The organism is Pseudomonas sp. Pse35 (genome assembly GCF_024519715.1).
Taxonomy (GTDB): Bacteria; Pseudomonadota; Gammaproteobacteria; order Pseudomonadales; family Pseudomonadaceae; genus Aquipseudomonas; species Aquipseudomonas paracarnis.
Map to the genome: position 1 here is coordinate 1 of NZ_JALJRP010000024.1, position 81,624 is coordinate 81,624.

General features: G+C 59.4%; 86 protein-coding genes and 1 pseudogene. 37 read left to right on the forward strand and 50 right to left on the reverse strand.

The features are described from left to right. Positions 1–338: 338 nt before the first annotated feature. The gene (locus tag OC445_RS19250; RefSeq protein ID WP_198791162.1) at positions 339–1,046 is read right to left on the reverse strand and encodes a tellurite resistance TerB family protein; all 708 of its coding nucleotides are present in this window, start codon (positions 1,044–1,046) and stop codon (positions 339–341) included. 304 nt (positions 1,047–1,350) lie between these two features. Between OC445_RS19250 and OC445_RS19255 the strand changes: the two genes are divergently transcribed. Beyond that, entirely contained in the window at positions 1,351–2,976 is a 1,626-nt protein-coding gene (locus OC445_RS19255) for a glucan biosynthesis protein D (RefSeq protein WP_054897106.1), read from the forward strand. Positions 2,977–3,029: 53 nt separating this feature from the next. Here the strand turns inward: OC445_RS19255 and OC445_RS19260 are convergent, their stop codons facing one another. The 4 genes from OC445_RS19260 to OC445_RS19275 all read right to left on the reverse strand — a co-directional run bounded on the left by OC445_RS19260 (position 3,030) and on the right by OC445_RS19275 (position 7,194). Next, positions 3,030–3,215: a hypothetical protein gene (locus OC445_RS19260; protein WP_014717190.1), complete on the reverse strand. Its 186-nt coding sequence runs from the start codon at positions 3,213–3,215 to the stop codon at positions 3,030–3,032. 204 nt (positions 3,216–3,419) lie between these two features. After that, positions 3,420–3,956 carry a GNAT family N-acetyltransferase gene (locus OC445_RS19265; protein ID WP_197900801.1) on the reverse strand — a complete coding sequence of 179 codons (537 nt, stop codon included), beginning with the start codon at positions 3,954–3,956 and terminating at the stop codon, positions 3,420–3,422. 103 nt (positions 3,957–4,059) lie between these two features. Next, positions 4,060–5,166, reverse strand: coding sequence for an NADH:flavin oxidoreductase/NADH oxidase (locus OC445_RS19270; RefSeq protein WP_034126499.1), 1,107 nt, complete (start codon positions 5,164–5,166; stop codon positions 4,060–4,062). A 126-nt stretch (positions 5,167–5,292) separates the two neighbouring features. Continuing rightward, on the reverse strand, positions 5,293–7,194 hold the full coding sequence (locus tag OC445_RS19275; RefSeq protein WP_014717187.1) for a potassium transporter Kup: 1,902 nt from the start codon (positions 7,192–7,194) through the stop codon (positions 5,293–5,295). Positions 7,195–7,608: 414 nt separating this feature from the next. Here OC445_RS19275 and OC445_RS19280 point away from each other — a divergent pair, with 414 nt between their 5' ends. The 7 genes from OC445_RS19280 to tsaA all read left to right on the forward strand — a co-directional run bounded on the left by OC445_RS19280 (position 7,609) and on the right by tsaA (position 12,504). Further along, positions 7,609–7,932 carry a type II toxin-antitoxin system RelE/ParE family toxin gene (locus tag OC445_RS19280; protein ID WP_198791163.1) on the forward strand — a complete coding sequence of 108 codons (324 nt, stop codon included), beginning with the start codon at positions 7,609–7,611 and terminating at the stop codon, positions 7,930–7,932. Then, positions 7,929–8,264 (forward strand): addiction module antidote protein, encoded by a 336-nt coding sequence (locus tag OC445_RS19285; RefSeq protein WP_262020287.1) that lies wholly within the window; start codon positions 7,929–7,931, stop codon positions 8,262–8,264. The genes OC445_RS19280 and OC445_RS19285 overlap by 4 nt, the downstream gene beginning before the upstream one ends. Positions 8,265–8,445: 181 nt before the next feature. Next, complete coding sequence (gene rimO, locus OC445_RS19290; protein WP_003231334.1) at positions 8,446–9,786, forward strand: 30S ribosomal protein S12 methylthiotransferase RimO; 1,341 nt, start codon at positions 8,446–8,448, stop codon at positions 9,784–9,786. Positions 9,787–9,886: 100 nt separating this feature from the next. Further along, complete coding sequence (locus tag OC445_RS19295; protein ID WP_072447648.1) at positions 9,887–10,357, forward strand: GNAT family N-acetyltransferase; 471 nt, start codon at positions 9,887–9,889, stop codon at positions 10,355–10,357. 207 nt (positions 10,358–10,564) lie between these two features. Then, positions 10,565–11,275 carry an rRNA pseudouridine synthase gene (locus OC445_RS19300; RefSeq protein ID WP_014717183.1) on the forward strand — a complete coding sequence of 237 codons (711 nt, stop codon included), beginning with the start codon at positions 10,565–10,567 and terminating at the stop codon, positions 11,273–11,275. Between the two features lie 68 nt (positions 11,276–11,343). Continuing rightward, entirely contained in the window at positions 11,344–11,805 is a 462-nt protein-coding gene (locus OC445_RS19305) for a DUF1456 family protein (RefSeq protein ID WP_005785469.1), read from the forward strand. Between the two features lie 3 nt (positions 11,806–11,808). Further along, positions 11,809–12,504: a tRNA (N6-threonylcarbamoyladenosine(37)-N6)-methyltransferase TrmO gene (tsaA, locus tag OC445_RS19310; RefSeq protein ID WP_054917804.1), complete on the forward strand. Its 696-nt coding sequence runs from the start codon at positions 11,809–11,811 to the stop codon at positions 12,502–12,504. Positions 12,505–12,685: 181 nt separating this feature from the next. On the opposite strand, the gene fpr is transcribed toward tsaA, so the two are convergent. After that, positions 12,686–13,465, reverse strand: coding sequence for a ferredoxin-NADP reductase (gene fpr / locus OC445_RS19315; protein ID WP_003189055.1), 780 nt, complete (start codon positions 13,463–13,465; stop codon positions 12,686–12,688). A gap of 125 nt (positions 13,466–13,590) precedes the next feature. Here fpr and OC445_RS19320 point away from each other — a divergent pair, with 125 nt between their 5' ends. Continuing rightward, a complete protein-coding gene (locus OC445_RS19320) occupies positions 13,591–14,517 on the forward strand; it encodes a LysR family transcriptional regulator (RefSeq protein WP_003189054.1) in 927 nt (308 codons plus the stop codon). A gap of 3 nt (positions 14,518–14,520) precedes the next feature. Here OC445_RS19320 and OC445_RS19325 read toward each other — a convergent pair whose 3' ends face one another. The 3 genes from OC445_RS19325 to OC445_RS19335 form a co-directional block, all read right to left on the reverse strand. After that, positions 14,521–14,883: a diacylglycerol kinase gene (locus tag OC445_RS19325; RefSeq protein WP_003189051.1), complete on the reverse strand. Its 363-nt coding sequence runs from the start codon at positions 14,881–14,883 to the stop codon at positions 14,521–14,523. 75 nt (positions 14,884–14,958) lie between these two features. After that, positions 14,959–15,609, reverse strand: a complete 651-nt coding sequence (gene erdR, locus OC445_RS19330) for a response regulator transcription factor ErdR (protein ID WP_003189050.1) — start codon at positions 15,607–15,609, stop codon at positions 14,959–14,961. Positions 15,610–15,860: 251 nt separating this feature from the next. Continuing rightward, entirely contained in the window at positions 15,861–16,580 is a 720-nt protein-coding gene (locus OC445_RS19335; RefSeq protein ID WP_198791400.1) for a tRNA-uridine aminocarboxypropyltransferase, read from the reverse strand. Positions 16,581–16,758: 178 nt separating this feature from the next. Here OC445_RS19335 and OC445_RS19340 point away from each other — a divergent pair, with 178 nt between their 5' ends. Together OC445_RS19340 and OC445_RS19345 are read left to right on the forward strand one after the other, a co-directional pair. Further along, entirely contained in the window at positions 16,759–17,193 is a 435-nt protein-coding gene (locus tag OC445_RS19340) for a PA3611 family quorum-sensing-regulated virulence factor (protein WP_034126491.1), read from the forward strand. Positions 17,194–17,488: 295 nt separating this feature from the next. Further along, positions 17,489–18,601: a TIGR00730 family Rossman fold protein gene (locus tag OC445_RS19345; RefSeq protein ID WP_089041293.1), complete on the forward strand. Its 1,113-nt coding sequence runs from the start codon at positions 17,489–17,491 to the stop codon at positions 18,599–18,601. A gap of 54 nt (positions 18,602–18,655) precedes the next feature. Here OC445_RS19345 and recX read toward each other — a convergent pair whose 3' ends face one another. The 24 genes from recX to OC445_RS19465 form a co-directional block, all read right to left on the reverse strand. Beyond that, positions 18,656–19,123 carry a recombination regulator RecX gene (recX, locus tag OC445_RS19350; RefSeq protein ID WP_198791399.1) on the reverse strand — a complete coding sequence of 156 codons (468 nt, stop codon included), beginning with the start codon at positions 19,121–19,123 and terminating at the stop codon, positions 18,656–18,658. An 8-nt stretch (positions 19,124–19,131) separates the two neighbouring features. After that, positions 19,132–20,190, reverse strand: a complete 1,059-nt coding sequence (gene recA, locus OC445_RS19355; protein WP_014717176.1) for a recombinase RecA — start codon at positions 20,188–20,190, stop codon at positions 19,132–19,134. A gap of 83 nt (positions 20,191–20,273) precedes the next feature. Then, positions 20,274–20,774, reverse strand: a complete 501-nt coding sequence (locus OC445_RS19360; protein WP_262020288.1) for a CinA family protein — start codon at positions 20,772–20,774, stop codon at positions 20,274–20,276. Positions 20,775–20,855: 81 nt separating this feature from the next. After that, entirely contained in the window at positions 20,856–21,350 is a 495-nt protein-coding gene (locus OC445_RS19365) for a lysis system i-spanin subunit Rz (RefSeq protein WP_034126487.1), read from the reverse strand. Then, positions 21,338–21,895 (reverse strand): glycoside hydrolase family 19 protein, encoded by a 558-nt coding sequence (locus OC445_RS19370; protein ID WP_054897097.1) that lies wholly within the window; start codon positions 21,893–21,895, stop codon positions 21,338–21,340. Before OC445_RS19370 ends, OC445_RS19365 begins: the two co-directional genes overlap by 13 nt. A 22-nt stretch (positions 21,896–21,917) precedes the next feature. Then, the gene (locus tag OC445_RS19375) at positions 21,918–22,919 is read right to left on the reverse strand and encodes a contractile injection system protein, VgrG/Pvc8 family (protein WP_054897096.1); all 1,002 of its coding nucleotides are present in this window, start codon (positions 22,917–22,919) and stop codon (positions 21,918–21,920) included. Between the two features lie 9 nt (positions 22,920–22,928). Beyond that, positions 22,929–23,141 (reverse strand): tail protein X, encoded by a 213-nt coding sequence (locus OC445_RS19380; protein ID WP_054897095.1) that lies wholly within the window; start codon positions 23,139–23,141, stop codon positions 22,929–22,931. Further along, the gene (locus OC445_RS19385) at positions 23,134–23,517 is read right to left on the reverse strand and encodes a phage tail protein (RefSeq protein ID WP_014717171.1); all 384 of its coding nucleotides are present in this window, start codon (positions 23,515–23,517) and stop codon (positions 23,134–23,136) included. The genes OC445_RS19380 and OC445_RS19385 overlap by 8 nt, the downstream gene beginning before the upstream one ends. After that, positions 23,517–25,739: a phage tail tape measure protein gene (locus OC445_RS19390; protein WP_054897094.1), complete on the reverse strand. Its 2,223-nt coding sequence runs from the start codon at positions 25,737–25,739 to the stop codon at positions 23,517–23,519. The genes OC445_RS19385 and OC445_RS19390 overlap by 1 nt, the downstream gene beginning before the upstream one ends. A gap of 6 nt (positions 25,740–25,745) precedes the next feature. Continuing rightward, complete coding sequence (locus OC445_RS19395; RefSeq protein WP_014717169.1) at positions 25,746–25,871, reverse strand: hypothetical protein; 126 nt, start codon at positions 25,869–25,871, stop codon at positions 25,746–25,748. Next, entirely contained in the window at positions 25,868–26,440 is a 573-nt protein-coding gene (locus OC445_RS19400) for a phage tail assembly protein (RefSeq protein WP_054897093.1), read from the reverse strand. Before OC445_RS19400 ends, OC445_RS19395 begins: the two co-directional genes overlap by 4 nt. Positions 26,441–26,621: 181 nt before the next feature. Next, positions 26,622–27,128 carry a phage major tail tube protein gene (locus tag OC445_RS19405; RefSeq protein ID WP_054897092.1) on the reverse strand — a complete coding sequence of 169 codons (507 nt, stop codon included), beginning with the start codon at positions 27,126–27,128 and terminating at the stop codon, positions 26,622–26,624. Further along, complete coding sequence (locus OC445_RS19410; RefSeq protein WP_054897091.1) at positions 27,128–28,294, reverse strand: hypothetical protein; 1,167 nt, start codon at positions 28,292–28,294, stop codon at positions 27,128–27,130. The genes OC445_RS19405 and OC445_RS19410 overlap by 1 nt, the downstream gene beginning before the upstream one ends. Positions 28,295–28,296: 2 nt before the next feature. Continuing rightward, a complete protein-coding gene (locus OC445_RS19415) occupies positions 28,297–28,470 on the reverse strand; it encodes a hypothetical protein (RefSeq protein ID WP_003189022.1) in 174 nt (57 codons plus the stop codon). A 90-nt stretch (positions 28,471–28,560) separates the two neighbouring features. Beyond that, on the reverse strand, positions 28,561–28,821 hold the full coding sequence (locus OC445_RS19420; RefSeq protein WP_082423392.1) for a phage tail assembly chaperone: 261 nt from the start codon (positions 28,819–28,821) through the stop codon (positions 28,561–28,563). Further along, complete coding sequence (locus tag OC445_RS19425; RefSeq protein WP_054897090.1) at positions 28,822–29,439, reverse strand: hypothetical protein; 618 nt, start codon at positions 29,437–29,439, stop codon at positions 28,822–28,824. It abuts the gene before it with no gap. Positions 29,440–29,521: 82 nt separating this feature from the next. Further along, a complete protein-coding gene (locus tag OC445_RS19430; RefSeq protein ID WP_054897089.1) occupies positions 29,522–30,052 on the reverse strand; it encodes a hypothetical protein in 531 nt (176 codons plus the stop codon). Further along, a complete protein-coding gene (locus OC445_RS19435; protein WP_014717162.1) occupies positions 30,049–30,687 on the reverse strand; it encodes a phage tail protein I in 639 nt (212 codons plus the stop codon). Before OC445_RS19435 ends, OC445_RS19430 begins: the two co-directional genes overlap by 4 nt. Further along, positions 30,684–31,679, reverse strand: a complete 996-nt coding sequence (locus tag OC445_RS19440) for a baseplate J/gp47 family protein (RefSeq protein WP_054897088.1) — start codon at positions 31,677–31,679, stop codon at positions 30,684–30,686. Before OC445_RS19440 ends, OC445_RS19435 begins: the two co-directional genes overlap by 4 nt. Further along, positions 31,676–32,008: a phage baseplate protein gene (locus OC445_RS19445; RefSeq protein WP_032893295.1), complete on the reverse strand. Its 333-nt coding sequence runs from the start codon at positions 32,006–32,008 to the stop codon at positions 31,676–31,678. Before OC445_RS19445 ends, OC445_RS19440 begins: the two co-directional genes overlap by 4 nt. A 9-nt stretch (positions 32,009–32,017) precedes the next feature. Continuing rightward, a complete protein-coding gene (locus tag OC445_RS19450) occupies positions 32,018–32,629 on the reverse strand; it encodes a phage baseplate assembly protein V (protein ID WP_032893296.1) in 612 nt (203 codons plus the stop codon). A gap of 3 nt (positions 32,630–32,632) precedes the next feature. Continuing rightward, a complete protein-coding gene (locus OC445_RS19455) occupies positions 32,633–33,148 on the reverse strand; it encodes a hypothetical protein (protein WP_054897087.1) in 516 nt (171 codons plus the stop codon). A 22-nt stretch (positions 33,149–33,170) separates the two neighbouring features. Further along, the gene (locus OC445_RS19460; RefSeq protein ID WP_034126475.1) at positions 33,171–33,509 is read right to left on the reverse strand and encodes a phage holin family protein; all 339 of its coding nucleotides are present in this window, start codon (positions 33,507–33,509) and stop codon (positions 33,171–33,173) included. A 590-nt stretch (positions 33,510–34,099) separates the two neighbouring features. Further along, a complete protein-coding gene (locus OC445_RS19465; RefSeq protein ID WP_169918753.1) occupies positions 34,100–34,843 on the reverse strand; it encodes a helix-turn-helix transcriptional regulator in 744 nt (247 codons plus the stop codon). A gap of 225 nt (positions 34,844–35,068) precedes the next feature. Here OC445_RS19465 and OC445_RS19470 point away from each other — a divergent pair, with 225 nt between their 5' ends. The 4 genes from OC445_RS19470 to fdxA all read left to right on the forward strand — a co-directional run bounded on the left by OC445_RS19470 (position 35,069) and on the right by fdxA (position 39,363). After that, positions 35,069–35,557 (forward strand): Panacea domain-containing protein, encoded by a 489-nt coding sequence (locus tag OC445_RS19470; protein WP_034126473.1) that lies wholly within the window; start codon positions 35,069–35,071, stop codon positions 35,555–35,557. Further along, the gene (locus OC445_RS19475) at positions 35,550–35,921 is read left to right on the forward strand and encodes a hypothetical protein (RefSeq protein ID WP_054897085.1); all 372 of its coding nucleotides are present in this window, start codon (positions 35,550–35,552) and stop codon (positions 35,919–35,921) included. Before OC445_RS19470 ends, OC445_RS19475 begins: the two co-directional genes overlap by 8 nt. Positions 35,922–36,305: 384 nt before the next feature. After that, positions 36,306–38,897 carry a DNA mismatch repair protein MutS gene (gene mutS / locus OC445_RS19480; protein ID WP_103299323.1) on the forward strand — a complete coding sequence of 864 codons (2,592 nt, stop codon included), beginning with the start codon at positions 36,306–36,308 and terminating at the stop codon, positions 38,895–38,897. Positions 38,898–39,039: 142 nt separating this feature from the next. Beyond that, positions 39,040–39,363 carry a ferredoxin FdxA gene (gene fdxA, locus OC445_RS19485; protein ID WP_003172109.1) on the forward strand — a complete coding sequence of 108 codons (324 nt, stop codon included), beginning with the start codon at positions 39,040–39,042 and terminating at the stop codon, positions 39,361–39,363. 524 nt (positions 39,364–39,887) lie between these two features. Here the strand turns inward: fdxA and apbC are convergent. Then, positions 39,888–40,982: an iron-sulfur cluster carrier protein ApbC gene (gene apbC, locus OC445_RS19490; protein WP_054898042.1), complete on the reverse strand. Its 1,095-nt coding sequence runs from the start codon at positions 40,980–40,982 to the stop codon at positions 39,888–39,890. Between the two features lie 172 nt (positions 40,983–41,154). Here apbC and metG point away from each other — a divergent pair, with 172 nt between their 5' ends. From metG to OC445_RS19510, 4 genes are all read left to right on the forward strand, one after another. Continuing rightward, the gene (gene metG, locus OC445_RS19495) at positions 41,155–43,206 is read left to right on the forward strand and encodes a methionine--tRNA ligase (RefSeq protein WP_034126469.1); all 2,052 of its coding nucleotides are present in this window, start codon (positions 41,155–41,157) and stop codon (positions 43,204–43,206) included. 88 nt (positions 43,207–43,294) lie between these two features. After that, positions 43,295–44,263 carry an electron transport complex subunit RsxB gene (gene rsxB, locus OC445_RS19500; RefSeq protein WP_054898041.1) on the forward strand — a complete coding sequence of 323 codons (969 nt, stop codon included), beginning with the start codon at positions 43,295–43,297 and terminating at the stop codon, positions 44,261–44,263. A 60-nt stretch (positions 44,264–44,323) separates the two neighbouring features. Further along, a complete protein-coding gene (gene nth, locus OC445_RS19505; RefSeq protein WP_003188989.1) occupies positions 44,324–44,962 on the forward strand; it encodes an endonuclease III in 639 nt (212 codons plus the stop codon). Between the two features lie 107 nt (positions 44,963–45,069). Then, a complete protein-coding gene (locus OC445_RS19510) occupies positions 45,070–45,252 on the forward strand; it encodes a PA3496 family putative envelope integrity protein (protein ID WP_014717144.1) in 183 nt (60 codons plus the stop codon). A gap of 83 nt (positions 45,253–45,335) precedes the next feature. Here the strand turns inward: OC445_RS19510 and OC445_RS19515 are convergent, their stop codons facing one another. The 3 genes from OC445_RS19515 to OC445_RS19525 all read right to left on the reverse strand — a co-directional run bounded on the left by OC445_RS19515 (position 45,336) and on the right by OC445_RS19525 (position 48,837). Continuing rightward, positions 45,336–45,968 (reverse strand): response regulator transcription factor, encoded by a 633-nt coding sequence (locus tag OC445_RS19515; protein WP_003188986.1) that lies wholly within the window; start codon positions 45,966–45,968, stop codon positions 45,336–45,338. A gap of 613 nt (positions 45,969–46,581) precedes the next feature. Beyond that, the gene (locus OC445_RS19520) at positions 46,582–47,799 is read right to left on the reverse strand and encodes an argininosuccinate synthase (RefSeq protein WP_003188984.1); all 1,218 of its coding nucleotides are present in this window, start codon (positions 47,797–47,799) and stop codon (positions 46,582–46,584) included. Positions 47,800–47,928: 129 nt separating this feature from the next. Next, a complete protein-coding gene (locus OC445_RS19525) occupies positions 47,929–48,837 on the reverse strand; it encodes a flagellar protein MotY (RefSeq protein WP_054898040.1) in 909 nt (302 codons plus the stop codon). 156 nt (positions 48,838–48,993) lie between these two features. Here OC445_RS19525 and pyrC point away from each other — a divergent pair, with 156 nt between their 5' ends. Both pyrC and rnt read left to right on the forward strand, forming a co-directional pair. Then, on the forward strand, positions 48,994–50,040 hold the full coding sequence (pyrC, locus tag OC445_RS19530; RefSeq protein WP_262020289.1) for a dihydroorotase: 1,047 nt from the start codon (positions 48,994–48,996) through the stop codon (positions 50,038–50,040). After that, a complete protein-coding gene (gene rnt, locus OC445_RS19535) occupies positions 50,037–50,708 on the forward strand; it encodes a ribonuclease T (protein ID WP_003188980.1) in 672 nt (223 codons plus the stop codon). The genes pyrC and rnt overlap by 4 nt, the downstream gene beginning before the upstream one ends. A 65-nt stretch (positions 50,709–50,773) precedes the next feature. Here rnt and OC445_RS19540 read toward each other — a convergent pair whose 3' ends face one another. Then, positions 50,774–51,376 carry a peroxiredoxin gene (locus tag OC445_RS19540; protein WP_003172097.1) on the reverse strand — a complete coding sequence of 201 codons (603 nt, stop codon included), beginning with the start codon at positions 51,374–51,376 and terminating at the stop codon, positions 50,774–50,776. A gap of 243 nt (positions 51,377–51,619) precedes the next feature. Between OC445_RS19540 and OC445_RS19545 the strand changes: the two genes are divergently transcribed. Beyond that, a complete protein-coding gene (locus tag OC445_RS19545; protein ID WP_017526354.1) occupies positions 51,620–51,838 on the forward strand; it encodes a bacterioferritin-associated ferredoxin in 219 nt (72 codons plus the stop codon). A 200-nt stretch (positions 51,839–52,038) separates the two neighbouring features. Then, entirely contained in the window at positions 52,039–52,509 is a 471-nt protein-coding gene (bfr, locus tag OC445_RS19550; protein ID WP_054898039.1) for a bacterioferritin, read from the forward strand. A 68-nt stretch (positions 52,510–52,577) separates the two neighbouring features. Here bfr and grxD read toward each other — a convergent pair whose 3' ends face one another. Then, positions 52,578–52,916 (reverse strand): Grx4 family monothiol glutaredoxin, encoded by a 339-nt coding sequence (gene grxD, locus OC445_RS19555; protein WP_054898038.1) that lies wholly within the window; start codon positions 52,914–52,916, stop codon positions 52,578–52,580. 77 nt (positions 52,917–52,993) lie between these two features. Further along, a complete protein-coding gene (locus OC445_RS19560) occupies positions 52,994–55,102 on the reverse strand; it encodes a molybdopterin oxidoreductase family protein (protein WP_198791346.1) in 2,109 nt (702 codons plus the stop codon). Between the two features lie 433 nt (positions 55,103–55,535). Here OC445_RS19560 and argF point away from each other — a divergent pair, with 433 nt between their 5' ends. Next, positions 55,536–56,456, forward strand: coding sequence for an ornithine carbamoyltransferase (gene argF, locus OC445_RS19565; RefSeq protein WP_034126463.1), 921 nt, complete (start codon positions 55,536–55,538; stop codon positions 56,454–56,456). Then, positions 56,453–57,562 (forward strand): ABC transporter ATP-binding protein, encoded by a 1,110-nt coding sequence (locus OC445_RS19570; RefSeq protein WP_034126462.1) that lies wholly within the window; start codon positions 56,453–56,455, stop codon positions 57,560–57,562. Before argF ends, OC445_RS19570 begins: the two co-directional genes overlap by 4 nt. A gap of 134 nt (positions 57,563–57,696) precedes the next feature. Here OC445_RS19570 and ybaK read toward each other — a convergent pair whose 3' ends face one another. After that, positions 57,697–58,167, reverse strand: a complete 471-nt coding sequence (gene ybaK, locus OC445_RS19575; protein ID WP_054897716.1) for a Cys-tRNA(Pro) deacylase — start codon at positions 58,165–58,167, stop codon at positions 57,697–57,699. A 325-nt stretch (positions 58,168–58,492) separates the two neighbouring features. On the opposite strand from ybaK, the gene OC445_RS19580 reads away from it, so the two are divergent. The 11 genes and pseudogenes from OC445_RS19580 (at position 58,493) to OC445_RS19630 (ending at position 70,967) form a co-directional block, all read left to right on the forward strand. After that, a complete protein-coding gene (locus OC445_RS19580; RefSeq protein WP_198791345.1) occupies positions 58,493–59,350 on the forward strand; it encodes an MIP/aquaporin family protein in 858 nt (285 codons plus the stop codon). A gap of 76 nt (positions 59,351–59,426) precedes the next feature. Further along, positions 59,427–60,932: a glycerol kinase GlpK gene (glpK, locus tag OC445_RS19585; protein ID WP_032893327.1), complete on the forward strand. Its 1,506-nt coding sequence runs from the start codon at positions 59,427–59,429 to the stop codon at positions 60,930–60,932. A 93-nt stretch (positions 60,933–61,025) separates the two neighbouring features. Next, positions 61,026–61,781: a DeoR/GlpR family transcriptional regulator gene (locus tag OC445_RS19590; protein ID WP_003188962.1), complete on the forward strand. Its 756-nt coding sequence runs from the start codon at positions 61,026–61,028 to the stop codon at positions 61,779–61,781. Positions 61,782–62,040: 259 nt separating this feature from the next. After that, the gene (gene glpD / locus OC445_RS19595) at positions 62,041–63,579 is read left to right on the forward strand and encodes a glycerol-3-phosphate dehydrogenase (RefSeq protein ID WP_034126461.1); all 1,539 of its coding nucleotides are present in this window, start codon (positions 62,041–62,043) and stop codon (positions 63,577–63,579) included. Between the two features lie 362 nt (positions 63,580–63,941). Continuing rightward, entirely contained in the window at positions 63,942–64,868 is a 927-nt protein-coding gene (locus tag OC445_RS19600; RefSeq protein WP_003188957.1) for a glutamate/aspartate ABC transporter substrate-binding protein, read from the forward strand. Positions 64,869–65,062: 194 nt separating this feature from the next. Next, positions 65,063–65,819 (forward strand): annotated as a pseudogene (locus OC445_RS19605) (amino acid ABC transporter permease). After that, positions 65,819–66,490, forward strand: coding sequence for an amino acid ABC transporter permease (locus tag OC445_RS19610; protein WP_003188954.1), 672 nt, complete (start codon positions 65,819–65,821; stop codon positions 66,488–66,490). The pseudogene OC445_RS19605 and the gene OC445_RS19610 overlap by 1 nt, the downstream one beginning before the upstream one ends. Beyond that, entirely contained in the window at positions 66,487–67,221 is a 735-nt protein-coding gene (locus OC445_RS19615) for an amino acid ABC transporter ATP-binding protein (RefSeq protein WP_003188952.1), read from the forward strand. The genes OC445_RS19610 and OC445_RS19615 overlap by 4 nt, the downstream gene beginning before the upstream one ends. A gap of 172 nt (positions 67,222–67,393) precedes the next feature. Then, complete coding sequence (locus OC445_RS19620) at positions 67,394–69,295, forward strand: ATP-binding protein (protein ID WP_054897713.1); 1,902 nt, start codon at positions 67,394–67,396, stop codon at positions 69,293–69,295. Further along, positions 69,292–70,629: a sigma-54-dependent transcriptional regulator gene (locus tag OC445_RS19625; RefSeq protein ID WP_034126459.1), complete on the forward strand. Its 1,338-nt coding sequence runs from the start codon at positions 69,292–69,294 to the stop codon at positions 70,627–70,629. Before OC445_RS19620 ends, OC445_RS19625 begins: the two co-directional genes overlap by 4 nt. Continuing rightward, entirely contained in the window at positions 70,629–70,967 is a 339-nt protein-coding gene (locus OC445_RS19630) for a GlpM family protein (RefSeq protein ID WP_198791344.1), read from the forward strand. The genes OC445_RS19625 and OC445_RS19630 overlap by 1 nt, the downstream gene beginning before the upstream one ends. Positions 70,968–71,106: 139 nt before the next feature. Here the strand turns inward: OC445_RS19630 and OC445_RS19635 are convergent, their stop codons facing one another. From OC445_RS19635 to OC445_RS19660, 6 genes are all read right to left on the reverse strand, one after another. After that, the gene (locus tag OC445_RS19635) at positions 71,107–72,504 is read right to left on the reverse strand and encodes a sigma-54-dependent transcriptional regulator (RefSeq protein ID WP_054897712.1); all 1,398 of its coding nucleotides are present in this window, start codon (positions 72,502–72,504) and stop codon (positions 71,107–71,109) included. Then, the gene (locus OC445_RS19640) at positions 72,494–74,272 is read right to left on the reverse strand and encodes a sensor histidine kinase (protein ID WP_057976061.1); all 1,779 of its coding nucleotides are present in this window, start codon (positions 74,270–74,272) and stop codon (positions 72,494–72,496) included. The genes OC445_RS19635 and OC445_RS19640 overlap by 11 nt, the downstream gene beginning before the upstream one ends. Then, complete coding sequence (locus OC445_RS19645; protein ID WP_054897710.1) at positions 74,272–75,396, reverse strand: GNAT family N-acetyltransferase; 1,125 nt, start codon at positions 75,394–75,396, stop codon at positions 74,272–74,274. The genes OC445_RS19640 and OC445_RS19645 overlap by 1 nt, the downstream gene beginning before the upstream one ends. A gap of 165 nt (positions 75,397–75,561) precedes the next feature. Further along, positions 75,562–76,410, reverse strand: coding sequence for an alpha/beta hydrolase (locus OC445_RS19650; protein ID WP_198791343.1), 849 nt, complete (start codon positions 76,408–76,410; stop codon positions 75,562–75,564). Beyond that, positions 76,407–77,801, reverse strand: a complete 1,395-nt coding sequence (locus OC445_RS19655; protein WP_034126455.1) for an aspartate aminotransferase family protein — start codon at positions 77,799–77,801, stop codon at positions 76,407–76,409. The genes OC445_RS19650 and OC445_RS19655 overlap by 4 nt, the downstream gene beginning before the upstream one ends. Beyond that, positions 77,794–78,498: an MtnX-like HAD-IB family phosphatase gene (locus OC445_RS19660; RefSeq protein WP_057976068.1), complete on the reverse strand. Its 705-nt coding sequence runs from the start codon at positions 78,496–78,498 to the stop codon at positions 77,794–77,796. The genes OC445_RS19655 and OC445_RS19660 overlap by 8 nt, the downstream gene beginning before the upstream one ends. 241 nt (positions 78,499–78,739) lie before the next feature. Here OC445_RS19660 and OC445_RS19665 point away from each other — a divergent pair, with 241 nt between their 5' ends. Beyond that, positions 78,740–79,510, forward strand: a complete 771-nt coding sequence (locus OC445_RS19665) for a MipA/OmpV family protein (protein ID WP_057976070.1) — start codon at positions 78,740–78,742, stop codon at positions 79,508–79,510. A gap of 131 nt (positions 79,511–79,641) precedes the next feature. Here OC445_RS19665 and OC445_RS19670 read toward each other — a convergent pair whose 3' ends face one another. Genes OC445_RS19670 through OC445_RS19680 form a run of 3 tightly spaced genes read right to left on the reverse strand, consistent with a single transcriptional unit; the run spans position 79,642 to position 81,340 of the window. Then, on the reverse strand, positions 79,642–80,046 hold the full coding sequence (locus tag OC445_RS19670) for an EamA family transporter (RefSeq protein WP_034126452.1): 405 nt from the start codon (positions 80,044–80,046) through the stop codon (positions 79,642–79,644). Then, entirely contained in the window at positions 80,043–80,423 is a 381-nt protein-coding gene (locus OC445_RS19675) for an EamA family transporter (protein WP_003188930.1), read from the reverse strand. Before OC445_RS19675 ends, OC445_RS19670 begins: the two co-directional genes overlap by 4 nt. After that, entirely contained in the window at positions 80,420–81,340 is a 921-nt protein-coding gene (locus OC445_RS19680) for an arginase (RefSeq protein ID WP_198791342.1), read from the reverse strand. The genes OC445_RS19675 and OC445_RS19680 overlap by 4 nt, the downstream gene beginning before the upstream one ends. Positions 81,341–81,624: the final 284 nt, after the last annotated feature.

Consider the following 81,624-nt stretch of genomic DNA (forward strand, 5'->3'; position numbering starts at 1 on the left):
AGGCTCGGTGTGCCCGTAATCCGCCAGTGATTTGGGGGGCCGCCGCCACGCGCCATCCATGGCGCGGGGCGGCTAAACCGGCATCCCTGCCGGTTTACCCCCCAAATCCCTGTCGAATTCCGGCCAGCGTGGTTTAACGGGGCGCCTGAGATCAAGATCACAAGCAGATCAAAAGCAAGATCAAGAGCGGCTCGCTTCGCATCGTGGTTACGGTGTTGGTGCCTATGCCGCGATGGCGTGAGTCAGTCAGTCAGTCAGTCAGTCAGAAATAGAGTGACTGGCCCACCGCATTCGCGGGCAAGCCCGCTCCCACAGGTTTGACTGGCGTGTGGCCCTATTTATGCGTTTAGCCGTACTTGTTTTTCCAGCTCAAGCTTCAAGCCTGGTTCAAGTTTCAGTTGGCGTGCCAGTTCGTCCAGGTAGGCTTTTTCCATGAAGTTTTCTTCGTCCACCAGCAGCACGCTGGCGATGTACATTTCGGCGGCCATTTCCGGGGTGCTGGCGGCGCGGGCAACGTCGGTTGGGTCCAGGGGCTTGTTGAGTTCGGCGTGCAGCCAGTGTTGCAGCTCGTGGTCGTTGTCCAGCTTGGTAAATTCGCCTTCGATCAAGGCGCGCTCGCGCTCATCCACATGCCCATCAGCCTTGGCCGCGGCCACCAGTGCCTTGAGAATGCCCTGGCTGTGTTGCTCCACCTGGTCAGCCGGCAGGCGGTCGATGGTTTGCGGCTCGCCTTGGGGCGCGCTGGCCTGCTGGGCTTGCCAGTTGCCGTAAGCCTTGTAGGCAATCACACCCAGTGCGGCCAAGCCGCCGTAGGTGAGCGCCTTGCCGCCGAATTTGCGGGCTTTCTTATTGCCCAGCAGCAAGCCCATGGCCCCCGCCGCCAGGGCGCCGCCGCCGGCACCGCCGAGCATGCTGCCGAGCCCGCCACCGCTGAGCAAGCCGCCGAGGGCGCCCTTGTCATTGGATTTGCGTTGGCCGCCGGCCTTGTTTTGCAACATGTCCTGGCCAGACTTGAGCAACTGATCGAGCAATCCACGGGTATTCATTCGTAGCCTCCAGACACTTGGGTTCGTAGGACCAATAGGCCTCCAGCGTAAAACTAAGTGCCAAAAAGCCGCGATCTAGAGTGCTTCCAGATGTAACGTCCTCCTGCGATGCTGGAAATGTCTTGTTGCACATGCAACGCCATCATCCCGCCATCAATCAATTTGCCTTGTTCATCGAACCGCTTAAGCTATCCGGCGTCTGTTTATTGTCCGTTGCGTTTGGCCGAAGGCATGTCCGAACCGTTATTTCTGATCCGATACGTGCCAGGAACGGCGCGGGATTTGCTCACGACAGGTTGTCTCTATGCACCGCAGGAATTTGCTCAAAGCATCCATGGCCATTGCGGCTTACACCGGTTTGTCGGCCAGTGGCCTGCTGGCCGCGCAGGCCTGGGCCGGGAATCGGGCTGCCGATGGCAAGGCCGTGGCGTTCGATTTCGAATCGCTCAAGGCCCAGGCCAAGCAATTGGCCACCCGTGGCTACCAGGACACTAAGCAGGTGCTGCCGCCGACCCTGGCCACCATGACCCCGCAGAATTTCAACGCCATCGGCTATGACCGTAACCATTCGCTGTGGAAGGAGTTGAACGGCCAACTGGACGTGCAGTTCTTCCACGTCGGCATGGGCTTCAAGACGCCGGTGCGTATGCACAGCGTCGACCCAAAGACCCGTGAAGCCCGCGAAGTGCATTTTCGCCCTTCACTGTTCAACTATGAAAAAACCACGGTGGACACCCAGCAACTGACCGGGGACCTGGGTTTCTCCGGCTTCAAGCTGTTCAAGGCGCCGGAGTTGGACCGCCATGACGTGCTGTCGTTTCTCGGCGCCAGCTACTTCCGTGCGGTGGATTCCACCGGCCAGTACGGCCTCTCGGCGCGTGGCCTGGCGATTGATACCTACGCGAAAAAACGCGAGGAATTCCCCGATTTCACGCAGTTCTGGTTCGAAACTCCGGACAAGAACGCCACGCGCTTTGTGGTCTACGCCCTGCTCGACTCGCCAAGCGCCACCGGCGCCTACCGCTTCGATATCGACTGCCAGGCCAACCAAGTGGTGATGGCGATCGACGCGCACATCAATGCGCGCACCGCCATCGAGCAACTGGGCATCGCGCCCATGACCAGTATGTTCAGCTGCGGCACCCATGAGCGCCGCATGTGCGACACCATCCACCCGCAAATCCACGACTCGGACCGCCTGGCCATGTGGCGCGGCAACGGCGAGTGGATCTGCCGGCCCCTGAACAACCCGGCCAAGCTGCAATTCAACGCGTTCGCCGACACCAACCCCAAAGGCTTCGGCCTGGTGCAGACCGACCATGAGTTCGCCAGCTACCAGGACACCGTCGACTGGTACAGCAAACGCCCAAGCCTGTGGGTTGAACCGACCACGGCCTGGGGCGAAGGCTCCATCGACTTGCTGGAAATCCCCACCACTGGCGAAACCCTGGACAATATCGTGGCCTTCTGGACCCCGAAAAAGCCCGTGGCCGCGGGTGATTCGCTCAACTACGGCTACAAGCTGTACTGGAGCGCACTGCCGCCGGTGAGCACGCCGCTGGCACAGGTCGACGCGACCCGTTCGGGCATGGGCGGCTTTACCGAAGGCTGGGCACCCGGCGAGCATTATCCGAAGGTATGGGCGCGGCGTTTCGCCGTAGACTTCAAGGGCGGTGGCCTGGATCGCCTGCCAGCGGGCACCGGCATCGAGCCGGTGGTGACTTGTTCCCATGGTGAGGTGAAGGATTTCAGCGTGCTGGTGCTGGATAACATCAAGGGCTATCGCATCCTGTTCGACTGGTACCCCACCAGCGACAGCGTGGAACCCGTCGAATTGCGCCTGTTTATACGAACCCAGGACCGCACCCTGAGTGAAACCTGGCTGTATCAGTACTTCCCGCCAGCACCGGAGCAGCGCAAGTACACCTGAAACTAACCGCCTGATCATTCCCACGCCGCAGCGTGGGAATGATCACAGGTGGCTTAGAACCGCGACACGCTTTTCATCGCACCAATCAGATACCGCATCGCCACCTGATCGCTCTCGGTCAGCGCCCGGTATTGCACCAGCAACTCCATCTCATCTGAACTCAACCTTCGACCCCGCAAGGACATCCGACGGCTCAGAAAAGACGCCACCGCACCCGCTACGCCATAGGACTTGGCCATGGACCGCTACTCCTGATATCAGTCAAACACTCCTGGTGCCCATTTCCAAACTCCCGGGAAGCGCAACGGCTTCGCGGACCAACCGCCTGTCTCCCTGGGCCAGGAGTCGGGCTTACCCTTAGCGTAGAAACTATCTCATCATTCGTGGGATTTTTTTAGAGTATTAACTTAAAAAATAACGGCGGTAATAAAAACCTACAGCCATTACTCACGCAGGGGTCGATACAGGTGAATGTCTAGCGGTTCTTGCGCATAAAGCTCAGCGTGGGGTTGCTGCAACAGACGGCAACCATGGCGCAGGTAAAAGTCCACAGTGTTACGCGACTCCGTCGCCGAGATATAGAGCGCTTGGGCCCCCACTTGCCGGCCGTGCTCGCAAGCCAGCGCCAACAACCGCCCGCCCAGGCCAGAACCGCGGGCACTGTGGCTGACATGCAGGAATTTCAGCTGCCGCATCAGCAGGCCCTGGTGATGGAACGGCCGATTGTCCACCACCACTGCGGCAACCAGCACCTGGCCGTCGAATACGCCCCATAACCACCCGCCGCGCTGGAGGCAGGCACGCAGCGCCACCGCATCCTGTTCAGCCTCGCCTTCGGGCCAGCCGTGCATGTCATGATGTGTGGCATACAACACCAGTTCGCCGCAGTCCATGCGATAGCACGCCGGGATCAGCTCCGTACGATCGATGGTTGCCAGCAAAGGGATATCGTCTTCGGTTAACGCGCGTTCCACCAGCATAAGCTTCTCCTGCTTAACAACCGCCAAGGATCAGCCTTCCTATAAACGCGAGCAAGAAAAAACCCACCGTATCAGGGTGGGTTTGGCACAGAGGTAAGTAGGGTCAATCCCGCAGATCCGACTCATGGATCGGCTGGTCCCGATGGGTTGCCCGCTGGTACTGCGCCGGCCAGATGGCTTTGCGTCCGCCGAGGTCATCGTCGGCATGCAACGGCCAGTACGGGTCGCGCAGCAGTTCACGGGCCAGAAAAATAATGTCAGCCTGGCAGGTACGCAGGATGTGCTCGGCCTGGGCCGGTTCGGTAATCATGCCGACCGTGCCGGTGGCGATGCCCGATTCCTTTCGCACGCGCTCGGCGAAGCGCGTCTGGTAGCCGGGGCCGGTGGGAATCTCGGCATTGGCGGCGGTACCACCGGACGACACGTCGATCAGATCCACCCCGAGGTCTTTCAGGCGGCGCGCCAATTCCACGGTCTCATCCGGGTTCCAGCCGTCTTCCACCCAATCGGTGGCCGACACGCGTACAAACAGCGGCAACTCCTCAGGCCACACGGCGCGCACGGCCTTGGTGACTTCCAGCACGAGGCGAATGCGGTTTTCGAAGGAGCCGCCGTAGTGGTCCTGACGCTGGTTGCTGATCGGCGAGAGAAACTGGTGCAGCAGGTACCCGTGGGCGGCATGGATTTCCACCACCTCAAAGCCTGCGGTCAAGGCGCGCCTGGCGGCGGCGACAAAGTCGGCGATTACTTGCTGGATCTGTGCTTCGTCCAGTGGCTTGGGCTGGGTGTGATTGGGGTCAAAGGCAATCGGCGAGGGCCCCACCGGCACCCAGCCGCCCTCCTCCGGCTTGACGCTGCCGTGTTTGCCGATCCATGGCCGGTGGGTGCTGGCCTTGCGCCCGGCGTGGGCCAATTGAATACCCGCCACCGCGCCCTGGGCCGCGATAAAACGGGTGATGCGCCGCAATGGTTCGATCTGGGTGTCGTTCCACAGGCCCAGGTCCTGGGCGGTGATACGGCCATCGGCGGTCACCGCCGTGGCCTCGGTAAAAATCAGCCCGGCGCCACCTACGGCCCGGCTGCCGAGGTGCACCAGGTGCCAGTCATTGGCCAGGCCATCGTCGCTGGAGTATTGGCACATGGGTGAAACCGCGATGCGGTTTAGCAGGGTCAATTGGCGCAGGGTATAAGGTTCGAGCAGCTGACTCATGGCGCACCTCTTCTGGGTTCTGTGGGCACTGTTCAACAGTGCATAGAGCCTAGTCGACAACCATCGTTTGCACAGGGTTCAGAAAGGAAAGCGGGAGCCGATTGCCGACTCCCGGTAGGCAGCGCCTTACATCTCGACCTGGGTGCCCAGCTCGATCACACGGTTGACCGGCAGTTTGAAGAACCGCAGGTTGCCGTTGGCGTTTTTCAACATGAAGGCAAACAACACTTCACGCCAACGGGCCATGCCTTTGATGCGCGAGGCAATTACCGTTTCACGGCTGAGGAAGTAGGTGGTGCGCATCGGGCTGAAGTCCAGGTCATCCAGATGGCACAGTTTCAGCGCTTCAGGCACGTCCGGTTCATCGGTGAACCCGAAGTGCAGGATCACCCGGAAGAAGCCTTCGCCATAGGCATCCACCTCGAAGCGTCGCGCCGCAGGCACCCGTGGAATGTCTTCGTAGACCACGGTCAACAGCACCACCTGCTCATGCAGCACCTGGTTATGCAGCAGGTTGTGCAACAGCGCATGGGGCACGGCGTCGGGCCGCGCGGTGAGGAACACCGCCGTGCCCTGAACGCGATGGGGCGGCTGTACGCGGATACTGCTGATAAAGATCGGCAACGGCAGGCCACCCTCGTCGAGACGGCCGACCAGCAATTGCTTGCCGCGCTTCCAGGTGGTCATCAGCACGAACAGCACGATCCCCGCCAGTACCGGGAAGGCGCCGCCCTGGAGGATCTTCGGCGCGTTGGCGGCGAAGAACAGGCCATCCACCAACAGGCAGCAGAGCAACAGCGGCACGGCCAGCACCGGTGGCCATTTCCACAGCAGCAGCATCACCGCTGATACCAGGATGGTGGTCATCAGCATGGTGCCGGTCACCGCCACACCGTAGGCCGAGGCCAGAGCGCCGGAGGATTCGAAACCCAGCACCAGCAGGATCACGCCGACCATCAACGACCAGTTCACTGCACCGATGTAGATCTGGCCCTGTTCGGCACTGGAGGTGTGCTGGATATGCATGCGCGGGATGTAACCCAGCTGGATTGCCTGGCGGGTCAACGAGAACGCGCCGGAAATCACCGCCTGGGAAGCAATCACCGTGGCCATGGTGGACAAGCCCACCAACGGGACCAGTGCCCAGCTCGGCGCCAGCAGGTAGAACGGGTTGCGCGCCGCTTCCGGATCGCCCAGCAGCATCGCGCCCTGGCCAAAATAGTTCAGCACCAGCGCCGGCAGCACCAGCAGGAACCAGGCGCGGGCGATGGGTTTGCGGCCGAAGTGGCCCATGTCGGCGTACAACGCTTCAGCGCCGGTCAATGCCAGCACCACCGCGCCGAGGATCGCCACGCCAATACCGGGGTGAACCATGAAGAAGCGCACGCCCCATGCCGGATTCAGCGCATTGAGCACTTCGGGCTGCTGCAGGATGCCGTACACCCCCAGGCCGCCCAATACCAGGAACCAGGTAACCATCACAGGGCCAAACAGCTTGCCGATGCGGTCGGTGCCGTGTTTCTGGATCAGGAACAGTGCCACCAGCACCACCAGGGCAATGGGCACTACCCATTTTTCCAGGCCGTCGAACGCCAGTTCCAAGCCTTCGATGGCCGACAACACCGAAATTGCCGGGGTGATCATACTGTCGCCGTAGAACAACGCCGCGCCACACAGGCCACACACCACCAGGAAACTGCGCAATTTCGTGTGCTTCCCGGCAGCTCGCCGGGCCAACGCGGTGAGGGCCATGATGCCGCCCTCGCCCTGGTTGTCGGCACGCAGCACGAACAATACGTACTTGATCGACACCACCCAGATCAGCGACCAGAAGATCAGCGCCAGGATCCCCAAGACACCGTCATGGTTGACCTGCACCCCATAACCGCCGTTGAACACCTCTTTAAGGGTGTAGAGCGGGCTGGTCCCGATATCACCATAAACCACCCCGACCGCCGCCACCAGCATGCCAATCGGCTTGGCTTTTGAATGCTCGGCACCTGCTGCCTGACTACTTGCCTGACCCATCAACCACTCCTGCCCTTTGACCTGAGGTCTTTTATAAACAGCGCTTCTAAGCTGACCCTAGCATGCGCTGTTTTACTTCTCGTAACAGACGTTTTATTGACCCAAGGGCTTTACCCGTGCGCAACGGCGCGAAGCATAGCGCAGCACTCGTCGTATTTCCCCGTTCAAGTGAACGGGGTGTCGTTTTAGGCAATCAGTCATAGCGGGCACAGCAGCACTTTGGCGCCTTTTTGCCTTCATTGATCACATTTACGGCCAACCGTATATTCCTGGCCCGGCTCAGTCGTGCTGCGTGGGTGGTGTGAGCAGGAGCGCCTTGGCCGGATTACCTGATCAGTCATTCGTGCATTCGCATGGCGCGCAGTCGATATAAAAACTCAACTATCGGACTGTCTCTTTTAAGGTACACTCCTCATGTACGAAGTGAAACACGTACTGTCAATCAACGGCGTGGATATCTACCAGGCTTGGCTGGATACAGTGCAGGACACGCGTTCGAAAGCAAGAATCACCACCAGAGTGGATCGGGCGTCCCTTGGTCACTTTGGCGTTACCGAGCCAGTGGGTGATGGGGTCTTTGAGATGAAGCTCGACTTCGGCCCGGGGTTTCGCGCGTATTACGCAGTCCAGGATCGAAAAATCATTTTTCTATTGGGCGGTGGTTCGAAGGCCAGACAGCAGAACGATATCGATCAGGCCAAGGCTCTCTGGAAATCTTACAAGGTGCAGCAAAAATGACCATTCGTACCCGCCCGCACGAAGATAGCGTTCTGGAAATGCTTCGCAACGACGAGGCATTTGCCCTCGAATATTTATCTGTCACGCTTGAGGAAATAGATGAAGCCGGTGGCGAGGACGCTTTCCTTGTCGCTATCCGTCGAGTGGCGGAAGCTCGTGGTGGGATGCTCAGCTTGTCGCAGAACACAGGACTCAATCGAGCAAACCTCTACAGGTCCATCGGCGTCGGCGGTGATCCTAAGCTCTCCACTTTGCTCAAAGTCCTCCAGGCGTTAGGTGTGGGCATGTCTAAAGTGGTATCGCACCGAACAGAACAAGACGTCCAGGCTTAAGCGCGCGCCAGTAGCTATGGGGATTACCCGGCGCAGCACTCGTCGTATTTCCCTGCATAAAGCTGGTCAAGTGCGCTGCCCGCCGATAGAATTGCGCACTTTTTGATCAGAGGCGCACCAAGCGCCCATCCGTTGCCTTGTCGTGCACGACCGGCAGCGTCATTCAATACCGAGGTTAGACATGTCCACCACCATCGCAAAAGCCAACCCTAAGGTTGGCTTTGTTTCCCTGGGTTGCCCGAAGGCGCTTGTCGACTCCGAGCGCATCCTCACGCAATTGCGTATGGAAGGCTACGACGTCGTGTCCACTTACCAGGACGCCGATGTGGTGGTGGTCAACACCTGCGGCTTCATCGACTCGGCCAAGGCCGAATCCCTGGAAGTGATCGGCGAAGCCATCAAGGAAAATGGCAAGGTCATCGTGACCGGCTGCATGGGTGTGGAAGAAGGCAATATCCGTAACGTGCACCCGAGTGTGCTGGCGGTGACCGGCCCGCAGCAGTACGAGCAAGTGGTCAACGCTGTGCACGAGGTGGTGCCGCCACGCCAGGATCACAATCCGCTGATCGACCTGGTGCCGCCTCAAGGCATCAAGCTGACCCCGCGTCACTACGCGTACCTGAAGATTTCCGAAGGCTGCAACCACAGCTGCAGCTTCTGCATCATTCCGTCGATGCGCGGCAAACTGGTAAGTCGCCCGGTGGGTGATGTGCTCGACGAGGCCCAGCGCCTGGTCAAGTCTGGCGTCAAGGAGCTGCTGGTGATCTCCCAGGACACCAGCGCCTACGGCGTCGATGTGAAATACCGCACCGGTTTCTGGAACGGCGCGCCGGTGAAAACCCGCATGACCGAGCTGTGCGAAGCCCTCAGCAGCCTGGGCGTGTGGGTGCGCCTGCACTATGTTTACCCGTACCCGCACGTGGACGAGTTGATCCCGTTGATGGCCGCCGGCAAGATCCTGCCGTACCTGGACATCCCGTTCCAGCACGCCAGCCCGAAAGTGCTCAAGGCGATGAAACGCCCGGCGTTTGAAGACAAGACCCTGGCACGCATCAAGAACTGGCGCGAGATCTGCCCGGAGCTGATCATCCGCTCCACCTTCATCGTCGGTTTCCCCGGCGAGACCGAGGAAGACTTCCAGTACCTGTTGGACTGGCTGACCGAAGCGCAGCTAGACCGCGTCGGTTGCTTCCAGTACTCGCCGGTGGAAGGTGCACCGGCCAACCTGCTGGACTTGGCCGTGGTACCGGACGACGTCAAGCAAGACCGTTGGGAGCGCTTCATGGCGCACCAGCAGGCCATCAGCTCGGCACGCCTGCAACTGCGCATCGGCAAGGAAATCGAAGTGCTGATCGATGAAGTCGACGAGCAAGGCGCGGTAGGTCGTTGCTTCTTCGACGCCCCAGAAATCGACGGTAACGTATTTATCGACGATGCCAGCGGCCTGAAGCCGGGTGACAAAGTCTGGTGCACCGTGACCGACGCCGACGAGTACGACTTGTGGGCTGAAAAGCGCGACTGATCGCACGGTGATAAAAAAGCCTCGCCTCTGAGAAGATGCGGGGCTTTTTTAGGTCTATCGTATTGTCCATCAACCCCGAATACAGCAAGGGACAGCGGGCATGCGTCAGCATTCGGTTATTCACACACCTAAAACCAGCGACTACGCACGCCTGGTGCAGATCTGGGAGGACTCGGTACGCGCCACCCACGACTTCCTCCCGGACAGCTATATCGACATGTTGAAAAACCTGGTGCTGAGCCGCTATCTCGATGCGGTCATGCTGATCTGCACCAAGGACGTGCGCCAGCACATTACCGGCTTCGCCGGGGTGTCGGCGGGCAAGGTGGAAATGCTGTTTATCGACCCGCGCTACCGTGGCCAGGGGCTGGGCCGGCAATTGCTGGGCTACGCGATCGAACACATGAACGCCGATGAACTGGACGTCAACGAACAGAACCCCCAGGCCCTGGGTTTTTACCTCAAGCAAGGCTTCGAGGTGATCGGGCGAACGGACCATGATGGGCTTGGGCAGCCTTATCCGTTGTTGCACCTGCGTCTGCGCCAGCAGCAACAGGCCCGTAATGCCTGAACTGTGGGAGCTGGCTTGCCTGCGAAGGCGTCGGGTCAGTCTACCCATCCGGTGCTGGTATACCGCCATCGCAGGCAAGCCAGCTCCCACATTTAACCCGTGTTGTGTCAGTTAAGTAATTGTTATGGCCCATGTGCTGAAATGGGGCCGGGATTAACCGGCGCCAGGCAGGTACAATAGTGGCCCCCTTTTGTTACGGCCCTTGTCATGACTGACCCCATACGCCTCTCCAAACGCCTTATCGAACTGGTCGGTTGCTCCCGTCGGGAGGCTGAGTTGTTTATCGAAGGCGGCTGGGTCTCGGTGGACGGCGAAGTGATCGACGAGCCGCAGTTCAAGGTCACTGACGAGAAGGTCGAGCTGGACCCGGAAGCTAAAGCCACCGCGCCAGAGCCGGTGACCATCCTGATGCACGCCCCCGCAGGCATGGATGCTGAAACCGCCATGGCCTCGATCAGCGCCGAAACCCTTTCTGAAGAGCACCGCTTCGGCAAGCGCCCGCTCAAGGGGCACTTTCTGCGCCTGAGCGCCAGCGCCGACCTGCAAGCCAAGGCCAGTGGCCTGCTAGTGTTCACCCAAGACTGGAAGATTCTGCGCAAGTTGACCGCCGATGCCGCCAAGATCGAGCAGGAATACGTGGTGGAAGTCGAAGGCGACATGGTTGCCCACGGCCTTAACCGCTTGAACCACGGCCTGACCTACAAAGGCAAAGAGCTGCCTGCCGTCAAAGCCAGCTGGCAGAACGAGAACCGCCTGCGCTTTGCGATGAAAAACCCGCAACCCGGCGTGATCGCGCTGTTCTGCGAAGCCGTTGGCCTGAAAGTCATCGCCATCCGCCGCATCCGCATCGGCGGCGTGTCCATTGGCAAGGTGCCAGTGGGCCAATGGCGTTACCTGTCCGGCAAAGAAAAGTTTTAAGCCGTTCCCTTTTCCCGACACCGCCTGATTCCGGCGGTGTCATCAGTTGAATACCAGGATTGCCCATCATGATTCACAACGACGTACTGCGCAGCGTGCGCTACATGCTCGACATCAGCGACAACAAGATGGTCGAGATCATCAAGCTCGGCGGCATGGACGTGACCAAGGAAGACCTGCTGACCTACCTCAAGAAAGATGAGGAAGAAGGCTTCGTGTTCTGCCCGGATGAAGTCATGGCTCACTTCCTCGATGGCTTGGTGATTTTCAAGCGCGGCAAGGACGAAAGCCGCCCGCCGCAGCCGATCGAAACCCCGGTGACCAACAACATCATCCTGAAAAAGCTGCGCGTGGCCTTCGAACTGAAGGAAGACGACATGCATGCAATCCTCAAGGCGGCGGAGTTCCCGGTGTCCAAGCCAGAGCTGAGCGCGCTGTTCCGCAAGTTTGGTCATACCAACTACCGCACCTGTGGCGATCAGTTGCTGCGCAACTTCCTCAAGGGCCTGACCTTGCGGGTCCGTGCCTAAGCCATGAGTTACCAGGTCTCGCCCGTCGGCTTCGTACGCTCCTGTTTCAAGGAGAAGTTCGCCATCCCGCGCCAACCGCAACTGGCACCGGCTGCCCGTGGCGTGCTGGAGCTGGTGGCGCCGTTCGACCAGGGTGAGGCGGTGCAGGGGCTGGAGCAGGTCAGCCATGTGTGGCTGCTGTTTCTGTTTCATCAGGCCCTGGAAGACAAGCCACGCCTGAAAGTGCGCCCGCCACGCCTGGGCGGCAATACGTCCATGGGCGTGTTTGCCACCCGCGCAACCCATCGCCCCAATGGCATCGGCCAGTCGGTGGTGAAGCTGGACAAGGTGGAACCGGGGCGCCTGTGGATTTCCGGCATAGATTTGCTCGATGGCACGCCGGTGTTGGATATCAAGCCGTATGTGCCTTATGCCGATATCGTGGATGCCGCCACCAACGACATCGCCAGCGATGCGCCCGCGCTGATCGGCGTGCAATGGCTCAAGGCTGCACTGCAACAGGCGCAAGGCCATGCACAGCGCCTTGGTGAACCGTTGGTGGAGCTGATTGAACAGTGCCTGGCACAGGACCCGCGGCCGGCGTATCAGGTTCCGACGTCGGAACGCGAATACGGTGTGCGGTTCTGGGATGTGGATGTGCGCTGGCACTACCCGGAGCCGGGGATGATTTGTGTGCTGGAAGTGGTTTCGGCGCAGTAATTCGCAGAAACGCAAAAGCCCGCGCTGCCTTCACAGGCAACGCGGGCTTTTCTTTGCAACGCATTCGACTGTAGGAGCGAGCTTGCTCGCGAAAAACGAGCAGGCACCGCGTTCAGTCAAGATGCCAGCGTTATCGTTGGCGTTCTTCGCGAGCAAGCTCGCTCCTACAAGTGACCCGAAGTCACTTCTCGACGAACGCACGCTCGATCAGGTAGTCACCCGGCTCACGCATCCGTGGCGAAACCTTGAGGCCAAAGCTGTTCAACACTTCGCTGGTCTCGTCCAACATGCTTGGGCTGCCGCACAGCATGGCGCGGTCGTCCTCGGGATTGATTGGCGGCAGGCCGATGTCGCTGAACAGCTTGCCGCTGCGCATCAGGTCGGTCAGGCGGCCTTCGTTTTCGAACGGCTCGCGGGTCACGGTCGGGTAGTAGATCAACTTGTCACGCAGGGCCTCACCGAAGAACTCGTTCTGCGGCAGGTGCTCGGTGATGAATTCGCGGTAGGCGACTTCGTTGACGTAGCGCACGCCGTGGCACAGGATCACTTTTTCGAAACGCTCATAGGTCTCCGGGTCCTGGATCACGCTCATGAATGGAGCGAGGCCAGTACCGGTGCTGAGCAGGTACAGGTGTTTGCCCGGCTTCAAATCGTCAAGCACCAGAGTGCCCGTCGGTTTTTTGCTGATGATGATCTCGTCGCCTTCCTTCAAATGCTGCAATTGGGAAGTCAGCGGGCCATCGGGCACCTTGATGCTGAAGAACTCCAGATGCTCTTCCCAGTTCGGGCTGGCAATGGAGTAAGCGCGCATGAGCGGGCGGCCGTTGGGTTGTTGCAGGCCGATCATCACGAACTGACCGTTCTCGAAGCGCAGGCCCGGATCGCGGGTGCACTTGAAGCTGAACAGAGTGTCGTTCCAGTGATGAACACTGAGGACACGCTCGTGGTTCATGTTGCTCATGTACGGGGGACTCCTGGAAATGGGTCTGCGCCAAAGGTATGGATGCGCAATTGCACAGCATTCTAATGGCGGCGACAATATCTGTTAACTGGATTATTAAGATAAGGGTTATCGGTTATATCGATATGCGATTTACTCTCCGTCAACTGCAAGTTTTCGTCGCCGTCGCCCAGCAGGAAAGCGTCTCGCGCGCTGCTGGCCTTCTGGCCTTATCTCAATCCGCCGCCAGCACCTCGATTACCGAGCTGGAGCGTCAATCCAGCTGCCAATTATTCGATCGCGCCGGCAAACGCCTGAGCCTCAACGCCCTCGGCCATCAGTTGCTACCCCAAGCGGTGGCGCTGCTGGACCAGGCCAAGGAGATAGAAGACCTGCTCAACGGCAAATCCGGCTTCGGCTCCCTGGCAGTCGGCGCCACCCTGACCATCGGCAATTACCTGGCGACGCTACTGATTGGCAGCTTTATGCAGCAACACCCCGAGAGCCAGGTAAAGCTGCACGTGCAGAACACTGCCCATATCGTGCATCAGGTTGCCCACTACGAAATTGACCTGGGTCTAATCGAAGGCGACTGCAGCCACCCGGATATCGAGGTGCAGACGTGGGTAGAAGATGAGCTGGTGGTGTTCTGTGCGCCCCAGCATCATTTGGCCAAGCGTGGCGTGGCCACCATGGACGAGTTGACCCACGAAGCGTGGATCCTGCGAGAACAAGGCTCGGGCACGCGCCTGACCTTCGACCAGGCTATGCGTCACCACCGTAGCGCACTGAATATCCGCCTGGAGTTGGAACACACCGAGGCAATCAAGCGAGCTGTGGAGTCAGGCTTGGGGATTGGCTGCATTTCGCGGCTGGCGCTGCGTGATGCCTTCCGCCGTGGCAGCCTGGTGCCGGTAGAAACCCCGGACCTGGACCTGGCCCGGCAGTTCTACTTCATCTGGCACAAGCAGAAGTACCAGACCTCGGCGATGCGCGAGTTTCTCGAACTATGCCGCGCTTTCACCGCTGGGGTGCAGCGCAGCGACGAGATCGTACTGCCGAGTATCGCGTGATCCTCAGATCAGGATCACCGCCCATACCAGGGTGATCATGGTCAGTGCCACGAATTGCGCGGCGCTGCCCATGTCCTTGGCGTTTTTTGACAGCGGGTGGCGGTCCAGGGAAATACGGTCAATGGCCGCTTCTACCGCTGAGTTGAGCAATTCGACGATCAGCGCCAACAAACACACTGCAATCAGCAGCGCCCGTTCAACCCGGCTGACCTGCAGGAAAAAGCTCAAGGGGATCAGGATGACGTTCAGCAACACCAACTGGCGGAATGCCGCCTCGCCAGTGAAAGCCGCACGCAGGCCATCCAGGGAATAGCCCCCTGCGTTGAAGATACGTTTGATACCGGTTTGACCCTTGAAAGGCGACATAGATGTAGGCAACTGAACCAAAGAAGTGGGGAAGCTAGATCACGCAAAGTCAAAAAAGCGTGAAGCGGCTGTAACTTAATGTTGCGAGATTGACTCAAGTTGCTGCAAAAGCAACGCCGCCTGAGTGCGCGTACGCACGCCCAACTTACGGAAAATCGCCGTAACGTGGGCCTTGATGGTCGCTTCCGACACACTCAACTCGTAGGCAATCTGCTTGTTCAACAAACCTTCGCAAACCATGGTCAATACCCGGAACTGCTGGGGCGTCAAGCTGGCCAGTCCATCGCGGGCAGCCTTGGCTTCGTCGGACACATTGATTTCTTCAAACGCCTGGGGTGGCCAGGACACATCGCCGTCCAACACCGTGCGCACGGCTTTCTGGATATCTTCCATCGCGCTGGACTTGGGAATGAAACCGCTGGCGCCAAACTCCTTGGAGCGCACCACCACGTCGGCTTCTTCCTGGGCCGACACCATCACCACGGGGATCTGCGGGTATTGGCCACGCAGCAGCACCAGCCCTGAAAAACCGTAGGCGCCCGGCATGTTCAGGTCGAGCAACACCAGGTCCCAGTCGGATTTTTCAGTCAGGCGGGCTTCCAGTTCGGCAATGCTGGCTACTTCGACCAAACGTACATCGGGGCCAAGGCCCAGGGTTACGGCCTGATGCAGTGCGCTGCGAAACAGCGGGTGGTCATCGGCAATCAGGATTTCGTATGTGGCCATTGGTTAAATGATCCTGTTTTTTATGGGAGCCCTGATGGGTTCAGGGTTCACCAATACACGAGGCGACGGCCGGGCAGCGATCGCCACAGGGCCCGCTCAACGTCAAAAACACATGAAACGACGTCGATAATTCACGGTTGCGCCCAATCGGCGCACAGCATGCCCAGCGTAGCCTGGAGGGTCAAGCACTACGCCCGTGGGGATTTTAGCGGGTTGCGGGCTTACAGTGCCATCATGCAAACGTCGTCTGGCTATACCGCCGGGATGTAGGGTGCAAGGCGGGTATGCACGGTGTCTGCCGCATCCAGTGGCAGTTGGAACTTGGCAGCCAGGTAATGGGTGCTGAACACATCGAGGTAGGCATCCAGCACTTCGCTGGCGGCCCGGTCATCGGCCAGTTCCAGGCATAGCGCCGCCACCTCGGCCGTGCAGAAATGGTCATCGCGCTTGGAGCGCCGTAGCTTGTAACGCGACAACTGCTCGGGCGCCAGGCTCAGCACCGGCAAATGTTCCAGATAGGGACTTTTGCGAAACATCTTGCGCGCTTCGCTCCAGGTGCCGTCCAGCAGGATGAACAGTGGGCGCTTGCCCTCCTCCACGCGCACTTCACTCACCACCCGTTGCGGCGCCACGAATTCACCGGGAAATACGATGTAGGGTTGCCACTGCGGGTCGGCCAGCAACCTGAGCAACTCGGGGTCGACTTCGGTACGCGACCAGGCGAATGCGGTGGTGTCGTGTATGACATCGGCGATCAGCCAGCCCGTGTTACTGGGCTTCATCGGTTCAACGTCATGCATCAATAGGCACATGGCGGACTTGGCTTCTACCTGAGGCCGCCAGGCACACAGGCAGTACTCAGGAATGACCCGACAGCCGGGACAGCGCTCAGCACGGGAACCCCGATTGAGAAACGGCCTGACGGCACGCGCCAGACGCTGGGTACGCAAACGGGAGACGGCGTGACTCATCGGGCACGCGGCGCAGTAGAAGAAATCGACACGGAACAAACTCGTGAAAAACAGAAGTCCCGCAGTTTACCAGCGATACGCCTGGCTGTAGTGGCAAGGGCTCACCTATAATTGCGCGCCACTGAACGCACAGCCCAGTGGCTGGTCTATGCACCAGTAACCGAATCAGGAGAGTTTCATGCTGCGTTCCATGCTGCGCCTTGTTGCCCCATCCGTCGCCCTTGCGCTGGTCTTGCCTATGGGCGCCCACGCGGCCTCGCTGCTGGAGGCTCAAATGAACAAGAAGCTGCAAAGCGTCGCGGCCGAAAGCAACAAGGACCTGCCCCGGGAAATCGATGAAAAAACCCTGGAAGTCGCCTACACCGTTGAAGGGATGCAACTGATCGATCACCTCAGCGTGCTGCCTGACCGTGCCGAACAGATGCGCGCCAACCCCAAGGCTGTGTATTTCCAGCTGGGCCGCAGTGTGTGCACCAACCCGGGCTACCGCGAGCTGATGGCCAAGGGCGCGGTGATGCGCTACGAAATCACCGAGAACAAGACCAATCGGCCGGTGGCTTCGGTCAAGTTCGCAGAGGCCGATTGCCCGGCTCCGGCGAAAAAGAAAAAGTAACCCCTGCTTGACCCTCCCGCGCTGCTTCCCAGCGGCGCGCACGCTTCCTCTGCGTTTGCCACCAACGACTAAACTGCGTAATGAACCCCCAATAAGCGGTTGCCAGCCAAGGGTTTTTCGGCCCATGATCAGTTCATCCCAGATGCCCGCCCACCACAGTTTTTAATGCTGTTCTGTCATATTTTCAGGGCAAAAAAAGGCCTGCCCTCTTGCGGCATGCCGCGACACAAGCAGTGTCGTGGCCCAGGCGACGTTCTCGTCGACTACCCAGGCCCTGTAAAGAAGGAGAAATTGAATGCCTTATGAATCGAATGATTTGCTGCTTCGTCATTTTGAAGAAAACGGGACCGACCTCACTCAGCAGGTCGACGCACAAATTCAGTTGATCGCCCCCAACAGCCCGAATATCCCTCTTTATCGAGACATGATCCTCACCGTCCTGCGCATGGCCCAGGACGACCGTGATCGCTGGAACGCCAAGATCACCCTGCGTGCCATCCGTGAACTGGACCATGCCTTTCGGGTGCTCGAACAATTCAAGGGCCGGCGCAAAGTCACGGTATTCGGCTCGGCGCGTACGCCAGTGGAAAGCCCGCTGTATGCGCTGGCCCGAGAGGTGGGTGCGACGTTAGCACGTTCCGACCTGATGGTCATCACCGGTGGCGGTGGCGGGATCATGGCCGCAGCCCACGAAGGCGCGGGCCTGGAGCACAGCCTGGGGTTCAATATCACCCTGCCCTTTGAACAGCATGCCAACCCAACCATTGATGGCACCGACAACCTGCTGTCATTCCACTTCTTCTTTACCCGTAAGCTGTTCTTCGTCAAAGAAGCCGACGCGCTGGTGTTGTGCCCTGGCGGCTTCGGCACCCTCGACGAGGCATTGGAAGTGCTGACCCTGATCCAGACCGGCAAGAGCCCGCTGGTGCCGGTAGTGCTACTGGATGCGCCGGGCGGTGGATTCTGGCAAGGCGCCCTGGATTTCATCCGCAGCCAGCTGGAAGCCAATCGCTACATCCTGCCCACCGACCTCAAACTGGTCCGCCTGGTCTACAGCGCCGAAGAGGCGGTGGACGAAATCAACCAGTTCTACGCCAACTTCCACTCCACCCGTTGGCTTAAGCGTGAGTTTGTGGTGCGCATGAATCATCCACTGAGTGACCGCGCCCTGGCCCATATGCAGCAAGCGTTTGCCAGCCTGCGGCTCAGTGGCGAGTTCCAGCAACTCGCCTATACGGGCGAAGACCATGACGAACCGAGGTTCAGCCATTTGACGCGTTTGGTGTTCAATTTCAACGGTCGCGATCAGGGGCGATTGCGGGAGTTGGTGGATTACATCAACCTGCCGGAGAACTGGGCACAGGCCCAGGGCAAGGCACAGCAACGGATGACACCAGAAACAGCGTGATTTTTTGCAAAAAAAAAGGCCCACTATTTTCATAGCGGGCCTTTTGTTTTTTGCTCAGTCGTCCATATCCCGACCGCTCAATAAGCGGCTGATCATGTCCATCGAAAACCCGCGATAACTCAAGAAGCGACCTTGCTTCGCACGCTCCTTGGCATCAATAGGAAGATGCCCAGCAAACTTGCGACGCCAGGTTTCCTCCAACTGCGACTGCCAACTGATACCGCACTCACGTAGTGCAAGTTCAATATCGGCACGTTGCAGTCCACGCTGGCTCAACTCTTCGCGAATCCGCGCAGGTCCATAACCGGAGCGTGCGCGGTAAGACACAAAGCTTTCGAGGTAACGGGCTTCCGACAACAGCCCTTCTTCCGTCAACCGGTCGAGGGCTGTTTCGATCATCTCAGGCTCTGCGCCGCGCTGACGCAACTTACGTGTCAGTTCGACTCGACCATGCTCGCGGCGAGCGAGCAGGTCCATCGCAGTGCGCCGAACGGCGACGAGTGTATCCAGTACAACAGTCATCGCTTGCTTCAGACGTCAGTATCGGCTTCTTCCATTTCATCTACCGGCTCGCGGTTGGCAGCCGCCTTCACGTCCGGCGCTGCGGTCAACAGCTTGTCGCGGATCTGCTTCTCAAGCGTGGCAGCGATATCCGGGTTATCCGCCAGGAACTTGGCCGAGTTGGCCTTGCCCTGACCGATCTTGCTGCCGTTGTAGGCATACCAAGCACCGGACTTCTCGACGAAACCGTGCAGTACGCCCAGGTCGATCATCTCGCCGTTCAGGTAGATACCCTTACCGTAGAGAATCTGGAACTCAGCCTGACGGAATGGCGGCGCCACTTTGTTCTTCACGACCTTGACGCGGGTTTCGCTACCAACAACCTCGTCACCTTCCTTCACCGCGCCAGTACGGCGGATATCCAGACGGACCGAAGCGTAGAACTTCAGCGCGTTACCACCGGTGGTGGTTTCCGGGCTGCCGAACATCACGCCGATCTTCATACGGATCTGGTTGATGAAGATCACCAGGCAGTTGGCGTTCTTGATGTTACCGGTAATTTTACGCAGCGCCTGGGACATCAGGCGGGCTTGCAGGCCCACGTGCATGTCGCCCATTTCGCCTTCGATTTCAGCCTTGGGTACCAGGGCAGCCACGGAGTCGACCACGATCACGTCGATGGCGTTGGAGCGCACCAGCATGTCGGTGATTTCCAGGGCTTGCTCGCCGGTGTCCGGCTGGGAAACCAGCAGGTCATCAACGTTGACGCCCAGCTTGCCGGCGTATTCAGGATCCAGGGCGTGCTCGGCGTCGACGAACGCACAGGTGGCGCCCATTTTCTGCGCCTGGGCAATCACCGACAGGGTCAGGGTGGTTTTACCGGAAGATTCAGGACCGTAGATTTCAACGATACGGCCTTTTGGCAGGCCGCCAATGCCGAGCGCGATGTCCAGACCCAGAGAGCCAGTGGAAATAGCCGGGATCGCCTGACGGTCGTGATCGCCCATACGCATTACGGCACCCTTGCCGAATTGACGTTCGATCTGACCCAGGGCCGCAGCCAAGGCTTTCTTCTTGTTGTCGTCCATTAAAGTCCTCACGTAATCAATAAGGCCTGACGGCCAACACCTGTATAAGTAGACAGTATTGTTCCACAAAGATCCAAGATCGCCTACCCCTGATTGTCTATTTCTGCTGCAGCTCGTCGCAACAAGCCCTCCAGCGCGGCTTTTACCGTTTGTCGGCGGACCTCGTCGCGGTTGCCGGGGAAGTGCGCAAGCTCGGCGGTCACCTCTTCGCCCACGGTAAAAGCCAGCCAAACGGTGCCCACCGGCTTGTCCGGCGAACCGCCATCGGGGCCGGCAACACCGCTGACCGCCACGGCAAACCGCGCCAGGCTTTTTTCCTGCGCGCCGCGGGCCATCGCCTCCACCACTTCCTGGCTGACGGCCCCGACTTTGGCGAACAGTTTTTCCGGTACATTCAACTGCCGGGTCTTCTGTCGGTTGGAATAAGTGACATAGCCCGCCTCGAACCAGGCCGAACTGCCCGGGATCCGCGTGATGGCTTCGGCGATGCCGCCGCCGGTACAGGACTCGGCAGTGGTGACGTGGGCACTGAGCACCTGCAAACGGCGCCCCAGTTCGGCAGCCAGTTGAGTGATTTCCTTCACGGTCGTCTCCAGGAATGGGCGGGGGTTTGCCTACCCTACAGGAGCCCATCGACCATGCAAGGTACAGAGTGCATCAAGACGCTAATGCGCGACGGCCTGCACGTAGGCCTGGCAAGCACGCAAGGCGATCAGGGCGTTATCGCCGTCGTCGGTGATGCGGATAATTCGCTGAGCATGCGCCGGGTCAAGTCGGGCTCGCGAGGTTGCATGAACCACGCCGCCGGGGCTGGGGGCGGCAGGCACTGTGCAGCCAGTGGTGACGGTGGCGAGAAGGACTGACAGCCGCACATCAGCAGTGGCCAGGCGATCGCGCAGAGCCGCTTGATTACGCAGGGCATCGTTCAATTCCTGAATGTGTTGGTGATCGCTAGTAGAGATTTGCTGTTCAAGGGCCAGGCGTTTGGCCTGTTCAGCCTGTTGTTGCTGAAGAATTGCCTGGCTTTGTTGGCTGAGCGCCTGTGTATGTCGGACCGATTGCAGCTCCAACTGCGCCCCGTATCGCCACGCCTGCACCTGCCAAACAAGCGCCATGAGCAGGCACACACCGACCAAGCGAAACGCACCTAGGAAACGCATAGCACCGCCTTCGCTCGCACCCACAACCGCAAACGATCGTCCAGACCGTTGAGCCCACCGTTGATACGGCGAGTGATGGTGGTGAACTGGTCTTTGTCGGCGAGCTCATTGAGGCCGTTGCTTTGCCAGAACCAGGCGGCAGATTCGCAGGCCCACTGTGGCTGCTCCAGCAATTTTGGTTGTCGCAGCAGACGATCGTCACCAAACAGAGCTTGGCTGCACGCCATGTAATTACGGCGCCCGGTGATCTGGATCAGCCCCCTGCCCCGATACATTTGCCCATCACCGTCCGCCTCAGGGGTGTTGCCCAGCCGCGCGGCCAAGCTGCCGGTGTCGTACTTGCTCAGGTATTGATCGCTACCCAATTCGCGCACGTACTGTAACTGGGCAGACTCGTGACCGATTTGGGCGAGGAAGGCGGCGGCGCGACGGGCCGTATTGATCTGATGCCCCGCAAAGGCCGCATTTAGAAAGGTTAAAAAAATGCCCGCGCGAAGGCGGGCTCCAGGCATTACACCCAGAAGCTGAGCATGTGTGATTACCATGGGTTTTACTCTAAGGAAGGATCTACACCGACAAACCGCTGGCCTGGACCGTACTCCGATAGCCACCTTTTCGCTCGCCCCTGGATTTCACCGTTTTAATCGACCAGCGCCCTTGCATGAACCCCGGCCACGACTCATCCAGCAGCAACAGGCCTTCAGCAGCCAACGAAGGATTACCCGGGCAGACCACATCGATCTGCAACCCTTCGCGCCCCACCCGCCGCATCTCTCCCTGCGCCGCCGAGCGTGCTTCGTCCTCGCTCTGGTATCGCGGTGTCACCATTTTGAAGGGTGCGATGCCCACCTTGACGACACGCTGTTTTCCGGCTGCCGCGTCCCACCATGACGTTTGCGCACCGTTGTATTTGGCACGGCTGGTCTCGGTGAAACTGGCGCCGATGAACGCGCGGTCACCTGGACGATTGTCATGGGTGATCGACAACCGTACATCCGGCAATGCCTTGCCCGACAGCGTCTTGATCTGGCCTTTGCGCCCCAGTACATACAGCTCATCGACAGGCTTGGCCACCGCATCGAAGCGCTTGGCCAAGCGCGTCAGAAAGGCCATGTCGCTTTCATTGGTCTGATCGATGTGCGCGATCGGCTCACTGTCGAGTTCAGGCGCCACACGCGGTGAAAAACCATATCGGGTGGTCAGTTGGCGAAACAGCGCACCCAGGGTTATCGGCCCATGGCTGGCGGTGCGGCGCTGTTTGAATTCGTGCTCGTCGAACGGTGCCGCCGTGGCCACCAGCACCAGTCGCAATGGGAACATCGACGGCGTGCGCTGGGTGATCTTGAACACGCCCTTATCCACCAGGCCCGATTCCAGATAGCCAATACGCAGGCCAATTTTGCCGCCCAGATCGGGCAGCCCTTCAAGCCCCTCGATATCGAGGGTCAACTTCAGTTGATCAGATACAAACCCCGCTGCGTCGGTATGCTCCCACTCCAAGAGCCTCTCGTTGAATAACGCGGCATTGGCTCCGTATAGCTCCACTACAGGTGTAAATCCGAGTGCCATGATGGCTCCTTAATCCCAGGCGGAAACCGGCCGACTCGCAACCGGTTGCGCGTCCAATTCGGGCACCAGCACGCTGACGCCCGCCGGCAGTACCGCGCACTGTTCGGCCAACTCCGGGTTCAAGCGCCACAACGCTTCTTCTGCGGCATCATCACTGCGCCCCAGTTCGCGGTAGAGCAACAGGTTCACCGAGTCGCCGGCAATACTTCGAACCCTACGCATTGACGAACTCCTCCAGTAACAATGTCCAATTGATCACCATGGCCGTCCCGTCGTCGATCACGCTGGCTTGTTTTTCACTGATCGACTGGATGGTCCATAGCCCCCAGTTACGCCCCAACCCGTCCACCAAAGGCAACGGCGCCCGCAGGGCCTGCAGGGTGCGCAACTCATCCAGGCGCGCCATGCCATTGGCACGCGCAGCCTTGCCGCCCAATGCCAGCGTTTCGAGCCCCTGGCCGACCTGGCTGGATTTAGGTTTGCCGGCAATGATGTCGAGACTGACCCAGCCCCCGCTGCTACCACGATCAAGCGTGTCGTAGGCGAACCCACGGGACAGCCCGAAAATAAAAGTACCCAAGACCATCTGTTGTCGCATCACACAGCTCCATCGGTGAGTGCTGCGCCGCGTCGGGTCGCCAGCAGGTTGTCCATCGACAGCGGGGTAAATTGCGCTTCGATCTGTTGCACCACGAGCGCCGCCAGTTGTTGATGGCTGGCTTGCTCAGGCGCGGTGATGGTGATTTGCGGGGCGAAGTTGATTTGGCGGTTGTCGGCCTGAGGGGCGTTGAGGTTTTTGCTGACCTCCGTGGGGGATGGCAGGCGATCGCCCGTCCCCATCACTTTTTCAGCCAGCCACGCACCGACGTCACTGCCCACGAAAGTGCCCACGGCGCCACCGACTACCTTACCGATTGCGCCCCCGGCGACGCCGCCCATCACACCGCCCAACACTGTGCCGGCACCCGGAACAACCGAACCGATAACAGCTCCCGCCAGCGTGCCGACCGCTCGGCCTATCGCCATCCCGGCCACATCACCGACGACACCGCCGGCAACACCGCCGCCGATGGAGCCCACGCTAGTGCCAACCGCTTGACCCAGGTTTCCGGTCATCGCGCCTTGCGTCATCTCGACACCGGCCTGGGCCACCACCAAACCCAGGGGGACCCCTTTGGCCAGCTTGCTCACCTTCGCCGCTTTGCCAGAGATGCCAGGGCCGGAAGCAGACGGGCGATTACCGTTGTGCCCGTCATTACTCGGGGCTTTGCGCTGGCTGTCCGGCGGTGTGGTTTTATTCCCGGCTGCCGGCCCCTCTCCGAGCACTTTCCCTGCGACCTTTTCGAAAATCTTGTCCTTCACGGCACCGAAAACACCGGAAACCACCGGGATCAGCACCGCCCCCGCCAGGGTGACGGCAGCGGCAGCCTTGGGCAGGCCCTCCGCGAGCCAAGCCACGCCACTGACCAGGCCGTTCATGGCGGTCAGCTTGGCATCCACAACGGGGGCCAGCGCTGTATCAGAGGCAGTGCTCAAGCGCGTGGTACTGGCCTCGTAGGCTTGCCGACGTGCGTAAGTAGAGTCCGCACGAACCTCGGCCGAACGCAGCACCGAACCTTGGTCGCCCAGCGTCGAAGTGGCGTAGGTGGATTTTTCTGCGACCAGCGAAAAGGCCTGTTTCACGCTGTCGATCACCGGTACCAGGCTCAGAATCGTCTGGTTGCCGTCGAACAACTGCGTCGCCAGCACCGCCTGCCTTTCGGCAGGTTGCGACTTGAGCGCCTCCAGCACCGTAAGCACGGCCTGTGGGGCGTCCTGTTTCATGCCCGCCGCGAGTACTTTTGGATCAAGCTTGAGCTCTGCCCAGGCACTGCGTTGCCCTGCAGAGGCGTTGTCGCCTTTAGCCAGGACGGCGCTGATTTTTTCCAGCCCGGCACCAGCAACAACCTTGCTGTTACCTGCGCTCAACAACGCCGCCGAAAGCGCTGCAGCCTGTTCGGGACTCATGCCCGCAGCCTTCGCGGCAGCGCCTTGGAGTTGCACAACAGCGCCGATATCCGCCGATTCGGCCTTGAGCGATACCTGGGTGCCCAGCACGTTTGTTGCGTCGGCAAGGTCCAAGGCTTGTGCGCGATCAAGGTGCATTGACTCGCGCCAGCCGCCCATGATTTCGCCGGCATTTTTGACGTCGATCTTGAACGCCGTCGCCAGGATCGCAGCGTCGCGAGCGAACTGCTGCAGGTCTGCCCGGCGCCCAACGGGGTCGATATTGCCCGAAGCGTCCTTGCGATCACTGCCGATACCGGAACGGGCGGCGGCATACTCGACCTTTGCGAGGTCGACGGCACTGGCACCACTGGCAGCCACCACCGGCTCGGACGCCATGGCAAGGTTGGCTTCACGCAATGCCTTGCGCTCATGCCGGGCAAGCATCAACAGTTGATCAATATCGGTCATCGCGGCGTCCAGCGCCTGCGAGGGTGTGCGCTTGTCTGTAGGCGCGACGGTCTTCGTACCCTCTGCGTTCCCGGCAGTTTGAGCTTGCCGGGCGTCCATCACCTTGAGCAACGAGACGTTGAACAGCTCCAGCGTATCGACCAACCGGACCTGCCCGTCCGCCAGATGCTTGATCTGCAAGCTGGCATCGGCCAATGCCAGGGCCAAACTCGCCGCACTCCCCGGGGCCCCCTCAAGCGGGCTCGGCAGCGCTTGGGTGATAGGTTTGAGACTAGCGTGCATTCCTGTCATCTGAAGTGCGCCCTGAGTCATCACGCCGTCCTTGGCAATGGCTGACCCTGCTTCATGATTACTATCTGCCATTGCGCTCTACTCCTGTTTGACGCCAAGACGACTGATCGCGATGTCGTAGCGGCGCAATGCTTTGCCGGCTTCCCAGTCGAGGATTTCCGCTTCGTTTACCGAGTAAACCAGCGGCACTACATCGAGGATCACTTCGATGTCGCGCTCCGAAAGAAGTCCGCCGGTTTGTTTAAAAAATCGTCGATGCGCTCCTGCAGCTCGGTCCAGTCGGGCACGGTCAGGCCGGCAAGATCGGGAATCATCAGGCCGGTGCAATGGGCGGTGATGAACTCGGCACGCTCTTTGTTAGTGGCTAGCTTTTTCATCACCTTGGTAGCGCGCAGGGCGGGCATTTCCAGGGGCAGTTCGGTCAGGGTACGGCCGGCGGCTTCCAGGGGTAATAGCAGGTGGACAGGCTGGTCGTGGGTCGTCACGTCCTGTTCGTTCAGGAAGAACGAGGCCGGGCGCGTCGACATTTCGTGTACGTACTGCGCAATGCTCACGTAGTCCGGGCGTTTGAGTTGGTCGAGTTCTTTTTCCGACAGGCCGGTGGCGAGTTTCGCCAGTTCGAAGAACTGGTCGTCCTCGTCATCACCGGCCCGGGCCAGCGCGTCTTTTTGCGCGGCGTAGAACAACGGTTTGAGTTGAACCTGCTCGATCATTGCACCGGTGTCGGCGGTGATCGGGGACAGCAGGATGTGCAACGGTGGCATCCAGGCCATGGGGCAATTCCTTGTTGAACGGTATTGAAAAGTGCGAAAAATCTAAACCTGAGCATGGCCCCTGTGGGAGCTGGCTTGCCTGCGATGGCATCCACTCGATACACCAGGGATACCGAGTCGCCTGCATCGCAGGCAAGCCAGCTCCCACCTTGACCGTGCTCGCTTCAGATTGCGCCGGCCCTTAAGGCATCAGCACGGCGCGGCGGGCATCGCCAAGAATGTCGACGCCGTTGAGCACGAACTTCTGGGTGCGCACATCGATGTCGATCACCGAAATGCCATTTTCCAGACGGTTGTAGGTACGGCAGGACAGCTCCAGCGTGGTGGTGGCCTTGTCGCCCATTTTCAGCTTCGCCTCCTCCAGGGATTTGAGCTTGCCGCCCACGGTGTGGTAGGTGAAGTAGGTCTTGCCGTCCTGGTCTTGGCCGGCTTCACGCACGTTCAGCAAGATGTCGTCGCCCGTGCGCACGCCCAGGGCCAGCATGATTTCCGGGCCGGCACCTTGCAGCACCAGCTTGGCATTGAGCACCTTGCCGCTCTTGGCCATTTCCTCGGCAATAAAGCGCCCGCCGGACATGGGCTCCATGTCGAACTCGATCTTCGGCGGGGTGAACTCTTCCACGGTTGCGGACAACGGCAGGCCTTGAAGGGTGGCCGCAATGGCCTGTCTGACTCGGTTGGTAAACATTAGAGAACGTCCTCCAGGAACTGCTCGATGATTTCATCGCGGGCGTTGAGTTGATAAACCATGTGTTCGTTCGGTGCGTAGCGGCCGTAGTCGATGACGATGAACCAGGTGCCGTTTTTGTACTTCTCGACGCTGTTCAGCTCCGGATGCAGGTACACGCTGCCGCCGGGGATGGTTTCGTCGGCCACCAGGGTTTGCAGCCAGTCGTTGATGCGCTTGACCTCCTGGTCCATGAAGGACTTGGTGAGGTTCTTGGCCATGGCTTTCTGGCCAGCCTTGACCAGCTTGCGGCTGATGGCATCTTCCAGGCCGACGTAGCTGATGAACTTGCCGGTGATGGAGCGGTTACCCAGCAGCGAGAAGCCGCCGAGGATGGTGCGAGCGTAGTAGCTCACGCCGTAGCGGTTGAGCAGGTCGCCTTCGGTGGAGGTGTCGAGGATGTTGTACTCGACCACGCGGGAAACGTCCTCGGCGAAGGTCACCTGGTTACCTGGGCTTTCCCACTGCTTGACCTTGGCCAATGCGGCGATGGCCAGCGAGGATGGCGACAGGAACACGTTCTTCTTCGAGGCCTTGGAGTACACCGACGGCATGTTGTGCACCAGCAGGCAACGGTCGAAGCCCAGGTCGGCCCCGCCCAGTTCGCCGCTGTAGGTCACTTGGTCGGCAACGGACGCGTCCTTGCCATCCAGTACCACACGGGCCTTGATGCGCTTGCCGAAGGAGGCGAACTCACCAGCCACAGCCTTGGTGCCGGTAAAGCCTGGAGCGCCGATGATGGTCAGGTCTTCAGGCACGCTGCTCAGGGCCGCCAGGCCCAGTTTGCGACCGGTGACCGGGTCGTTGCCGCCGATCACATTATTGATCGTATCGGCCGGGGTAGCGCCTTCTTCGACGATGACCACATAGACCGGCACCTTCACCACTTTGAGGATCTGGTACACCGCTTGGAACAAGGTTCCCGACTCAGTGCCGGTAGGGTCCAGCAACGCCTGAGTGGTAAAGCTGTTGATGCGAAACGGCGCGTTTTTCGGGATCGAAGCATGGGCATTCGGCGCAGTGCCGACCAGGCCAATGACGTTATCGCCAAGGCCACCCATGGCCTCGGGGGATTCAGTGGCATTCACAGTGATGCCGTTGTGCTCGAAGTTCAGGACTTCTGCCATGGTTATTCAGCCTTCTTGGGGGTGGAGTTGAGGACGCTGGTCAGTTCCAGGCGGCCAGCGGTGCGCAGGGCGGATGCTTCGACGTCGAGCAGTTCCAGCTCCTCACCGGCGGTAGACCAATGGCCGTTGCCGATGGGGAATGGGATGAGGACGGTGTAGGTTTGGCGGGTGGGCATGGGTGGAAATCTCCGGGTGGGAAATGCAAAAGCCCCTGCGGGGAGGGGCTTTGGGGAGGCGAAAAAAAACCGCTTTCGCGGCCAAGTTGATTATTTAAGAAAGTCTGGCTTTTCTGGCCATTCAACTGCGAAGGGGTCTCCGACATCCTGGGGGACATTCCGCAGCAATTTGCGGTATGCCGCAGCTTGGGCTCGCTGGGCGTCATTCAGCGGACTGTCCTGGACTTGACTATGATCGGTCTCGCGCAACAGCCGATCACGACGAACGCGAATAGAAGACCACTCCAAAAGCTCCAGACCTTCCTTGCTGGGAATAAGGGACGGAACGCCCTCCATAGAAATTTCGTTCATTTAAAAAACCACCGTTGGTGAAAGAGAAAGCTTCGACTTTATGTCCCCAAGTTTAATCGGCCGATAGCGGCCAACTTGCATCGTATCAATCCGTAGTGACGTTACATACACATTGGGAATCTTGATTCTACAAACAGCATTACCTGCAGCATCAGCATACATGGCCGGCTCAAACTTCCCGAAGCATGATTGATTAATGACTGCTCGCTGTGGCGAATAAACATAGCCCGCGAACGTCTCGTCCAAAACCAAAGAACTGCCATAGCTATATCCACGTATATTTAGCCAAAACATCTGGTCATCCGTATTAATAGAAAACGGCAACTTAAAATGGGCATATACATTCAACGAAGATCCAAGATCCGTAGCGACCAAGCCACCTGTCGCGCCAACGTCGTAAGGAGCCCCTGTTCCCCATATAAGTCCTTGAAAGACACTCATCAACAGTGTTCCAGGCTGACCTACCTCACCCACAACGTCCTTCAGGGCACGAAACTGATCAAACTCCGCACGCGCTTGATCCATCCGTGCATCGATGGCACCTATTTTCCCAGTTACAGCACTTGTCAGATTATTAGAGGCCTGAACCAAACTAGCAATTTGCGTTTCCGTACTCAAAGCAATTACTCCTTTAAATTATCTTTAGGTCACTCAACCACGATTCACATCTAGGCAACCTACCCCTTTAGCAATAAAAAAACTATTTCAATTCAATATCCATAACGCGAAACAGCACACCAAGATGACGGGCCATATTATCTATATTGGCAGTCGCCACTGATGCGAGCTCTTCAGCAATAAGAATATTGAAATTTTCCGACCCTACAACCACTGTCACGCTATCCGCCGGCAACGGCGAAACATCCAGCGTAAACTTCTGCAGCACCCGCGCCGCCGCCGCTTTATACGTCAGCAACTTCCCCGCCACGGAATACACCGCCAGCAAGGTGCCACTGGCGAGGTAAAACCCGAACTCGCCAATCTCATATTCGCCGTCGCCATCAAACAGCGCGGCCATTCTGAGTTGGCGCTCGCCCAGGTCTTCGTAATCGACAATGGCCACCCGTTGGCGCTCGTCACGCAAGGCCACTTCCGTGCCGTCGGGGTTGTAGCGGCCGGTGCCGGCGCCGATGTGGGTGATTTCGCCTTTGAGGCCCTGGTTCTTTGCCTGCAGCACTTCATCCAAACCTTTGGAGGTGAAGCGCACCAGGCGCGTGATTTCATCTGTCATGGCTGCGCCCTGAGGTCGTAATCGTTAATGGTGTAGTGCTGGGCAACCCCGGCACTGTTTAGGCGAGCCACCAGCGCCAGGTCCGGCAATGCGCCGTTCAGGTAGAACTCGCCGTCGCTTAAAGGCGCGTCGAGCACTTGCGTGAGCGCGAGCTGGCCTTCGGTTTCATGCACGATGGTAATCGTCGCCTGATCGCGTTCACTTTTCGCCGCGTTGATACGTCGGATCAGCCGGTTGTGGTCGCCGCTGGACCAACTGCGCCCGATGATCGCCTGCACGTCGAAGGTGTAAGGCACGCCCAAGGGGCGCTGCTGATACCAAGCGCTGATATTCGGCGTGAAGCCCAATGACTCCACCGCATGGCTCAGCGCCTTGGGTGTGCCGGCCTGGCGCTGGATCTGCCAGGACAAGGCCACGGTCAGGCGTTTTTCCGCTTCGCTGGCCTCGGCATCCCATTCGCTGACGCCACGGTCGGCGGCCAGGTAAGGCAGGAACTCGCTAGGGGTATACAGCGGGTTCATCAGCGCCGGAAACGGCGGGGCGACACGCTCAAGCAATGTGCCGAAGCCCAGGTCCAGGGCCTTTTCCAGCGGTGAGCTGTTGGCCGGCAGCAAACTCGCTTTGGGTTCACTCATAGTGTGCGCACCTCCACCTCGACGCCCGTGCAATACGGGGCCTGAAAAGCGGTGCTGACAATCGGCGCCAGCGGTTCAAGAATTTGCAGTTGCGCGGCGCCGGCGCTGTGGATGGCGTAGTCGATCCAGCTAGGGTCGACCCGCCCTTCCAGGCGATGGCAGGACTCTGCGTAGTCTTGCAGCAGTTTCTGCGCTGCCACTTGGGTCAAGCCCGAGTCCGGGCCGGCGTTGATCTTGGCCACCACGCGAATTTTGTAGGGTTGAATCTGCGCCCCCTGGACGCTGACCAGGTCGGTTTCGGGCCGTACATCCGGCCGTGCGAAATGTCGACGTACACCGTCAAGCAAGTCGACAGATGGCGTGCCGTCGCCCTCCCTGGAAAGCACGGTGACCATGACTTCCCCCGGTGCGGTGCGACGGGCGTTGCCGTCCTTGACCTGGGCCGCGTAGCCGTCGGGGTCGAAGGTGTAGGTGACCGTGACCACACCGGGCGTCGCGCTTTGTACTTTCACTGCTGGGCGCTCGCCCAAGGTGAACACTTCGCGGCGATACTGCATGCGCGAGCCCGCCGCTGGGGCGTGGGGTGCCAGGTAGTAGCGCAGGCGGGCGTCGTCGTCGCTTTCCAAGGTGGGTGGCACCGGCGGGAACGCGGCCGGGTCGCCAGGGTCGAGCATTTGGCGTTCCAGGCCCATATCGGCCAGGCGTGCATCCAGGTTGCTACCGGTGGCCCACCACGCCAGCATCTGTTTGATGCGGGCGTTGTATTTGCGTTCGTGGGTTTGCAGGCGCACGCAAAAAGCTTCCAGGGCCAGGGTCAGCAGTTCGCTTTCGTTGTCGAGGCTGGCCTGGAGTTTGGCTGCGCTTTGCGGCGCGCGAGTGGCGACGTAGTCGATGACAAACGCTTTGAATTCGGCCAGCAACGGTTCGAACTCATCGACCTTAATGATGGCCGGTTCCGCCAGTTGGTTCTGGCCGGGGATCAGCATACTCATGTCACGACCTCGAAGGATTGTTGGCGGTTTTTCCAGGTCCCGGCAAACCGCAGCAGCAGGCCGGCGCCTTGGCGGGTGGCGACAATGACCTGGGGGTCGAAGTCGCCGATACCGTTGTGGGTGTTGTAGAAGGCTTGCGCGGCGTGGCTCTGGGCGAGGATCAAGAGGTCGTCACCGAGGTTCTGGCCGAGCAATTGCGGGATCAGCGAGCCATATAATGGGCGTTTTTGCCGAGTACCCACTGGGGTGGTCAGCGCCCGGGTGGCGCGCTGCACAAATTGCAGCCAATCATCGACGGCTGCCCCGGTGTTCCTATCGATTCCGAGCATGGGATATCCTTATCGGGGGCTGATGACGCGTCCTTGATGGTCCACCACCGGGCCGCTGAAGTGCGCGCCGCCGGCGTCCAGCAACAGGCTGGTGCCGCCGACTTGCAGGGTGATGCCCTGGGCGCTGAGGGTCAGGCTGGCGGCGCCGACTTTGACGTCAACCTGCTCGCGGGAACCGCTGAAGGTGGTGGGGCCGTTGACCCAATTGAAGGTGTGGCTGGCGTCGTCGTAGTCGCTTTGGGTACCGTCTTGATGCCGGCGCCGGGTCAACGTTGCAACGCTGGAGACTGGCGGAAAACGATCACTGTTGAGGCCAAACAAAGCCACGGATTGCACACCGCCTTCTCCCCCGCCGTAGTTGAGCAGCAGGCATTGTTCACCCACCGTGGGGATACGGGTTTCGGTTTGGGCACCTGCACTGGGGTTGAAAAAGCGGATCGCCGGGGTCAGCAAATCACCGTGGCTGACCTTGCAGGTGTTGCTGGCCGCATCGACCTGCTGGCAAATTCCGATCCGGCAGAAGCTTTCAGCGCGGCGGTAAAGGTCTTCGAGCTGGCTCTCCATCTCTGCCAGGCGTTCGACGATCGGTCCCAATTGCATGCGTAACAGCGCGTCGAACATGGGCTACTCCGCCAGTGGCTGGTATTGGGTTGGGTCGTCGATGTTGGAGACGTCCCAGGTACAGGCAAATAGCGGTTGGCCTGTGGGATCGTCGAGTAACGCCGGTCCCAGATAGAGGGTTTGCGTGAAGGAAACCGCCCAGGTGTCGTAGTCCGTTTCTACGGAAGTGCGCAAAGCGGGCGCAGCGACGATATTCGCTGGCAAATCGCACTGTGCCGGGGGCAGGTCCCATCGGTTATCCAGCACCAGGTCCATCAGTTGGCTGGCCAGGTCGCAGGCATCGAACGCCAATGCACCGGGAGCAACCATGGCCCTGAGTGAAATGGCCAAGACGTGGGCTTTGCGCCCCTCGCGAGAGCGAATGCCAGGGCCATTACCTTCGACCGTAACCATTACGCCGTTTTTTTCAGCGTCGCCCTGGAAATCCTGGTGGCTCCCCACCTTGAGGCCCGGGAGGGCTGCATGCAGCGCCGCGCCAATGGCCTGGGGCAGTTGCGATGGCTTTTCGATAAGCGTCATTTTAGTAGCGTCCTTGCAACAATTACTGCGGGTCCTGGCGGGAGCCTTGGTTGATCCCGATGCGCTTGGCCGCCCACCGCTCGTAAAGGCCGATCGCCACGTCGGCACCGGCCATGGCGGTCAGGCAACCGATGGCGCCGGCGGTCCAGATCGACATGCCGGCGGCGTAGCACAGCATCAAAGCCGAAACCCCGCAGACCATGCACGCCCCGGAACGCAGGGCCAGGCGGCGGATCAACGACCAACCGCGGGCGCCCTCCTTGTCGGCCCGCCACATCTCGCCGGATACACCGCCGATCACTGCCAGTACGATGACCAGCCAGATAGGCATCTCCGCTAACGCTTGCTGTTCACTTGTCATGTCACGCCTCCTGGCTGAGCAATAAATAGTCCGTATTTCATTTACAAATGCTTGAGTAGGTAGGCATTCCAAAAAGCCCGGTCGCCCGGGCTTTTCAGTAATGATGTCCTCGGACTTTCGGCGCTACTGGCGCGGTACGGTCCTTTCCTCGATGTTTTTCCGACCACGATCCCTGTCTGCCGGATAACTGCTTTTGGTGCTTTACGCTGCACACCCGGGTCAGTTGCCAACCCTCTGAACCGTTAAGGCCGGTTCATCGCTGCCTGTTGTTGAAGCGTTGAAACTAAAGAGCGTCGGCATCCTTGCCGGTGTTGCCTGGCCTCCCTGCCATCGCTTCGATGGCGTCCTTGCCGATGTTGCGTGCCTTCCTTGTCTTCCTTGGCAGCATCCTTGCCGCCTCCACCAGGCCTTGTTGGCTGGCTTGAGATGAAGAATATGCATGTATGCATATACAGTCAATGCACAAATGCATTTATTTTTGCTGCCGGAATGCACGGATGCATTCGAAGCCTGGCGGGCTTGGGTTTTGCCGGTTTCCTATGGACGAAAAAAAACCCGCACATGGGCGGGTTTCTTCTTACGCGTGGAGGTTAGCGGGCGTACATGCCCCACCAGAAAACATGACCGAGGATGCTGATCTGCTCATCCTGGATATCCTGGAAGCTGTAGTCCTCATCGGGGTGTTCATCACGGTTGAAGCTGCGCAGGCGAATACCGGAAGGCAGGCGGTAGAGCTGTTTGACCCGCAACTGGCCGTTGTGATTGATGGCATACAGGTCGCCATCCACGATATCGCCAATGCCGCTCTTGCCGGCATTCACCCCTACCGTGGCGCCGTCGCGCAATACCGGCAACATACTGTTGCCACGTACCGTCACGCATTTGGCCTGGTCGAACTGCACACCATTATGCCGCAGGCTGCGCTTGCCGAACCGCAGGCTGGCTTTCTCGCTTTCCTCGATGACGAATCTTCCTGATCCAGCAGCCAATTCAACCTCGCGCAGAAAGGGGATCGACACCTCGTCATCATTAACGGGGGTGTCGTCGTCCCACAGGCTTATGTCCTTGAGTTCCGAATGCATCGGGTCGCGCCCATCGTCGCGCACAACGCCCACTGCTGCGCGCCCGCGCAGGTAATCAGTACTTACGCGAAAATACTCGGCGATGCGCGAGATGTGTTTATCCGACGGATCAACGATCTTGCCGCTGAGGATCCGGGACAGTGTGGATTGAGGCACGCCGGTGCGCCGATGGAGCTCCGTGGGGGAGATCCGGTCGCGATCCAGCAGTTCTCTTAAGACGATAGAAACGTTGCGTTTTTGCATAACGCGGATAGTGACGGGAGTTTCTGAGGTTGGCAAATGCTAATTTGCATATTTATGCATTAAACATCCGACTTTCAATTAATTCGAATCAAAATACTGTATATACACCCAGTTATCGGCATTCTACTATTCTGCCAGCTTGGTATTGCTGCCGATCAACACCTTGCATGTCGACAACTCAAGGCCTATGTATAAAACTCTTTGACAACGTAGCCAGCAACGACGGAGGTGCTCATGGCTTATTCAGCGCTAGCTGTTGCTAACGCCTTCATTGAACGCGCGAAGGAAGGCAAGGTTTCGGGCCTGACCCCGATGAAGCTGCAGAAACTGCTGTTCTATACACAGTCCTGGCATTTGCGCGAACGGGACCAGCCCCTGATGGATGACCACTTCGCCCGCTGGCAATATGGCCCGGTCATCCCGTCGCTTTACCATGAGTTGAAATCCTACGGTAATCGCCCGGTGACCGCGCTGCTCAGCAACCTGAAGCCCGACGCCGAAGACATTGTCTTCGTGACACCGAGGGTTCCTGAGAGCGATACCTACACCCATCGTTTGATTGACCGGATCATTAACAAATACGGCAAATGGTCCGGCACCCAACTGTCCAACTTGTCCCACGAGGACGGCACAGCCTGGGCCCTCAAGGGTGCCGACGGTTCCGCCATCGACTGGGAAGACATGGCAACACTCATTCACCCAAAGAGCCGCATCCGTGAGTGAAGAACTCGACAACCTGGAACTCACCCTGCCCCCCGCGGCAGGGCCTGACCAGGACACCCAAGCCGGTGGCGAGCAAGCCATAGGCACCGACGATGAAAGAAACCAGAACCTAAAAGACCAGAAGGCCGAACGGCAACTGCGCAAGAAGTATGCGGGACGTGCATTCTGGTTTGCCGCCTGCGGTGTGATCTTCTGGGCGGTTCTTTTGGTTTGGAATGGGTGGTCGACGTATTACTCGGGTAAAGCGCCGTTCTCGGACAATGTAGTGATTGCCATCACTACGGCGACTTCAATCAATTTGTTTGCTGCGTTTCTTGGGGTGATCAGAGGGTTGTTTCCGGCCAGTGGGCGTAGATCCAAATAGTCTGGTCGTATTCACGACCTGCGTTTCTATCTCGTATTGAGATATGAATGCGCGTGAGTCAGCCCCTGATTTTCAGGGCTCTGACCGGATTGTCTAACGCTGCTGCAATGCCTGATTGAACCGCTAACCTGTGGCGAGGGCGCTTGCTCTCGCTCGGCTGCGTAGCAGCCATTTTCCAGGGACGCTGCGCGCTCCACCGGGAGCAAGCCCCCTCGCCACGGTTATGTTGGTGTTTCTTGAGGCGGCACCGCTTTCGTGGTTTACCTGGCCGCTTGCGACCTGCGAAGGTCCGACCTCGCGTGTTAACCTTGCCGCCATCGCAAAAAATGCTGGGCCAAGCGCCCCCTTTGCCCCATCACTTTCAACGAATTTGCCTATTACCCAATGAGTAAAAACTCCTCAGATCTGTCCTCCCACACCCCGATGATGCAGCAGTACTGGCGCCTGAAAAACCAGCACCCTGATCAGTTGATGTTCTATCGCATGGGCGACTTCTACGAGATCTTCTATGAAGACGCGAAGAAGGCCGCCAAGCTGCTGGACATCACCCTGACCGCGCGCGGGCAGTCGGCGGGGCAGTCGATTCCGATGTGTGGGATTCCTTACCACTCGTTGGAAGGCTACCTGGTCAAGCTGGTGAAGCTGGGTGAGTCGGTGGTGATCTGTGAGCAGATCGGCGACCCGGCCACCAGTAAAGGGCCGGTGGAGCGTCAGGTAGTACGCATTATTACGCCGGGCACGGTGAGTGATGAGGCGTTGCTGGATGAGCGTCGCGACAACCTGATTGCGGCGGTGTTGGGCGATGAGCGTTTGTTCGGCCTGTCGGTGCTGGATATCACCAGCGGCAACTTCAGCGTGCTGGAGATCAAGGGCTGGGAGAACCTGTTGGCGGAACTTGAGCGTATCAATCCGGTGGAGTTGTTGATTCCGGATGATTGGCCCAAGGACTTGCCGGCAGAGAAACGTCGTGGGACCAAGCGTCGTGCACCGTGGGATTTCGAGCGCGACTCTGCGCTGAAAAGTCTGTGCCAGCAGTTCTCGGTGCAGGACCTTAAAGGCTTCGGTTGCGAAACCCTGACCCTGGCCATCGGTGCCGCAGGCTGCTTGCTCAGCTACGCCAAGGAAACCCAGCGCACTGCTCTGCCTCACTTGCGCAGCCTGCGCCATGAGCGTCTCGACGATACCGTGGTGCTCGATGGCGCCAGCCGTCGCAACCTGGAACTGGACACCAACCTGGCCGGTGGGCGTGATAACACCCTGCAATCGGTGGTGGACCGTTGCCAGACCGCGATGGGCAGCCGTTTGCTGACCCGTTGGTTGAACCGTCCGCTGCGGGATTTGACGGTGCTGCAAGCGCGCCAGTCTTCCATTACCTGCCTGCTCGACGGCTATCGCTTTGAAAAACTGCAGCCGCAACTGAAAGAGATTGGCGATATCGAGCGCATCCTGGCGCGGATCGGCCTGCGCAATGCGCGGCCCCGCGACTTGGCGCGCCTGCGCGATGCCTTGAGCGCCCTGCCGCAGCTGCAAGTCGCGATGACCGAACTGGACATGCCGCACCTGCAACAGCTTGCCGTCACCGCTGGCACTTACCCGGACCTCGCGGCGCTGCTGGAAAAGGCCATTATCGACAACCCGCCGGCGATCATTCGTGACGGCGGCGTGTTGAAAACCGGCTACGACAGCGAGCTGGATGAGCTGCAATCCCTGAGCGAAAACGCCGGGCAGTTCCTGATCGACCTGGAAGCCCGCGAAAAAGCCCGTACGGGCCTGGCCAACCTGAAGGTCGGCTACAACCGCGTGCATGGTTACTTTATCGAGCTGCCGAGCAAGCAGGCCGAGTCGGCGCCTATCGACTATCAACGTCGCCAGACCCTCAAAGGCGCCGAGCGTTTTATCACCCCTGAGCTCAAAGAGTTCGAAGACAAGGCGCTGTCAGCCAAAAGCCGCGCCCTGGCGCGGGAAAAAATGCTCTACGAAGCCTTGCTCGAGGACTTGATCAGCCGCCTGGCGCCGTTGCAAGACACCGCCGCCGCCCTGGCGGAGCTGGATGTATTGAGCAACCTCGCCGAACGTGCGTTGAACCTGGACCTCAATTGCCCACGGTTTGTCAGCGAACCGTGCATGCGTATCGTGCAAGGTCGTCACCCGGTGGTAGAGCAGGTGCTGACCACGCCGTTCGTCGCCAATGACCTGTCGCTGGACGACGATACCCGCATGTTGGTGATCACCGGTCCGAACATGGGTGGTAAATCCACTTACATGCGCCAGACCGCGCTTATCGTGTTGTTGGCGCATATCGGCAGCTTCGTACCGGCAGCCAGTTGCGAATTGTCCCTGGTAGACCGCATTTTCACGCGGATCGGCTCCAGCGATGACCTGGCCGGCGGCCGTTCGACCTTTATGGTGGAAATGAGCGAAACCGCCAACATTCTGCACAACGCCACCGAACGCAGCCTGGTGCTGATGGACGAAGTGGGCCGCGGCACCAGCACCTTCGACGGCCTGTCCCTGGCCTGGGCCGCGGCCGAACGCTTGGCGCATCTGCGTGCGTACACGCTGTTCGCCACGCACTACTTCGAGCTGACGGTGTTGCCGGAAAGCGAGCCGCTGGTGGCCAACGTGCATCTCAATGCCACCGAGCACAACGAGCGCATCGTGTTCCTGCACCATGTGCTGCCAGGGCCGGCGAGCCAGAGTTATGGTCTGGCCGTGGCGCAGTTGGCCGGTGTGCCGAACGAGGTGATCACCCGTGCCCGCGAACACCTCAGCCGCCTGGAAACAACGGCGCTGCCCCATGAAACCGTGGTCGCCAGCCCTGCCAAGGCCAGCAAGAAACCTGCCGCGCCGCACCAGAGCGATATGTTCGCCAGTTTGCCCCATCCAGTGCTGGATGAGTTGGCAAAACTTGACCTGGATGACTTGACGCCGCGTAAAGCGCTCGAAATGTTATATGCACTGAAGACTCGGATATAACGCAGACGCTTGCAAGCTGATAGAATCTCGCGCGGTTTGGGATGCTGCGGGCTTTTAGCCTGGTCCGCAGACTATCGCTCTCAAACCTCGCGAACCCCACCACAAGGGGTTTCGCTGCCGCCGCCTGAGGAGAAAATTAGAAATGACCTTCGTCGTCACCGACAACTGCATCAAGTGCAAGTACACCGACTGCGTAGAAGTCTGTCCGGTGGACTGCTTCTACGAAGGCCCGAATTTCCTGGTTATCCACCCGGATGAGTGCATCGACTGCGCCCTGTGTGAACCAGAATGCCCGGCCGTCGCGATTTTCTCCGAGGACGAAGTGCCTGCGGGCATGGAGCAATTCATTCAATTGAACGTCGAGCTGGCCGAAGTGTGGCCAAACATCACCGAGCGCAAAGATCCGATGCCGGATGCCGCTGAATGGGATGGCAAGCCCAACAAAATTGAGCAACTAGAGCGCTAAAGCGCCGCTGCCCAACAAAAAAAGGCCCCTTGAGGGCCTTTTTTGCGTTCGGGTGCCTGCATTCACTTTTCTACAGGCAAAAAAAAGGGGCGGTATGACCCGCCCACATTTTTTCCCTAGTCCCTGTATTCCTTTTCATCATCCTGATGAATCGCATCCTGCGACGGTCCTTCAAACCATCGTTCCTTGATGGCTGTGCCAATCCGTGGACACAGGGCTGATGTTAGAGCGTTCCCAGAGAAGTTCAACGCGATCCCCACGGCGGGCTGACAAACTTTTCCGCTCGCCAGAATTAAAATAATCTTTATTTTTCAAAAGCTTAGATAATAGCTTCGTCGATTCAAGACGTACGTAACCGCTAAAAAAACCAAACACTTACGGAAAAGTAAGCGAATGCTTACACGCGCATTACGCAAAGTAGCAGCAAGCCCTATTGGCGCCCCACCTGTAGGAGCGAGCTCGCTCGCGAAAAACCTGAGAGCACCACGGATCGTCAGGCTTTTCGCGTAACCGTTAAAGCCTAATCAATCGTCGCTCACGGTAATGGTCGGCATCGCCGGCGTCGTCGCTTCCTGCAAAACAATCCGCGCACCGACGTGACGGGCCAATTCCTGATAGATCATCGCGATCTGCCCATCAGCCTCTGCCGCTACGGTAGGTTTGCCACCATCGGCCTGCTCGCGAATCTCCATCGCCAATGGCAACGATACCAACAGTTCAACGCCATACTGGGTAGCGAGCTTCTCGCCCCCACCTTCACCGAACAGATGCTCGGCATGCCCGCAGTTGGAACAGATGTGCACCGCCATGTTTTCCACAACACCCAGCACCGGGATGTTGACCTTGCGGAACATCTCCACACCTTTCCTGGCGTCGAGCAGCGCCAGGTCCTGAGGCGTGGTGACAATCACTGCACCGGCCACCGGAACTTTCTGCGCAAGGGTCAACTGAATGTCGCCGGTGCCTGGCGGCATGTCGATCACCAGGTAGTCGAGGTCGCCCCAAGCCGTTTGTGTGACCAGTTGCAGCAACGCACCGGAGACCATCGGCCCGCGCCAGACCATCGGCGTGTTGTCATCGGTGAGAAACGCCATGGACATCACTTCCACACCCAGCGACTCGATGGGCACAAACCATTTTTGATCCTTCACCTTCGGCCGCGTGCCTTCGGCGATGCCGAACATCACGCCCTGGCTCGGCCCGTAGATGTCGGCATCGAGAATGCCCACGCGCGCACCTTCCCGCGCCAGGGCCAGGGCCAGGTTGGCCGCCGTGGTGGATTTACCCACGCCGCCCTTGCCGGACGCCACCGCCACCACGTTCTTGACGTTGGCCAGGGCCGGGATCTGCGCCTGGGCCTTGTGCGGCGCGATCACACATTGGATATCGACCTTGGCCGAACCCACGCCGTGCAAGCCCTCGATGGCCATTTGCAACATCTGCGCCCAACCGCTTTTGAACAAACCCGCGGCATAACCCAGTTGCAACTGCACCGACACTTGGTCGCCCTGGACCTCGATGGCACGCACACAACCGGCACTGACCGGGTCCTGGTTCAAATAAGGGTCGGTGTACTGGCGAAGAACGGCTTCCACCGCTGCGCGATTGACGGCGCTCATGGGCTACTCCCGAAAAAAGACTGACTGAAACAGGCGGCTATCCTAACCGTTCCAGCCGCCGAGCGGCATGCTTTCGAAGGTGCGCAAGATACTGAAACAGCGTCACGGGGTGAAATAAATTTCCCGGCGCTTTATAGTGGCCGACCTCCGTTTCATCAAGTAGCCGAGCCCCATGTCCGAGCCACGCAAGATCCTCGTTACCAGCGCCCTGCCCTATGCCAATGGTTCGATCCATCTTGGCCATATGCTTGAGTACATCCAGACCGATATGTGGGTGCGCTTCCAGAAGCATCGCGGCAATCAATGCATTTATGTCTGCGCGGACGACGCCCACGGTTCGGCCATCATGTTGCGCGCCGAAAAGGAAGGCATCACCCCGGAACAACTGATCGCCAATGTGCAGGCTGAACACAGCGCCGACTTTGCCGAGTTTCTGGTGGACTTCGATAACTTCCATTCGACCCACTCGGACGAAAACCGCGAGCTGTCGAGCCAGATCTACCTGCGGCTGAAAGAAGCCGGGCACATCGACCAACGTTCGGTGACCCAGTATTTCGACCCGGAAAAGAAGATGTTCCTGGCCGACCGTTTCATCAAGGGCACCTGCCCGAAATGCGGCACCGAAGACCAGTACGGCGACAACTGCGAAAAATGCGGCGCGACCTACGCACCGACCGACTTGAAGGATCCCAAGTCAGCGATCTCCGGCGCCACTCCGGTGCTCAAGGACTCGCAGCACTTCTTCTTCAAGCTCCCGGATTTCCAGCAAATGCTGCAAACCTGGACGCGCAGCGGCACCTTGCAGGACGCCGTGGCCAACAAACTCTCCGAATGGCTCGACAGTGGCCTGCAGCAGTGGGACATCTCCCGCGACGCGCCGTACTTCGGCTTCGAGATTCCGGGCGAGCCGGGCAAGTATTTCTATGTTTGGCTGGACGCGCCGATCGGCTACATGGCCAGCTTCAAGAACCTGTGCGACCGCACCCCGGAGCTGGACTTCGACGCGTTCTGGGGCAAGGACTCCACCGCCGAGCTGTACCACTTCATCGGCAAGGACATCGTCAACTTCCACGCGCTGTTCTGGCCAGCGATGCTTGAAGGCTCGGGCTATCGCAAGCCGACCGGTATTGCCGTGCACGGCTACCTGACGGTCAACGGCCAGAAAATGTCCAAGTCCCGTGGCACCTTTATCAAGGCGCGCACCTACCTGGACCACCTGTCGCCAGAATACCTGCGCTATTACTACGCGTCCAAGCTGGGCCGTGGCGTCGACGACCTGGACCTGAACCTGGAAGACTTCGTACAGAAGGTCAACTCGGACCTGGTGGGTAAAGTCGTCAACATCGCCAGCCGTTGCGCCGGGTTTATCCACAAGGGCAACGCCGGTGTACTGGTAGCCGAGAACGCCGCACCGGAACTGACCGACGCCTTCCTGGCCGCCGCGCCGAGCATCGCCGACGCTTATGAAGCCCGCGACTTTGCCCGCGCCATGCGCGAGATCATGGGCCTGGCCGACCGCGCCAACGCCTGGATCGCCGACAAGGCGCCGTGGTCACTGAACAAGCAGGAAGGCAAGGAAGCTGAAGTCCAGGCGATCTGCGCCACCGGAGTCAACCTGTTCCGTCAGTTGGTGATCTTCCTCAAGCCGGTGCTGCCATTGCTGGCCGCCGATGCCGAGGCGTTCCTCAACGTACCGCCGTTGAGCTGGAACGATCACACCACCTTGCTCGGCAATCATCAGTTGAACGCGTTCAAGCCCTTGATGACCCGAATTGACCCGGTGAAAGTCCAGGCCATGACCGACGCTTCGAAAGAAGACCTGGTCGCCAGCCAGACTGATACCGGCCAATCCACGCCGGCGGGCAATGGCGAGCTGGCCAAGGACCCGATTTCCCCGGAAATCGATTTCGACGCCTTTGCCGCCGTAGACCTGCGTGTGGCGCTGATCATCAAGGCCGAAGCAGTGGAAGGTGCCGACAAGCTGCTGCGCCTGACGCTGGATATCGGTGACGAACAGCGCAACGTGTTCTCCGGCATCAAGAGCGCTTACCCGGACCCGTCCAAGCTCGATGGCCGCCTGACCATGATGATCGCCAACCTCAAGCCACGGAAAATGAAGTTCGGCATTTCCGAAGGCATGGTGATGGCTGCGGGCCCTGGCGGCGAAGAAATCTACCTGCTGAGCCCGGACAGCGGTGCCAAGCCGGGTCAACGCATCAAGTAACCTCTGCAAAATGCCCCGCTGTTGCTAACGGCGGGGCTTCTCAGCTTGCCCTCCTCCCTGGGCCGGGCGTCAACGCTATGATCACAGCATGAACCTCATTCAACGTATCGACGCGCTGCTGCCGCAGACTCAATGCGGCAAGTGCGGGCACCCGGGTTGCAAGCCTTACGCAGAAAGCATCGCTAAAGGCGAAGCCATCAACAAGTGCCCGCCCGGTGGGCAGGAAACCATTGAGGGGCTCGCGCAACTGCTGCGCCTGCCGGTACTGGAGCTGGACACCAGCCGTGGAGATGCGCCTGCGCAAGTCGCCTATATCCGCGAGGGCGAATGCATCGGCTGTACCAAATGCATCCAGGCCTGCCCGGTGGACGCCATTGTGGGTGCCGCCAAGTTGATGCACACCGTGATTGTCGACGAGTGCACAGGTTGCGACCTGTGTGTTGCGCCCTGCCCTGTCGACTGTATCGAGATGCGCCCGCTTGCTGACGTTGTGCCTATCGTCGGTGACTTGGCCAGCAACGATGATGAACGGCGTGCACGCGACCTCAAACGCAACCGGGCGCGGCGACGCTTCGAACAACGTAACGCCCGCCTGCAACGTGAAGAAGCCTGCAAGCTCGCCGAACGCCTGGCACGAGCCAAGCGCGCAGCGCCGATGGAGGTTGCACCGGTCGATAACACTCAGGCCGCTCAGGACGCTGCGATCAAGCAGGCCAAAAGCAGCGTCGCCATGAGTCGCGCTCAGTTGCACAAATCCTTGAAAGCGTTTGGGCATCCGCCGACCTTTGAGCAACAGTCGCAATTGATTATGCTGCAGCGACAGCTCGAGGCATCCGAGCAGGCGCTTGCCGCACTGGGGGCCAACACCTCACCGCAGCCACCGAAGACGGCCACAAAAAGCGCCGAGTTCAAGCGCGCAAAAATCCAGCTGGCCATGCGCCGTGCAGCGTTGAAAAAGGCTCAGGATCACCATGCTGACGAGCATCAATTGGCAACCTTGAAAGCTGCATTGAATGACGCCGAGCAAACGCTGCAAGATGCCGAGGCCAACGGCTGACCCACTGCGCTGTGTATTACTAACATCACGCCGACCGCCTGCAAGGAAACGTCTGTCCCTATGAATGCCGCAAAACGCCTGGAAATCTTCCGCAGGTTTCACGAAGACAATCCGGAACCGAAAACCGAACTGGCCTACTCCTCACCGTTCGAATTACTGATTGCGGTGATCCTTTCGGCTCAATCCACGGACGTTGGCGTTAACAAGGCCACGGCGAAGCTGTACCCCGTGGCCAATACACCCGCCGCGATTTACGCTCTGGGTGTGGAAGGCCTGTCCGAATACATCAAGACCATCGGCCTGTATAACAGCAAGGCCAAGAATGTGATCGAAACGTGCCGCCTGCTGTTGGAGCTGCATGGAGGCGAGGTACCACAAACCCGCGAAGCCCTCGAAGCCTTGCCTGGCGTGGGCCGCAAAACGGCAAACGTGGTGCTCAATACGGCGTTTCGGCAGTTGACCATGGCGGTGGACACGCACATTTTCCGCGTCAGCAACCGAACCGGCATTGCACGGGGCAAGAATGTGGTTGAGGTGGAAAAGCAATTGATGAAGTTCGTGCCCAAGCCCTATCTGCTCGACTCCCACCATTGGCTGATCCTGCACGGACGCTACGTTTGCCAGGCCCGCAAGCCGCGCTGCGGCAGCTGCCGTATCGAAGACTTGTGCGAATACAAGGACAAGACCTCCGACGATTGAGCGATCATTGGTTTTTGTGATCAGACGATTGAAAAAATCTTTTTTACCCGTTCGCGGATTATCGCTATAAGGAGCCCCAACGGCAGTCTTAGCCTGGAGTTGACCTTATGAGCGCTGGCAACGAACAACTGGAAGTGGAAGACGACCTCGTTGAGTCGGATGACGATGTGGTAGAGGCACCTGTGGCAGAGGTGGCCAAGACCAATTTAAGCAAACGCCGCACTATCGACAATCTTCTGGAAGAGCGACGCTTGCAAAAACAGCTGGCCGATTACGACTTCGATCTCTGATCGAGCCGTTGACGGCCGGAAGCCTCCCTGACGGAGGCTTTTTTCTGCCGGTTACACGGGTATTCAAGGGGGGCAATATCCTCCTAGACCAAGCCGTTGCGCTGGGCCAGTTCGATCAGGTCCACGAGGGACCTGGCATTGAGCTTGAGCAGCAAGCGCGTCTTGTAGGTACTGACGGTTTTGTTGCTGAGGAACATGCCATCGGCAATTTCCTTGTTGGTTTTGCCACGGGCCAGTTGCTGCAGCACCATCATCTCCCGTCCCGATAAGCGTTCGACCATGTCGGCTTCACTGGCATTGCCCATGGTTGACCGCACTGAGTTGAGCGCCTGGTTCGGGAAATAGCTATAGCCGGAAAGCACCGCCTTGATGGCACTGAGCAACTCTGTCAGATCCTGCTGCTTGCACACATAGCCGGCGGCACCCGCCTGCATGCAGCGCATGGAAAAATGGCCAGGCGCCTGGGACGTCAGCACCAGCACCTTGAACGAGACGGCTTGCTTGGTCGAAGCCAGCCGACAAATAACTTCCAGACCGTCGAGCTTGGGGATTCCGATATCCAGTATCACAATATCCGGCATATGTTCCCGTGCAAGTTGCAACGCATCGACACCGTTATCAGTCTCGGCAACGACCTCATAACCATGACGCTCCATTAGCATGCGCACAGCAAGACGAATGACGGGATGATCATCCACGATCAGCACTTTATTCATGAGAAAGTCCAATTTCGCTGTTCGAATTATTTAGAGCAAACACAATAGCCTAGTCGATTACTAGTTGGCATAGCATTCCCCCCCGAGCAAGAGCAGGCAGAGACCCAACCCACAAGAAGATAGGAATTAGCCTACAAAAATTCGCCAACTTAGATGCATAGAGCTTTATGGTTGCTTTCAGACCTTTCTCGACGCGTACATATTTTGAGTGAAAGATCATGACCATCAGCCCGTGAAAGTAAACGTGCCGCACAAGTCTTTCAGGAAATACCCCTTGTTTGTCGCAATGGCGCCAGCAAACCGCCCCGAAAAAACTATCCGCATTAGTTCCATTTAACATATTTCGACACTTCCATAATTCCTACAGAAAATTCAACAACTCACATATCCATTGCAGCTACATGAGTGAATTTTCTGTCAGACATAGTTCCTCCTCAGATGTAAAAAATCATTCAACCTTAAAAACATAAAGATAAACTGGATAATAATTGCGCAAGTTACGGAAAAATCCTTAAACACACGCTAAACGCTAATAAACAGCGCCGCATCTAAAATCCAGGCAAAAAAAATGACCCCTTGCAAAAGGGGCCATTTTTCACGACGGGCGCACGGTTCAGAACAACGAGCGGCCCTTGTTGGCAGCAATGCGCATGCGCAGTGCGTTCAACTTGATGAAGCCTGCCGCGTCCGCCTGATTGTAGGCGCCGCCGTCTTCTTCGAAGGTGGCGATGTTGGAGTCGAACAGCGACTCATCGGACTTGCGGCCGGTGACGATCACGTTGCCCTTGTACAGCTTCAGGCGCACGACACCGTTCACGTGGGCCTGGGAAGCGTCGATCATCTGTTGCAGCATCAGACGCTCAGGGCTCCACCAGTAACCGGTGTAGATCAGGCTGGCATACTTGGGCATCAGCTCGTCTTTAAGGTGGGCGACTTCACGGTCCAGGGTGATGGACTCGATGGCGCGGTGGGCACGCAGCATGATGGTGCCGCCCGGGGTTTCGTAGCAACCGCGAGACTTCATGCCCACATAACGGTTCTCGACGATGTCGAGACGGCCGATACCATGCTGACCGCCGATACGGTTCAGGGTCGCCAGTACGGTGGCCGGGGTCATTTCAACGCCGTCCAGCGCAACGATGTCGCCGTTGCGGTAAGTCAGTTCCAGGTACTGCGCCTTGTCTGGAGCGTTCTCCGGGGAGACCGTCCATTTCCACATATCTTCTTCGTGCTCGGTCCAGGTGTCTTCCAGCACGCCGCCTTCATAGGAAATGTGCAGCAGGTTGGCGTCCATTGAGTACGGCGACTTCTTCTTGCCATGGCGCTCGATCGGAATAGCGTGCTTTTCAGCGTAATCCATCAGCTTTTCACGGGACAGCAGGTCCCATTCACGCCACGGCGCAATGACTTTAACGCCTGGCTTGAGTGCGTAGGCACCCAGTTCGAAACGTACCTGGTCGTTGCCCTTGCCGGTGGCGCCGTGAGAAATGGCGTCGGCGCCCGTTTCGTTGGCGATCTCGATCAGGCGCTTGGCGATCAGCGGACGTGCGATGGAGGTACCCAGCAGGTACTCACCTTCGTAGACAGTGTTGGCGCGAAACATCGGGAAAACGAAATCGCGGACGAACTCTTCGCGCAGGTCGTCAATGTAGATCTCTTTCACGCCCATGGCTTGCGCCTTGGCACGTGCAGGTTCGACCTCTTCACCCTGACCCAGGTCAGCGGTGAAGGTCACCACTTCACAGTTATAAGTATCCTGCAGCCACTTGAGGATCACCGAAGTGTCCAGGCCGCCGGAATACGCGAGAACGACCTTGTTTACGTCGGCCATGCCATCACTCCACGGGGTTGTACGGAAAGGCGACGATTCTACCGATCAAAACCGTGAAATTACAGGGGCGCGACAGCAAATGAAGATAAAGCGACAGATTATGTCGAGTGGGCGACCGATGGTCGCCTCTTATGAGGTAGCCGCCGAGTTGCTCGGCGCAGTGGCCTGAGGCGCCGGTTTCTCTGGGGCAGCCACCCGCTCAAGCTGAATATTTACACGGCGGTTACGCGCACGGTTGGTGGCATTAGTGTTGGGCGCCAAGGGGTAGCTTTCGCCATGGAAGCGCATCGTGATTTGCGATTCCTGAATGCCGTTGGCCTTGAAGTAGTCCATCACCGCCAGGGCGCGGCGCCGTGAGACGTCACGGTTGGTCAGGCGATTGCCACTGTTATCGGAATGACCGTTCAACTCGACATGATTGACCGTGGGATCGGCTTTCATGAATACCAGGATCACCGACAACTTCTTCTTGGCCGCCGCGTCCAGCTCAATACCACCACCGGGGAAGCCCACTTCAGTCTGTTTGACCTGGTCGTAATTCATGGGCAGCAGCTTGGTGGTGCACACCTGATAATCGTTGTACGCCTTGTTGAACTTCACAGGCAGCAGGCGAATTTCCGAGTAGCCGCCTTGACGCCCGTAATGCCGCACGGTCGGGCTGCGCCCTTCAAGCAAACCCGTGAACAGGCGGCCGGCCTGGGCCTGGGAGCTATTGAACAGGACGTCGCCGCTGCCGACACGCACGGCCCCAAGGTTGATATCACCTCGGCCCGGCTGCCACGGCGCGGCCGCGGCCAATAAGGTTGCCGAGCCGGCGCCAAGAGTGCCGCCATAGGTTTTCAGACGAAACGTTGCCTGCTCACCGGCCCGGCGCACGAACTCACCGGAACCGAAATCGGTGATCGGCTGGGTCAGGCGGCACTCGAACTGATCGCCCTCTACCTTCCACTCAATATTCTCCAGACGTGTCTGGAACGTGAGGGCCGCCGCAGGCAGGCTGGCGAACACACTGAGCAGGGCTAGACAATACTGGCGCACGGGAGGCTCCACTGGTTTCTACAACACTTCAAAGCGTCATACATCGTTAAGGCATACCCGGAGATATCGGTAGCATCCGGCAAAACTTGATAGCGAGTGCCTGCAAGAGTCTTTTCCGGTAGCATTCCCACCAGATTGACCCGCCTGGAATCCCCAATGTCCGACCGCCTGACCCTGCTGCGTCCCGACGACTGGCATATTCATCTTCGCGATGGTGCTGCGTTACCCCAAACCGTGGCCGATGTGGCCCGCACGTTTGGCCGTGCCATCATCATGCCTAACCTGGTACCTCCGGTGCGCAATGCCGCAGAAGCCGACGCCTATCGCCAGCGCATCCTCGCTGCACGACCGGCCGGCAGCCGCTTCGAACCGTTGATGGTGCTCTACCTGACCGACCGCACCCAGCCTGAAGAAATTCGTGAAGCCAAGGCCAGCGGTTATGTGCACGCCGCCAAGCTGTACCCGGCAGGTGCGACCACCAACTCCGATTCCGGTGTAACCAGTATCGACAAGATCCTGCCGGCGATTGAAGCCATGGCGGAGGTCGGCATGCCATTGCTGATCCACGGGGAAGTCACTCGTGGCGACGTGGATGTGTTCGATCGCGAAAAAATCTTCATCGATGAACACATGCGTCGTGTGGTCGAGTTGTTCCCTACGCTCAAAGTGGTGTTTGAACACATCCCCACCGCCGATGCGGTGCAGTTCGTCAGCGAAGCGTCGGCCAACGTTGGCGCGACCATCACCGCTCATCACCTGCTCTACAACCGCAACCACATGCTGGTGGGCGGGATTCGGCCGCATTTCTATTGCCTGCCTATTCTCAAGCGCAATACCCACCAGGTGGCGCTGCTGGATGCCGCCACCAGCGGCAGCCCGAAGTTCTTTCTCGGCACCGACTCTGCGCCACACGCCCAGCACGCCAAGGAAGCCGCATGCGGCTGCGCCGGCTGCTACACCGCGTTTGCCGCCATCGAGTTGTACGCCGAAGCGTTCGAACAGCGTAACGCGCTGGACAAACTCGAAGGTTTCGCCAGCCTCAACGGCCCGCGTTTCTACGGCCTGCCGGCGAATACCGACCGCATTACCCTGGTCCGTGAAGACTGGACCGCCCCTGCCAGCCTGCCGTTTGGCGAGCTGACCGTTATCCCGCTGCGCGCCGGTGAAACACTGCGCTGGCGCCTGCTGGAGGAAAGCAAGTGAGTGAAGACCATTACGACGACGAACAAGAGCACGGCGGTGGCGGCTCGCGCCATCCGATGGCCGAGCGTTTTCGCGGCTATCTGCCGGTCGTCATCGACGTAGAAACCGGTGGTTTCAACTGCGCCACCGATGCCTTGCTGGAAATTGCCGCAACCACCATCGGCATGGACGAACAGGGCTTTGTGTACCCGGAGCACACCCATTTCTTTCGCGTCGAGCCGTTTGAAGGCGCCAATATCGAAGCCGCTGCCCTGGAATTCACCGGGATCAAACTCGACCACCCACTGCGTATGGCGGTAAGTGAAGAAGCGGCGCTGACCGATATCTTCCGTGGCGTGCGCAAGGCGTTGAAGGCCAATGGCTGCAAACGTGCGATCCTGGTCGGCCACAACAGCAGTTTCGACCTGGGCTTCCTGAACGCCGCCGTGGCGCGGCTGGACATGAAGCGCAACCCGTTTCATCCGTTCTCCAGTTTCGACACCGCAACGCTTGCCGGCCTGGCCTACGGTCAGACCGTTCTGGCCAAAGCCTGCCAGGCGGCCGGTATCGACTTTGACGGGCGTGAAGCCCACTCGGCCCGCTACGACACCGAGAAGACCGCCGAGCTGTTCTGCGGCATCGTCAACCGCTGGAAACAGATGGGCGGCTGGGAAGACTTCAACGACTGAAGGCAAATCCCGCGCATAAAAAAACCGGCCTTTTCAGGCCGGTTTTTTTGTACCGTGACGTTGGCTTACAGCTTGCCAGCGTTCTCGGTCAGGTAAGCCGCAACGCCTTCTGGCGAAGCGTTCATGCCTTTGTCGCCTTTTTTCCAGTTGGCAGGGCAGACTTCGCCGTGCTCTTCGTGGAATTGCAGCGCGTCGACCAGGCGGATCAGCTCTTCCATGTTACGGCCCAGCGGCAGGTCGTTGATGATCTGCGAGCGCACAACGCCCTTGTCGTCGATCAGGAACGCGCCACGGAACGCCACGCCGCCTTCGGACTCAACGTCGTAGGCCTTGGCGATGTCGTGCTTCATGTCGGCAGCCATGGTGTATTTGACTTTGCCGATGCCGCCGTCGTTGATGGCGGTGTTGCGCCAGGCGTTGTGGGTGAAATGGGAGTCGATGGAAACCGCGACCACTTCAACATTGCGCGCTTTGAAATCGTCCATGCGGTGGTCCAGGGCGATCAGCTCTGAAGGGCAGACGAAGGTGAAGTCCAGCGGGTAGAAGAACACCAGGCCGTATTTGCCTTTGATGGCTTCAGACAGCTTGAAGCTGTCTACGATTTCGCCATTGCCGAGGACGGCTGGTACGTCGAAATCCGGGGCTTGTTTACCGACGAGTACGCTCATTGGATATCTCCTGATATAGGGGTGACGATTGAAGTAAAAGGACCGGTCGAGTCTGCCTGTGGAAACAGACAGAAATATGACGCAATCACGCTTCGTGAAGACCGACCATCATACACCGAAAAAACCGTTCGTCAGCGCACGGGCAATTCCCCCCGGATTGCTGCTGAAACTATTTTGACAATCATTCTCGTTAACATTAAGATCCATCGCACTTAAGCCATAAACCCGCGACGGTTCTCACTTATGTATGTCTGCCTCTGCACTGGCGTCACCGACGGACAAATCCGCGAAGCAATCTATGAAGGTTGCTGCAGCTACAAAGAAGTGCGTGAAACCACCGGCGTTGCCAGCCAGTGCGGCAAATGTGCTTGCCTGGCCAAGCAAGTGGTACGGGAAACCCTGACGCAGCTGCAAACAGCCCAGGCCGCACTCCCCTACTCGACAGAATTTACACACGCCTGATAGGCATGTTTTAAAGAGCCGGACCTTGTGTCCGGTTTTTTTATGCCTGTAATTCAATTAGTTAGCGCCAAGACGCGGAACACAAACATTCTTATTCCGATTAATTTTCATTTATTATTCAATAACTTAGGTTTGACACTAGGATTTTCACCGCTCAGACTCCGCCCTATACACAGCTATTACAGGGCAGGACCCCAGTCATGAAAGGCGACATCTCAGTCATCCAGCAACTCAACAAAATCCTTGCCAATGAACTGGTCGCGATCAATCAGTACTTCCTGCATGCGCGCATGTACGATGACTGGGGCCTGGAAAAGCTCGGCAAGCGTGAATACAAAGAATCGATCAAGGCCATGAAGGACGCCGACGCGCTGATCAAGCGCATCCTGTTCCTGGAAGGCCTGCCGAACGTGCAGGACCTGGGCAAGCTGAACATCGGCGAGCACACCCAGGAAATGATCAGCAGCGACCTGGGCTTTGAGCGCAAGAGCCACAGCGACCTGAAGGCTGGTATCGCTCACTGCGAAACCAAGGGCGATTTCGGCAGCCGTGAACTGTTGGAAGATATCCTGGAAGATCAGGAAGAGCATATCGACTGGCTTGAAACCCAGTTGGGCCTGATCGACAAGGTCAGCCTGGAGAATTACCTGCAATCGCAGATGGGTGAATAACCCGTAGCGTTCAGGCACAAAAAAGCCCCGCTCTCACCAGAGAAGCGGGGCTTTTTATTGCTCGCCAATTAGGCGTCAGTCTTGACTGCTGCTTTTTGCGCTGCGTCTTTGATCAGCGCTTGCAGCGAGCCATCAGCTGCCATTTCAGTGATGATGTCGCTACCGCCAACCAGCTCACCGGCTACCCACAACTGCGGGAAAGTCGGCCAGTTGGCGTACTTTGGCAGGTTGGCGCGGATTTCAGGGTTTTGCAGGATATCCACGTAAGCGAACTTCTCGCCACATGCCATCACAGCCTGGGACGCTTTTGCGGAGAAACCGCACTGAGGCGCGTTAGGTGCGCCCTTCATGTAAAGCAGAATGGTGTTGTTGGCAATCTGCTCTTTGATCGTTTCGATGATATCCATGGAACACCTCTGCAGGAACTTTGCGACTCACGGGTCGGCACGGTGGCGCATTGTAACGCAAAAATCCAGCAGGATGCTCAGGCCGCCGCCACCTTCACCGGTACGCCGTTGAGCGCCGCATTACCCGACAACTCGTCCAATTGCCGCTCGTCGGTCAAGTCATTGGCACTCGCCCCCGGCTGGCTGCTCGCGATGCTCATCTGCACGCCCGGACGACCGTGGCCCCAGCCGTGAGGCAGGCTGACCACACCCGGCATCATGTCCGTGCTGGCCGCTACTTCCACCTCGACCATACCGATACGCGAACTCACCCGCACCCGCTGGCCATCGCTCAACTGACGGCTAGCCAGATCATCGGGGTGCATCAGTAGTTGATGGCGTGGCTTACCCTTCACCAGTCGGTGATAGTTATGCATCCAGGAATTATTGCTGCGCACATGCCGCCTGCCAATCAATAGCAGTTCGTCGGCCACCGGCACCGGCTGCGCGGCGAAACGCGCCAGGTCTGCCAGGATCACGGCCGGTGCCGCTTGCACCTTGCCATCCGCGGTTTTCAAACGTGCCACGAGGTTGGGCTTGAGCGGCCCCAGGTCGACGCCATGGGGATGATCCGCCAACATCGCCACCGACAGTTTATGACTGGATGCGTCACCATAGGCACCCGCACGCAGCCCGAAGTCGATCATCTGTGCCGGTGGCAGGGTGGGCTTGAGCACCGCGCCAGTGTGCGCCGCAAACGCCTTGGCCAGGCCGACAAAGATCTCCCAGTCATGCAACGCACCCTCAGGCTTGGGCAGGATGGCGCGATTGAAGCGTGTGACATTGCGTACCGCGAACAAATTGAAGGTAGTGTCGTAGTGATCGTTTTCCAGCGCCGAGGTGGAGGGCAAGATCAGGTCGGCATAACGCGTGGTCTCGTTGATATACAGGTCGATGCTGACCATGAACTCCACCCCGTCCAGGGCTTGTTCCAATTGGCGGCCGTTAGGCGTGGACAGTACCGGGTTGCCGGCCACCGTCACCAGGGCGCGGATCTGCCCTTCACCCTCGGTCAGCATTTCTTCGGCCAGGGCTGACACCGGCAGTTCTCCGCCGTACTCCGGCCGCCCGGACACGCGGCTCTGCCAGCGGTTGAAATGGCCGCCGCTGGTGGAGGCCACCAGGTCCACCGCGGGGCTGGTGCAGAGCGCGCCGCCGACACGGTCCAGGTTGCCGGTCACCAGGTTGATCAGTTGCACCAGCCAATGGCACAGCGTGCCAAACGCCTGGGTCGAGACCCCCATGCGGCCATAACAGACGGCCTTGTCAGCGCCGGCGAAGTCCCTGGCCAACTGGCGAATCTGCTCGGCAGGCACCGCACACTGGCGGCTCATGGCCTCGGCATCGAAGCCGGCAATCGCCTTGCGTACATCATCCAGGCCTTGCACCGGCAAATGGCTTTCGCGTGTCAGCGCTTCGGAGAACAAAGTGTTGAGCACCCCAAACAACAATGCCGCATCGCCGCCGGGGCGTACGAACACATGCTGGTCCGCGATGGCTGCCGTCTCGCTGCGCCGAGGGTCGACCACCACCACTTTTCCGCCCCGCGCCTGGATGGCCTTGAGGCGTTTCTCCACATCGGGCACGGTCATGATGCTGCCATTGGAAGCCAGCGGGTTGCCGCCGAGAATCAACATGAAGTCGGTCTGGTCGATATCGGGTATGGGCAACAACAGGCCGTGGCCGTACATCAGGTGACTGGTGAGGTGATGAGGCAGTTGGTCTACCGAGGTCGCGGAAAAACGATTGCGCGTCTTCAACAGCCCTAGAAAGTAGTTGCTGTGGGTCATCAACCCATAGTTATGCACGCTTGGGTTGCCCTGATACACCGCCACCGCGTTCTGCCCATGCCGCGCCCGGATACCCGCAAGCCGCTCGGCCACCAGGGCAAAGGCTTCATCCCAGCCAATCGGCTGCCATTCGCTGCCCACCCGCCGCATGGGTTGGTGCAGGCGGTCCGGGTCATTCTGGATGTCCTGCAGGGCCACCGCCTTGGGGCAGATGTGGCCGCGACTGAAACTGTCCAGAGGGTCGCCCTTGATCGAGGTGATCGCCAGGCTACCGTCTTCGGCTTGGGTGGTTTCCAGGGTGAGGCCGCAGATGGCTTCGCACAGGTGGCAGGCACGGTGGTGGAGAGTCTTGGTCATGGCCAGTCTCTTTTATAGGGGCTTTGACTCAACTATGGGCCGCGACCACTTGGCGCGCCAGCAACCTTCGCGTTGTGAATCAACGGGCATAGGCCTGGGCATGGCTAAGCATGAGCAAATGTTTCAGAAACCTTGTCAGCAGGCGCTGAAACCGACGCGACCTGGCCCAAGCCCGCCCCCGCGCATTGCAAAAGGCCTGGACGCCAGTGTACAAATGGTTCGCTGCTGTCAGGAATTCGTCTTCAAACGCGCGCCAGCGCCCTGCTTGAACACCCCTAAAGCCGTAGCCCTATTGGTAAAACGCGACATTTAATGTCAATATCGCGTCTTCCCCTATTTCGTCGCCCCGTGCGGCTTTCGCCGCAGGTCTCGCCCGTTGTCGCAATAAACAAGGCTTTGAGTATCTGCGGTCTGTTGCAAAAGGTAGTTAATGATGAGCGCAAGGCACTTTCTCTCCCTGATGGATTGCACGCCCGAAGAGCTGGTCAGCGTGATCCGTCGAGGCATTGAGCTTAAAGACCTGCGTAACCGCGGTGTACTGTTTGAGCCGTTGAAAAACCGGGTACTCGGGATGATTTTCGAAAAGTCCTCGACACGCACACGCCTGTCGTTCGAAGCCGGCATGATCCAGCTGGGTGGCCAGGCCATCTTCCTGTCACCGCGCGACACCCAATTGGGCCGTGGTGAGCCGATCAGCGATTGCGCCATCGTGATGTCGCGCATGCTCGATGCCGTGATGATCCGTACCTTCGCCCACAGCACCTTGACCGAATTTGCCGCCAACTCCCGTGTGCCCGTGATCAACGGCCTGTCCGATGACCTGCACCCCTGCCAGTTGCTGGCCGACATGCAAACCTTCCTCGAGCACCGTGGCTCGATCCAAGGCAAGACCGTGGCCTGGATCGGCGATGGCAACAACATGTGCAACAGCTATATAGAAGCGGCGATCCAGTTCGACTTCCACCTGCGCATCGCCTGCCCTGAAGGCTACGAGCCCAGCGCCGAGTTCATGGCCAAGGCCGATGGCCGTGTGCAACTGCTGCGCGATCCGAAAGACGCAGTGGTCGGCGCGCACCTGGTCAGCACCGACGTCTGGACCTCCATGGGCCAGGAAGACGAAACCGCCAAGCGCCTGGCCCAGTTCGCGCCGTTCCAGGTGACCCGTGCGTTGCTCGACCTGGCCGCGCCAGACGTGCTGTTCATGCACTGCCTGCCCGCCCACCGGGGCGAAGAAATCAGCCAGGACCTGCTCGACGATTCGCGCTCAGTCGCGTGGGATCAGGCCGAGAACCGCCTGCATGCGCAAAAAGCCTTGCTCGAATTCCTCGTACCACCGTCGTACCACCACGCATGAGCCAGTCATTACTGCTGAACCTGCGCAATCTGGCATGCGGCTATCAAGACCAGCGCGTCGTGCAGAACCTCAACCTGCACCTCAACGCCGGCGATATCGGTTGCCTGCTCGGCTCTTCAGGGTGTGGCAAGACCACTACCCTGCGCGCGATTGCTGGCTTTGAGCCGGTGCATGAAGGCGAAATCAGCCTGGCGGGCGAAGTCATCTCCCGTGCCGGTTTCACCCTCGCCCCGGAAAAACGTCGTATCGGCATGGTGTTCCAGGACTACGCGTTGTTCCCGCACCTGAGCGTGGCTGACAACATCGCCTTTGGCATTCGCAAGCACCCGCAAAAAGAGCGCGTAGTTGCCGAGTTGCTGGAACTGGTCAACTTGAAGAACCTGGGCAAGCGCTTCCCCCATGAGCTTTCCGGTGGTCAGCAACAACGCGTCGCTCTCGCCCGGGCCCTGGCGCCGGAGCCGCAACTGCTGTTGCTGGATGAACCCTTTTCCAACCTCGATGGCGAACTGCGCCGCAAGCTCAGCCATGAAGTACGCGACATCCTCAAGGCTCGCGGCACCAGCGCGATCCTGGTAACCCATGATCAGGAAGAGGCCTTCGCCGTCAGCGATCACGTCGGGGTCTTCAAGGAAGGCCGCCTTGAGCAGTGGGACACGCCCTACAACCTCTATCACGAACCGCAGACGCCTTACGTCGCCAGTTTCATCGGCCAAGGGTATTTCATCCGTGGTCGGCTGAACTCGCCCGAATCGGTCAGCACTGAACTGGGCGACCTGCGCGGCAACCGTGCCTACACCTTGCCGACCGGCGCTGCGGTGGACGTGCTGCTGCGCCCGGACGATATCGTGTATGCGCCGGACAGCGCGTTGAAAGCCCGGATCGTCGGCAAGACCTTCCTCGGCGCCTCAACGCTGTACCGGTTACAGCTGCCGACCGGCGCTCAGCTGGAGTCGATTTTCCCCAGCCATGCCGATCACCAAGTGGGCGCGGAGGTGGGGATTCGTGTGGCGGCTGAGCATTTGGTGGTGTTCCAGGCATCCGGCAGCACAGCGGCGCAAATTCCTGCTGTTGAGTCAGGCGTGCGCCGCCACAGCGTCGCTCACTGATAAAACCGGGTCGGGATGTAGGAGCTGGCTTGCCTGCGATGCAGACAACTCGGGTTATCTGTTACACCGCGTTGATGCTATCGCAGGCAAGCCAGCTCCCACATTTGATCCTCATAGACTTCAAAGAATGAATATCAGGCCCGCCCGATCGGTGCGAATTTGGCCTGGGTGTGTTCAGCCAACACCGCCGCTGGCAATTCAACTTCCAATCCTCTTCTGCCCGCGCTGACAAAAATCGTTGCAAAGGGTTGCGCCGTTTCATCGATAAACGTGCGCAGCCGCTTCTTCTGACCCAGCGGGCTGATGCCGCCCAACAGATAACCCGTGGAACGCTGCGCCGCTGCCGGGTCAGCCATTTCGACTTTCTTCACACCCGCAGCATGAGCCAGGGCTTTCAAGTCCAGACTTCCGACGACCGGCACAACCGCCACCAACAATTCACCCTTCTCACTGCTCGCCAGCAGCGTCTTGAACACCTGGGCCGGGTCCAGGCTCAATTTTTCCGCGGCCTCCAGCCCATACGAGGCTGCCTTGGGATCATGTTCATAACTATGCACATGATGTTCGGCGCGAACTTTTTTCAACAGGTCCAATGCAGGGGTCATAACGGCTCCGGGCGGGCAAACTGATGGCCAATTCTAGGCCAAGCCTACCTAAAACGCTCTAGCACAGACCTATCACCGCAAAAGCAACGCGCCTTGGCCATGATCATTCACCACACCAATAGTTCGGAAATGACCAATGGTTCACTTTCGACCTTTGACAGCGGTCATTCTTGTCTATATTTTTTCGTTTCCGAATACCGTAGGAATAATCCTCTGGTACTCCGCAGTAAGCCGCGATCCAGGATGGGGATCCTTCTCGTGGTGAATATCGCGCAACTGCCCGTTGAGGCCGTGCGCAAGACAAGAACAACAATTGAGGTTTTCCATGACAACTGCTCTTCAACAGCCTTCACTTTCGAGCCAATGCATGGCCGAATTCCTGGGCACCGCGCTGCTGATCTTCTTCGGTACAGGATGCGTCGCCGCGCTCAAGGTCGCGGGTGCGAGCTTTGGCTTATGGGAAATCAGTATCATCTGGGGGGTCGGCGTGAGCATGGCGATCTACCTGAGTGCCGGTATTTCCGGGGCTCACCTCAACCCGGCGGTCAGTATCGCCCTGTGCATCTTTGCCGATTTTGAAAAGCGCAAACTGCCCTTCTATATTCTTGCCCAGGTCGCCGGCGCCTTTTGCTCCGCCGCCCTGGTGTACACGCTCTACAGCAATCTGTTTTTCGATTACGAACAAACTCACCACATGGTCCGCGGCTCCCAAGCCAGCCTGGAATTGGCGTCGGTGTTCTCCACCTATCCCCATGCGCTGCTGAGCACGGCCCAGGCATTCCTGGTGGAGATGGTCATCACCGCCATCCTGATGGGCGTGATCATGGCTCTGACCGATGATAACAACGGCCTGTCACGCGGCCCCCTGGCCCCCCTGCTGATCGGTTTGCTGATCGCCGTAATCGGCAGCGCCATGGGCCCGTTGACTGGCTTTGCGATGAACCCGGCACGGGATTTCGGTCCCAAGCTGATGACCTTTTTCGCCGGTTGGGGTGAAATGGCCTTTACTGGCGGTCGCGATATTCCTTATTTCCTGGTGCCGATTTTCGCTCCGATTGTCGGCGCATGCCTGGGCGCTGCGGCCTATCGCGGGCTGATTGCTCGCCACCTGCCGAGCGCCGCACCGGCTATCGCTGAAGAAACACCTGACACGGCTGTCAACGGCAAGACTCGTATTTCCTGAAAGCGCCAGCCTGGTCCCCTGCCCTTCGCGGCCCAGGCTGATTTCTGACTTCCTTATTTCGTCCAAGGCAATTGACATGACCGACCTTCAGAATAAGAACTACATCATTGCCCTTGATCAGGGCACCACCAGTTCCCGGGCGATCATCTTCGATCGTGACGCCAACGTGGTGTGTACCGCCCAGCGTGAATTCGTCCAGCACTACCCGCAGGCTGGCTGGGTTGAACATGACCCGATGGAAATCTTCGCCACCCAGAGCGCGGTGATGGTCGAAGCGCTGGCGCAGGCCGGCCTGCACCATGACCAGGTGGCCGCCATCGGTATCACCAACCAGCGTGAAACCACGGTGGTCTGGGACAAGATCACCGGCCGCCCGATCTATAACGCTATTGTCTGGCAGTGCCGCCGCAGTACCGAGATCTGCCAGCAGCTCAAGCGCGACGGCCATGAGCAATACATCAGCGACACCACGGGCCTTGTGACCGACCCGTACTTCTCCGGCACCAAGCTCAAGTGGATCCTCGACAACGTCGAAGGCAGTCGCGAACGTGCGCGCAATGGCGAACTGCTGTTCGGCACCGTCGACAGCTGGCTGATCTGGAAATTTACCGGCGGCAAGACCCATGTCACCGACTACACCAACGCGTCGCGCACCATGCTCTTCAACATCCACACCCTGGAGTGGGATGCGAAGATGCTGGAGATTCTCGACATCCCACGGGAAATGCTCCCTGAAGTGAAGTCGTCGTCGGAAATCTATGGCCGTACCAAGAGCGGCATCGCTATCGGTGGCATTGCCGGCGACCAGCAAGCGGCCCTGTTTGGCCAGATGTGCGTGGAAGCGGGCCAGGCCAAGAACACCTACGGCACCGGCTGCTTCCTGCTGATGAACACCGGCGACAAAGCGGTGAAATCCAAGCACGGCATGCTCACCACCATCGCCTGCGGCCCACGCGGTGAGGTGGCCTACGCCCTGGAAGGCGCGGTCTTCAACGGCGGCTCCACCGTGCAATGGCTGCGTGACGAGCTGAAGATCATCAACGATGCCCACGACACCGAATACTTTGCCGGCAAGGTCAAGGACAGCAACGGCGTGTACCTGGTACCCGCTTTCACCGGTCTCGGCGCGCCCTACTGGGACCCGTATGCCCGTGGCGCACTGTTCGGCCTGACCCGTGGCGTACGCGTAGACCACATTATTCGCGCAGCCCTGGAGTCGATTGCCTACCAGACCCGCGACGTCCTCGACGCCATGCAACAGGACTCGGGCGAACGCCTCAAGGCCCTGCGCGTGGACGGCGGCGCGGTTGCCAACAACTTCCTGATGCAATTCCAGGCCGACATCCTCGGCACCCAGGTAGAACGCCCGCAAATGCGCGAGACCACCGCCCTCGGCGCGGCCTACCTGGCGGGCCTGGCGTGTGGCTTCTGGGGCAGCCTGGACGAGTTGCGCGGCAAGGCGGTAATCGAGCGCGAGTTCGAGCCACAGCTGGATGAGGCGGCCAAAGAGAAACTCTACGCCGGCTGGCAAAAAGCTGTGAGCCGCACCCGTGACTGGGAGCCGCACGAAGGCGCCGAATAAGCCAAGTGTTGGCTTACGGCAGGTGTAACTGGCAGGGAGCGGATTCCTGCGTCATCATGGGCCACTTTTGTATGGCAGCCCAAAGGACGCCCCATGAATCTGCCTCCCCGCCAACAACAAATCCTCGAACTGGTCCGCGAACGCGGGTACGTCAGTATCGAGGAAATGGCGCAGCTATTCGTTGTCACCCCGCAAACCATCCGCCGCGATATCAACCAGCTGGCGGACGCCAACCTGTTGCGCCGCTACCACGGCGGCGCAGCCTATGACTCCAGTGTCGAGAACACCGCGTACGCCATGCGTGCCGACCAGATGCGCGACGAGAAGCAACGCATCGGTGAAGCCATCGCCGCGCAGATTCCCGATCATGCCTCGCTGTTCATCAACATCGGCACCACCACCGAATCCATCGCCCGTGCGCTGCTCAATCACAGCCACCTGAAAATCATCACCAACAACCTCAACGTCGCCACCATGCTCAGTGCCAAGGACGACTTCGATGTGTTGCTCACCGGCGGCAATGTGCGCCGTGACGGTGGTGTGGTGGGCCAGGCCAGTGTCGACTTCATCAACCAGTTCAAGGTCGACTTTGCCCTGGTGGGCATCAGCGGGATCGACGAGGACGGCAGCCTGCTGGACTTCGATTACCAGGAGGTGCGGGTTTCCCAGGCAATCATCGCCAATGCGCGGCAGGTGATCCTGGCGGCGGACTCCAGCAAATTCGGGCGCAATGCCATGATTCGCCTGGGGCCGATCAGCCTGGTGGACTGCCTGGTGACTGACCAGCAGCCGGTGCCGGCCTTGGTGCAAGTGCTGAATGAGCACAAGGTGCGGCTGGAAGTCGTTTAACGCCGGTTCAGGCGTCATCGCGTGCAAGCCCGACTCCCACAATTTGAAATGCGATCAAATGTGGGAGCCGGGCTTGCCCGCGATGACGCCCTGAACAAGACCGATACATTCACCTTTGTTCATAATTCTTCCTTTCTCCGCCCTTCGATGAGTTTTTTCAATCGAAGTCGGGTGGCTGTGCCCGCAATTATCAGCTACCATTTTCGAAAATGAACATTAATGTTCGAATTCCAAGACGAAAAGATCGCGAGGCCAGCCGATGAACCCTTCCACCTTGCCTGCTCCACCGCTTGCCGAAGTCTATGACGTTGCCGTAATTGGTGGCGGGATCAATGGCGTCGGGATTGCAGCAGACGCAGCCGGTCGCGGTTTGTCGGTATTCCTTTGCGAAAAGGATGACTTGGCCAGCCACACCTCATCGGCCAGCAGCAAGCTGATCCACGGTGGACTGCGTTACCTGGAGCATTACGAATTCCGTCTGGTGCGTGAAGCATTGGCCGAACGCGAAGTACTGCTGGCCAAGGCACCGCACATCGTCAAGCAAATGCGCTTCGTACTGCCGCACCGCCCGCACCTGCGCCCGGCCTGGATGATTCGTGCTGGTCTGTTCCTTTATGACCACTTGGGCAAGCGCGAAAAGCTCGCGGGTTCCAAAAGCCTCAAGTTCGGTGCCGACAGCCCGCTGAAAAGCGAAATCACCAAAGGCTTTGAATACTCCGACTGCTGGGTCGACGACGCCCGCCTGGTGGTACTCAACGCCATGGCTGCCCGCGAGAAAGGCGCGCACATCCACACCCAGACCCGTTGCGTCAGCGCCAAGCGCAGCAACGGCATGTGGGAAATGAACATGGAACGTGCCGACGGCAGCCTGTTCTCGATCCGCGCCCGCGCCCTGGTGAATGCCGCCGGCCCATGGGTGGCCAAATTCATCCGGGACGACCTGAAGCTGGATTCACCGTACGGCATTCGTCTGATCCAGGGCAGCCACCTGATCGTGCCGAGACTGTACGAGGGTGCTCACGCGCATATTCTGCAAAACGAAGACCAACGCATCGTCTTCACCATTCCGTACCTGAACCACCTGACCATTATCGGCACCACCGACCGCGAATACACCGGCGACCCGGCTGCAGTGGCGATCACCGAAGGTGAAACCGACTACATGCTTAAAGTGGTCAACGCGCACTTCAAGAAACAGCTGAGCCGCGACGATATCGTCCACACCTACTCCGGCGTGCGCCCACTGTGCAATGACGAGTCGGACAACCCGTCGGCTATTACGCGTGACTACACCCTGTCGCTATCCGGCGGCACCGGCGAAGCGCCGATCCTGTCGGTGTTCGGTGGCAAGCTGACCACCTATCGCAAACTGGCTGAGTCGGCCATGGCCCAACTGGCGCCGTACTTCACCCAGATGCGCCCAAGCTGGACTGCCACAGCCAGCCTGCCCGGTGGCGAACACATGACTACCCCAGAAGCCCTGGCCGATGCCATCCGCGCCAAGTTCGACTGGGTACCGAGCGAGATCGCCCGTCGCTGGTCCACCACCTACGGCAGCCGCACTTGGCGCTTGCTGGAAGGCGTGCAATCGCTCGCCGATCTGGGTGACCACTTGGGTGGCGGCCTCTATACCCGCGAAGTCGACTACCTGTGCGCCGAAGAGTGGGTAACACAACCGCAGGACGTGCTGTGGCGCCGTACCAAGCTTGGCCTGTTCACCACGCCGCAAGAGCAGGAAAACCTGCAGCGCTACTTGTCCAAGGTCGAGCAGAACCGCAGCAAGATCGAAGCCGCCTGACCGCCCCAGTGTAGGAGCGAGCGTGCTCGCGAAAAACCCGAGAGCGCCGCGTTTATTCAGCATAAACGCGGCGTTTTTGCGTTTTTCGCGAGCACGCTCGCTCCTACGGACTATTCGGTTTTCCGAACGCGCACCTCTGCCCTATTCGGTTTGCCGGACTACCGACCGAAAATACTGCCAAAACAAAAAGTTAATTTCCATATAAATCATGAAGTTATCCTTTTGTTTTCGGTATGGCACGACTCATGCTCTACACTCTTCAACGATTGCCTGAGGCGCCTTAGGAGCCGTCACGGGCAGTCGCTTTACAAGAGAGCCGTTCAGCTGGCTTCATAAAAAAAACAAATGTCGAGGAAGTATTGATGCGCATCGTTCCCCATATCCTGGGCGCAGCTATCGCTGCTGCTCTGATCAGCACTCCAGTTTTTGCCGCCGAACTCACCGGCACACTGAAGAAAATCAACGACTCCGGCACCATCACTCTCGCTCACCGCGACAGCTCCATTCCGTTTTCCTACATCGCGGATGGCTCGGGCAAACCCGTGGGCTACTCCCACGACATCCAGTTGGCCGTTGTCGAGCAACTGAAAAAAGACCTGAACAAACCCGACCTCAAAGCCAAGTACAACCTGGTGACCTCGCAAACCCGTATCCCGTTGATCCAGAACGGCACCGCGGATCTGGAGTGCGGCTCCACCACCAACAACACCGAACGCGCCCAGCAAGTTGATTTCACCGTCAACATCTTCGAAATCGGCACCCGCCTGCTGGTCAAGAAAGACAAGGAAGGCAAGCCGTCCTACGCTGACTTTGCCGACCTGAAAGGCAAAAACGTCGTGACCACCGCCGGTACCACGTCCGAGCGCATCATCAAGGCGATGAACGCCGACAAGCAGATGGGCATGAACGTTATCTCCGCCAAAGACCACGGCGAATCCTTCCAGATGCTCGAAAGCGGCCGCGCCGTTGCATTCATGATGGACGACGCCCTGCTGGCCGGTGAAGAAGCCAAGGCCAAGAAGCCGGACGACTGGGTCATTACCGGTACTCCGCAGTCCTTTGAAGCCTACGCTTGCATGGTTCGCAAAGGCGACCCGGACTTCAAGAAAGCCGTGGATGACGCCATTGTCGCCCTGTACAAGTCCGGCGAGATCAACAAGATCTACGCCAAATGGTTCGAAAGCCCGATCCCACCGAAAGGCCTGAACCTTAACTTCCCGATGAGCGACAAGGTCAAGGAGCTGATCGCTAACCCTAGCGACAAACCAGCGCCAGAAGTAAAAATCTGATACCTGACTAAGCTTATGTCCTGAGGGAGCCAACCCTCCCTCAGGCGTCTGTAATTACCTGCTGGTTTTAACTTGGAACACTCGACCTGGCGGTTTTCGAGCCGATCGTGTGTGCCTGGCGTTCAACGTCAGGCGGGAACGGATCTTCCCCAAGCGGGTGCTTGTACATCGATCGATCTCGAGGGGAGACCCTAATGAATTACAACTGGGACTGGGGCGTGTTCTTCAAGTCCACCGGCGTGGGCAGCGAGACTTATCTCGACTGGTACCTCTCCGGGCTGGGCTGGACCATCGCCATCGCTGTCGTGGCATGGATTATCGCCTTGCTGCTGGGCTCCATTCTGGGGGTCATGCGCACTGTGCCAAACCGCCTCGTATCGGGCATCGCGACCTGCTACGTGGAACTGTTTCGTAACGTGCCGCTGCTGGTTCAGCTGTTCATCTGGTACTTCCTGGTACTTCCTGGTACCGGACATGCTGCCGCAGAACCTGCAGGACTGGTACAAACAAGACCTGAACCCGACCACCTCGGCCTACCTGAGCGTCGTGGTGTGCCTGGGCCTGTTCACCGCCGCCCGTGTGTGCGAGCAAGTGCGTACCGGTATCCAGGCGCTGCCACGCGGCCAGGAATCCGCGGCGCGCGCCATGGGCTTCAAGCTGCCGCAGATCTACTGGAACGTGCTGCTGCCCCAGGCTTACCGCATCATCATTCCGCCGCTTACCTCGGAATTCCTCAACGTGTTCAAGAACTCCTCCGTGGCGTCCTTGATCGGCTTGATGGAACTGCTGGCGCAAACCAAACAGACCGCCGAGTTCTCGGCCAACCTGTTTGAAGCCTTCACCCTGGCCACGCTGATCTACTTCACCTTGAACATGAGCCTGATGCTGCTGATGCGCGTGGTCGAGAAGAAAGTCGCAGTGCCCGGCCTGATCTCCGTGGGGGGCAAATAATGGACTTCGATTTCAGCGGCATCATCCCCGCCATTCCAGGCCTGTGGAACGGCATGGTCATGACCTTGAAGCTGATGGTCATGGGCGTGGTCGGCGGCATCATCATCGGGACCATCCTGGCCCTGATGCGCTTGTCGTCCAACAAACTGCTGTCCCGCGTGGCCGGCGCCTACGTGAACTACTTCCGCTCGATCCCCTTGCTGCTGGTGATCACCTGGTTCTACCTGGCGGTGCCGTTCGTACTGCGCTGGATCACCGGCGAAGACACGCCGATCGGTGCGTTCACCTCCTGCGTCGTGGCGTTCATGATGTTCGAGGCCGCGTACTTCTGCGAAATCGTACGAGCCGGTGTGCAGTCGATTCCCAAGGGCCAGATGGCGGCGGCACAAGCCATGGGCATGACCTACGGCCAGACCATGCGCCTGATCATCCTGCCCCAGGCGTTCCGCAAGATGACGCCGTTGCTGCTGCAACAGTCGATCATCCTGTTCCAGGACACCTCCCTGGTCTACACCGTGGGCCTGGTGGACTTCCTCAACTCCGCCCGCTCCAACGGCGACATCATCGGCCGCTCCAATGAGTTCCTGATCTTCGCCGGTGTCGTCTACTTCATCATCAGCTTTTCCGCCTCGCTGCTGGTCAAGCGTCTGCAAAAAAGGTTTGCCGTATGATCTCTATCAAGAACATCAACAAGTGGTATGGCGACTTCCAGGTGCTGACCGATTGCAGCACCGAGGTTAAAAAAGGCGAAGTGATCGTGGTGTGCGGGCCATCCGGCTCGGGCAAATCCACCCTGATCAAGTGCGTCAACGCACTGGAACCGTTCCAGAAGGGCGACATCGTGGTCGACGGCACCTCCATCGCCGACCCGAAGACCAACCTGCCAAAACTGCGTTCGCGCGTAGGCATGGTGTTCCAGCACTTCGAGCTGTTCCCGCACCTGACCATCACCGAAAACCTGACCATCGCGCAGATCAAGGTGCTGGGCCGCAGCAAGGAAGAGGCCACCAAGAAGGGCCTGCAACTGCTCGACCGCGTGGGCTTGTCGGCACACGCCCACAAGCACCCTGGCCAACTCTCCGGCGGCCAGCAACAACGTGTGGCGATTGCCCGCGCCCTGGCCATGGACCCGATCGTCATGCTGTTCGACGAACCGACCTCGGCGCTGGACCCGGAAATGGTCAACGAAGTGCTCGACGTGATGGTGCAACTGGCCCACGAAGGCATGACCATGATGTGCGTGACCCACGAAATGGGCTTTGCGCGCAAAGTGGCCGACCGCGTGATCTTCATGGACGCCGGCAAGATCATCGAAGACTGCCCGAAAGAAGAGTTCTTCGGCGACATCAGCGCCCGCTCCGAGCGTGCGCAGCACTTCCTCGAGAAAATCCTGCAGCACTAAAAGCAACACCGTTCGTCCTGTAGGAGCCTGGCTTGTGTGGGAGCTGGCTTGCCTGCGATGGCATCGCCTCGGTGCAACTGTTACACCGAGGCGCCTGCATCGCCGGCAAGCCCGGCTCCCACACAAGCCCGCTCTTACACTGGCGAGAAGTAGCTGACCCAAGGCATCTGTGATGAAATGCGACCCCAATCAATATCGCGCCGCGCCGCCATCACTTGCCGTGAAGCCTCGTCTGATACGCCAACTGTTCCTGCCGCCGTTGATCATCGCCCTGATGGTCGGCCTGGGTTATATCGGCTTCTGGGTCAGTGACTACTACGGCATCCGCACCCTCAGCGACAATGGCGAACGCCAGTTGGAGCTGCACGCCCGCACCGTCGAAAGCGAACTGAGCAAGTACACCTACCTGCCCAGCCTGCTGGAGCTGGAGTCCAGTGTTTCCCAACTGCTCGCCGACCCGAACCAGGAAACCCGCAAGACGGTCAACGACTACCTCGAAGGCCTGAACCGCCGCAGTCGCAGCCGCGCCATCTATGTAATGGACACCACCGGCCGTGTGCTGGCCACCAGTAACTGGCGCGATGCCGACAGTTACCAAGGTGAGGACCTGTCCTTTCGCGCCTATTTCCAGAATGCTGTACGCGGCCAGCCCGGTCGTTTCTACGGCATCGGCAGCACCAACGGCGAACCCGGCTATTACCTGGCCCACGGCCTGGAAGAGCACGGCAAGATCATCGGCGTCGCCGTGGTCAAGGTGCGCCTCGAAGCCCTTGAAGAGCGCTGGCAACGTGCGCGCCTCGAAGCTTTCGTGAGCGATGAGAACGGCATCATTATTCTTTCCAGCGACCCCGCGCGTCGCCTCAAAGCTGTACGCCCGCTGAGCGATGACACCAAGGACCGCCTGGCCCACAGCCTGCAATATTACTGGGCGACGCTCAATGAACTGCAACCCCTGGCCCGTGAGCGCCTGAACGAAGGCACCGAGAAACTGACCTTCCCGGCCAACACCGAAGTGGTCAACGACCAGCACGCCGTCAGCTACCTGGCGCAAACCCGCCCGCTGAACGACACGCCGTGGAACTTCACCCTGCTCACCCCGCTCAACGACCTGCGCCGCGCCGCGATCAACCAGGGCATCCTGGTGGCCGTCGCCTTTGGCCTGGTCGCCTTCCTGCTGATCGCCTGGAACGAACGGCGCAAGGTCATCGCCACCCGCCTCGCCGCACGGGAAGCCTTGCAGGAAGCCAACAGCCAGCTTGAGCGTCGGATTGCCGAACGCACCGCCGACCTGCGCGCCAGCAACGAACGGCTCAAGGGCCAGATTCGCGAACGACGCCAGGCCGAAGAAACCCTGCGCCACGCCCAGGACGAACTGGTGCAGGCCGGCAAACTCGCGGCCATCGGCCAGATGTCCACCAGCATCGCCCATGAACTGAATCAGCCGCTGGCAGCGCTGCGCACGCTGTCGGGCAACACCGTACGCTTCCTTGAGCGCGGCGCCCTGGACACTGCCAGCACCAACCTCAAGACCATCAACGAACTGATCGACCGCATGGGCCGCATCACCGCGAGCCTGCGCTCCTTTGCCCGGCGCGGTGACGACCAGGGCGAAGCCAGCCTCGGCAAGGCCGTGGACGCCGCGTTCCAGGTGCTCGGCGCGCGCCTGGACAGCCTGCCGTTGACCGTGCACCGTGACTTTGCCAACGCCCAATTGCAGATCGACCAGACCCGCCTGGAGCAGATCCTGGTCAACCTGATCGGTAACGCGCTCGATGCGATGCAGGCCCAAGCAGTGCCGCAACTGTGGCTGGAAGGCCAGAACGGCGATGGCAAATACCGCCTGTTGGTGCGTGATAATGGCCACGGCATCGACCCCGAGGCGCGCAAGCATTTGTTCGAACCCTTTTTTACCACCAAGCCCGGCGAACAAGGCCTGGGCTTGGGCCTGACCCTTTCCGCAAGCCTCGCGGCCGCCACAGGCGGTAGCCTTGCCGTGGAACATCCGGCCAATGGTGGTACCGCCTTTGTCCTGAACCTGCCATTGGTGGGCGCTCAACGAGCTGAGTCGACATGAATACACAAGCCCAAGACCTTACCGTCCTGATCGTCGAAGACGACCCCCATGTACTGCTCGGTTGCCAGCAAGCATTGGCGCTCGAAGACATCACTAGCGTCGGCGTGGGCAGCGCCGAAGAAGCGCTCAAGCGCATCGGCGAAAACTTTGCCGGCATCGTCATCAGCGATATCCGCCTGCCGGGCATCGATGGCCTGGAACTGCTGACCCGCCTCAAGGCCCTGGATAAAAGCCTGCCGGTGGTGTTGATCACCGGGCATGGCGATATCTCCATGGCGGTGGGCGCCATGCGTAACGGCGCCTACGACTTCATGGAGAAGCCCTTCTCGCCCGAACGCCTGGTGGACGTGGCACGCCGCGCCCTGGAACAACGCGGGCTGGCGCGGGAAGTCTGGTCGCTACGCCGGCAACTGGCCGAACGCGACTCGCTGGAAGGCCGCATCATCGGCCGCTCGCCGGCCATGCAAAACCTGCGCGAACTGATTGCCAATGTCGCCGATACCTCGGCCAACGTGCTGATCGAAGGCGAGACCGGCACCGGCAAGGAACTGGTCGCGCGCTGCCTGCATGATTTCAGCCGGCGCCATACCCACCAGTTCGTCGCCCTCAACTGCGGTGGCCTGCCGGAAAACCTGTTTGAAAGCGAGATTTTCGGCCACGAGGCCAACGCCTTCACCGGCGCCGGCAAACGTCGCATCGGCAAGATCGAGCATGCCCATCAAGGCACGCTGTTCCTCGATGAAGTAGAGAGCATGCCGATCAACCTGCAGATCAAATTGCTGCGGGTGCTGCAAGAACGTACGTTGGAACGCCTGGGTTCGAACCAGAGCGTGGCGGTGGATTGCCGGGTAATCGCTGCCACCAAGTCCGACCTCGACGAGTTGAGCCGCGCCAGCCAGTTCCGCAGCGACCTGTACTACCGCCTCAACGTCGTCACCCTGGAACTGCCGCCTTTGCGCGAACGGCGCGAAGACATCCTGCAACTGTTCGAACACTTCCTGCAGCAATCGTCGCTACGCTTCGACCGGGCGGTGCCGGAGCTGGACAACCAGACCCTATCCAGCCTGATGAGCCACGACTGGCCAGGCAACGTGCGTGAGCTGCGCAACGTCGCCGAACGTTTCGCCCTCGGCCTGCCCGCCTTCAAGAAAAGCGGCGCCGGCAGCGGCAACCAAGGGGTTGCCTTTACCGAGGCGGTGGAAGCCTTTGAGCGCAACCTACTCAACGATGCCCTGCAACGCAGCGGCGGGAACCTGACCCAGGCCAGCCAGGAACTGGGGATGGCCAAGACCACCCTGTTCGACAAGGTCAAGAAATACGGGTTGAGTCACTGATGGATCTGTTCCTGAAGGCTGCACTTGGCGCCGCAGTGGTGCTGATCCTGGCGGCGCTGGCCAAGACCAGAAACTATTACATCGCAGGCTTGGTGCCGCTGTTTCCCACTTTTGCGCTGATCGCCCATTACATCGTCGGCAAAGGCCGAACGGTTGCGGACTTGAAGACCACGATCCTGTTCGGGATGTGGTCGATCATTCCGTACTTTGTGTATTTGGCGACGCTGTATGTGATGGTCGATCGGCTGCGGTTGGAGGCATCGCTGGCAGTCGCCGCCGTGGCCTGGTTGATGGTCGCGACGGTGTTGGTCAGCGTGTGGGTACGCCTGCACACCTGACGCAACACGGCAGATCGTTCCCACGCTCCCGCGTGGGAATGCAGCCAAGGACGCTCCGCGTCCACACGCGTGACGCAGAGCGTCACCAGAGGCACTCCCACGTGGAGCGTGGGAGCGATCATGAGTTCCCACACTCAGATCAGCGCACGATCTTGTCGACCTGAATCCCCAGCTTCTTCAGGCGATACCAGAAGCTCCTTTCGGAAATCCCGATCCGCTGCGCCGCCGCGGCCTGCACCCCATTGCTCTCCTGCAGCGCCGCAAGAATATAGGCTTTCTCCACTTCGGCCAGCGCCGCATCCAGATCCCGCGGCACGCCTGGGCCGTCGCTGAGGATCGCGGTCACATCACCCTCGCTCGGTGTGGAAGCAAACAGATACCCCGGCAAATCAATATCCTCGATCACCGATGAAGCCGCCACGATGGTTGCGCGCTCCACGCAGTTTTGCAGCTCGCGGATATTGCCCGGCCAGTGATACGCCGCCATGGCCTGCAACGCCTCGGGGCTGAAACCGGTGATACGTTTGCCAGTGGTGGCACTCAGGGTGTGGGCGAAGTGGCGTGCCAGGGGCGCGATGTCTTCCACGCGTTCGCGCAAGGACGGCAACGGAATCGGGAAGACATTGAGGCGGTAATACAAGTCTTCGCGAAACTCCTTGGCCGCCACCGCATCCAGCAGGTTCTTGTTGGTGGCGGCAATCACCCGTACATCCACCTTACGCTCGCGGGGGTCGCCTACCGGCTCGATAACCCGCTCCTGCAAGGCGCGCAGAATCTTGGCCTGCAACGCCAAGGGCATATCACCCACCTCATCCAGAAACAGCGTGCCCTTGTCGGCCTGCATGAAACGCCCTACCCGGTCAGCCACGGCGCCGGTGAACGCGCCTTTGCGATGGCCAAACATCTCGCTTTCCAGCAAGCCTTCAGGGATGGCCGCGCAATTGACCGCCACGAAGGGTTGGTCGGCACGGCTGCCATGCTTGTGGATGGCGCGGGCGACCATTTCCTTGCCAGTGCCGCTTTCGCCGGTCAGCAGGATGGTGGCGTTGCTTTCACGCACCGAATCCACCGCCTGGAGCACCTGGCGAAACGCCGGGCTATCGCCCACCAGGCTGTCGAACTGCGCATGCTCGTCCAGCTCGGCGCGCATGCGCGCGTTGTCGCGCATGATGTCGCGAAATTGCAGGGCCTTGGCCACGGTAATGTCCAGCTCGTCGATGTCGAACGGCTTGGCAATGTAGTCATAGGCACCGTTACGCATCGACTGCACGGCGTTTTTTACCGTGCTGTAGGCCGTCATCACGATCACCGGCAAGGTCGGATAACGCACCTTGATCTCAGCCAGTAACGCCGGCCCGTCCATGCCCGGCATGCGCCAGTCGCTGATGACCAGGTCGATGTCCTCCTCCCCCAGCACCTTGAGCGCATGCAGGCCATTGCCCGCGCTGAACACCTGGATGCCGTTCTGGCTCAAGGCCTGGGTCAGCAGATCACAGAGCTTGGGCTCGTCGTCGACCACCAATACGTTATGCGTCATGCCCGTCCTCATCTTCACCGTCGTCTTCACCGTCAGCCGGAATGTACAGGCTGAAGGTCGCGCCGGCATCTTTCTCACTGGCGCATTCGATGCTGCCGTCGTGACTTTCCATGATCGAATAGACTTTGGCCAGGCCCAGGCCTGTGCCCGAGGCCTTGGTGGTGACGAATGGCGTGAAGATGCGCTCCACCATGTCCGCCGGGATGCCTTCGCCGGTATCGGCGATGCTGATCACAGTGTTGTCGCCCACGCTGCGAATGCCCAGGGTCAGGCGCCCGCCGTCGGGCATCGCGTCGACGGCGTTGAGAATCAGGTTGAGACAGGCCTGTTTGAGCTGCTTGGCATCGGCGTAGATCGTCGCGCCAGGCGCCTGGTCGTCGATCTGCGCGTCAATGCGATGGCTACTCAGCTCCGGGCCGCAGAAACCGAGGATTTCTTCCACCAGGGCGCGTGCCGGTTGCTGCACGCGTATCGGCGGGTTGGGCTTGGCGAAATCGAGGAACTCGGTAATCAGCTCGTTGATGCGGCTGACTTCGCTGATGACATATTCCAGGTGACGTTTGTCGGTTTCCGCCAGGTCAGCGCGCCGATGCAACAGTTGGGTGGCGGTCTTGATGATGCCCAGTGGGTTGCGAATTTCGTGAGCCAGGCCCATGGCGACTTCACCCAGGGCATGCAAGCGGTCACGCCGACGCAGTTGGGCTTCCAGATGATGCAACTCGCCCAGGCGTTCGGTCATGTGGTTGAAGGTGCTGCTCAATTGCGCCAGTTCGTCACCGCCACTGACCACCACACGGTGCGCATAACTGCCCGAGATCACCGCATCCACACCCTGGGACAAATCGCGCAGGGGCTTGGTCAGGCGCCGCGACACCAACAACCCGGCCGCCAGTGACAGCGCCGAGCTGACCAGGAAGATCAGCACGAACAAGTTGCTCTGGTTCACCAACCCCACCAGGCTGGTATGGCGTAGCAGGCCGCTGAAGATCACGCCTTGCAACTCGCCGGCATCATTGAAAATCGGCCAATACAAACCGCTGTACTGGTTAGTGAACTGCTCGCTGGGCTGCTTGGTGCTGCGCAGGTAGGCCTCGACATTCTTGGGGATGCGCGAGGGGTGATTGGCGAAGCGCTGGGTGGAAAATATTTCGGAAAAACCGGCAGGGTTGGCCAAATACAGACGCAGGTCGAGGGAATGCACATCGGCCACGCTGGTGAGGAAACTGCTGTCCAGGTAAGTGGCGACCAGCAACAGGTAATCAACGCCGTCACGGCTGGTTTCGAAGGTGGACACCACCAGGCCCGTGCTCACGCCGGCGACTTGCACGGTTTGCAGCACCGCGTTGCTGGTGAGGTTGATCTGCCTGACGATGTCATCGGCGGCCGTGCTGAACATCACTTTACGGTCGCTGGTGCGGATCAGCGCGACCACGTCGATATCGGTGGCATCGGCAATGTCGGCGGTGAGCCGGTCATGCTTCTCGGCATTTTTGGACGACGGCGGGCTGGTATAGCGCAGGAACAGCTTGGCCATGCGCGCGTTGTCGTGAAGGATGTCGCCGATTTCGTCCTTGACGATCTTGGTCGACTCTTGCAGCCAGATACGCACGTTGCTGTCGAAAATCTGCGACAGCGTGGTGGCAGCCAGCTCAGCCGCGATCATGGTGGGAATCACGCTGACCAGCCAGAACGCCAGCACCAGCTTGCGCTGGACGCTCCAACGCGAGATGGCAAAGGGGCGGGCTTTCTGGCGGGTCTTGGTAATCATCAGGTTTCGCTTATCGCAGCAGCCATGGCAGGGTCGGAACGATCCGGTCGAATAAACAGTTTTACAAGCTTGAGCAGGCCGTTGACCAGCCGGTTACGGTGGCGGAAGAACAGGCTGTTGCCCTCGAACTCGCACCCCAGGCGCAGTTTACTGGCATACCCGGCCTGGCCGCACTCGTACACCGGAATACGGTGTTCAATACAATAGTCGACATTGGTCAACCAACTGCGGAAGTACAGGTTGTACTCGCGGCTGAACTCAAGGTCATGACCAAAGAACTTGTCCACCAGCCGATGCTCATCCAGGAGGATAAGGTTGAACGCCACCAGGCGCTCGTCCACCCAGTACAGAACACAGACCGCCCGCTCGTGCAGGTGTTCGAGCACGCCCGTGAAGTAACCGGCGGGCAGGCGTTCGAACTGCAAGTCTGCGCGCGCGAGCGTGGCTTCATACAGGCGCATGACCTCGGGCAGCACGTCATCGATATTACGCCGCCACTCGACCCGCGGCCCTGGTGCGCGCAGTTTGCGGCGCAGGTCCTTGCGCGTGGATTTGCCCAGCGAACCCAGGTAGGCATCCACCGAGCCATAAGGCAGCGGCAACACCCCCGTGGGCAAGCTGGGCATGCTTTGAAAACCTGCGGCAAGGCAGCTCTGGGTCCAATGCGGGTCGTTGGTGGGCGCATCCTTGACCGCCAGCAAGCCGATACCGAGCGCGTCGGCATCGCTGCGCGCAGCCTCCAGTAACTGCTGCAACAGCAACGGGCGCCGGGATTCGGGCACATGGCTCGCGACACCGGCATCACAGCGTTCAGCCACCGGCGAACCGATGGCGTACAACGCCAATTGCAAAACGCCAGGCCACAGCTGCTCCAGGCGCTCGGTCAAGCGCTTGCCGGCCCCCGACACCGTGGTGTCGAGGCGATAATGGGTGACGAACGCGGCAGCCACGGCCACCAGCGTTTGATCCTCGAAGACCGCGAGGTAACGCCACTGAAAGTCATCGATCGCGGCGTTTTCCACGGCCAGGTAATAGTCCCAATCCTCCAGGGCACCGGGAAAACAGTCGTTCCAGGCATCGCGCTGGATAGCCCGGATGGTCGGGAAGGCTTGGGTGGTTATCACAGTTTTTCCTTATCAACGCCGTTCTACTGTAGGAGCGAGCTTGCTGTGGCGAGGGAGCTTGCTCCCGCTCGACTGCGCAGCAGTCGCAGGCTTTTGGGGGTGCTTCGCACCCCAGCGCAAGCAAGCTTGCTCGCCACAGCAAGCTCGCTCCTACAAGTAAACTAATCACGCCACACGATTGAGTTGCACTGCGTGCTGCTCGACAAACCTGGCACTCAACTCGATCACCCGCCGGTACTGCAAATCGACGGTGATCATGTGGTAGCAGTTGTCCAACAGGATCTTGGTCACCGGCCCGCCGAGGTGGCGCTCCACGTAATCGGCGTTCCAGCGGCTGGTGATGTCGTCCTCAATGGAGTGCAGCACCAGCGCCGGCACCTTGATCTGGGGCATGCGCTTCTTGACCACGGCGTTCATGCGGTGCAGCTCGCGCACGGTGATGCCTTCCATGGTCAGCAACCCCGCCTCACTGCTCTCGCCTTCCTTCATCTGCCGCTCGACGATGGCCCGCAGGCGCTCGTTCTTGATGCCGTAGGGCGGCTTCTCTTCGAAGCTGCAAATGTGCACGCCGAACGGAATCTTCATCAGCAAGGGCGTGAGAAACGCCAGTTTGTTGATGCTCCAACCGTCGTACTTCAAGGTGGTGGAATACATCAGCAACCCCGCGACTTGCCCGGGATGTTCGGACGCCACATACATCGACATCACCGCGCCCATGGACAAACCGCCGACAAACACCTGCCCGTGGCGTTGCTTGACCTGTACGAAGGTCTTGCGCACGCCTTCGTACCAGTCCCTCCAGCCGGTGGCCTGCAGGTCGCTGTTGTCGCCGCAGTGCCCCGCCAGTGTGGGCACATACACCGTGCAGTTGCCTGCCTTGGCCAGGCCCTTGGCGACCTGGCGCAATTCAGTCGGCGTGCCGGTCAGGCCGTGGATCAACAGGATCCCGACCGGACCTTCACCGAGAACGAAACCGGCAGTGCCTTCACCGAGGTCGATCCCTTGAGCATTCACCGCTTGGTCGCTCGCACCAGCAGTTGCTCGAGCAACTTCAGGCCCAGATCGATTTCCGGGTAGCTGATTTCCAGGGACGGCGCCAGGGTGATCACGTTCTTGTAGTAACCGCCTACGTCGAGGATCAGCCCGAGTTTCTGGCCGTCTACCAGCATGTCGCCTTTCATGCCTTCTTCGACCATGTAGTCCAGGGTCGCCTTGTCCGGGGTGAAGCCATCCGGGCCGCAGATTTCGCAGCGCAACGCCAGGCCCAGGCCGTCCACATCGCCGATGATCGGGAAGCGTTTTTGCAAGTCTTGCAGGCCTTCCAGGAAGTATTTGCCCTTGGCCATGACCATGGCGCCGTAGTCGACTTCGCTGGTCATCTTGAACATTTCCAGGCCGACGGCGGTGCCCAGCGGGTTGGAGGCGAAGGTGGAGTGAGTCGAACCTGGCGGGAACACCTTCGGGTTGATCAACTCTTCACGGGCCCAGATACCGCCCAACGGGTTGAGGCCATTGGTCAGCGCCTTGCCGAACACGATCACGTCCGGCTGCACGTCGAAGTGCTCGATCGACCAGAGTTTACCGGTGCGGTAGAAGCCCATCTGGATTTCATCGGACACCATCAGGATGCCGTGCTGATCCAGGACGTGCTTGAGTTCGCGGTAGAAGTTCATCGGCGGGATCACGTAGCCGCCAGTGCCCTGGATCGGCTCGACGTAGAAGGCTGCGTATTCGCACTGGTTGGTCTTAGGGTCCCAGACGCCGTTGTATTCGGTCTCGAACAGGCGGGCGAACTGCTGCACGCAATGGCTGCCGTACTCTTCCTTGGTCATGCCCTTCGGGCCACGGAAGTGGTAAGGAAAGGGAATGAAGTTGGCGCGCTCGCCAAAGTGGCCGTAGCGACGACGATAGCGGAAGCTGGAGGTGATCGACGAGGCGCCGAGGGTGCGGCCGTGGTAACCGCCTTCGAAGGCGAACATCAGGCTTTTGCCGTTGCTGGCGTTGCGCACCACTTTCAGGGAGTCTTCGATCGACTGCGAGCCGCCGACGTTGAAGTGCACACGGCCGTCGAGGCCGAACTTGTTCTTGGCATCGACCGCGATCATTTCCGACAGCTCGATCTTGCCTTTGTGCAGGTACTGGCTGGCGATTTGCGGCAGCGTGTCGATCTGCTTTTTCAGCGCGTTGTTCAAGCGCGGGTTGGCATAGCCGAAGTTGACGGCCGAGTACCACATTTGCAGGTCGAGGTAGGCCTGGTCTTCGGTGTCCCACACATAAGAGCCTTCGCAGCGGCTGAAAATACGCGGCGGCTCGATGTAGTGAACGGTGTCGCCGTAGGAGCAATACTTGGCTTCTTTATCCAGAAGCACCTGGTCTTCGGCGGTAGCGATACGGATATCAGACATGATGGAAGAGTTCCTGATTGTCAGAAGAGGTGTTGAAGGTGGTGGCGTTGGCGGCGAGGCCTTGTGGCAGCTTGGCCAGCAACGCCGGCACTTGCGCAAAGGTGTCGAAGCGCGCATGAGGAATCTGGTGGGCGACGCAGTAGTCGGCGAGGCTGCCCTTGGCGAACACGAAGTCGGCGGTGGAGGCCACGCACATGTCGGACTTGCCGTCGCCGATCACCAGCACGCGCTTGTTGCGCGGCGTGGATCTGCACTTGCAGTTGCCGGCAGCAGCGCGACAGGCATCGCTGGCATACGGGAAGTCGATGCGCCAGCTGTCCTGGTCAACCTGGCGCAGGCGGTTGGCGAGGATCGGCAGCAGGGTCACGTAGTTGCGCGAAAGGATGCGGGCAATGCCCTGCTCGAGGCCGTCGCTGACCACTTCGATGGAAGCACCCAGGCCCATGACGTGATCGACGAAATCCGGGAAGTCCGGGTCGATCTCGACACTGTCAAAGTACGCCAGCAGTTCAGCCGGGGTGGCCTTGATCAGCGCCAGTTGGCGGCTCAGGCATTCGCGTGAACCGATATGCCCATCCATCCATTCCTGCTCAATGGTTTCCCACTCGGGGCCGGCGAAGCGTTGGAGGACGTTGTCGATGACATCCGTGGGAGTAATGGTCCCGTCGAAGTCACACACGATATGCCAGTTGATCATCTGCCTTTCCTTTAGGTAAAGGGCCTTGGAGGAGCGCGCTGTATGCGCTTGCCAAGGGATAGAGCAGGGACTGTGCCAACTGGCGAAAACCCCGCAGGGCTGGGGGTTAGGGCGAAATGCGCGGTGATAGGTGTCGCGGGAGCTACAATTTTTGTAGCTTGCTACAAACAACATGAGTGCTTGCGCAGGCGCGTCGGTTTGCGCGTTCATGCGCGCCTGTCCACCTTCAGGAAACGTCCCCATGTCCAAGCTCGCTGCTGCTGTATTCACCGGTTTACTTGGAGGGTGGGGCCTTTGCAGTGCCGCGTGGGCAGAAGGCATCACGGGCGACGTGGGCGTGGGCCTCAGCTATCAGCCCCACGACCCCAGCGGCAGCCGCTACGAAACCCGGCCTGTGCCTTACCTGGACCTGGATTGGGGTGACGTCAGCCTGAGTACCGATGACGGCCTTACCTGGAGCGCCCTGGATACCCACGGCCTTACCGCTGGCCCCTATATCAACTACCTGCCGGGGCGTACCTCCAACGGCGAATTGCAGGGCCTGCGCAACGTGTCGGACATGGCCGAGGTGGGCGGTTTCGTCCAATATGCCCCGGCCAATTTCTGGCGGGTCTACGCGCAATTGGGCCAGGCCGTGGGCGGCGGGCATTCCCAGAGCGGCGCCCTGGGTAAAATCGGCGGCGAACTGGGTTACCCCGTGGGTGGCGGGATTATCGGCAGCAATAGCCTGGTTGCGCATTTTGCCGATGCGCGCCAGACCAATACCTTCTTCGGCGTGGACAACAACGAAGCTGTCGCTTCAGGCTTGCGGCCTTATAACGCGAGCGGGGGCTTCCAGAACGTGACGCTGAGCCAAAGCTTCGCCTTCCCCCTGGCGCCCCATTGGTCGCTGCTGACCAGCGCCAGCTGGGTACACCTGGTGGGGTCGGCGGCCAAGAGCAGCATCGTCAAGGAGGCTGGCCATGTGAATCAGGGCCAGGTGCAGACGGCGATCAGCTACACCTTTGACTGAATCACCTGGGAGCAAAATGTGGGAGCGGGCTTGCTCGCGAAAGCAGTGTGTCAGTCACCCGATACTTCACTGATCCACCGCATTCGCGAGCACGCCCGCTCCCACAATGGGCCTGTGTTTCATATCTATCTTCAGTGTTCTTCGCCCTCAGCCAACAGTGCGATACCACCTATAATTACCACCACGCCCACCCAATGCAACACGCTGATGTGCTCCCCCAACCCCAGCCAAGAGCCCAGCAGCACCGCCACGAACACCAGCGAACTCAGCGGAAACGCCAGGGACAAACTGCTACGCCGCAGGATCAGCATCCACACAAAAAACGCACCCAGATAGCTGGCAATCGCCGCCAGAATCCCCGGGTTGCGCGCCACGTCCGCCAGCCATTGCCAACTGAAGTCCATCGGCCCCAACTGATCGCCGGCCACCTTGGTGAACAACTGCCCGGCGCTTTCGGTGGCGATCAGCAGTGCCCATAGCACCAGGGTGCCAACACGCCCGTGCAGCCAGCCGGTATTGATTGTTTGCGTTGTCATGCCTGATTCCCCGCGATCGCTACCAACATCACACCTAAAGTAATCACCAGCGTGCCCAGCCAACGACGCCGACTGACGGTCTCCTTGAGCACCACCCTGCCTGCCAGTACCACCAGGCAATAGGCCAACGCCGCCAGCGGAAACAGCAGACTCAAGGGCGCACGGGACAGCGCTTCGAGCCACACAAAAAACTCAATCACGTAGGCGCCGACGCCGGCCCACAACAGCGGCGCATTGAACACCTGGCCCCAGAACGCACGCAGGCGAAAACCGCCATCGAGTTGCGGCAAACGGTCCACGCCCAATTTGAAACACAGCTGGCCAATCACATCGAGGACGATGGAAAACGCCAGTAACAACACCACGGTCAGGGTCACGGGAACAGCTCCTCAAACAGGTCGATCAAGGCTTCATTGGTTGCCGCATTACGCTGCAAGTCTTGCGGGCTCCAGCGCTCCGGTGGCGGCTGGTCGGATTTGGCTTCCCAGCGCTTGAACGCGTTGCTGAATGCCGGCGTAGCGAACTCACCGCAGACGTCGATGCCAATGATGCGTTTACCCGCCGCCAACGCCCGCAGGGCCTGGAGCAAATGGGTCAGGCGCATGCCGCCCTGGTCCCAGTTGGTGGCGGCGTCTTCACTGGCGAGCACATCTTTGTCGATGGTGATCCAGATCGCCTCGGTGGGCAGGCTGGCAATCATCTGGTCGAGGAAGGCGCCCCAATCCAGGTCCGCCAGGTTGCGCCAGTGCAGGTGGTTTTCCTGTTGCTGGTGGCCGGCGCCGTCCCCCACCCGGCCCCAGACCTTGGACGGCGGATGCTGCCAGGGAAACAGCTGCAAACGCCCGCGCTTGAGGGCGCCAAGGTTGCCGCCGCGCAGTTGCGGGTTATGCAGGTCATCGCTGCACGGGCCGAGGGTGACGATGCGTTGGATCGCTGGCATCTTCAGCGCCCGGTTGACCCACGAACCACAGTGCCGCTTGGGCGCAAAGCGCACCCAGTCTGGGTGGTTGTCAAAGTGAATCAGGCTGACGGGCTCTTTGAGGTCTGCCAAAAACGCCGGCGTAAGGTGGTGATAATCCCCGGAACCGACAAACAGGATTTCCGGACGCGCGTCACGGGGCCGTGGCCGTTGGGCCAGGCGCTCGACGAAACGCGTCCAGGTTTTTTCGGTGGACCACAAACGCAATTTCGGGCCCAGGTCCAGCAGGTCCAGGCGCGTGGCCCGACCGCTGGCCAACCGCAGGGCAATCGGTGCCTGGCCGGTGAGGCTGTGGTCAAGGTCAAGAATATTCAAGGTAAGTTTCACCCCTAATGGCAGTGCCCAACCGCAGGCCGGTTGGGCTTTAGGGGGGTAATGCAAGGGATGGGCCAGCGCTTCTCTTAATACCGACACAGATCAAATGTGGGAGCTGGCTTGCCTGCGATGGCCATAGGTCTTCACACAACTTTGTGAGTTGTAACAGCAGACGCTAACTACGATGCGAAGCGAGTCGCTCTTGCTCTTGCTCTGCTTTTGATCTTAAGCGCCCCGTTAAACCACGCTGGCCGAACGCAGGCTTGAATTCGTGGGTAACCCGG

Excerpts from the sequence above, each read along its gene's own strand:
- OC445_RS19280 (WP_198791163.1), top strand. The coding sequence starts at position 7,609 with ATGTACGAAGTGAAACACGTACTGTCAATCAACGGCGTGGATATCTAC.
- OC445_RS19250 (WP_198791162.1), bottom strand. The coding sequence starts at position 1,046 with ATGAATACCCGTGGATTGCTCGATCAGTTGCTCAAGTCTGGCCAGGAC.
- OC445_RS19385 (WP_014717171.1), bottom strand. The coding sequence starts at position 23,517 with ATGCGACAACAGATGGTCTTGGGTACTTTTATTTTCGGGCTGTCCCGT.
- OC445_RS19665 (WP_057976070.1), top strand. The coding sequence starts at position 78,740 with ATGTCCAAGCTCGCTGCTGCTGTATTCACCGGTTTACTTGGAGGGTGG.
- OC445_RS19655 (WP_034126455.1), bottom strand. The coding sequence starts at position 77,801 with ATGTCTGATATCCGTATCGCTACCGCCGAAGACCAGGTGCTTCTGGAT.
- OC445_RS19380 (WP_054897095.1), bottom strand. The coding sequence starts at position 23,141 with ATGCGTAGGGTTCGAAGTATTGCCGGCGACTCGGTGAACCTGTTGCTC.
- glpD (WP_034126461.1), top strand. The coding sequence starts at position 62,041 with ATGAACCCTTCCACCTTGCCTGCTCCACCGCTTGCCGAAGTCTATGAC.
- OC445_RS19670 (WP_034126452.1), bottom strand. The coding sequence starts at position 80,046 with ATGACAACGCAAACAATCAATACCGGCTGGCTGCACGGGCGTGTTGGC.
- OC445_RS19660 (WP_057976068.1), bottom strand. The coding sequence starts at position 78,498 with ATGATCAACTGGCATATCGTGTGTGACTTCGACGGGACCATTACTCCC.
- OC445_RS19580 (WP_198791345.1), top strand. The coding sequence starts at position 58,493 with ATGACAACTGCTCTTCAACAGCCTTCACTTTCGAGCCAATGCATGGCC.
- rsxB (WP_054898041.1), top strand. The coding sequence starts at position 43,295 with ATGAACCTCATTCAACGTATCGACGCGCTGCTGCCGCAGACTCAATGC.
- OC445_RS19340 (WP_034126491.1), top strand. The coding sequence starts at position 16,759 with ATGCTGCGTTCCATGCTGCGCCTTGTTGCCCCATCCGTCGCCCTTGCG.
- OC445_RS19630 (WP_198791344.1), top strand. The coding sequence starts at position 70,629 with ATGGATCTGTTCCTGAAGGCTGCACTTGGCGCCGCAGTGGTGCTGATC.
- argF (WP_034126463.1), top strand. The coding sequence starts at position 55,536 with ATGAGCGCAAGGCACTTTCTCTCCCTGATGGATTGCACGCCCGAAGAG.
- OC445_RS19510 (WP_014717144.1), top strand. The coding sequence starts at position 45,070 with ATGAGCGCTGGCAACGAACAACTGGAAGTGGAAGACGACCTCGTTGAG.
- recA (WP_014717176.1), bottom strand. The coding sequence starts at position 20,190 with ATGGACGACAACAAGAAGAAAGCCTTGGCTGCGGCCCTGGGTCAGATC.
- OC445_RS19370 (WP_054897097.1), bottom strand. The coding sequence starts at position 21,895 with ATGGTAATCACACATGCTCAGCTTCTGGGTGTAATGCCTGGAGCCCGC.
- OC445_RS19255 (WP_054897106.1), top strand. The coding sequence starts at position 1,351 with ATGCACCGCAGGAATTTGCTCAAAGCATCCATGGCCATTGCGGCTTAC.
- OC445_RS19520 (WP_003188984.1), bottom strand. The coding sequence starts at position 47,799 with ATGGCCGACGTAAACAAGGTCGTTCTCGCGTATTCCGGCGGCCTGGAC.
- OC445_RS19285 (WP_262020287.1), top strand. The coding sequence starts at position 7,929 with ATGACCATTCGTACCCGCCCGCACGAAGATAGCGTTCTGGAAATGCTT.
- OC445_RS19405 (WP_054897092.1), bottom strand. The coding sequence starts at position 27,128 with ATGTTTACCAACCGAGTCAGACAGGCCATTGCGGCCACCCTTCAAGGC.
- apbC (WP_054898042.1), bottom strand. The coding sequence starts at position 40,982 with ATGAGCGCCGTCAATCGCGCAGCGGTGGAAGCCGTTCTTCGCCAGTAC.
- OC445_RS19430 (WP_054897089.1), bottom strand. The coding sequence starts at position 30,052 with ATGACAGATGAAATCACGCGCCTGGTGCGCTTCACCTCCAAAGGTTTG.
- OC445_RS19570 (WP_034126462.1), top strand. The coding sequence starts at position 56,453 with ATGAGCCAGTCATTACTGCTGAACCTGCGCAATCTGGCATGCGGCTAT.
- OC445_RS19295 (WP_072447648.1), top strand. The coding sequence starts at position 9,887 with ATGCGTCAGCATTCGGTTATTCACACACCTAAAACCAGCGACTACGCA.
- OC445_RS19320 (WP_003189054.1), top strand. The coding sequence starts at position 13,591 with ATGCGATTTACTCTCCGTCAACTGCAAGTTTTCGTCGCCGTCGCCCAG.
- OC445_RS19260 (WP_014717190.1), bottom strand. The coding sequence starts at position 3,215 with ATGGCCAAGTCCTATGGCGTAGCGGGTGCGGTGGCGTCTTTTCTGAGC.
- fpr (WP_003189055.1), bottom strand. The coding sequence starts at position 13,465 with ATGAGCAACATGAACCACGAGCGTGTCCTCAGTGTTCATCACTGGAAC.
- OC445_RS19415 (WP_003189022.1), bottom strand. The coding sequence starts at position 28,470 with ATGCCCACCCGCCAAACCTACACCGTCCTCATCCCATTCCCCATCGGC.
- OC445_RS19620 (WP_054897713.1), top strand. The coding sequence starts at position 67,394 with ATGAAATGCGACCCCAATCAATATCGCGCCGCGCCGCCATCACTTGCC.
- OC445_RS19300 (WP_014717183.1), top strand. The coding sequence starts at position 10,565 with ATGACTGACCCCATACGCCTCTCCAAACGCCTTATCGAACTGGTCGGT.
- OC445_RS19345 (WP_089041293.1), top strand. The coding sequence starts at position 17,489 with ATGCCTTATGAATCGAATGATTTGCTGCTTCGTCATTTTGAAGAAAAC.
- ybaK (WP_054897716.1), bottom strand. The coding sequence starts at position 58,167 with ATGACCCCTGCATTGGACCTGTTGAAAAAAGTTCGCGCCGAACATCAT.
- fdxA (WP_003172109.1), top strand. The coding sequence starts at position 39,040 with ATGACCTTCGTCGTCACCGACAACTGCATCAAGTGCAAGTACACCGAC.
- erdR (WP_003189050.1), bottom strand. The coding sequence starts at position 15,609 with ATGGCCACATACGAAATCCTGATTGCCGATGACCACCCGCTGTTTCGC.
- OC445_RS19445 (WP_032893295.1), bottom strand. The coding sequence starts at position 32,008 with ATGCTCGGAATCGATAGGAACACCGGGGCAGCCGTCGATGATTGGCTG.
- OC445_RS19410 (WP_054897091.1), bottom strand. The coding sequence starts at position 28,294 with ATGGCAGAAGTCCTGAACTTCGAGCACAACGGCATCACTGTGAATGCC.
- OC445_RS19560 (WP_198791346.1), bottom strand. The coding sequence starts at position 55,102 with ATGACCAAGACTCTCCACCACCGTGCCTGCCACCTGTGCGAAGCCATC.
- OC445_RS19635 (WP_054897712.1), bottom strand. The coding sequence starts at position 72,504 with ATGACGCATAACGTATTGGTGGTCGACGACGAGCCCAAGCTCTGTGAT.
- grxD (WP_054898038.1), bottom strand. The coding sequence starts at position 52,916 with ATGGATATCATCGAAACGATCAAAGAGCAGATTGCCAACAACACCATT.
- OC445_RS19390 (WP_054897094.1), bottom strand. The coding sequence starts at position 25,739 with ATGGCAGATAGTAATCATGAAGCAGGGTCAGCCATTGCCAAGGACGGC.
- OC445_RS19540 (WP_003172097.1), bottom strand. The coding sequence starts at position 51,376 with ATGAGCGTACTCGTCGGTAAACAAGCCCCGGATTTCGACGTACCAGCC.
- OC445_RS19440 (WP_054897088.1), bottom strand. The coding sequence starts at position 31,679 with ATGAGTATGCTGATCCCCGGCCAGAACCAACTGGCGGAACCGGCCATC.
- tsaA (WP_054917804.1), top strand. The coding sequence starts at position 11,809 with ATGAGTTACCAGGTCTCGCCCGTCGGCTTCGTACGCTCCTGTTTCAAG.
- OC445_RS19470 (WP_034126473.1), top strand. The coding sequence starts at position 35,069 with ATGGCTTATTCAGCGCTAGCTGTTGCTAACGCCTTCATTGAACGCGCG.
- OC445_RS19610 (WP_003188954.1), top strand. The coding sequence starts at position 65,819 with ATGGACTTCGATTTCAGCGGCATCATCCCCGCCATTCCAGGCCTGTGG.
- mutS (WP_103299323.1), top strand. The coding sequence starts at position 36,306 with ATGAGTAAAAACTCCTCAGATCTGTCCTCCCACACCCCGATGATGCAG.
- OC445_RS19305 (WP_005785469.1), top strand. The coding sequence starts at position 11,344 with ATGATTCACAACGACGTACTGCGCAGCGTGCGCTACATGCTCGACATC.
- rimO (WP_003231334.1), top strand. The coding sequence starts at position 8,446 with ATGTCCACCACCATCGCAAAAGCCAACCCTAAGGTTGGCTTTGTTTCC.
- OC445_RS19400 (WP_054897093.1), bottom strand. The coding sequence starts at position 26,440 with ATGGCCTGGATGCCACCGTTGCACATCCTGCTGTCCCCGATCACCGCC.
- OC445_RS19640 (WP_057976061.1), bottom strand. The coding sequence starts at position 74,272 with ATGATTACCAAGACCCGCCAGAAAGCCCGCCCCTTTGCCATCTCGCGT.
- OC445_RS19600 (WP_003188957.1), top strand. The coding sequence starts at position 63,942 with ATGCGCATCGTTCCCCATATCCTGGGCGCAGCTATCGCTGCTGCTCTG.
- OC445_RS19270 (WP_034126499.1), bottom strand. The coding sequence starts at position 5,166 with ATGAGTCAGCTGCTCGAACCTTATACCCTGCGCCAATTGACCCTGCTA.
- OC445_RS19365 (WP_034126487.1), bottom strand. The coding sequence starts at position 21,350 with ATGCGTTTCCTAGGTGCGTTTCGCTTGGTCGGTGTGTGCCTGCTCATG.
- OC445_RS19325 (WP_003189051.1), bottom strand. The coding sequence starts at position 14,883 with ATGTCGCCTTTCAAGGGTCAAACCGGTATCAAACGTATCTTCAACGCA.
- OC445_RS19590 (WP_003188962.1), top strand. The coding sequence starts at position 61,026 with ATGAATCTGCCTCCCCGCCAACAACAAATCCTCGAACTGGTCCGCGAA.
- recX (WP_198791399.1), bottom strand. The coding sequence starts at position 19,123 with ATGACTGTTGTACTGGATACACTCGTCGCCGTTCGGCGCACTGCGATG.
- OC445_RS19455 (WP_054897087.1), bottom strand. The coding sequence starts at position 33,148 with ATGACGCTTATCGAAAAGCCATCGCAACTGCCCCAGGCCATTGGCGCG.
- OC445_RS19450 (WP_032893296.1), bottom strand. The coding sequence starts at position 32,629 with ATGTTCGACGCGCTGTTACGCATGCAATTGGGACCGATCGTCGAACGC.
- pyrC (WP_262020289.1), top strand. The coding sequence starts at position 48,994 with ATGTCCGACCGCCTGACCCTGCTGCGTCCCGACGACTGGCATATTCAT.
- metG (WP_034126469.1), top strand. The coding sequence starts at position 41,155 with ATGTCCGAGCCACGCAAGATCCTCGTTACCAGCGCCCTGCCCTATGCC.
- OC445_RS19335 (WP_198791400.1), bottom strand. The coding sequence starts at position 16,580 with ATGAGTCACGCCGTCTCCCGTTTGCGTACCCAGCGTCTGGCGCGTGCC.
- OC445_RS19545 (WP_017526354.1), top strand. The coding sequence starts at position 51,620 with ATGTATGTCTGCCTCTGCACTGGCGTCACCGACGGACAAATCCGCGAA.
- OC445_RS19375 (WP_054897096.1), bottom strand. The coding sequence starts at position 22,919 with ATGGCACTCGGATTTACACCTGTAGTGGAGCTATACGGAGCCAATGCC.
- OC445_RS19275 (WP_014717187.1), bottom strand. The coding sequence starts at position 7,194 with ATGGGTCAGGCAAGTAGTCAGGCAGCAGGTGCCGAGCATTCAAAAGCC.
- OC445_RS19515 (WP_003188986.1), bottom strand. The coding sequence starts at position 45,968 with ATGAATAAAGTGCTGATCGTGGATGATCATCCCGTCATTCGTCTTGCT.
- OC445_RS19460 (WP_034126475.1), bottom strand. The coding sequence starts at position 33,509 with ATGACAAGTGAACAGCAAGCGTTAGCGGAGATGCCTATCTGGCTGGTC.
- glpK (WP_032893327.1), top strand. The coding sequence starts at position 59,427 with ATGACCGACCTTCAGAATAAGAACTACATCATTGCCCTTGATCAGGGC.
- OC445_RS19265 (WP_197900801.1), bottom strand. The coding sequence starts at position 3,956 with ATGCTGGTGGAACGCGCGTTAACCGAAGACGATATCCCTTTGCTGGCA.
- OC445_RS19615 (WP_003188952.1), top strand. The coding sequence starts at position 66,487 with ATGATCTCTATCAAGAACATCAACAAGTGGTATGGCGACTTCCAGGTG.
- nth (WP_003188989.1), top strand. The coding sequence starts at position 44,324 with ATGAATGCCGCAAAACGCCTGGAAATCTTCCGCAGGTTTCACGAAGAC.
- OC445_RS19625 (WP_034126459.1), top strand. The coding sequence starts at position 69,292 with ATGAATACACAAGCCCAAGACCTTACCGTCCTGATCGTCGAAGACGAC.
- OC445_RS19435 (WP_014717162.1), bottom strand. The coding sequence starts at position 30,687 with ATGAGTGAACCCAAAGCGAGTTTGCTGCCGGCCAACAGCTCACCGCTG.
- OC445_RS19420 (WP_082423392.1), bottom strand. The coding sequence starts at position 28,821 with ATGAACGAAATTTCTATGGAGGGCGTTCCGTCCCTTATTCCCAGCAAG.
- bfr (WP_054898039.1), top strand. The coding sequence starts at position 52,039 with ATGAAAGGCGACATCTCAGTCATCCAGCAACTCAACAAAATCCTTGCC.